The following is a 115343-nucleotide window of genomic DNA, read 5'->3' on the forward strand; positions in this document are numbered from 1 at the left end:
GCCTTCGCCTCGCCTACTTATGCGATGCTGCCTGCCAGCGTAACGCGGCTCTTAGTGGTGATGGCCATGCGGACCATGCACATGGCCATGGTCCAGCTCTTCTGCGCTGGCGGCTCGCACTTCCGACACGGTAGCCACAAAACGCAGGCGCTTGCCGGCCAGAGGATGGTTGCCATCAACCACCACCTTGCCATCGGCAATTTCGGTCACGGTGAACAACATCACGTCGCCGGTCTCAGGATCATCAGCCTCGAACATCATGCCGACTTCAATCTCCTCAGGGAACACATCCTGCGGCTCGATGCGAACCAGCTCGGCATCGTACTCGCCGAAGGCATCATCAGGCTCCATCGAGACATCGATCTTGTCGCCGACCTTCTTGCCATGCAGGGCTTCTTCAACGGCAGGGAAAATGCCGTCATAGCCACCGTGCAGATAGACCATGGGCTCATCGGCCTGGGTCTGGTCGAGCAGTTCGCCTGCTGCGTCGAACATTTCATAGTGCAGCGAGACAACCGAATTCTTGACGATTTCCATGAGGGCTTTCCTTGGACGACGCCTAGGCGTCGAGTTGCTGAATAAGTTTGAGCACGTCTGCGGCATGGCCACGTGGAGTAACGTTGTAGAGCGCATGACGCAACGTGCCGTTGCGATCGACAATGAATGTCGACCGTACGGTACCGAATTTTACCACGCCATTGCGTTCCATCTCCCGCAGTGTGTGATATCGACGTGACACTTCTGTTTCAGAGTCCGACAACAGCCTCACCATCAAGCCATGCTTGTCGCGGAATACCTCATGGCAGAGCGGGTCATCCAGGCTCACGCCCAACACCACGGCATTGGACTTGGCAAAACGGTCAGCCAGATCCGAGAACTCAATGGCCTCGCGCGTACAGCCGGGGTCATCGTCACGGTGATAAAAATACAGCACAACCGTCTTGTCACCCTTAAAATCCGACAGCCTGACCATGTCCATGGCGGCATCGGGCAGTTCAAAATCGGGCGCAGGCCCGCCGGCTTCAAGCATATGCATGCACCCCCGTCTTGAACGAACTCACAACCAACCATCGCGCCGACACCAATCCAGACCCCGCTCGTGCCTTGCCTGCAAGCCCTCTGCCTCGAACAGCATCAGGGCATGCAGCCACCCTCCCACACCTGCTGCTGCACAGCGCGGCGCCGGGTGAGATAATCAGGCCCATACCACTTTTTTCTATATAGCCCATATGCCCAATCCGCCACTCGGCAATCTGACGGCCGAGCAGTTTCTGGCCGACTACTGGCAGAAAAAGCCGCTGCTGATACGCCAGGCTGTTACCCAATTCGATTGGCTGCCTGAACTGCCCGACCTGCTTGCCCTCGCCGGACAAGAAGACGTCGAATCGCGCCTGATCGAACAAAAACAAGGGCGCTGGACCTGCGAGTCCGGCCCCTTCCGGCCATCCCGCTTCAAGAAGCTGGCGGAGGCGGACTGGACGGTACTGGTACAGAACGTCAACCATCACATCCCTTTCGCGGCACAACTGCTGTATCGCTTCGATTTCATCCCCCATGTTCGGCTGGACGACCTGATGATCAGCTATGCCCCTGCCGGTGGCGGCGTGGGGCCTCACTTCGACAGCTACGATGTTTTCCTGTTGCAGGTAGGCGGAAAAAAGCGCTGGCGCATCTCATCGCAGACCGATTTGACCCTGGTCGAGGACGCCCCCTTGAAGGTGCTGCAGCATTTCGAGCACGAGCTGGAATGGGTGCTGGAGCATGGCGACATGCTATATCTGCCACCACGCTATGCCCATGAAGGCGTGGCACTGGAGCCCGGCCAGACCTGGTCGGTGGGATTCCGCGCCCCCACGGCACAGGAGCTGGGCGGCGCCTTTCTCGACTTTCTGCGTGACCGTATCGAACTCGATGGCATCTATACCGACCCGGGCCTGACCCTGCCGGCGGACCCGGCACGCCTGCCCGCCGACTTTGTCCGGCAGGTCGCTGGCATGTTGCAGGGCATCAGCTGGGATGAAACCATCGTGCGCGATTTTGTCGGCCGCTACTTCAGCGAACCCAAGGCCCATGTGTTCTACGACGGCCCGGATGATGAGCTGAGTGAGGCGAAATTTGCCAGGGCAGTCGCCAAGCAGGGCGTCGCGCTGGATCTCAAATCCGTCATGCTGTTTGATGACGACCACGTCTACATCAATGGCGACACCCTGGAGGCAGACCAGGCAGCCCACGCCGTACTCCAACAGCTGGCCAACCAGCGCAAGCTGCCGCCCGCCAAGTATGAAGAGTCGGTACTGGACGCACTGTATGAGTGCTACAACTACGGTTATTTGCAGCTGGGTGCAGGCTGAGCCACGACAAAGCCGACCCTACCAACTCCACGCCCACCTTACCCGACACGATGACCATCGCAACGTCATCGTGCACCACCCGTCAGGAATGCATCATGTCCAAACACGAGTTCCCCACAGACTGCCCTTGCGGTAGCGGCAAGCCCTACAAGGAATGCTGCTTCATGCTCCATATGGAAAAAGAAGGCGCCCGCAACCCCGAGGCACTGATGCGTTCGCGTTACAGCGCCTATGTCATGAAAAAGGCCGACTACCTGCTCTATAGCTGGCATCCCGATACCCGCCCGGACGACCTCAACCTCAAGGATGACTCCGCCAAATGGGTAGGTCTGACCATCAAGGGCAGCGAAGCCGGCGGCCCGGATGACGAAGAAGGTACGGTGGAATTCGTCGCCAAGTACAAGATAGGCGGCAAGGCCGCCAAGGTGGCCGAGAAAAGCCGCTTCGTCCGCTACAAGGGCCGCTGGGTCTATCTGGATGGCAAGGTAGAAGAGTAAATACCGCGCTCCGCAACGGCGGGTACAACGGGCCAACGCACCGATGTCATGCAGGCGCTGGCCGACAGCCTGCCGGCTTGCCAGCCTCCCGTGCCTGATACGCCCCCAGCACCTCCACCTTCACAGTAACTCCTCCTCACTACCAATGCACATACGCCTAGCTCAAGCCGCCGATGCCAGCGCCATCGCCTCGCTCTACCATGAACTGGTCAACGACCCGGCCATCACGGTGCTACCGGAACAGATAGAACGGTTGGCCGGCAACCCAGACCAGGCCCTGCTGGTGGTCGAGCACCAAGGTCGCCTGCTGGCAACTGTCCATCTGCAGTTCTGTCCAGACACCATGTACGCCCGCCAGCCCTATGCCCTGCTGGAGAACCTGGTGGTCGCCGCCAGCGCACGCGGCCAGGGCGTAGGCGCCTTGCTGCTGGCCGAGGTAGAGCAGCGGTGCCTGGCACGCGATTGCTCCAAGATCATGCTGCTCAGCACCGCCAGCCGCCTCGATGCCCATCGCTTCTTTGCTGCACAGGGCTACGACGGTGAGCGCAAGCGCGGGTTCGTGAAATACCGGCGAAATTTCCGTAGCAATGCCATCTGATGTCCATCGCGCCGGGCCAAACGATATAAACAGCAATTCGTCGCGGTAATCGCTAAACTCTGCGCGTCCAACCTGCCGCTGCGGCGGCATAGCCCAGAGTACGCCCATGACCCAACTGCATATCTCCACCGCTTTCGATTCCGGCGCCATCGAGGTGGTCAGCCTGGCCGATCATCGCGATATCCAGCTCAAGATCAAGCCCGACAACGCCAGCGAATTCGCCCAGTGGTTCCACTTCCGCCTGCAGGGCGCCGCCGGTCTGCCCGTCAGCATGCGCTTTCTGAATGCAGGCAGCAGTGCCTATCCAAAGGGTTGGCCCGACTACCGCGTGGTGGCCAGCTACGACCGCCAGCACTGGTTCCGCCTGCCCACCAGCTTTGATGGCCAGGTGATGACCACCCAGCTCACCCCGGTGGCACAAAGCGTCTACTTTGCCTATTTCGAACCCTACTCATACGAGCGCCACCTCGATCTGATCGGCTTTGCCACCGAATCAGACAAAGTCGAGGTCGAGCACTTGGGCCAGACGCTGGATGGCCGCGACATGACCCTGCTGCGCATCACCGACGAAGAAAGCACCACGCCGCTGGCGCAGAAGAAGAAGGTCTGGCTGATTGCCCGCCAACATCCAGGCGAGACCATGGCCGAATGGTTTGTGGAAGGCTTCCTGGAGCGCCTGCTGGACAGCGACGACCCGTTCAGCCGGGTGCTGCTGGGCCAGTGTGTGTTCCATGTGGTGCCCAATATGAACCCCGACGGCGCCGCCCGTGGCAACCTGCGCACCAATGCCGCCGGCGCCAACCTCAATCGCGAATGGGGCAACCCCACGCTGGAACGCTCGCCCGAAGTCTTGCTGGTACGCCAAAAGATGCAGGCTACCGGTGTAGACCTCTTCCTCGACGCCCATGGCGACGAAGCCCTGCCCTACAATTTCGTGGCCGGCTGCGAAGGCAACCCCGGCTACACACCCAGGCTGGAAGCACTGGAAAACGCCTTCAAGCAAGCCTGGATCAGCGCCAGCCCAGACTTCCAGGACAAGTTTGGCTACGAGCGCGACAAGGCCGGCGAAGGCAACCTCACTCTGGCGACCAACTGGGTGGGACAGAACTTCGATTGCTTGTCCTACACCATAGAAATGCCGTTCAAGGACAACGCCAACCTGCCAGACGAAGAATACGGCTGGAGCGGCGAGCGCTCGAAGAAGCTGGGGGCATCGGTGCTGCAACCCATCCTGGCCGTGCTAGACCAGCTACGCTGATACTGCAAACCCACCAAGCGGCCTTCTGGCCGCTTTTTCTTTTGCGCAACAAGCGACTACCGATCATCGCCTTTAGCCCAAATCGGCCTTGCCATCGCCGTCGGCGCTCGACCATACCGGTGTTATCCAATAACCACACTGCAGCAGGAGGCATATCATGGAGAGACACCGTCATATCGTCCGCAGTTGCCTGTTTGGCCTGGCCCTGGCAGCCCCCGTCGCCTGGGCCGGGGTATTCGATATCACCGCCACCGTGAATGGCCAGACTCAATCCCGCCAGTACGATACGGCCGAGGATGCCCTGGCGGCCACCACCGATGCCGGCATGCGCGCGTTGATCGCCAGCTACAACGGTACCGAAACAGCCAGCCTGAAGCTGGATTTCCGTGGTGTGAACATGTTGTTGGCCTATCCGACCCAAGGCAGTACCCTGCTGCGACTGGATATCCCCGTGCTCAACCTGAGCCAGACCTTCCAGGGTGCAAGCCGCGATGCCAGCGAGGACTTGCTGAAGGAGTATTTCAAGAAGAACCCGGATCTGCTGTCGCGGCTGCAGCGGGCGCTGGTCGAAACCTCACCGGTAGACCCGGTGGCCGGCAACCCCAACAGCATGATGAGCCGTGGTGCTGCGCAAGACTACGGTCTTGGCTTGGTCAGCCCCAGCCAAACCAGTGGCAAAGCCGACAAGCCCAGTGGATTGGTAGGGTTCATGCCCAGCTATACCAAGCTGGTAGCCAATGGCGTGAGCAATCCACGGGATATGGATAGCGATGCTGCCAGCCTGCCCTTGTCCTACTCCCGCCAGTTTGAAACACCGGGCCGTGAGCTGACCATCTACGTGCCCTTGGCTCAGACCGATGTGGAAGGTGCTAAGGCCTACGACGTGGGTATGTCGCTGACCTATCGCGGCCCGATATCGGAACAATGGTATCTGGCCTTCACAGGTGGCCTGCGCGCCACCGGGTCGCCTGATCTGGGCTCTGGCGTGGCCATGGGCAATGCCACCATTACCAGCAGCTATGTGATACCGGGCAAGGATTTCAGCTTCACCATCGGCAATATGGTGGGTTTCTACAAGGCGCTCAAGCTCAAGGTCAACGATGTCGCCTACGACCCAGACATACGCAACACGGTATTTCGCAACGGGGTGCTGATCGAGCAGAACACCACCATGATGCTGGGTGACGAGCCGGTGACCTGGGAATACGCCCTGGTCGATACCCGTTATACCGGCACCCGCCTGTTCAACCGCAATCAACAGGAGGTGAGCGTCACCTTTGGCAGCAAGCGGGCCGCCAATGCCCGCACCAGCAGCATGCGCGGCGGTCTGAGCTATATCCGCGCGCCACACGCCAAGGGATTCAGCCTCAGCTTTGGCTATTGGTTCTGATACAACCTACTGGCCAGCCCCCCTAGCCTGTGCAACGCACCAAGGGGGCTGCCAACCTTAGACGGGGCTTGGCGAAGATGGCAGCCCCAAGGCAGCCAGCACGGCCTGTACCCGCGCCGCCGGGCTACCCTGTACCACGATATGGGCGGCGCCAGCCTGCATCAAGGCATCGCGATAGCGTGCAAACAAGGCCTCCCTGTCCTCGGGATTCTCTCTCAATGGGTCGGGCTCCCAGGCGATATTGGGCGTGGGCAGCACATGTAGCACATAGTCATCGGCTTGCCAGCAGGCTCGAATTGTTGCTGGGCAATGCCCAAAGCGCACCTCGGCCCAGATCATGCAGACCAGTGCGTTGGTGTCGCACACCAGCCAGTCGCTCCGGTCGCTGCCCTGCCAACGCCGCGGCTCGACCTCGCCAGCCAGCTGACCCTGCGCAATAGCCACGACATCCGCCAGGCCATAAGCAACAGTTGCGCGCGTCGCCAGATATTGCCGCGCATATTCGGGCAGCCAAGCCGCACCCAGTGCCTGCGCCAGATCCTGGCTCAATGTCGTTTTACCGGATGACTCGGCCCCCACCACCGCAATCTTGCGCATGGCTCACACACCGCCCTGTGCCAGGCGCTTGCGCCAATCAAGCCAGCCATAGGCCGCCAAGCCCGCCAGCAGGACATACAGCAAGGCGGTGATATGCAGATCCTTATGCAGATAAATACCCGCAGCCAGGATATCCAGGGCTATCCATAGCAGCCAGTTCTGCAACTTGCGCCGAGCTTGCAGCCATTGGGCCAATACGCCAAAGACAAAGACGGTGGAATCCAGCCAGGGCAGATCGGTAGGCAGAAAACTCAGTTGCAGCTGCGCCACCAGCACCGTACCCGCACCGCCCAGGCTCAGCAGCACGGCGTAATCTCGCCGGTTCATGGGCGTGATGGGCAGGGTGGGCGTCGCATCGCCACGGCGCCAGGCGCGCCAGCCATAGGCGGCCAATACCACGTACAGGCCGTTCAGGGCGGCCTCGCCAAACAGGTTGACGCTACAGAACAGCCAGATATACAGCACGCCTGCCAGCATCTGCAGCGGCCAGGTCAGCCTATGGTTGCGGGCGGCCAGCCAGATGGCGGAGAGGGTCAGCGCAAAACCCGCCACTTCGGCCAGGGTCATGGACTGCAGTTGCTCAAGCAAACCCATAGCTACCTTTCTTTATCGCAAGATCGGCACCATATACCACGGCAAGCGATAAAATGCGGCACTTTGCCCCAAGGTCCATATCATGTCCCATCTGCACTATCGCCATACCGATGGCGGCCTCTACCGCTTTGTCGCCCACGCCCGCTCGGCTGATACCACCGGCGACGTGGTCGTCTACGAACACCTCTGGCCCTTTGAGCAAGGCCTGTGGGTACGTGACCGGCAGGAATTCGAAAGCCGCTTCACGCCTATCTCGGCCACCGAAGTGACCACCGCCATGCAAGGCGACCGTGCTGCGGCACAGGCGGCGGTAGACGAGGCCAAGGCCAAGCGGCGGGCAGCCAAGGCCGGCTGATGGCGGCATCGCTCTACCCTGCCCTCCACGCTGCCCTGGCGGAATCCGACCCCTATGCCAAGGCCCGCATGGCCCAGGCCTTGTGGGCGGACTGGCAGGGTGGGCGGCTGGATCACAGTGGCCTCCACCAAGCGACGCCCCAGACGGTAGGCAGGCCCGCCAGGCCAGAACTGGTTGCCCCACTGGACGTACCGCGCCGCCGCCTGGGTACGGTTGCGGGCCGCGCCGCACTGATCCATGCCATTGCCCATATCGAGTTCAATGCCATCAATCTGGCGCTGGATGCGGCTTGTCGATTTCCTGGCCTGCCGCGCGCCTACTACCAGGACTGGCTACAGGTTGCTGCCGAGGAGGCAGGCCATTTTGGTCTGCTGGCAGACCACTTGGCCACGCTGGGCCATCGCTACGGCGATTTCCTGGCACATAACGGCCTGTGGACCATGGCCGAGAAGACAGCTGGCGACATGCTGACCCGCATGGCCCTGGTGCCGCGCCTGCTCGAAGCCCGTGGACTGGATGTCACCCCAGGCATGCAGGCCCGCCTGCAAGCGGCAGGTGACCCCAGGGCCGTCGCCATACTGGACATCATCTTCCGCGACGAAGTGGGCCATGTGGCCATAGGCAATCGCTGGTTCCGCTGGGCCTGCGCGCAGCGTGGGCTGGATCCCATTGCCACCTTCCGCCAATACCTTGAAGACTTCGACATCTCGCGCAGCATAGGCGAGCTAAATATCGAAGCCCGCCTGCAAGCGGGCTTCGACATGGCAGAACTCGACGCCCTGCTCAACTACGCAGGGCGCAGCACTACAGCCTGATACCGGCCTGCAGCACCACGGCAGCATTGCCACCAAGGTTCAGGCTGGCCTTGCCGTCCGCCCCCACCACCACGACCCGGCCCAGGCAGGTGCCCGCCTGCTTGCCACCCGCCAGCACATCGCAATAGCTGCCAGCCGGCAAGCCGGTATCAAAGCTGCGGTTGAGGTCAACCGTTTCGCGATTGATGAGCACAAAACCTTTGTCGCCACGCGAGAAGGCAATGGCATTGCCGCCGTTGTCCCACCAATTCGCCACCGGGGCACCGGCAACGGCGCGGCGGAAAGCCACCATATTGGCAATCAATGGATCACGATGCTCGCACACCCAGCTACCCACGCTGGCGGCCTCAAGAGCACTGGCGCAGGCGGCCGGTGCGGGCGGGCCCGCATCGCGCCCAGCCTGGCTGTTACGGTCAAAGCCATAGCTGGACATGACCGACGGATAGCCGTAAGGCTGCGCCAGCATCCAGACATGGGCCAGCCGATAAGCCGCGCCGTCCCGGTAGGAAATCCCGCCCTCTCGCTGGCTATCGTGGTTTTCCACAAACACCACCGCCTTGTCAGCCGGCATCAGCCCCCAGGCGGTCTCGGAGAACTGGCTGCCGCTGGCACCATTAGGGTTGAGTTGCGCAAGCTTCTGGCCTCCTGTCCCCAGGAACTTGTCGCCTATGCCACGGAACTTGAACTCGGTGATATCCATGGCCCCGGCCGTGCTGTAACCCAGGCCAAAGTAATCGCGGGCGGTGACGCCCTCACCACCGTAATCGATCACCTCGGCAAAATAGTAAGGCAAGGCCCGGCCTTCTGCCGCCAGCGCCTGGTTGACCTTGCTGATCACCCCGTTAAGCTCAACCGGCTGGATATGCTTGGCCGCATCCAGGCGAAAACCTGCAACGCCCAGGCGTGACAGCGCCAGCAGGTAGTCCGCAATCCTTTGCTGCACGGTGGCGGAGTCCGTCTTGAGATCGGCCAGGCCTACCAGCTCGCAATCCTGCACATTGGCGGCACTCTGGTAGTTGTTGATGGCGCAGGCCGGATGGAAATCCGCCTGGGTATAGAGGCCCGGATAACTGTACTTACCATAGACCGTACCATTGCGGCCGGTACCACTACCGGCCGACATATGGTTGATCACGGCATCCACATAGATACCCACCCCCACAGCCTTGCACCGGTTCACCATATCGACGAACTCGGTACTGCTGCCCGAGCGACTCAGGCCTATGCTGTAGCTCACCGGCTGGTAGCGGGTCCACCATTGGCTGCCTTGTATGTCCTCCTGCGGCGGCGACACCTGTACCGCCTTGTAGCCCTTGGGCCCCAGCTGGGTTTCGCACTCGCTGGCGATATCGGTCCATTTCCACTCAAACAGGTGGACAAAGGTGTCACCAGCGGCAGCGCGGCCGCTGGCGCGGTAGGTAGGATCCAGCACCGGGCGGGTCGGGGTGGTGGGTGGGGTGGTAGTGCCACCCCCGTCTCCACCGCCACCACCTCCGCCGCAGGCAGCCAAGCTCAAGACAGCCAGACAGGCCAGGTAACGACGATTTCGCTCAAACACAGGTCACTCCGATCTCATTATGTTTTGCACGACTGTCCATCGAGGAACAGTTCAGACCGCCGATCATCCGGGCAGCCGATTAGGTAGTCAAACCGAACCGACTACCCGCTCAAACGATTACAAAGAGTGGCGCTAGCGAATCCTGGCGGGCCGAGGCTGCCATGCGGCAACCGTGAGCGTTCGGCCCTGGCGCCTGCATCCGGTATAATTGCCCATTCCCCCGATCGCCCCTCACGGAGCCCCGCCATGACCATCATCCGTCAGCAGGACTTCATCGACAGCATTGCCGATGCCCTGCAGTACATCTCCTATTACCATCCCAAGGACTATATCCAGAGCCTGGGACGCGCCTACGAACTGGAGCAGTCGCCAGCCGCCAAGGACGCCATTGCGCAGATACTGACCAATAGCCGCATGTGTGCCGAAGGCCACCGCCCCATCTGCCAGGACACCGGCATCGTCTGCGCCTTCGTCAAGATCGGTATGGATGTACGCTGGGCCGACGCCACCATGGGTGTGGAGGATATGGTCAACGAGGGCACCCGCCAGGCCTATCTGCACCCGGACAACAAGCTGCGCGCCTCGGTGCTGGCCGACCCGGCAGGCGCCCGCCGGAACACCCGCGACAATACCCCTGCCATCACGCATTTCGAGATCGTGCCGGGCAACACCGTGGAAGTGCACATTGCCGCCAAGGGCGGTGGTTCCGAGAACAAATCCAAGTTCGTCATGCTCAACCCCTCCGACAGCATCGTCGAGTGGGTACTCAAGACCGTCCCCCTGATGGGCGCCGGCTGGTGCCCCCCGGGCATGCTAGGCATAGGCATAGGTGGCACGGCCGAAAAAGCCATGCTGCTGGCCAAGAAGTCGCTGATGGAGCCTATCGACATCCAGGACCTGATTGCCCGTGGCCCGCAAAACCGGGTGGAAGAGTTGCGCCTGGAACTGTTCGAAAAGGTCAACGCCCTGGGCATAGGTGCGCAGGGCCTGGGCGGCCTGGCCACCGTGCTGGATATCAAGATACTGGACTACCCCACCCACGCGGCCTCGCTCCCCGTGGCCATGATCCCCAACTGCGCCGCCACCCGCCATGTGCACTTCGAGCTGGATGGCTCGGGCCCTGCCCAGCTGGAAGCCCCCAAGCTGGAAGACTGGCCGCAAGTGACCTGGACGCCCTCAGCCGAGGCGACTCGTGTCAACCTCGATACCGTCACCCGCGAAGAAGTCGCCAGCTGGAAGCCCGGCCAGACCCTGCTGCTCAACGGCAAGCTGCTGACCGGCCGCGATGCCGCCCACAAGCGCATGGTAGACATGCTCAACAAGGGCGAAACCCTGCCGGTGGATTTTAAGAACCGCTTTATCTACTACGTCGGACCGGTTGATCCGGTACGTGACGAAGTCGTCGGCCCAGCCGGCCCTACCACCGCCACCCGCATGGACAAGTTTACCGAGCAGGTGCTGGCCGCCACTGGCCTGCTGGGCATGGTAGGCAAGGCCGAACGTGGCCCGGCCGGCCTCGATGCCATCAAGAAGCACCAGTCGGTCTACCTGATGGCTGTCGGCGGTGCCGCCTACTTGGTATCCAAGGCCATCAAGGGCGCCAAGGTGGTGGGCTTTGCCGACCTGGGCATGGAGGCCATCTATGAATTCGACGTGGTGGACATGCCCGTGACCGTGGCCGTAGATTCTGCGGGCAGCTCGGTGCATAAAACCGGCCCCGCTGAATGGCAAGCCCGCATAGGCAAGATTCCGCTGGCCGTGCAATAAGGCGCGCTGCCAAGCTGGCAGCCCCAAAGCAAAACGCCCCGATGTTGGGGCGTTTTGCTTGTAGGGTGTGGCGATTGACGCCGCTATTAACCCAGCGTAGCGGTTCCGGCTTGTCGCGGGAGCACCCGCCGCTCAGCGATCACGCTTGAATGGTGCAGGCTTGGCGCAGTTTGCACCATCCTTGCAAGCGGCCTTATCCGCCGAAGTGCGGTTATCGGTACGGGGCTTCTCCTCGGTGCCGCGATTGTCGCCACGGTCCGGCAGGGGCTCGCGCTTAGGCACAGCCGTCACCCTGGCAGGCTCGGTCACCGTGGCATCGCCCGGTTTGGGTTTGGGCTTGGGCTTGGTCGACGTGGTCTTGACCTTGCCGTCATCGCTCAGCGTAATGACCTCAATAGGCTTGCCAGGCACCGTCGTCGCCGGTGCCTCTGTAGGTGCCGGCGTGGTAGCCGCCACGTTGTCGCCCTGCTCTGCCGTCCGGTCTATCACCGGCATGGCTGCCTTGGCGGGTAATGAGCCGGGAGCGCCAGGTGGCTCCAGTACCTCGGTCTGCACCATTGCCTTGGCCGCGGCGGCTTCTGCGGCAGCCGCGTCCTTACCTGCCCCACGACCCAGCAATACTGCCGCACTGATACCGCCCACCAGCACGATGGTGGCCACGGCCGCCCAGGGTGCATAGCGGCGCAACGGTGTCGCCGCCACCTCGGGCGCTGCGGGCAACTCGGGAGCGGCAGCGCTCGGATTGGTATCCGCCAACTCAGGGTGCGCACCCGTCTTGGCTTGATTGGCCTGCTCGCGCAAGGCACTACGGGCCTCGCGTGCCGTCTGGAAACGCTTGGCCGGGTCTTTCTCCAGGCAGCGCATCACCAGCTCGGCCAGCCAGGGCGAAACTTCCGGGTTCAGGCTGCGGATATCCGTCGGCTGCTCATGAAGTATGCGATAGGCAATGGTCGCTACATGCTCGCCATCAAAGGGGCGCACACCCGTCAGCACTTCATACAACACAATGCCGGCGGCAAAGATGTCAGCGCGACCATCGAGTTTCTTGCCTTCGATCTGCTCTGGCGCCATATAGCGGGGCGATCCCACCAGGGTGCCGGCACGGGTCAAATCACTGGCAGGCAGTTGGGCAATGCCAAAATCGGTAATCTTGAGCCGGCCGTCGGCTGTCAGCATCAGGTTGGCTGGCTTGATATCGCGGTGCACCACCTCATGCTCGTGGGCATAGGCCAGCGCGCCGAACAGTTGGCCAGCCAGCTTGAGCACCCGGCCATTGGAAATCTTGACCCCGTTCTCCAGCAACTGCTGCAGGGTCTTGCCCTCCACATACTCAATGGCCAGATAGGTCTGTCCATCCACATCACCGCAGTCGTAGACCGTGATGATATTGGGGTGGTTGAGCCTGGCGGCAGATTTGGCCTCTTGCTGCAGACGCGGCGCATACTCTGCCCGCTCTTCCGCACTCAGGTTGAGGCGCAAGACTTTGAGCGCGACGGTGCGATCGAGCCGCTCGTCAACAGCGCGATAAACAACGCCCATGGCCCCCTGCCCAAGGGTGGCGTCGATACGGTAGTGCCCGAGTTTATCCATCTGTGTATTTTAGCTCGGCTATCACGACTTCCATGTTGCGGAATACGACCAGTTAGAAACTCTTGCCAAGCAAGAAATTTTACTGCCGCTTATACCCCTGACGTATTTCACCCTCATTATGGCAACGTCCTAACAGTCAAGGACTCGCAGCTTACTTGCCGAAGATGCCCTTGAGCAAGTCAATTGCACCGGGTGCCTTCTTGGTGTCCTCCGCCTCCTGCTTGGCGGCATCCTTCATCATCTTGCCCATATCCATGCCCGGCATGCTGGTCGCAACCGATTTCAGCCGCAGTTTCACCGCCCAGATCGGCTGCCACGGTGCTTTCAAATCCTTGGGCCGAGGTGGGTGGACGAGGTTCAATTCCTCGCCGAAGGCGATCATCCGCAGCATACCAGCCTCACCCATGGCCTCCTTGGGCACACTGCATGCAGTGGTGGCCGGTTTTAACAACACCTTGTCCTTCAACCAGCGCTGCACAGCCGCATTGGGCTGGTAGTCCAGCAGGCCGAATCCCATGTCCGCCTGCTCGCTCGATGTCCAGACCACCATCTCATCCTCGCCCCGCATGCTCATGCTGGCCAGAAACCACGCCTGCGCCTGCGCCATGGGCTGCCAACTCAAGTCCCAGGCGTTGCCTTGGTCTTGCTGCTTTAAGACGATGGCCGGCATCAAATCGTGAGCAGCACCCAGCGTAAAGCGGAATCCTTCCGGCACGCCATCACCACTGAAACCATGCTCCCCCACCAGCGATGCACCCTCGGGTATCAGCCGGTTGTCCGGCTTGCTGGGCCAGATCGGCCGGCCCGGCGTGCTATGGGCACCACGCGTAGTCGCTCGCCGGCTCTGGAAGAATCTTGCCAGCTCGGCCGGGCTCGCCTTGGCCATATCCAGCACCCTGGGCTGGCCCTTGCGTACCTCGGTGCCACACCCCCAATACAGCAAAATCTTGCCCTTGGGCTTGTGATACTCCGGTTGCTCGGTCACTTCGTCCGGCGTGTCCAGTGGCACCGGCTTGCCTTCCACCGGGCTGAGCAGCTTGAGCACAGGAGCCAGCCGGCTGCCCTCCGGCACCTGCTGCGTGGCCTCGCGCATGTCGGGCTTGCTACGGCTGTAGAGGGTCACATCCATCCAACGTCCTGCCGGCCCCGCCTGGGTATTGCCAAACACGTTGCCGCCCTTGCCACCACCAAACAGCGAACCCAGCATGCCACCACCGCCCGGCATACCGGGCATACCGCCGCTATAGGTAGCCAGATCCATCCAGGCTTGCGCCTGCGGTGCCGGGCCGGCCGCCCATGCTGGCATTGCTGCTAGTACTAGTAGCATCGAAATGGGGAGCAAGGCATGCTTCATGGTGTTGTTTCTCCAGGCAGGCAATGCTTGATCATAGGAGAATCCTGCGCACTTGCCTGTACAGGTCAGGCAAGCCATCATGCCGCGATCATTTCATTGAGCCACCCCATGCCCAGCCTACGCCAAGTTACCCTGCCTCTGACACTGACTCTCATGCTTGCTGCCTGTGGTGGCGGTGGCGACAGCGGCGGCGGCACCAATCCCGAGCCAGTCGACCCGGTACCGGTCTACCCCGCCCCACCAGCTGCAGCCAACTGGTGGAAGCCCGCCCGAGGCGTCAGCTTCCAGATACAGTTCGATGGCACGATCGATACCAACGTCAATGCCGAGGTCTACGATCTGGACCTATACGATACGGACGCCGCCACCATCGCAAACTTGAAGGCCAAAGGCCGACGCTTGCTGTGTTACATCAACGTGGGTGCCTGGGAAAACTGGCGCAGCGACAAGGATGCCTTCCCGGCCGCCGTGCTGGGTAAGAACTATGCGGGCTGGGCCGGCGAAAAGTGGCTGGACATACGCCAGTACGCCACCCTGGCCCCCATCATGCGCGCCCGTATGGACCTCTGCAAAAGCAAGGGCTTTGACGGCATAGACCCCGACAACCTGGACAACTACCTGCAGGACACCGGTTTCCCCATCACCCAGACCGACCAGTTGGCCTATAACCGCTGGATTGCCCGCGAAGCCCATGCCCGCGGCCTGGCCGTGGGCCAGAAGAATGTGCAGGCGCTTACCCCCCAGCTGCAAGGCTATTTCGATTTCGCCATCGTCGAACAATGTGTCAAGCAGGGCTGGTGCCGCGATATGAATGCCTACCTGCAGAGCAATCGACCGGTGTTTGCACTGGAGTATGTCGAAGAAGGCCAAACCCCCGAAAAGGTCTGTCCCACGGCCCAATCGCTGGGCCTGACGGCCGTCATCAAGCGGCTGGAGCTGGGCGCGTTCCGCCAGGGCTGTTAAGCGCCGCCACGCTCAAAACGGAATCACCTCTACACGTGCCAATGTAGAACAGCCCCCGTTCCACGGGGGCTGTTCTTATTCATCTTTGGCGGCGTAAATCGAACGATCTCGTGCTGCAGCGCTCACCAGCAAACAGCACCTACCCGCCATCGTGGCGAGCCAGGTCTTCTTCCATATCTGCCAGCAGGATATTCAAGGCCTCGCTGGACATGCCTATCTCGGTGATCGACAAACCGAGCGAAATCAGCAGGCAGATCAGGCTGATACCGAACACGGTATGGGCGGCCGTTGCTAGGCCGAAGAAAATCAGGAACATGCACAGCACGCACAGGAACAGGCTACCCACCCCCACCACCTGCATGCGCCGTATCAGGGTTACCCGCTTACGCAGGTTGGCAATCTGCCGCACGATCTTGGGATCAGGCGCGGTCTTGTAATCCTCGTAGAGCTTGCGTATGACACTGGAGATGCCGAGAAAGCGGTTGGTGTACGCCAGCAGCAGCAAAGATATGGCAGGGAACAGCAGGGCAGGTACACTGATTTCCATGCGGGACGGCCTTCGCAATACGATTTGGGTGAGGTAGACAACACAGCTTGTCCCGCCCAGGCGGCAGGACAGCCCATCAATTGGAGATTCAGCTCTTTTTGCTCAGCGCCCGCAAGTCCACCAGTATGGTCTTGGCGTAGTCCTTGGTATCTACATCCTTGTAGCGCTTGACGATGCGCCCATCCGGATCGATCAGAAAGCTATGCCGCTTGGCAAACTTCAACACCCCAAGGTTCACCAGCGCACCGTACTTCTGCGCCGTCTTGCCATCAGGGTCGGCCAGCAAGGTAAAAGGCAGCTCATGCTTGCGACCAAACTCTCTGATCGCTGCCACGTCATCCGTACTCACGCCCACCACCTCGGCGCCCAACGCCCGCAATAGCACGATATCATCACGGAAGCTGCAAGCCTCCTCGGTACAACCGGGGGTATCGGCCTTGGGGTAAAAGTACAGCACCAGCCACTTGCCCTTGAATTCGTCACTGCTGCGCAGCTTGCCCGTCTGGTCGGTCAAGGCAAATGCCGGCATGCCGTCGCCGGGGCTGACATCGGCGTGGGCCAGTAGGCCCACTGCCAGTAGCAACAAGGCCAAAAATGTCCTGATCTTCATCATCTTCTTCAATCCTGCCAAAACAACCCAACTTGGATGCCCGGCAGAGTAGCAGGTTCCCCTGCCTGCAGCAGCATCTGCAGAACCGGGTGGCAAAAGTACTGTCCTAGCCTTAGTCAGTGGATAATACCGCTGCACCGTTCCACTTCCTGACCTTGCTACCCCATGCCCATCAAATCCTTGATAGCCCTGATTCTGAGCCTGTTTGCCAACTTGGCCAGCGCCACAGGCAACCACGCTCGTGTGATGCCCACCCCTGCTGCGGCTGGCCCCTATCCTGTTGCCTGCAGCAATCTTGCGCTGGATACGGGGGCCATCGCCCAGGCCGGCGTCAGCCTCGATCAGCTCTGGGACGGTGCCATCGTCAACGGCCAGATGCGCTACCTCACCGAGGTACTGGCCCAGCCACAGGCGGCCATCAGCTTCAATCTGGCGGTTCCCGGCGACTACAGCCTGTATCCCCGCTTTGCCAATACTGCACTGCCCATGGTCTCGCTGGTGTGCTATCCCACCACCGCCAACAATCCCCGGCCGGATTACCTGCTGCCTGATGGCAGAGCCATACCGCATATGGATGGCGCGGGTGAGCTGCCGCTGTTTCCCGACAACAACCGCTACCCCCTGATCATGTACTCTCACGGCATGGGCGGCAGCCCGCTCAACGAGCATGCCCTGGGCAGCATTACCCGCTTTGCCAGCCACGGCTATGTGGTCATCAACCCGTTCCACGGTGATACCCGTATCAAGCAGGTAGAAATCGAAGACCTCTCCGATCTGGGCGATTTGATCCTCAACTTCGACGAATACGTGGAGCTGCAGGCATTGCGGCCGCTGGCGATCAGCGCCGCCATTACCGATCTGCTTAACCGCCCTGGCTATCGCGACCGCATTCACCCCGACCAGATAGGCGGCTTTGGCGGCAGCCTGGGCGGCGAAGCACTGATGCTCAGCCTGGGTGCCGAGCTGACCCGCAATCTGAATCTGGATTCCCGCCCGGTTGCACAGGACGCCCGCATCAAGGCGATCGCCACCTTTGTCCCCTACGCTGGCCAGAGCTTCCTGCCAGCCTTCGGCCGTGGCCAGGAGAGCGCCAGCCGCATCACCCGTCCCGTCATGGCCATTGCCGGCACGGCCGATCTAGTAGCGCCCCTGTCCATGTCGCTCAAGGCGGTCGAGAAAATGCGCGGGAGCCGTTACTTCGTGCAACTAAGGGACGTGCCCCATCAATACCTGCCCGAGTATGCCAACGATATCTACGGCTGGACCATTCCCTTCTTCGATGCCTATCTCAAAGGTGACACCACGGCACTGAGCAAGCTGGTACAAACGGCCAGCATCGCCAATGGCAAAACCGATACCCTGCTGCTCGATGCCACCTTGCCACGCAGCGTGGCGCCAGGCCAGATACTGATTACCGAATACGTCAACAGTCGGACCGGCAACTACCTGACTGCCATTGATGCTGCCGAGATAGACCTGATGGCCGCCTATGCCGGCCAGGGCTGGGTTGCCAGCGGCCAGCGCTTCAAGGCCTGGCAGGCAGCGCCGCAGGGGCTGAACAGCCAGGCCATCTGCCGCTTCTACCACGCCGGCCCGGTGGTACTGGGCGGGGGCGACAGCCTCTACTACTCACCCGACCAGGCGCTGTGCGAGTGGGGCAAGACCCTGCCAGACTGGCTCTATATGGGCCACCCGCTCTACCTGGCCCTGCCCGGGCCGGACGGTAGCTGCCCCAGTGGCACGCTGGCGATCAGCCGCAGCTACAACAATGCCCACCTTCGTGGGGGCGACCTCAACTATCGTTTCAGCAGCAGTAGCAGCGAGCTTATCCGGCTGTCGGCGCAGGGTTGGCTGGAGGAAGCCACCGAACTGTGCGCACCACTTTGAGCCATGTCCCATACCCTGCATAAAACCGTCTGCACCTTTCATTGCGATGCTTACGGCCACGTCAACAATGCCCGCTATCTGGAATTTCTGGATGAAGCCCGCCAAAACCTGACCGACCTGGCCTGGTTTGGCTCTCAGGGCATCATGGTGGTGGTCAGCCGCATCGATATCCGCTATGTCAGGCCTGCCAAGCTGGGCGACACACTGGCCATAGAGACGGAACTGATCGAGCTGGGCGAGCGCCAAGGCGTGCTGCAGCAGCTTATCAGCCGAGGTGGCAAGACAGTGGCGATGGCCGATGTCACCGTCGCCTGCCTGTCGGCCAGCAGCCCGCGCCCCCTGCTGCTGGACGGCGAGCTACGAGCCCGGTTCGAGGCGATGCGCAAGGGTTAGCAGGCCTGGCTATCTCACTGCCAGGCCCGCTGCTGCTAACGCTTAAGCCTTAGAGCCTGTCAACCTTGCTGGCCCAGCAAGGCCAGCGTGGCCTTGGGGTTGATCAGGTTTACCCGGCCCCTGCGCTCTGCGCCTTTCAGTATCAGCGCCTTGGCCTCGGCTACCGTCAGCTCAGGCTTGATGGCAAACAGCTTGCCAGCAAGATTGGCCACCTGTGGAGAGGCCATCGAAGTGCCGGAGAGCTTGATCTTCTCGCCACCTGGCATATAGCTGTCCACCTCAAAGCCGTTGGCGTGTACTACCACGGTCTTGCCAAAGCTAGAGAAGCCGGTCTCGGTGCCTGCCTGGTCCACAGCGCCCACAGTAATCAGATTGGGCAACTCCAGCCCCGCCGGGATGTACTGGGCGAAATCCGCGCTGTTGTCCTCATTCCCCGCACCTGCCACAAACAGGATGTCCGGTGCGCCTTTCATGGCCGACTCCAGTGCCTGCTTCTCGATCTCGAACAGCTTGTTGGCCATCTGCTTGCGCTCATCCGGCGTCTTGCCCACGTTGTGGTAGGCCAGCGCACCTTCATAGGCGCCAGGGCCATAACGCCAGCTCATATTGACCACCCGTGTCCCAGCCTTGCGGAAGCTGTCCACCGCCGCCTGATAGGCAGCCGCCGTACGCTTGGCGCGCTCCTCGGTAGGCAGTTGCGGCACGATGCTGTGGCTCCAGTGCATACCCACAGCGGTCACCCGCGCAAACGGGTTGCCCTCAACGGCAATACCCGCCACGTGCGTGCCATGCACCCACATGCCCAGCGCGCCCAGATCTTCCTGGAACTGCTTGACCTCGCCCTGCTGCAGTGTGCCTATGCGCTGCTTCAGCAGCTTGGCCTCGGGTGAGTCGATAGCGGCACGCATATCGAGCGAGCCCTTCATATACTGCTTGAGGCTGCCCATACGAGCCTCCGCCTCGCCCATGGGGCGCACCAGCGCGGGTACCAGCCTGGCATCCTGGTCAAAGGCAATGCCACGGACGCTGGCCGTCTTGAACAGGTCCACATCGGTACCGCTGTCCCATATGCCCACTACCACCGGGCTAGCCTTGGCCTCGGCCGGCAAACTCACCAGGCGTGGTGACCAGAGATCCTGCTTGGCCACCTGGTTTTTGTCCACCAGTTGCTGCAGTACCGCCACCATGTCGTCACGGAACACCAGGGTGTGGTCGAACATATTGCGCACCGACACAATGCCGGTCACCACACTGGCAGGCACATTCAGCTTGAGGTTGCTGGCGGCCGGGTCCAGGCTGTTCTTGATGCTGCCCATGACAACATTGCGCGACATCAACTCCAGGCTACCCTTGGCCCCCTTGAGGCTATCCCCCACCACATCCCAAGGCATACCCCCCCACTGGGCGGCCAGGCTGGCCCTGACGGCGGCTTTTTGCTTCTCGTCATTACCGCCCTGCTGCCGCGCCAGCAGGATAGCTTCGCTGGAGACGCCAGACAGCAGCTTGTCTGCCGCCTTCTCCTGTTGCTCACGCACCTCGCGCAGCAAGGCAGCCGCCTGGGCATAGTTGCCACGATAGGTGGCTATCTGCGCCCGGGCCGACAACATGCCGGTGCGGGTTGCACGGTCGCGGATATCGTATTGCGCCAGATCATCGGCCAGGTCCTTGTCCAGCGTGGTCAGCACCGCATCCATGTCACCCTTGGCGCCTTCAATCAGCTCACTGGGCAGTTTGGAAATCACATAGCTACGGCGGGGTAGCTCGTCCGCCTTGCTGATGACCTGCCTGGCCTGCTTGGCGACCGGCGCCGTGGCCGTGTCGGCCAGCACCAGCGGGGTTGTGGCCATCACGCCCATGGTGGTTGCAATCAAGGTGCACAATATCTTCTTCTGCATGGTCAGGTCTCCTGTTTGGGACCCTCAGTGTCTTGCCAAAACCCAGGCCGCACCAAGCCAATGCGACGAAGTACGACTTTCGTGTCCCGAGCTGCGAATCATGTCATCAGCTACATGCAGACAGGCAGCCTCGGTCCGGCGAAACATCCAGCCACCCGCTAAACTTCGGCCATGCCAGAACTGACGCCGATATTGAGTCACCCTGTACTCGCCCCGCTACCCGCCTTCATCACCAGCCTGGCGCTGGGTTTGCTGATGGGGCTGGAGCGCGAGCGTAGCCTAGCCGCGCATGCCGGCCTGCGTACCTTTGCGCTCACCGCCATGCTGGGCACGCTGTGTGCGCTGCTAGCGCAGTTGCTGGGCAATAGCTGGCTGATCGCTGCCGGCCTGCTCTGCGTCGCCCTGGTCATTGTCAGCGCCTACCTGCTCAAGCCCACCAGCAATAACGACCCTGGCACCACTACGCAGATCGCGCTGGTACTGTGTTTCTGCCTGGGTGTGCTGTGCTGGCATGAGCAGCGTACCCTGGCCGTCATGCTGGGCATCACCGCCACGGTCTTGCTGCACTTCAAGGCCGAACTCTCCGGCCTGGCCCAGCGCCTGAGCATGGACGATCTGCGCAGCATGTTGCAGTTCGCCGTGCTCAGCCTGGTGATACTACCGATCCTGCCCAATCAGGATTTCGGCCCCTATGCCGCGTTCAACCCCTACCAGACCTGGCTGATGGTGGTGCTGATCTCCGGCGTGGGGCTGGCCGGCTACCTGGCGCTACGCTGGTTTGGCGAACGCGCCGGCACCCTGATTGCCGGCATGCTGGGCGGCCTGGTATCCAGCACCGCCACCACGCTGGCCCACGCCCGCCAAGCCAGGCAGAACCCCAGCAACATTCAGTTCAATGCCACGGTAGTGGCACTGGCCAACCTCACCGTACTGGCACGGCTTTCCATCGTGGGTGCGGTGGCCGCACCGGCACTGGCAGGCGCACTGGCCACCATCATGGGCAGCGGTCTGCTGCTGGGCCTGCTGGTCATCCTGCCGCAACTGCGCAAGCAGGCCGACACCCACGCTGCGGCCGCCGCCAGCAACCCGACCGAGCTCAAGACAGCGCTGGCCTTTGCGCTGGTCTATAGCATCGTCCTGCTGGCCTCCAGTTGGCTCAGCCAGGTTGCCGGCAACAGCGGGCTTTATGTTGTCGCGCTGCTGTCAGGTGCGACCGATGTCGATGCCATTACCCTCTCCAGCCTGCGCATGTTCAACCAGCAACGGCTGCTCAGCGACGTCGCACTCACTGCCATCACCCTGGCCGTACTGGCCAATACGCTGTTCAAGCTGGGCATGGCCTTCAGCATAGGCGGTGCTGCTTTCGGCAAGCGCCTGCTATGGCCCATGCTGGCGGCAGGCCTCGGCAGCATCGTTGCCCTATTGATATATACGGGCTGACTTGTTGCACTGTTTGGCGCATTCTTGCGGCAGCGCAACATTCCCTTCGTATCAAGCAGTCACACTAGGGCGTTCAACGGCTAGTTACCGTTCCGTGCCCTATGCCCGCCATCGCGGGAGGTGGACTTTTTCGACGATTACCCAGGACGTTTACGCATGAACACCCTGATCAATCTGCAAGGCAAGCGTGGTCTGGTGGTCGGCATAGCCAATCGCCAGAGCATAGCCTGGGCCTGTGCGCAGGCATTGCGCGACGGGGGCGCCGAGCTGGGCGTTACCTGGCTCAACGACAAGGCCCGCCCCCATGTCGAGCCCCTGGCTCAGGAACTGGGCGCCAGCCTGTGCCTGCCACTGGACGTAGAAGACGACGCCCAACTGGCTGCTGTGTTCGAGGCCGTAGCGCAGCAATGGGGCCAACTGGATTTTCTGCTGCACTCCATCGCCTTTGCCCCCAAGGACGATCTGCACGGCAGGGTGGTGGACTGCTCGCGCGAAGGCTTTGCCCGGGCCATGGATGTGTCCTGCCATTCGCTGCTGCGCATGGCCCGCCTGGCCGAACCGCTGATGGTCAACGGTGGCAGCATCATTACCATGAGCTACCTGGGCGCGGAAGAAGTCATACCGCAATACGGCATGATGGGGCCGGTCAAGGCCGCGCTGGAAGCGGCCACCCGCTATCTCGCGGTGGAGCTGGGCGCCTGGGGTATACGGGTCAACGCCATTTCGCCGGGCCCGCTGTCCACTCGCGCCGCCTCGGGCATCGCCCACTTCGATCAACTGCTGCAGGATGCCAACCAGCGCGCCCCTCTGCATCGGCCGGTGGGCATCGCCGATGTGGGGCCGCTATGCGCGTTTCTGGCCAGCGATGCCGGGCAGGCCATCACAGGTGGCACGCTCTATGTCGATGGCGGCCTGCATCTACTCAACTGACGTCTTGATGGAAAGCACCACCCATGTCCAATCTCATGCCTGATACCAGCGACGATCTGGGATTGATACGCAACCGGGTATTCGACGAAATCGCCATCGGCGACAGCGCCACCATAGAACGGACGCTGACCCGCGAAGATATCCAGCTTTTCGCCATCCTGTCCGGCGACGTCAACCCCCAGCATGTCGATCCTGAGTTTGCCGCCTCTACCCGCTTCCATGGTGTCATCGCGCATGGCATGTGGGGCGGCGCATTGATCTCGGCCGTGCTGGGCACCCGCCTGCCCGGCCCTGGCACCATCTACCTGGGGCAAACCCTCAGGTTCCGCGCACCGGTACGCATAGGCGACACACTGCGCATCACGGTGGAAGTCACCGCCCGCGAACCCGAGCACAAGCGGCTGACCCTGGCTTGCCGCTGCATCAACCAGGCAGCCGTCACTGTCATCGAGGGCGAAGCCGATGTGATTGCGCCGACCGAACGTATCGTCCGCCCCCGCGCCACCCTGCCAGAGGTGCGCCTCAATGTCGGGGCCGGTGCGACCCGGCTACTGGAATTCGTCAAACCGCTTAGCGCCATACGCATGGCTGTGGTGCACCCCTGCGATGAGATCAGCCTCAATGCTGCGCTCGATGCCCATGCGCTAGGCCTGATCGAGCCGGTGCTGATCGCCCCGCTGCATCGCTTGCAAGCCCTGGCCGACAAGCTGGGACGCAGCCTGGCTGGCATACAGATCGAAGAGGCCGCCCACAGCCATGCCGCCGCTGCCCACGCGGTTGACATGGCCGACAAGGGCCTGGTGGAAGCCATCATGAAGGGCAGCCTGCATACCGATGAATTCCTCGGCCCTATTGTTCGCAGCAGCCAGCTGCGCACCAAGCGCCGCCTCACCCATTGCTTCCTGATGCAGACGCCGAGCTATCCCCGCCCCTTCATCCTGACCGACGCCGCCGTCAACATCGCCCCGACGCTGGAGGAAAAAGCCGACATCGTGCGCAACGCCATTGATCTGGCCCATGCCGTGGGTGTGGCAGAACCCCGCGTCGCCATTCTGGCCGCAGTGGAAACCATCAATGCCAAGATGCCTGCCACCCTGGACGCCGCTGCCCTGTGCAAGATGGCCGATAGAGGCCAGATCAGTGGTGGCCTGCTGGATGGCCCGCTGGCCTTCGACAATGCCGTCTCCATCGCGGCGGCCCGCATCAAGGGCATCGTCTCGCCCGTGGCAGGCCAGGCCGATGTGCTGGTCGTGCCCGATCTGGAAAGCGGCAACCTGCTGGCCAAGCAGCTCGAATATCTGGGCGACGCCGAATCTGCCGGCATCGTACTCGGCGCTCGTCTGCCCATCGTCCTGACCAGCCGGGCCGACTCCCTCGCCTCAAGGCTGGCCTCCTGTGCCTTGGCCGTCTTGCTGGCACACCGCTACCGGCTCAACCCACCATGAGCGCGCTGCTTGCCCTCAACGCCGGTTCATCCAGCATCAAGTTCGCCCTGTTTGATCTGGCAAACACACCGCTGGCCATGCCCCCATTGTGGCAAGGGCAGGTCAGCGGCCTGCATGGGCCGCAACCACGTTATCAGGATGGCCTGACCGACCACCCCTTGCCGGTAGATCAGGCCTCAGCCATCCGGAGCGCCCTGCAGCATATCCTGGCGCAACTGCCCCGCCATCTGGGCGCACGTGCGCTGGCTGGCGTGGTGCACCGGGTCGTGCATGGTGGCGACCGCCATGTCGCCCCCACCCGGCTGGACCGCAGCACGCTGGCCGCCCTGCGCAGCCTGATACCGCTGGCTCCGCTGCACCAGCCCCATGCGCTGGAGGCCATCGAACACTGCCAGGGCATGCTGCCCGCTACACCCCAGCTGGCCTGTTTCGATACCGCCTTCCACCATACCCTGCCCGAGGTGGAACAGTTGCTGCCGCTACCGCCCGAGCTGCGCCAGCAGGGAATACGCCGCTATGGCTTCCACGGTCTCTCCTACCAGTATCTGGCCCAGGTGCTGCCACAGCGGCACGGTGATAGCGCCCAGGGACGGCTGCTCTGCGCCCATCTGGGCAGCGGCGCCAGCCTGTGTGCCATACAGGCAGGGCAAAGCGTTGCCACCACCATGGGTTTCTCGGCGCTCGATGGCCTGATGATGGGCAGCCGCAGCGGCAGCATGGACCCAGGCGTGCTGCTGCACCTGCTGGATACCGCCCATTACAGCCCCGCCCAACTGGCCGATCTGCTGTATCGGCGCAGTGGCCTACTGGGTATGTCCGGCCTTTCTGCCGATACCCGCGTACTGCTGCAACAGGAAGCCGAACACCCGGGCGCCAGGCAGGCGCTGGCGCTCTATGTCAGGCGTATTGTGCGGGAGTGTGGCGCGCTGGTCGCCGTAATGGGTGGGCTGGACATGCTGGCCTTTACCGCAGGGGTAGGCGAGCGTAGCGCAGAGATACGCCGTCGCATCTGTGAAGGCTTGGCCTGGTTGGGTATCAGCCTGGACGACAACGCCAACAAGGCGCACGCCCGGTTGATCTCCAGCCCCGACAGCCGTATCAAGGTCGTGGTTGAGCCTACCCAGGAGGAATGGATGGCCGCCACGGCTGCCCGTGCCTTGCTATAGATAAACGCCATGCGAACGCATGGCGGATACCTAGAGGAGTGGTTTCAGATAGGCATCCAGCTTGGCCTGATCCAGCCGCCCTGCATGGGCAGCTACCCGTTTGCCCTTGCTGTCGTAGATGGCCGTAAACGGTAAGGCGCCGACCTTGTTGCCCTCGGCACGCATCAGCTCCAGTGCGGCTTGCTCACCGACCAGCACCGGAAAATTGATACCGAATTCCTTGACGAACTTCTGCACATCCGCCGGATTATCGATGGCCAGGCCGACAAAGCGTACCTTGTCGCCCAGCTTCTTCTGGGTCGCCACAAACTCAGGCATCTCCTCGCGACAGGGCGCGCACCAGGTTGCCCAGAAGTTCACCACCAGCGGCTTGCCACGCCATTGTGCAAAGGCTTGTGGCTTGCCTTGCAGATCATTGAAGCCAGACTGCCATAGCCCGGCAGCCCCAGCCTGGGCCGGCAATGTGGCCGCATTGGCTTCGGCAATCAGGCTCTGCTGCTGGCCTTGGCGCATCCAGGCCGTGCCCAGGCCCAACACCAAGGCCGCTCCACCTACCAGGGCATATAGCGCAATCTTCTTCATCAGTTCAGCTTCGCGATACGTTGCAAAAAGGCGTCCGCCGCTTCAAAGCCTATCAGGCGCTGCCCTATCTCTTCGCCCTTGGCGCCAAAGAATATCGTGCCGGGTGGGCCAAACAGGCCAAAGCGCTTGAGCAGGGCCTTATGGTCTTCGGTATTGGCCGTCACATCGGCTTTGAGCAACACCATGCCAGCAAGTTTCTGCTGCACCTGGGCATCGCTGAAAGTAAAGCGCTCCATCTCGCGGCAACTCACGCACCAGTCGGCATAGAAATCCAGCATCACCGTCTTGCCTGCTGCTGCGGCAATCGCCGCATCCAGCTCGGCGCTGCTATTGACGTAGCGGAAAGGCAGCTTGGCCTCGGTTGCCGCCTGCGCCCCGCCCAAGCCCTTGAGCGGTTGCAGCGGATCGCGGTTGCCTGCCAGCAATCCCACAATCTGTGCGGCCCCCACCAGGAGCAGCAGCACACCCGCCGCTTTGCCCAGGCGCTGCGCAGGCTTGGCATCGCGCGGCAGGCTATCGAGGGCCGACAAGGCCACGCCAGCGCCTATGGCCAACATGGCCCAGCCCAGCATATAGGCCCAGGCCGGCAGTACCGGGCTGGCTATCCACAGCGCAACGGCCAGCATCAGGGTGCCAAATACATTCTTGACCGCCGCCATCCAGGCACCGGCCTTAGGCAATACATGGCCGCCCAACACACCTACCAACAGCAAGGGTGTGCCTACACCCATGGCCATCACATAGAAAGCCAGCATGCCGTACAGCACATCGGCCCGCGCACCCACCACGCCCAGTCCTGCTGCCAGCGGCGGCCCCATGCAAGCCCCCACGATCAGCGAGGACAATGCCCCCATCAGGAACACCGACACCACATGGCCGCCACCCAGACGGTTGGACGCATCGTTGACGCGCGACTGCAAGGCCGCCGGCAGCTGCAGCGAGAACAGGCCATACATGGACAGGGCCAGCACCACGAACACCAGTGCCAGCGCGCTGATCACCCACATATTCTGCAGTGCCGCCACCAGGAAGGAGCCGGTCAGTGCCGCCACCGCCCCTACCGCCGCATACACCACCGCAATACCCTGCACATAGGCCATGGCCAACACAAAGCCGCGTAGCTTGCCCACGCTATGGCCCTGCCCCACGATCAGCGACGAGATGATGGGAATCAGCGGATACATGCAAACCGTAGCGGCCATGCCCAAGCCAGCCAGATAGAACGCTAGCAGCAGTGTCCAGCCATCCAGCCCGGCAAAAGGCCCACTGACCGCCGCACTGGCAGCCGCTGGCGCCGCAGCCCCCAGCACCGCCGCCACGGCCTTACTGCCCACAGCAGGCGCACTGCCACTCACCGCCCCCGCCAGCGACAGCTCGGTGGTTTCGGGCGGGTAGCACACACCCACATCGGCACAGCCCTGCGACACCAGCTTGAGCTTGGCATCAGGCGGGAACGCCACCGGGCTGGTCAGCGGAATATCCAGCGCAAGCCGGTAGGTTTCCACCTCGCCAAAATAGTCATCCTGCTTCTTCTTGCCGGGCGGAATTTCCGCCTTGATCTCGCCAGAGGGCAGCAGGGTAAACTTCAGCTGATCGCGATACAGGTAGTAGCCATCGGCAATCTCGAAGTGCAGATTCGCCGTTTTTTCACCTGTTTTTACCAGCGAGGGCTTGAAAGCCTCGTTCACCGGCAGCAAATCATTCGGGTCTACCTCGGCATTTGCCGCCACATTTACCCACAGCGCCAGGAACCCTGTCGCCAGCAAAGAGACGAAGCGATTCATGCCACCACCTCCGCCGCCACCCAGCCCAGATAGGCAGGCAAACCGGCGACAACCGGCAGTGCGATGATTTCAGGCGTATCGTAGGGGTGCAGCTCCTGCAGTGTCGCCTCCAGGGCTGGATAGGCTTCAGCGGTGGTCTTGATCAGCATCGGTATCTCAGTAGCCGTCTCCAGTCGCCCTTCCCAGCGGTAAAGGGAAGTAGCCGGAGCCAGCAGATTCACACAGGCGGCCAGTTGGCGCGTGATCAGCGCCTCGGCCAGTTGTTTTGCGCACCCCGCATCGGGGGCGTTGCACAGTACCACTAAGACAGAATATTTATCAGCCATGTTACTCAGACTTTTACCGATTTTTGGACTCTTGCTACTGGGCCTACCCGTGCTGGAGCTCGTCAGCAGCATCTGGCTAGCCAGCCAGATAGGCTGGTGGCTGGCCTTCTGGCTGTTCGCCAGCGCCCTGATCGGCGTGGGCATACTCAAAAGCTGGCGCCTTACCACCGCCTGGGCCATGGTAGACGGGCTGCGTCAGGGCGAGCTGCCGCTGGGCCGTTTATTCTGGGTAGGCCGCACCCTGATCGCCGCCCTGCTGTTCATCTTCCCTGGGCCGGTCAGCGATGTGATCGGCTTGATACTGATACTACCTTGGCCCGGCATCCGCAGCGTACCCATGGGTGCTGCGGCGTTCGGCCAGACGCCGTTCGAGCAGCCGGGCTACCGGCCAGACCACAGTGCCAACAGCAGCGTATTTGAAGGCGAATACAGCCGGGTAGACGAAGCCGCCCCCAAGTTGCCACGTCAGCCGCAAGATTAATCAACCCAACAACGGTAAGCCCTATGCAGGTTGAAACCTACACCCCCGCCGATGTCATGACACCCATCGGGCCGTACAGCCACATTGCCAAGGCAGGCCCATTCATCCAGATATCGGGCACCGCCGGCATAGACCCCGCCACGGGCGACTTCGCCGGCCCCGATGCCTATTCCCAGGCCAAGCGTATCGTCGAATCCTTCGCCTATATGCTGGGCACGGTGGGGGCAGACCTGGGCCAGGTCATGCATATCAACGTGTTTCTCAAGCATACGGAAGACTTCAGCGAAATGAACCGCGCCTACGCCGAAGTCATGGGAGATCACCGCCCCGCCCGCACCGTCGTCATCGTGGCCGATCTGCCCAAGCCGGGCGCAAGGATGACCATGAACCTGATGGCAGTCAGTAAGGACAGCTAAACCGCAGGGGAGTTCACTCCAACCCCGCCAAGCCGGCTGACAAAAAAACTGGCGCGCCTTGACTGCATATTGGCGCGCCAGCGTTTCATCAAGACAACTGCCTACATCTCATGCCAGGGCAAGCCACTAGCGTGGCGCATTACCATGGCGGCCACCACTCTCTGCCGCCTTGTCCACGATATGCAGCCCTGTCTGGGTAAAGGCCTTGCTCAGGACCTCGTCCTTGACCTGATCGCCCAATGTCGCAAGCGTCACCCCTATGGTGGCCAACACCGACGCCAGGTCCCGCTCGTTCGGCCGCGGCGGCGGCTCTTTCCAGAGCGACCACCACTTGGCCGGCAGGCGCAGTTCAGGCGGCTGGCCCTCAATGCGTATCTCATGCGCCGTCGTCCGCAAGAAACCTGCCGGATCGCCGCCGCGGTAAAAGTCGGTCTGCTGCACCTGGCTACGCAATACCTGCGTAGGTGCAGCGTGGGCAACACGCCGTCGGGTTGAGATCCAACGGTCCCGATTTCTGCAAAGGAGGGTGTATTGCTGTGCTTATGGCGGAACGAGTTGGATAACTAAGGCGTTGCGCCAGCCCGAATCAGCGCCCAGGCAGCAAACCACTGCCACCCTGCCCTGCCCCTGACACACCCTCCTTTTGTTATGCCGCTAAGACTACTCGCGGGGTGGCACATTAACGTCACCCAACTGGGGGAGGCCTCCATACCGTCCAGCGCATTTCTGCGGCGGCGCCTGCTGTGGGCTAGGCTGATCAGCGGAAGCGATGCGGCGATAGCAGCACGACCCAAGCGGACACACTCGAAAACCGACGGGCTGTTGCATCACTTACCTGATCACCCACATACCCAGGAGGAAACCCATGAATCAGGCTGCCCCCGGCACCCAGGCCGACACAACCCAATCGAACGCCGCCAACCCCAATGGCTACATACCCATCGTCTTCACCTATGGCGGGCAGGCATTCACCAGCTACCAAGCCTTTCTCGACAGCTTCTACCTGACCCTGCCGGGCGGCAACGGCGTGCAACTTGGGGCCAACCAGTACTACGGCTACAGCAGCGACAGCAGCAACACCCTCAGCCTGGGGCAAAGCTACCCACTCAGCAGCGCCGCCAGCCCCATCACCGGATTGCTGCCCACCAATGCCGTAGGCAATACCGGCCTGGCACAGGCCTTCAGCAACTGGGCCACCACCCAGGCGGCCTCCAGAGGCCAGACTACCTACGCCAATCTGTATCTGAGCCAATACACAGGTGGCCGGGTCTACCTTAGCAACGGCAACCTGCAGTTGAGTGCCAGCGGCGAGCCTACCCCCGCCGCCCCAACCGACCTCGCCTATGACATGGTCTACGACATCTTCGAACCCTATATCGGCGCGCAGGTCGGCAGCACCACCATCGCCGGCAATCTGGCCGATATCACCGATGTGGACTGGTTCAGCTTTCCCATCACACTCAAAGTCTGGAGCTACGATTTTACCGGCACACCCGGTGCACTCAGTTGCAGTGGCTCGGGTAGCAGCCTCAATGGCGGCAATGGCAGCGCCATCTGGCAAAGCTTGCTGATCCCCACCGGCGGCGATACACCGTCCAACCAGTATCCCAGCACCAGCTTCCCCGCCACGGATGGCAACACCTCGGCACGCCGCGTGGCAGCGCCCACCATGGCAGCCGCCGGCAGCTACTATAGCGACCCCACCCAAAACCCCTTCCCTTATTCGTTCCTCGATGGTTACCTGCGCTACCTGCAGCAAGCTCAGGGGAGCAACGCCAGCCTGTTCACGCTGAATGGCAGCTTCGCCGGGGTGGGCAGCAACCCCACCCAGGTGCAACTGCAAGCCCAGACCTTCTCGCTTGCCATCGACTTTAGCGCCGTACAAACCGCCAGCTATACCTATCCCAGCGGCAATATCACCCAGATCACCCCCACCAGCCAGCTGGTGCTGCGTGGCACCACCAGCCTGTTGGACAGCCCCTTCGAAATCACCCTGCCCTGGGCCGTGGTCAGCGACACCTATGCCCTACGCGCCAACCCCACCATCGCCCCGGCCAACGATGCCTTGGCGCAAGGCTGGCTCAGCCTGCAAGGCAGCACCCCCACCGCGCCCAGCTTCACCTACAGCCCCGTCAATATCACCGCACAGGACAGCACCGGCGCAGCCCTGACACCCACCTCAGGGCAGGCGCAGATGCAGCTGATCTACAGCGTGAACAGCCAACCGCTCAGCGGCCAGTTCGACGATCTCTACCAAGGCGGTAGTGGCGACTGGCTCACCCTGACCGGCACCACCGGGCTCACCTGTACCGTCAGCGCCACCTACACCCAGCAAGCCAGCTGCGGCGCTGTGCTGACCATCACCACCAACAGCAGTGGCGGCCTGGATACCATCAAGATCAACGACGTGGGCACCTCCTCCCCCATGGCGCAAGGAACACAGTGGGTCATCCCCAGTGCCGCCACCGGGCTGGGCAACAATCAATCGTTTACCGTCACCCTGGCGGGCGCGCCCCTGCTGCGTAATGCCTTTATGCTGAGCAGCGCCACCTATACCACCCAGCCCGCCACCGTATTGCTCACCCCCGCCAGCGGCGACAGCTGCACCCTGCAGGTGAACAGCGCCGGCCTGATCACCAGTTTCCTGCCCAATACCGAGTGGACTACGCTATCGCAGCCCGCCGGCATCTACGGTGCCAATGCCGGCTATGTCATCTCCGGCTTGACCGGCGCAAACGCCGGCCTGAACGGCAATATCCTATCGTTGCAGAACGATGTATTCGGCTGGGCCGTTGCCGATCTGCTGGCTGCGCTCAACGCCGGGCTGGTCGGCTCGCCCGCACCTTGGTCAAACGGCAAGACAGTAGGTAACTCGCCTGACGACTGGTTCATCGTCGGCAACAACCCCTACACCGAAGGCGTATGGGGCGCTGCAGCCTGGGCAGGCCAGCAGTGGAACGGGCAAGCAGTCAGCAATTTCTGGAACACCTGGGCCTGGGAGCTCTACAACGTAGCCGGTGGCACCAGTGCCTACAATTTCGCCTTTACCGACCGCTTCGAATCCGGCGTACTGATCGGCTTCAACCCACCGCCACCCAGCCCCAGCGGCCTACAGCCTGTGCTGTTGGAGGTCATCGTCAACGACTCCCCTGCCCTGGGCATCGTACAACTGCAGGCTAACCAGGACTGGTACGACACCGGCGTGGATGTAGCCACCAGCGGCAAAACCATCCAGTACCTGTCGGGAACCTGGACAGCCGACCCACAGACCAATGCAGGCCAGCAGTACGATGCCAACGGCTGCCCCGGCCTGACCGTCACCCAGCCCGCCTACCCCCTCACAGGCGTCAATATGGGCGCCTTGGTCGCACGGGTAGGCAGCAACGGCGTGTTTCTGGTTGGTGACGGCCCGACCGCCACACCCACGGGGCAAACCGGACGGCTGTATCTCTGCATCAACGACGACCTGAACCATGTCTATGGCGCCGGCCTGGCCGACAACACCGGGAGCATCGTGGTACGGGTAAGCTGAACCTGCTTGCCTTCTCAACAGTCACAACAAGCACCGCGGGCTAGCTTAGGCTAGCCCGCGCCGGCCGCCCGCTCATACCTTTCTCGCCCCTAACACAGTCATCCCCTACACCCAGCAAGGAAAGAGCATCATGAAGGAAAAGAAAGCCAAACCCATGGCCATGGATATCGGTATCTCGGAAGCAAATCGCAAAAAGATTGCCGCAGGTCTTTCCGGACTATTGGCCGACAGCTACACCTTGTACCTGATGACACACAACTTCCACTGGAACGTGACAGGCCCCCAGTTCAACAGCCTGCACAATATGTTCATGGCGCAGTACACCGAACAATGGAACGCGCTGGACATCATCGCCGAGCGCATCCGCGCCCTCGGTTTTCCGGCACCGGGCACCTACAAGGAATTCGTCAAACTCGCCTCGATCAAAGAAGTGGAAGGCGTACCCAAGGCCACCGACATGATTCGCCATCTGGTATCCGCCCAGGAGGCCGCTGCCCGCACCGCCCGCAACCTGTTCGACATCGTCAACGAGGCCAACGACCAGCCTACCGCCGATGTACTGACCCAGCGCCTCGACGTGCACGAAAAAACCGCCTGGATGCTACGCAGCCTGCTCGAAGAGTAAACCAGCCTGCAGCTAGACAAGAGGCGCTGCCGGCCACCCATCGCCTGCAGCGCAGCCAGCCCCAAGCTGACCTATAGTACCCAGGCTGTCCGCGGCCGCAGGCAATCCAGGCATACAGGCCCGCTAGCTGTAGCATCAGCCGTGGTAGGCAACAAACCAGAAAAAGAGACGGTAAACCACTGGAGGCAGATCAATGGGCGCGAGAAATCGTGGCATTGCCAGTACGGTACAAAGCGTAAACCAGGACCGTATCACTACACGGGTGCAACTGGCCGACTTCAAGCGCACCAACAGCCGCATCGGCAGTGCCAGCCAGCAACTGGGCGCATTCGCAGCCGATCAGGCCAATGCCGCCCATCGCACCTCGCTAGTCAACCGCAGCGGCCAAAGGCTGACATCGGTCACGCTCCACAATACGCCAGAGGCAACCGGCCTGATTGACCGCGCAGCCACCTCCATGGCCCGCGAAGCGCAACTGGGCAAGAGCAAATCGCTCAACGCCGCCCAGCGCGCATGGCTGGCCGACATCATGCAACCCACCTGGTCACGGCCTACCCACGGCGCCGCCGTCATGGGCCATTTACAAACCGCCCGTCGGCTGGAGGAATCCAGCCGCGTGTTCGACACCATCGCCACGGCAGCCCAGAACAACTTCCCCGCCGACTTCAGCGTGGTCAGCAAGCGTGGGCGGGTACAGGGGCTGATGCAAAGTACCAACCTGGATTGGGCCGGCCGGCAGACCGAGAACACCGCCATCGGCTTTCTGGGCACCCATCCCAGAAACATCAGGAACCCCCAGCGTACTCCTGGCGTTGGCACGGCCATGATAGGCCACGCCCGCGAACTCGCCCGCGTCAACAATTCCCGCGCCATCACCCTGGGCGCCGAAGGCGCCGAAGCACAGGGCTTCTACCGGCATCAGGGCTTCCAGCATGAAGACGGCAGGGCCTTGCAGCCCGAGCACTTCAGCCATCGGACATTGCCGTTGAAGCTGCCATTGCGGTAAGTCGTGGATCTGGCTGAAGGCAACCCACCAACTGCTCAGATTGCTGATTAATGAGTGATAGACCGAATAGGGGTAGGTCAGCGCAATACTCGATGTACTAGATGAGGCAGATACACGCTGCCCATTGGTGCCCCGGTCAGGCCTAAAGTGGCAGTGAGGGACCGCCAGAGCGGCATAGCACGGAGGCGCACCAACAAGCGCAGCTTGTTGGCTGTCTTGTCAACTTCAGGGTTAGGGCCGACTCAGTAGGACGCAAAGTGTTCGGTGGCCTACCACATCCGGGTGGGCGTCGCTTTGGAGACGTGCCTTGAACCCACCTGTCCCGCCTGTGCAAGCCTAGGCGCCGCCCAAAGCACTCAGGGCACTCGACAACAACACTTGGGTTGGCCAAAAAACGTCTGCAAATCCGAGTGCTATAAATCGTAAAGGTGTTGACTCCTAATAAAAATCTAAGCTTCTCACCAACCCCAATAGAGGTCGCAATAGAGGTTGGTGCAAGCTGGAGGTGGAAACCGTGTATCGCGACAAGTTGGCAAGCACGCCTGTAATCCTGATAGTCGATGACGCCATCGCCAATGTTCGGATCATGCATGACGCTGTTAGGGATCTAGGAACAGTGCTCTTTGCGACCGATGGCAGCTCAGCCTTGCAGATGGTGAGCGAACATCATCCGAACATCGTCTTGCTCGATATCGAAATGCCCGGCATCAATGGGTACGAAGTCTGTCGTGCCATCAAGGCAGCTCCCCATCTAAGCGACATAGCGGTCATTTTCGTTACTTCCCATGACGAGACGGGTTACGAGCTTCAGGCACTTGCGCTAGGCGGCGTGGACTTCTTGCAGAAGCCGATTAACGCTGCAACCGCTCGGGCGCGCGTTAAAACACATCTGGAATTGCAACTCAAAACCCGGGAGCTCGCACTGGCAAGGCAAGATTTGTCAGACATGATCGAGCACTTGCCTGCCTTCATCTCATATTGGGACATCGACCTCAAGAACGAATTTACCAACGACTTGCACGGTAGGTGGTTTGGCGTCCCCGCAAGAGCGATGTCCGGCATGCACATGAGGGACGTGCTCGGCCCGCTCAATTTCTTCTCCATCGACGTACACATTGAAGCAGTTCTACGGGGAGAGAACCCTACTTTTGATCTCACCTTCTATCGAGACAGCGGGGATTTGCTGTACGGGCAAGCGTCTATGGTTTGCAGGGTCGTCGAAGACAGAATTTGTGGCGTGCTACTGCTTATTACTGACATCACAGAGCGCAAAACTGCTGAAATTTCCTTGTATGACGAGAAGGAGCGTATCCGGGTTACCCTGAGTTCAATCGGCGACGCCGTGCTGGCAACGGATGCGCATGGCAATGTCACGTTCCTGAATCCAATTGCAGAAGACATGACGGGTTGGCTCACTGACGAGGCCGTCGGCCAGCCCATCGAAACTGTGATGCCATTGTTTGATTCCATTTCTGGCCACGAAACGACCAACCCGATTCGCCATGCGTTCAGGGAAAAACGGGTTGTCGGTATGGCCATGAATACCTCGCTGCGCCGCAGGGATGGCCGACTATTTCAGGTAGAAGACTCGGCCGCGCCGATTCGCGATCATCAAGGGGAAATCACCGGTGCGATCGTAGTGTTCCACGACGTCAGTGAGGCCCGGGCCATGCTGATCAAGATGACGCATCTTGCGAACTACGACGCACTGACCAATCTTCCGAATCGAATGCTTTGGCACGATAGGGCAGAGCAAGCCATGCAGGTAGCCAAGCGCAGTGGTAAGCACGTCGGCATGATCTTGCTCGACATAGACAACTTCAAATCGGTAAACGACACGTTCAGCCATATTGTTGGTGACAACATACTTCGGCTGGCGGCCCAGCGCCTGACCTCAAGAGTGAGGCCTTCAGACACCGTGAGTCGGCAAGGTGGAGATGAATTCACGATACTGCTACCGGACCTAGACGGTATCGCCGAAGCCACCGAAGTGGCTAGCAAGATTCTGTCCGCAATGATGGAGCCCTTCTGGGTGGACGGCCAACGCTTTGACTTGTCGGTCAGCGTGGGTATCAGTCTATTCCCGGACGATAGTGAAGATCAGGATGTTCTCTACCGGCACGCAGATGCCGCCATGTATAGGGCGAAACAAGGTGGGAAGAACCGCTACGAATTTTTCTCGACCGATATTGAAGAGCAGCTGATCGCCAGGCACATGCTGGAGCGCCATATGCGAGAGGCAATTGATCAGGGCCAGTACTTGGTTTACTACCAAGCCAAGGTAGATGTTGACTGCGCGCAGGTCGTCGGCGTCGAAGCACTGGTGCGATGGAAAAACTCAGCTGATGAGCTAGTCTCGCCGGCCAAGTTTATTCCTGTGGCAGAGGAAACTGGTCTGATTGTGCCGCTGGGTGAGCTCGTGATGCGCAGAGCGTGCGAAGACGCCAGGCGCTGGCACGAGCGGGGTGCAAACATCGTGATCAGCATCAACGTTTCTGCCGTGCAATTTGAAATGGCCAACTTTGTCGACAAGGTTAGCCAGATACTGCATCAAACCGGCGTCCGACCCGATTTGGTCGAACTGGAGATCACAGAAGGCGTCCTGGCTCGAAATCACGTCCAGGCCAGAGACACCTTGCTACGCCTGAAAGAGCTTGGGCTAGGAATAGCGATCGATGATTTTGGCACTGGCTACTCCAGCTTGGCTTACCTCAAACGGTTTCCGATCGATGTGCTGAAAATAGACCAAGGGTTTGTGCGAGACATGCTAACAGACCCCAGCGATGCCGCCATCATTACCGCCATCGTGCATTTGGCACAGAACTTGGGGCTTGAGCTGGTTGCCGAGGGGGTGGAAGTGCAGGAACAAGCCGCGGCACTACGAAATAAAGGGTGTCGAATCATGCAAGGCTACCTATATTCCAAACCAGCGCCCTTTGACGAGATCAGTGAACTGATATTCGTAGCTTAGCGACACCAGGAAAGTCGGCTAAGCCACCTGGCCCATGAAGTAACGAATGCTGTTCAGTCTTACGAGAAATTACCGTCACTAGTAGGGGTAAGCAATGCAAAGCACGGGATACTTGGGCTGGTTCAATCGTCGAGTACATGTAGTATTTTTTCTGCTGCTTATTGCCAGCGTCCATGGCGCGGATGGGCAGGCAACCATTCCCGTTCGATTTGCTCCTGAGAAGGATTATGGCCCATTCGTCTATGTCGATGAGAAGAACGAAGTTCGGGGACTGTCCATTGACATCCTCAACGCAATTAGTATGTCAGCGGGACTAAAAATCGAAACCTTACCGGCACGTAGCCTATCTGAAATACTCGACATGGCGAAAAAGGGCGAGGTCGATCTCATATCATCGCTACGTCCTACGCCAGAACGCGCCAGTTTCCTCGACTTTTCTTCCCCCTATGTTTCTGTTCCTGCGGTATTGCTGACACGTGCTGACAAAAAAAGAGGGACAACGCTCAGTGACCTCGAGGGGCAAACCATCGCAGTAGGGAAAGGCTATGCCGTTGAGGGATTTGTACGGAATCGCCACCCCAAGATTCAGTGGATTGCCGTTCCTGACGACGGTGCGGGCATCGAAGCGCTGCTGGCAGGGCGCGTCGCAGGGGTAGTCGCCGACATTGCCAGTGCGTCATTCGTGATTAGAGAAAAGAAGGCAAATGGCCTAATGGTGCAAAGCCCGATAGGGTTCGAATATGCTCTGAGCTTTGGTTACAGTAAGCAGCGGCCCGACATCGGGATAGCGCTCGAAAAAGGCATTCGAAACTTCAGCAATCAAGATCGCACCACAACGTTAAGTAAGTGGATAGATGCTTCCGAAACCACTGCAAAGGATAGCGTGCGAGTAGCCATTGAGAATATTGCACTGGGGGCACTTGGTGCGAGTATTCTACTGCTCGCGGCTTTTGCCATCAGGCGGAAATTATCTAAAAGTGAGTGAGGTGAGAACTGTACGCCCCTTTAAGGCAAACGGACCAAGCACATGCGAATAATCAACCTCAGATATATTTTTTCCAGCGCGATCATCTACTTCCTGCTTGCAATCGTCGGAATATTTTTATCACGACAACCCGGGAGTATTGCAACAATTTGGTTAGCCAACGCTGCAATGGTTGTTGCGTTGCAGCGTCAGCCAATTAAAGCTTGGCCAAGTCAGCTTGCCGCGATCGGCACCGCCATGGTGCTTGCCAATGCCAGCTTCGGAGACCCTTTCTGGTTTTCGCTTGCATTTGTACCAGGAAACCTATTTGAGATCGCGGTCGGTGCCTACTTGCTTAAGCGTTATGTTGTTCTACAAACATGCCTAACCGACCCTACAGAACTACTTAAAACCCTGGCCATTGTTGGACTGATTCCTTCAACGATAGGCGGCACACTAGGCGCAATGGCACTGGTCGCTTACGACCTCGGACAATTCGAACAGGTTTGGATGGCCTGGTCGATTGGGAGCCTAATCGGCAGCTTGTCTGTTTTACCCTTGGGCATTCTCCTGCTTAGTCGAGAGTGGTCTGCGCTGAAAAGCCAATTACTCAGCACGACAAGTCTGATTTGCTATCTTCTCGTCATTGCGGCTTCTCTATATGCACCGCTATCACTCCCCTATCCATTAGTTTACATATCTGCTTCGCTTATCGGCGTTGCAGTCATTGGACGAATCAGTGCCATTTCAATAGCACTGCCGTTGATGACATTGAGTTTAGCATCATTAATCGCGCTAGGGTATTTCTACCCCCCCCCAAGCGCGAGCCACTTCGCCAACCTGCTGTTTTACCTACCCTTCATCATTACCATGCTCCCGCCGCTCATCACCGCAGCGGCTTTTGAAAAAATTGACAACGTCAATCTACGACTCAACGAGAGCGAGAAAACTTTCCGCGGACTGTATAGTAAAACACCCGTAATGATGCACTCGCTGGATACAGACGGACGCCTCGTGAGCGTAAGCGACACCTGGCTTGCCAAGTTGGGATACCGTCGAGAAGAAGTCCTAGGTCGAAAATCCATCGAGTTCCTCACACCAGCGTCACAAAAACATGCCCTTGAAGTGGTATTGCCACAGTTCAATAGAGACGGATATGTCGAAAATGCCGAGTACCAAATGCTTTGCAGAAATGGAAGTGTCATTGACGTTCGACTTTCCGGCATTTGGGAGTTGGACTCGAACGACCAACGCATTCGTACTTTGGCCGTCGTCATTGACGTAACCGAGGAAAAGAAACTCGCCGCCCTCATTGATTCCGAAAAATCCCGCCTCGCTTCGATCATCGACGGCACAGGAGTCGGGACTTGGGAATTGAATGTTGCGACCAGCCAAATCCGATTAAACGACCGCTGGTTTGAAGTATTGGGCCATTCACGTTCGGAATACTCCAGGGCCGACTGGGAGGCACTCATTCATCCCGATGACATTGCGGCATATCAGGATCTATTAGAAAGACATATCAAAGGCATCAATGCAACTTATAGCCAAGAACTAAGAATGCGCCATAATGATGGCCAGTGGATCTGGATGTTGGCGAAAGGGAGAATTTCGACTTACGCCGACAACGGCTCCCCCGAATGGATTTATGGTACGCATTTAGACATTAGCGACATTAAGGCGTCGGAGCAGGCTGCGGAAGAAGGAAAGGACTTCCTTGAACGTACTGGCCAAATAGCTGGCATTGGCGCTTGGGCTGTGGATTTGAAACACAATCAGGTTATGTGGTCAGATCAAACCTGTCGTATCCACGATTTGCCACCAGGGCATGTACCAACAATGGAAGAGGCACTCAGTTATTATGAGCCGAGTGCGCGTTCACGTATTCAAGAGGCCATTTCTACTGCGATTGAAACGCATCAACCCTGGGACTTGGAACTGCCCATGGTTTCCGCTTTTGGCCGGTTCATTTGGGCTCGCGTAGTTGGCGAAGTGGAGTTGGATCGCAATGGTCAGCCCGCCAGACTGGTTGGCGCCTTTCAGGATATTACCGAACGCAAGACCGCTGAGGCGGAATTGGAGCGCTTGAACTCGTTGATTCGCAACATACTCCAAGCTGCCTCTGAGGTCGCGATTATTGCGACCGATGTGGATGGTGTAATTCAGGTGTTTAATTCGGGCGCCGAACGATTGCTGGGATATCGGGCTTATGAACTGTGTGATAAACAAACCCCAGCGATTTTTCACGACCAGGAAGAAGTAGAGGAACGCGGGCGGCAACTATCGGCGGCGCTCGGCTCGCAGATTGTGGGCTTCAAGGTGCTTGTGGCGATCCCTGAGATAGAGGGCGCTGAAATTCGGGAGTGGACGTATGTGCGAAAAGACGGGGGACGCGTTCCCGTTTCGCTAACCGTTACCCCCATGAAGGACGGCGGAGGGAAGGTAACCGGCTACCTGGGTATCGCAACCGACATCACCAGAGTCAAAGCCGATCAGCGGGCAATTTCTGCCGCTAGAGATCAGCTTGAGTTGGCCATAGAGGTGGCTGAGATGGGTATCTGGACCTGGGATATCGCGTCAAATACGCTGATATGGAATGACCGCATGTACCAGTTCTACGATCAGCCTATGGAACTCAAAGCCGGGGGCCTGAGTTATGAGAACTGGCGTGAGCGAGTGCACCCTGACGACGTCGACGCCGCTGCTGCGAGACTCATGGCCGCACTGGAGGGTAAGGCTACGTTTGATCCCACCTTCCGTGTTGTGCGACGCGATGGAAGCGTTCGCTACATCCAGGCTGGTGCGCAGGTTGAAAGGGATCAAGCAAGGAATCCGATCCGAGTAACTGGCATAAATCGCGATATCACGGACCAGCTGCAACTTGAGAGCAGCTTGCGGCGTGCAAAAGAGCAAGCTGACTTTGCAAGCACAGCAAAGTCATCGTTCCTGGCGAATATGAGTCACGAGATTCGTACGCCGATGAACGCGGTCCTTGGCATGCTGCAACTGGTTCAGCGAACCGCACTCGATGCGCGTCAGCAAGACTACGTTGCCAAGGCAGATACAGCGGCTAAATCCCTGCTGGGCATCCTGAATGACATCCTCGACTTTTCAAAGGTCGAGGCCGGTAAGTTAGAGCTCGACCCTCATCCGTTCGATGTGGAGCAGCTACTACGAGATTTAGCAGTCGTGCTCTCCGGCAATCTTGGCGGTAAGGACGTTGAACTCCTGTTTGAGGTTGACCCTGCCTTGCCGAGGACCTTGGTGGCTGATCGACTCCGACTACAACAAATTCTGATCAATTTGTCCGGCAACGCGATCAAATTTACTCAGCAAGGTGAGGTTGTCATCTCCTTCATGCAGCAAAGCCGGGCCGATCACCATGTCAACCTTCGGATAGCAGTTCGAGACACAGGAATCGGTATCGCTGCGGAACAACTGGAAAAGATTTTTGATGGCTTTAGCCAAGCAGAAGCGTCAACGACACGACGCTTCGGAGGAACCGGGCTCGGTCTTGCAATTAGTCGGCGTCTGGTCCAAATCATGGGCAGTGATATTGCAGTAAGTAGCGAACCAGGCCGGGGGAGTGAGTTTTCGTTTGAGCTATGCCTGCCAGTCAGCGACACGCCCCCTTTGGTCACATTAGTTCCAGATCTTCCTCGTTCCCTGCGATTGTTGGTCGTTGATGACAACCCGACGGCGCGTGAGGTGGTATCCGGTTTCTGTGAGCACCTTGGTTGGCATGCAGACCAAGCGGCGAGCGGCACCGAGGCGCTTGAGATGGCCAATCAAGCTCGCCTTGCTGGAAAAAAATATGATGTCGTGCTGATGGACTGGCACATGCCCGGCATGGATGGACTCACGACAGCATCGGTGATGCGTGACCTCCCGAATGCTGACAAGCCACCAGTCATTGTGATGGTCACGGCATACGGCCGGGAAGCCCTCCTAGAGTCCCAGGCAACGATGAATGCACCGTTTGCCGACTTTCTTACGAAACCCCTTACGCCAAATCAACTCACAGATGTGTTGGCCAGAATCCTGTCGGGTAACGCGCCCGCAAGGCCGCAAAGTCCCGTACCGGAACACCCCCGCCGACTGGAGCGTATCCGGATACTTGTGGTCGAGGACAATGCACTGAACCGACAGGTAGCGCTTGAACTGTTGAGTGCCGAAGGCGCGAGAGTGACAATGGCCGAAGCAGGGCTTCCCGGTGTTCAACTGGCAAGTGAATCCGCTCAACAATTTGACGTTGTGCTGATGGATATACAAATGCCGGATATTGACGGCCTAGAGGCGACGCGTCGGATTCGGCAAAAGATCTCCAACACCGAATTGCCGATCCTTGCGATGACTGCAAACGCATCCGGCGATGATCGAGAGGCGTGTCTCGCTGCCGGAATGGACGGCCACATTGGTAAGCCCTTCGACATTGACGAGTTGGTATCGAACATCGTTCGGTTGGTGGGGCAGGAAAGCCCCCCCCCAGGCTCCCCCTCTTCACCCGAGGGTGACGGCTACCACCAGGCCATTACCTCGGCACTGCGACGATTCGGCGGAAATAAGTTGCTGCTGAACGCGACGCTGGCCTCATTCAAGAGTGAAGCGAACCAACAGCTAGCCCAGTGCGAACGAGCGATCAGCGCGAAGTCCTTGATAGTTCCCTTGCATACCCTCAAAGGGCTGGCAATGACTGTCGGCGCAAATGAACTAGGGGAATATGCAGCCCAACTGGAGCGTGGCGTCAAACAGCGCGGAGACAGCAATTTTGAGCACCTGACCACGGATCAAGTATCAAAATTGCGCCAACTGCTGGAGCAAAACCACAGCGCATTGACAGCGAAGTTCGCAGAGGTTGTTGGCATAGAACCCCAGGAGACCATACCGCTGCATGAAGCGCTGACGATATCGGCGACCGTGAATCGTCTCACCGAGATCGTTCCTTTACTGGAGGGTGGGAACATGAAGGCGATTGAAATGATGGACAACCTAACACGCGAAGTCAGCCCAACCGTGTTGGAACGCCTGCAACCGATATCAGCTCATATCCAATCGCTGGCATTCCTGGACGCCATTGGCCAGATAAATGCTTTGGTGAGCGACCTCACTGCCTGATCGTAACCGGCTGTAGGTGAATTTTCCGATCGCCCTCAGCCGCTTTAGTGGATGAGCAACCCGTCAACAACTTGTTCGCTTTGTTGCAAAACGCAGCTGTAGATTGAGTCCCATCAAACACCGGAAAGATAGGTGCTGTGCGCACCATTTGCGGTGCCGCCAGTTGGGTAGAAAGGCTCAGCAGAAACACAAAGCCCCGCTAAAGCGGGGCTATTGCTTGGCCATTGATTGCCAACGGCGCAAAAATTTCAGCTTTTGGGGCTAGTGAAATTTCACTTTATGGGGGCGAAATTTCAACTTATGCCACTACGTACACCAAATGTGCATAGAGGCAAATATTGAAAATCACCTCCATGAAAGATCAATGACTTACAATCGACCGCTCAACCAATTGATAGGATCGATTTAAGCCATAAGATGATGTATCTGAAATTTCACGGCAAAAGGTGAAAATCTTGCATGACGAACCACATTTCACCGATGACGTACGCCCCCTAAAGTGCACTATGACCGCACACCGATCCAGCACCGCCCTACTTCCCTGAGGGTCGCCTAGGCTGCATGTACTGCTACAGCGTGAAGGCTGGCGAATTAGCCACAAACGGGTCGAATGGGTTTACAAGGAAGCAGGCTTATCCCTGCGGCTAAGGCGTCGACGTAAGCGGCCCGGTCATCTGCGCGTGGTGCAGCCGCCACCGATTGGACCCAAACAGAGCTGGGTCGAAAACGCAGAACTCCAGGTGCAAATCGCTGAAAACACGGACTCTCATCACCCAGAGAGTACGCCGGGCAGATACACCGTCGTCAGATACAGGGCTAAGATGAGTGCGCAGAACGCAACGATAGACAGGACGACCCCCACAATCCCGCCTCGGAATACCACCGCGAAGCAAGCCAAGGCGCCAAATCCTTGGGCGAGAGGCCACAACCATCCCCCGGTCCACTTCCAACCCAGTGCGTCATACAGAATCAACTGCGGAATCAACCATCCATGCAGCCCTGCATATCCAGCGAAGAGGAGCAGCAGGACTTTGCTACCTGGTGATGCGGCGTTGTAGTCGATGCGGGGCGCTACACGGTCGGTCAATACATACAGGCCAGACATCGCGAAGACGTACGCCAGGCCAAGCAGAAAGGCACCCATGGTCTTACGGCTTCACGCCGAAGATGGCCTCGAATTGATCAAGCACCAGCCTGTAGACCTTGCCATCGTCCAATGTGATCGCTGTGGGTACAGAGTTGGGCACCGATGCCGGGAAGGCTAAGGCCAGACGAGCAAAGGCAAAGGGGTCCGCATTACACGAGACAGGAGAGGCTTGGCCGCTCAGGATCAGCGATTTCCAGCTGGCCGCTTTGTCGTCGGCGCAGAGCACGCCCTTGAGCTTGGACTGCGCATCCGGGTTGTGATCGAACCGCAACGAGGTCGGCACGATGTAGACCGTAGCATCCAGCTGCTTGGCCCGCTTTTGAAGCGCATCTTCCAGTTTGCGGCAGCTGGGGCAGTCGAAGGCAGTGAAAAGCAGCACTTGTCGCTTGCCGGTACCGAAGGTGTAGGTCGGGAACTGATCCTTCGACAGACTACCGAGCCATTGTCGATAGAGCTGCCGTTGCTCGTCCTGCGATAGGTCCTGACCGCGCTTGGGACCGGACAGGTAGGTATATCCGGTTTCCGAGTTGCCCAGCACGGTCAGACGCTCATCAACGTAGGCACGTGGTGTGATGTGCTCGGTGCCAGGAAAGTACACCGCATACACGCCTGAGATGGGTGAGGCGCGGACAGCCGAAGGTTTATCGACGAGTTGCGCCCGCAGGCTCTTGAGGATGTCGGTCTCTTTGGCGGCCAGGGCGCTGGTTGTGAGTAGCGCGCTCATCATTGCCAAGACCACGCGATTTGCCAGAACAGCCACTTTGCTTTGCGTCATCGTATCTCCGGAGCGGTATGGAAATAGAACGTGACCGGTAGCTCAGTGATGTCTTCCTCCCAGGCATCCACGAAACGACGAATCTGCTGGATCGCTACGGCATCGTTGCCGATTCGATCGGCGTAGAGGCGCATCGTCATTTGCACCGCTGCTTGCAATGCCAATAGCGGATCGAGATCGGCGCTGGCCATCTCAGTCAGACCACGCTGTGCGTGATCCAAGAAGATGCGTGCGGCCGAATCCACCTCGTGTTGAAGTTTCTCTCCTTGTCCCATGGCCTTCCTCTGGTGCGGTTATTGATTGGCCGGCTATATGTCATCGGTAGCCGGCTGGACTCTATAAGTGACAATTTTGCCGTGGTTTTGCTCTATTGTCACTCATAGGGCGTCGTCTCATAGTGGCCCACTGCCTAGCATCTTTTCCCTTTGGGGACGAGAAATGCAGGAAGACCCAAGGGTTACGTTCGGACGGAGGTTGAGCGAGCTGAGGAAAGTCAAGGGATGGTCGCAGGAAAAGCTATCCTTGGAATCAGGCATCGCGAGGAGTTACTTGGGTGGCGTTGAGCGTGGCCAGCGCAACATTGCGCTGCTCAACATCTGCAGGCTTGCTGAAACTCTGGAAGTCCCCATTGGAGAGCTATTCCAGCACTGGCGCTAGCTGTTCACGGAATCCCCCCGTTGGCGCAGACTGATCCGGTGAGCACTAATCTGGGGGTGAGAATCTGCGCCTTCGACTCTACTGAGCTCGCTTAAGGTCCGAATGCCCGCCGCATATCCGTCCACCACTCGCTGGTAAGATGCTCCCCATTTACCGATGTTTAGCCTTTCCCAGCTTTGGCACTGGTTGGTAGCCTGTTGGCACCGCCTCATGCGTTTCTGCTTTCCAGGTCTCAGGCGCGTCAACTATAGGCGTGTGAGGGCTACGCGCCCGACCGGCCACAGTCGGCGCAAACCAGACTGGGTAGTACAGGAAGTGATTCGGCTGAAAGCACTAACGGATTTAAGCTGCCACAAGGTTGCGGACAGCTTCAATCGCCTACATGGGGCCAGGCGTGGCATGACTGTTGGCAAGACCTGGGTGGCCGAGACGATCAAGCGACACCATTATGCTATCGCTGATCTACGGCTGCGCTGGAAGCGTGAGACACCGAAACTCATGCGATGCAATCAGGTCTGGGGATTGGATTTGACGGGCAAAGGGGATCAAGATGGCAATCGCCACACCCTGCTTGGCATCATCGATCACGGTAGCCGACTGGCGATGCACTTGGCACCGGTTGCGGACAAGCGCACTGTCACACTATTGAAGGTGCTGATCAGTGTGGTGGAGACCTTCGGCCCACCCAGGGTCATCAGAACCGACAATGAGGCGGTTTTCCGTTCCTGGTTATTTTGCTTTGTACTGAAGCAGCTCGGCATCCGACAACAGTTTAGCCAACCCGGCATGCCTTGGCAGAACGGTAGAATCGAAAGGCTATTCGGTACTTTGAAAGGCAAGCTGAATCAGCTTAGGGTTGCCGATCTGGTGGGACTGCAGCAAGCCATGGCCGAGTTTACGTTCTGGTATAACACGATACGGCCCCATCAGCATTTGAACGGGCGTACGCCACTCGAAGCCTGGCAAGGGATGGATCCCTACCAGCAGATACCCAAGGGGGCATATCTGTTCCAGGCTTGGGATGGCTTGCTGGCAGGCGTCTATTTGCGCAGGTAGTGCACCGCAGCCGTTGGAAGCAGCACAGGCAACGGAAGGCTGTCCGGGAACAAACGCGTCCAGCCCTACCGAATTGCACAAAATTTAAGCAATCCGGCAGCTATCGCGCGGCTGCCGCTGACAAGCTGTCGGTCTGGTGGCCTGAAAAGTGGGGGGCTTTTAGTGAAAAATCCCCTCTCTATGGGCACCCTAACTGTTGCGGACTAGCGGACAGGGCAAGGCTGTCCGGGAACAAACGCGTCCAGCCCTGCCGAATTGCACAAAACTTAAGCAATCCGGCAGCTATCGCACGGCTGGCGCTGACAAGCTGTCGGTCTGGTGGCCTGAAAAGTGGCGGGATATTAGTGAAAAGCCCGCTCGCTATGGGTACCCTAGCTGTTGCGGACGAGCGGACAGGGCAGCGGACAGGGCACTTTTGCAAAGCCTCCCTAACATTAAAGCTGACAGTAAATATCAGCCTGCATGTGCAATGCCGCCAAGAAGAACTCCTCTAGGCAAACTACTTTTTCAAGTAGAAGTGAAGTGCTGATTGTGCAAAAAATCTCCTCCCTACGCTCATTCCATCCATATACAAACTGGATGTCGTGCGTAGGTGTTGCAGACAGTGTGCCCTTTATTCTCTCGAGAGCTTCGATAGCGCTAGGTATTAGCTGGCTAGTCAACACCTCCTCTTCATACTGAGCAAAGGAGGCCTCACCAACCTGATTCAGATGCGCCCAATAGTTAGTGAAGAACAGCCACTCCGAAACCTCCGGCGGTAATTTTAGCTCTCTTGCCGGATCATTTTCCGACATGCCAACATTTAAGAAGTACGATGGATGCATGCTTAGTCCGTATTGGTAAAGTGCGTAAGGGCTTTTCTCACATCCGCCGGAACACCTGTCTCAGAAACACCGTTTTTTTTAATCAACGGCACGTTATTAGGAATAGAGTTTCCGAACTGATCAGTGTATCGAAGCGGTCCGGTAACCGTGGTGTCTTCAACCCTGAAATAATCCCCAGCATTGTCGTATACAACCTGCTTTCCAGTCGTCGGGTTTGTATAGAGAGTTTTCCCCGAGGCTGTATAGGTAACCACCGGGCTGTCTCCTGCAATGCGGTCAATAGTTTCTCGTAGCGAAACACCTTGCTGGAAATCAGCAAACTTCTCCGCCCTTACCTTTCCAGCAGGATTGAAAATTGGTCCATTTAGGCTTGGGCTCGCTGTCGCGCTTCGAGCAAGGCGCGCCTCAAGCCCTATCCCCCCAAGCAGCGTCAAGATAAGCGAGTCTTCACGCTCCCGCTTTGCCGCTCCTTCACTCGGAACCCTGGCTGTCATGTAATCAAACGGGACACCTTGCTTCTTGGTAATACCCCAAGCAGCGGCCGTCTTAGACCAGCCCGACAGGATAGCGAGTGCTAAACGTCCTTGTGCATTACCGGCGGTACCGAAGTACAACCGCTCTTCTGGTGAGAGCGGTGTCGCTCTCAATGAGGAGTAACTTCTTGCAGCCTTGTCCTTGTCTACCAGTTGCAGCTTACACGGGTTCTTATCCGACAAGCAATTCACCGGCCCTGCCCCGGCTGCTGGCTTGGTAGTGGATGCGTCGAACGCATAGAACGAGGTGCTTCCTTTGGGCTTGCAGCCCAGGTAGCTACAGGGTTCCCTGTCTGCTTCTCGTTGGGCTGCGCGCGCCCACTCTATGTCCCAAACAGTATCCGCCCCCAGAATGCCTTGTGCCCGGTTTGCCGCAAATCCTGTCGGGTCCGTCATATTGGTGGGGTTGTTCCACACATACGTGTAACGGTTGTAGCTCTGGCTATGCTCCGGTTCCTGAATCAACGGGTCTGCGCTCATGAAGCGCGCGATCAGTGGTTCGTAGATACGCCCGTTCATGTGCACCAGGTCTAGCTGGTCCAGCATTTCGTGGCCAGTGTAGCCCTTGTTGTCGAGCCCACCTTCCAGGTGGTCAGGGGTGCCGCTGCCGTTCAGGTTGCGCCGCTTGCCCCAGGCGTCGTAGCCGTGCTTTTGCGTCAGTTCACCGGCTTCGTTGCTGATGCCTATGACGCTGCCCAGCCGGTCGGTATGCGTCCAGTAGCGCTGGGCGGTGCCGCTGCCCACCACTTCTCGCTCAAACCCGAGGCCGGCTGGCCAGTAGGTCTTGAGGGTGGTGACGCTGCCTTTGATTTCCACTTCCATGCTGCCGGCGTAGCGGGTCTGTGTGCCGTCGCTTTGCGTCTGCTTGATGCGCTGATGTTCCGGCCCGTAGACGAATTGGCTCCAGTCGCTGCCTTTGCTCAGACGGTGTGGCATGTCGAAGCTGGTCCAGCTCTGGGTACGCCCTGGGGCGGTTTCCATATTGCCGTTGGGGTCGTAGCTGAAGCTGCCCAGGCCGGGTATGGCGAGGACGGCATGGGGCTGCTTTACGCCGGGGCCCTGGGTGGGGTAGACGTAGTCGCCGCTGCCGACACCGGTCTTGCTGCGCAGGTTGCCGTTGGGGTGGTATTCGAAGACTTGCTTGGCCTGTGCCTGTACGGTGCTTTCGGTCAGGCGGTTGAGGCTGTCGTAGTCGAACTGTTCGTGGAAGCCTTCGCTGCCGTTCCAGTACTGGGTGCGGGTGGCGACGTTGCCGAGGACGTCGTAGGCGTAGGCTTCGCTCAGCCGTGCGGGCTGGCTACTGTTTTGCGGTCGTTCGTCCTGCAGTCGGTCTGACTGCAGGCGGCCGGTATAGACGGAGTAGTCGGTATGGACGGTGAGGCCGTTGCCGAGCTGGCTACGGCGACTGCGGCCGGCGGCGTCTTGGCTGCCGGCTTGCCAGATCAGTTGCTGGCCGTACCAGTACTGGCTGAGCTTGCCATAGGCGTCGTAGCGCTGATCCAGTGTCTTGACGGGGTCGGTGCCACGTTGCTGGCGGGTTTGGTACAGCCTGCCCCAGGCGTCGTACTGTGGGGTGCTGGTGTAGCGGCCGTTGCTGCCGGTGTCCAGGATGGTGGTGACGGTGCTGGGCCGGCCCAGGCTGTCGTAGCTGTGGTGCCGTTCGTATTCGCGCGGGCAGGTGGCGCTGGTGTCGATGCCACTGCAGGTGTAGGCGCTGGCCAGTTGGCCTATGCCTTTGGTGGCGGTGTCATAGACCCAGTAGCTGATCAGGTCGGTTTCGCGCCGGTTGATCAGGCGGCCCAGTTCGTCAAACTTGAACTGGGTGGCTTGGCCTTGGGCTCGCTGCTTGGGGCTGATGGTCTGCCAGGTCTGGCCCAGGGGGTTGACGCGGTAGGTGATCAGGCCCAGGTTGGGGTCGTTCAACTCGACCTTGCGGTTGAGTGCGTCGTAGCGGACGGTGATGATGTTGCCGGCGGTGTCGGTGGTCTGGACGAGGTTGCCCCAGGCGTCGCGCTCGAACAGGGTGATGCCGCCCAGGGCATCCTGGGTTTTGATCAATTGCCCCAGGGGGTCGCGCTCGTCTACCTTGGTCTGCTGCTTGGCGTTCTGGCTGGTGATCAGCAGGCCATTGTAGATATTGGTCGCCACCAGGTCACGGTTCTGCTCGTCTTTGCTGTACTGCCGGATGACGCGGTTGAGGTCGTCGTATTCCTGCCGGCTGGCTTCATAGGCGGTATCGCCTTCAAAGTAGGGTTGGTAAGTGGTGTCTGTGCGGCCTCGGGCGTCATAGGTCTGCCGGGTATGAACGCGACGTGTCACCGGCTGAGGGGGTTGCTGGCCGTTCAGTACATAGCTCCAGTGCAGGCTGCCCATCTGGCGGCCGGCGTCGTCGGCAAAGACCAGGGTGGGTACGGCGGTGCGCTGGCTGCCCATGAAGCTGTCGGCAAAGGTGACGGTGCGGATGGCGGGGTGGCTGCCGTCACTGTATTGCTTGTGGTAGTAGCGCGTGACGCTGCCATCGGCGCGGGTTTCGCTGTCTTTGCGGCCAAAGCCGTCTACCGCCCAGTGGGTGGTAAGACCGTTGGGGCCGGTAAGACTGGTCTGTGCGCCGGTACGGCTGTCGTAGCGGCGTATTTCCTGATGGCGCTTGGCGTTGTAGACGGTTTCGGCGAAGCGGCCCTTGCTGTCGTACTGGACTTCTTCGACTACGCGGGTCTGGTTGGCCTGTTCGGCGGGGTCGTACCAGGCCTGGGTCTTGGTATTGACCAGGCCGAAGTTGTTGCCGCTGCGACCATAGGTGGTTTTGACCTGGTAGTCGGCCAGGGTCTTGCCGGCGTCGAGCGCCCAGGGTGTGACGGTTTCGGTTTCGACCTGGCCCTTGCTGTTGTAGGTGTAGTGGGTTTGCACGCCGACCGGTGTACTGCCATTACGGCTCTTGAGGGCGGCGGTGCTCTCTATTTCGCCCAGGCGCCAGGCGGCAATGCGGCCGGCATCCATGGGGTAATAGCTAGTGCTGGTGGTGGTGACATGGCTGACCGCGCCGAGGCTGGTGGTGCCGGTGGTCGTGCTGCTGGTGGTGCGCAGATCCACCCACGGACCGTCGCTGTAGCCGTTGCTGCTGGTGGTCGTGCCCAGTGCGGCGCCATTGAGATCGCGCTTGCTGCTGGTACTGGTGGTGACCACGGGTACCAGGGTCTTGGCACCGTTGGGGTGCAGAACCTGTTTCTGCACAAAGCCGCTGTGGCTGGCCTCGCTCAGGGTGACGCCCCCCAGGACAGATCGGCTGGCCAGCGGGTAGCCGATATGTGGCCAGGTCTGGTTGATCCATTGGCTATTCTGCAGGCCCGTGGTCAGGTCGGTGCTTTGCACCTGGGCAAAGCCTAGGCTACCACGGCCATTGGCTTCGACTGCTGCGCCAGCGTATTTGAAGGCGGTGCTCAGCCAGCGGGTGTTACCGTTGTCCAGCTTGCCGCTCCCCTGGTGCAGTTCGTTGGCCAGTAGGCCTAGCTTGGCTTGGGCAAACTGTGGGTAGCTGCGTGTAATGGACGCACCTTGGGCGTTGAAAGCGTCGCGGCTATAGACGGTGGGCAGATTGCTGTTGGCGTAGCCGACGCGGGTTTCCTGGCCCATGCCGTTGTAGACATTGATGATGCGGTCCAGTGCCTGGCCTTCCAATGCTAGGTTGGCAAATGAGGCAATTTGCCACTGCCCCCGGTCGGTATAGCTGTTGGCAGCGATATCCGGGCGACCGTCGCCATCGTAGTCCCCTACCATTTGTTCGCCGTAGGGGCTCTGGCTATCGGCGTTGTTCTTGCATTGATTGCCGGTACCCCATATCCGGCAGATATAACTGCCGGACATGCCGTCAATATGACCGTCAGCATCGACATCCGTCAGATGGCTTGCGCCGAACTTGGGCAGGATTTCTGCCTGCAGTTGGCAATCGAAGCGCTTGCCGGTCGAGTAGCACAGACGCTTCACATCGGTCATGAGCAGCAGATCAGCATAGCCATCGCCGTTCAAGTCCTGTACCAGTTGGCCGTTGCGCGCGGCCTGGCGCACTTCGGCGCCAACATCACTCGATGCAGTGGAACTGAACCAGACGCTGCAATCGAAACCCGTCTTGGCAGTGAGGCAAACCTGGACTTCCATGACCAGGTTGGCATTGATACCGGTGGGGAAGACGCGTACAAAGTCGCCCAGGCCATCGCCATTCAGGTCGCCGGAGAAGGGGGTGATATCGGCTTGCGGGTCAGGGAATTCGTCCATGGTCGGACGCTGCTCTGGCTCTGGTATTACCTTGGATACCTGCGCCCAGTCCTTACAGGTAAATCCGGTTCCGGTAGATATGCACGCCTTGCCACCAGTACTCCCGCGCACGACGATGTCGGTACGGCTGTCGCCATCGACATCGGCGGGCATGTAGGGGTTTTTCTTGCCATCGGTCGCCACTGCGCCCCAGTTGCTACAAGTAAAACCACTACCGCCTTCACGCAAGGTGGAGCGGCACACCATCAGGTTGCCATTGTCGGGGTAGGCCACATCTGTGACACCATCACCGTCATAGTCGCCCAAGAGCATGGCCGTGGCATGCAGGGTGGCGTTGCCACCCACAGGGGTCAGCGGGCGATGAGTCCAGTTGCCTGCCGTCGACTGGTATAGGTTCCAGTTATCCGACAGCAGATCGTCACGGCCATCGCCATCAAAGTCAGACTGATTGATATGGTGGTACTTGTTGCCACCCGTCATGCCCTTGGTCACTAAATCCGGGCCGTTACGCGTGCTGGTAATAAGCAGTTTTGGGCTGGCATCGCCTGCTGGCTGGCCCCAACCAAATCGTGTTGCAGGCAAACACTTGGGCGTGCTGCCCACTTGCGCACCTTCGCACGCCTGTATCGACTCCAGGCGGCTGCGGCCACTGGTGGGGCTAGGCGCACCGTAGGTAAGCGTATAGACCACACCCGCTTTGCCGCCGTTACCGGCCGCATCGGTGTCCGTATAGGTCTGGATCGCTTCCAGCAGTTTGCTGCGGGTCACCTTGCTGCCAGACAAATATCCTACTTCGGTATCGGGTCGATCCTGTGCGCTAAAGACAAAGCTGACCTTGGCGTAATGCGCCTGATTGGCTGCGTCATTGCCGCCCCAGCGGATTTCCACGGGGAGATGTTCACCTCGGGTGCTGTCCTTGCTATAGCGGTAGTCAACCAGGTTGCCGTTGCGATCCTGGGTACGGCGTATCGCCCAGCTATTGGCTTGCTGGTCTACCCGGCCCTGCGCATCAACTTGGCTGTTGTCGCTATCGCCGTAATACATGATCTGGCCGGATTTGCTCTCGACCTTGAAGCCCAGCTTACCGCCAGTGTTACTACGGGTAATGCGGCTATAGGTTTCGATCTCGGTGCGGTATTCCGCATCCTCACGCCAGTAATCTTGGTCATTGGCGGGGTTGGTCCCGGTACTCACCAGTGTCAGGCGCTGGCCATCCAGGCAGAGGCGATCCTCAAGATCAAAGCGTACTGCCCCCACGACGCCATCCTGAACCAGCGTCTTGTTGCAACGATGGATGGCGGAGAAACCCGACAGGCCCCAGCCCAGGCCGGCAATCCCGTTGCGTGCTTGGCTGCTGTAATTAAGGCTGACGCTGGGGACCATGCCATTGGTGCCTGGCGGTAGGCTAATCGGCAGGCTAAAGGTGGCGGCGCCGCCATTGACACTCAGTTGGCCCGGTAGGCTGCCAGCATCGGGTTTGCTCAGGTAGTTGCTGAGGTCGGCTTCAATATCGCTGGTGATGGCGATTGGTGTGGCATCGCCAGGCCCGCCAGCGGCGACCACTGAAATAACCGTTCCTGTGCTGCTCGACGTCCCGATCACCATCGAGGTGTCATAGGCCTTGGCAATGATCTTGTGGCTACCCAGGGCGGCGGTCGTCCAGTTCAAGGTCGCCACGCGTAAGCCATCTGTCCCCGTGGTAAAGCTGATGACGTCCCCTATCCGTGTGGTACCGTCACTGCCACCAAAGAAAGTCACCTTCTTCACATTGACCGTGCCCGAGCCGAGCTTGGCCTGCAGTGTGATCGGCGTACCCTGAATGTACTGGCTGCCCGAGAGCGGGCTGGTGAGGCCGATACTGGCGTTGCCGCCACCCGCATCCACATAGACCTGTCGTGTGCTTGCGTTTACCTTGACGCCACCGGACGTGACGCTGGCACTCACCAGGTAAGGTGCAGTGCGGGCGAGCAGCCCGGTCTTGCGGGCCACATAGGTGTCTGCTTCAGTGTCTGGCACGCCGGCCAGTACTTCGCCTTCAACCGTAAATTCAACCTTGTCGATGGTGGCGCCAGCCTCCTTGCCCGTCACCTTGGCACGCAGGAACAGGTCGGCACCTAGGCTACCGGTGCTGATACGGGCATTGTCTTCGGGCGTGGTAAACCCCAGATTCAGCGTACCGGGCATCAGGCAGTTGCTCGCACCGCAGCTCAAGGCGCTGAGTTCGCCATTGCCGCTGCGTTGGCCGTAGACATACAGGGGGATCTTGCCGGCAGTGTTGGCGGCGGTGATATCGATCTTGAAGCGGTGGCCTATGTTGGTGCCACAGCGGGTATTGCTGTCGTCGCGGGTTTCGTTGCTGAGGTTGGCCGTGCCGCTGCCGATAAGGATGCTGTTGGCTTGACCGTAGGGTTGCTGCCCAAAGATACGGATCTGTATCGCGCTATTGATGCCGGTTTCGCAAGCCCAGCCCCGCAGGTAGACATTGCCTGCGTCGCGGTAAACACCATCAATGACACCCTGCACGCTGCCGGCCGTGCCAGTACCCAGGGTGAAGGGGATCTCATGCTTGGTAGTGCTGGCCTGATTGTCTGTTGCGCGTACCTCGAGGTAGTAGTTGCCCGGATTGCCACTGTATAGATGGCCACTGAAGCTGAGCGTGCCGGCCGTGCCTGAGATACTTTTTACTGGGATGCTGCCGTAGCTGCCCGTGGCAGTACGGACAAAGGCCTCCAGCTTGACCACTTGGCCTTGGCCGGTAGGGTTGCCCGCTTCGTCATGGGTATCGCTGGCGCTGCCGTTCAGCAGGATGGTGCCTGCTTCGTTGGCGGGCGTTACCGATGCGCTCACCTTGGGCGGTACGTTGCTGACGGTGCCATTGACCAGGTCACTGGTAGCCAGGGTGGTGCCATTGCCGTCGGTACCATCTTTGGCGACGGCATAGAGCTGAACCGGGCCTGCGGGCGTTCCTGTCAGCAGGACGCTGGTAGCGTAGTTGCCTGTTCCATTGGTATTGGCAAAACCGATGTTGTAGTCCGGTTGGCCCGGAGAACGCACGAAAAAGGCGACGGATTTGATACCGTTCCCGGTGGTGGTCGCCGCCAGGTCGAGATTATGCGGTTGCTTGGCGACTTTCGTGCCCGCTGCCGGCTTGGTCAGGGTGACCTTCAAGGGGGGAACGACGTTGATCGTAAAGCTGCCGGATTCCGAGCTGCCGGCGTCGGTGTATATCTTGGCCTTGAGGGTGTGGGTGCCCAGCGGGGCGTTGTACCAGTTGTATTCGTAGGGCGTAGTGCTGACGTCAGTCAGCTTAGTACTGCCTTGGTAGAACTCGACCCGCTTGATGGGTAGGCCGCCACCATTGGTCGTGGTTTTGATCAGGATGCCATGGCCCAAGGGGAAGTTGGTGCCGCCTGCGGGGGCGATTATCTGGACACCGGGATGGACCGCCTTGATGGTGAAGCGAGGCGTGCTGTGGCTGACCGGTTGCGCGGCGGTAGAGCCTATCTTGGCATAGACGGTGGCGGTAACGATGTGTTCGCCTACCGCGATGTTGGAGAAACTGGCGCCGTAGGGTGCGCTGTAGTCAGGGACGGTTTGGACCACGCGGCCGCTGTCGATACGGCTGAGAATGAATTCAACTTTATCAATCGTGCCACTGACACCGTTGGCCTCGCCACCACTCGCGGTGGCTGCGACGACGTAATCACCGGGATAGTTCAGGCTGCTGGTGAGCGCCTGGACGTTGACGGTGGGTAGCGTCGGTGGACGGTGGACCGTAACGGTTACCGTATTAGACTTATAGGTCTGGTTGTTGGCGTCAACGCCGACAGCGTGGACCTGGTAGGTATTGGCTGGTACGTTGCTAAGCGGTAGCGAGTAGATGCCGCTGACGCGCTGGTCAAGATAATCACCATTCGCGTAGAACATGACTTTGGTGACGGCACCACCAGTGACGGTGGCGGTCAGCGTGACGCTGGCGGGGGCGGTGAAGGTCGTTCCGCTGGTGCCGAGCGTGACATTGATGGCAGCCCAGGCTGAGCCGCTTGCGATGAGCAGCGCGGCGACAACGGTAAACAAGCCTGTGCGCAGTGCGCGCAGGAACCCAGCGTATGCAGTTTGTTGCATACGTCCCCCTGTGATTTTGGTTATGCCATCAGTCAACCAGCGAACATATATTCTGGCTGGCGACAAAAGGGCGGCACTCTACCCGAGGCGGGTGAGTGATGGCAAGTCATTGTTATTGATAGATTTGCTGCAATGCGGCAGAAATGAGGCTGGGTGCGGGTTTCGGGGGATTGCGGCCTATAAGGCAAGGGCCACTATTTTCCTCCCTACAACCCTGCCTTGATCTCGAACTCCACCGTCTCCAGCCGATCTCGCAACAGGGACTGCTGATGCGTCAGATGGACATGGTGCAGCGCCGGTTGGGCAGACAAGGCCTCCAGATAGCTGGCCAGCGCTTTGCGATCTCGGGCTTCGCCGCTCAGGACCACACGGCGGTTTTGCTTGTCGGGCACGAACTCCAATAGCTCCACATCGTCCTTGGTTGCGCGCTCTATTGCCACCAGCACGTCTGGCCACGGAAACTCGCGTTCAACCCGCAGTGCCTCCCAGTGCTTGGCTTCTGCTGCGGCTGGCCGCGATACCTGGGTAGGTGCTACGGCTTGTGCTGCGCGTAGCGTCTGGTTACGCAGCGCCAGCTCGTCTGCTGCCTGCCGTTGCACCTGTGCTTGCCATCCCAGTAGTCCCGCCCCAATCAGCAGGGCGCAGGCCAATAGCCCTAGCTGAGTGCCATAACGGCTGCGCGGTTCAAGGTATCCAGAAGTCGATTTCATGATTCAACACCAAGCCATTCTGGCGAAGGTTCGTACCTCGGCCGTCGGCCAACTGGCTGCAATATACCTAGCGGGGATGTCAGCTTCCGGGCCAAGTGGCGACCAGGTATCCACCCGCGCAAAATTGCCGTGCTGAACGCTCAAGCGCCTCAGCAGACGGGTGCCCGCCTCTTGCTCGCTCCGCGTCACCGGTTCGACATCACGGGCTTGCAGCTTGCCCAGTACATAGACCAAGGCGGTGATACGTGTCGGTTCGCGCAATAGCAATAACGACAGGGTCTGCTTGGCCGGGCAGGCATGCAGCGAATAGGCCGCCGCTGACGCTGGCAACACGCCCTGCAGCCGTAGGCCGCGACGTTGCAGGCTGGCACCAAGCTGCTCCAACCACCCAGCCGGCAAGGCATAAGCCAGGCCCTGGGCGCCATAATGGCGGAAATAGGTTGCCAAGACCCAATCCGCCCCTACCTCGATACCCGCTTGCTCAAAGCAGATACGCGCATAGGTCGCCAACTCGCCCGCCTCGGTCAGCTCTGCCTGCCAAGGCAAGGCGATGCTGGCTGCGAGGCTGTCTGATACCGTCAACGCCACACGACTGCCAGGGCGTAGTGCCTTTGTTGGCTTATCCAGCAAGGCATCCAGCGCAAGCAGGTAGTCATCCGGCTGCGGGCAGGCGATTGGCGCTTCTGTGCTGGCCTTGCCTTGCTGCAACCAGCAATGTCCAGAGAACAAGCCCACATGCACGCGATCAGGCCACAAAAGTGACACGATTGACCTCCTGCAAAGTGGTATGCCCATCACGCACCAGTTCCAGCGCAACATCACGCAGGAATCGGGAGCCCTCCTTGCGCGCCTGTTCTTTCAGGGCACGGATGGACGCACGACCAATGATCATTTCACGTATCTCATCTGTCAGCCGCAGCACCTCTGCCACAGCGCGCCGGCCCTTGTACCCAGTGCCACGGCATACCGTGCAGCCCTTCCCTGCCCGGAACCGGTAGGCTTCGGGATCGCGGATGCCGGAGTCCGACAAGAACAGCTCGTCCAACACCACATCCTCGGTGCAGTTCGGGCAATTCTGCCGCACCAGTCGCTGGGCTATCACCCCCGTTAACGAGGAGACAAAGTTATAGGGATCGACCCCCATGTGCATGAAGCGGCCGATCACATCAAAGGTGTTGTTGGCGTGGACTGAGGTAAAAACCAAATGCCCCGTCAAGGCGGATTGCACTGCGATCTGGGCAGTTTCCGGGTCGCGTATCTCGCCCACCAGTATCTTGTCTGGGTCGTGGCGCAGGATCGAACGCAGGCCAACGGCAAAGGTCAGGCCCTTCTTTTCATTGACTGGTATCTGCAGTACGCCGGGTAGCTGATACTCCACCGGGTCTTCAATGGTGATGAACTTGTCCTCGCCATGGTTGATCTCGGTCATCGCGGCATACAGCGTGGTGGTCTTGCCGCTACCGGTGGGGCCGGTCACTAGCATCATGCCGTAGGGCTCCGATGCCAGGCGGCGCAGCAGGCGTATGGTTTCTCCGTCGAAGCCCAACGAGTCCAACGTCAGCCGCTGGACCTGGTCTATCAAGGCCTGCTTGTCCAGAATACGCAGTACGGCATCCTCGCCATGGATGCTGGGCATGATGGAAACGCGGATATCAATATCCCTACCCTTGGCTGCCACACGGAAGCGGCCATCCTGTGGAATGCGCTTCTCTGCAATATCCAGTTCCGCCAATACCTTGATGCGGGCAATCGCCTGCTCCGCCAGTGCCGTGTTATTGACCGTTGCAATACGGTTCAATACGCCATCAATACGGAACTTGATCACCAAGCCCTGTGGCACCGACTCCAAGTGAATATCACTGGCCTCGAAACGCAGCGCATCAAAAACGGTGGAGTTGATCAACCTCACCGCTGGGCTGGCCTCGCCCTGGATAGAGGTCAGTGTCAGGTCGGCGCTGTCGTCACGTGCCAATTCGATGGATTGATCCAAGCCAACCGCCTCGGCCACCGCGCTGAAGGCTGATTCGTGCTTCTCCAGCTCGCCACGCAAGGCATGCGGGTCGGCCAGGTAGATCTCGTGCAAAGGCAGGCCCAGATTGGCCAGCCAGGCACCCACTTTGCTATCCAGTGGTCGCCCCAGTACCGCGCATAGCTGCCCATGCGTGTCTCTACCAACCACCAGCAAACGCTCGACCATGTCGGTATAGGGCACCAGCTCGAAATCCGGCACCACAGGCCAATCGGCCTGCACAGTCAAAGCCGGGTAGCCCGCCAGCTCTGCTGCCACCAGCAACAGCTCGTCGCGTGGCAGATCATGCTGATCGGCCAGCAGGCTAAGCCAATCTGTCGTCATACCGGCAGACTGCTGGGCCAGGTTCAGTTCTTGTAGCGTCAACATCACATAGGCCGTCGGTTACAGTGCATTTGCCAGATCAAATATCGGGGTGTAGAGCATCATGACGATGGCGCCGATGACCAAGCCGATACCAACCATCAGGATAGGCTCGACCAGCCTGCCGGCCATGTCTATCCAGCCGGCGACTTCCTGATCATAGAAATCGGCAATACGTTCCATCATTTCATCCAAATTGCCGGACGATTCACCTGCCAGCAGCAATCTATGCGCCACTTCGGTACTCAGTTTGTTTTCCAGCATGACCAGAGAAATCGACTTGCCTTCGCTGACGCCCTGGGCAGCAATGCGCAAGTCCCCTTGCATGGCGAGCGGTAAGGAAGCCTCGGTCATCTTCATGGCTGAGAGCACGCTCACGCCGCTACGCAACAACATGCCCAAGGTACGGTACAGCCTTGCCAACTGCAGTATCCATACCTTCTCGCCCAGCCAAGGGGTGGACAACATCTGCCGCCCTAGCCAGCCACGCAAACCGGGGTGGACAAGCAGCACGACCAGCCCAACAAACAGGCCCAGCACACCCAGCCAGGCCAGCGCCGTGTGCTCCCGTACAAAGCTGCCCCATATCTGCACGAGTCCGGCGGTGGCGTTCTTTCTGGCGGCCACATCGTCAAATACCGCGCTGAAGCGCGGCACCACGTACAGCATCAGAAAAGCGATCACCAGAAAACCAACGCTCACCAGAATGCCGGGGTAAATGGCCGCCGAGATCAGCTTGCCGCGTATCTCGTCCAACTGTTTCTGGTAGTGCATGAAACGTCGTATTGACGCCCTGACCGTGCCTGTCGTCTCGCTGGCGCGCACCATGGCCACATACAGCGGCGGAAAAACCGACGGCAGGCTGGCCATGGCTTCAGAGAGCTGCTTACCTTGCTGCAAGCCCTGCAACAGCGTGTCGTAAATGGCGCGGTGGCGCCCTGCCCTGTCGTTGCGCCCCAGTATCTCGATGGCATCGACGATGGGCTGGCCTGCCTCCAGCAAGGAGTGCAATTGCTGGTTGAACACCGTCATGTTGAAGGCTCTTGGCCGTCGAGCCAGGCCTGCGCTGATGGTGTTCAATGCCAGCAGACGCTCACCGCTCGATTCAATGAATCGGCGTGCCTCTTCCTCGCTGGCGGCATCCAGCTCACGCAACTCCACCGCCATGCTGGCGTTCAACACCTTGGCCCGAAAACGCATCGCTGCTGGTCCTGGCTCAGTAGCTGGTCACATCGGCATTGTCATCGCTGCCACCCGCTACCCCGTCCTTACCATACGAGATGATCTCGAATTCGCGGTCATTGGAACCGGGCGAGTTGTAGACATAGGCCTTGCCCCATGGGTCCACCGGTACCGCCTTCTTCAGGTAAGGGCCACGCCACTTGGCAGCATCTGCCGGTTTGGCAAACAACGCTGCCAAGCCCTCCGCAGTGGTCGGGTAGCTACCGGTGTCCACGCGGTATTGATCCAAGGCCTTGTCGAAGGCATCGATCTGCGCCTTGACCAGTTGCTGCTCAGAGCGGCCGATCTGGCCAAAATACTTGGGGCCAACAAAGCCGGCCAACAAGCCAATGATCAGCAGTACAACCAGCAACTCCAGCAAGGTAAAGCCCTGCTGGCGATATTGCGACTTACTCATGGTGCTTCTTCCTCTCCAGAGGTAAGGGTGATTCATCGGGCTGCGTCATACTCAGCCCGGGGTAGGTTCAAACACAAACTTCCAGTCCTGATAGCGCTTGGCACCTTCCAGTGCCTGCAAGGCCTCAGGAAAACCACCAGTCTTGATTGGTTGCTCCGTCGAGAGCGAGTACACGCCCTTCACCAGCCCATCCGGCGTCTTGACCAGCCCCCAATCGGCACTCCCAGTCATGGGGTCACGATATAGCCGACGCAGGGGCCGGCGGGTACGGGTTGCGCGATTATCCAGCAGCAAGGCCTGCAAGTCCGGCGGGTATTGCTTGCTGGTCCCGGGCGAGAACTGGTAGTAATCCTTGATCGCCTGCTGGTAGGCCTGGCCGACAAACAGCAGCTCCGCCTCGCGCTCCCGCCTGCCTGCCGTCTTGCTGTGTTCCAGCGCCCGCAGGCTGACCACCAACAGTACTGCCACAGCAAACAAGGCAATCAGGTAGCTGTATCCACGCTGCCGATGCATGCCACTACCACTCGGAATACTTGGTGCCGCTCTTGCTATTGGGCGCCGTGCTACGTACATCGTAAACGCCCCCCAAGGCCGTATCCTCCGGTGCTACTGACTTCCAGCTCGCCGCACTCTCGGTGAGTGGGTCGATGGGAATAGCCCGCAGGTAGCGCTCCTTGACGAGGTCATCCAGCTCTTTCGGGTACTTACCCTTGTCGGTGTAGTACTTGTCTATGGCGTCTCGCATCAGGTACAGGTTCTCGCGCAGTACCGCCTCCCTGGTGCGCTCCAGGTTGTTGAAGTACTTGGGCGCAGCCAAGGACAGCAAGGTAGCGATAATGGCCATGGCGACCAGTAGCTCGATCATGGTGAAGCCTTGTTTACGCATGCTCACCACTCCTTGTAGGGCACGCCATTCAAGCCCCTTTTTTCTGATAGCGAGTACACATCGAAAACATCGTCTCCACTGCGCGGTGCATCGGGGGGTGACTCAAAACTACGTAGGCCCCAGCTAGCCTCGTTCGGGGCCTCGTCATCCGCAAAGAATGGGTCGCGCGGCAGACGGCGCAAGAAGTAGAGCTTGGCACCATCGGGGTTCTTCTTGTCTGTCACCCCATTGACGAGATCCAGCAAGGTCGGCGGATAACCCGACCCATCCAGCCCCACCTCGATACGCCCAGCCGTCGCCGCTGCCTTGTAGGCGTCTATGGCCTGACGCATATCACGCAGCGACCGCCGGAGTTCGTGCTCTTTGCTGCGCTGCACCGTTTTTTCGGCCAGCGGCATGGCCACGGCAGCCATCAAGGCCAATATGGCCAGTGAAGCGAGTAGCTCGATAAAGCTGAAACCCGCCTGGCGAGCGCGTTGACACGACGTGGGCATGCTCAGGGTGCAACGCTCAGTCGATGAATCAAGGGCAAAGCTGGACGACCCACATTGCCGCCACTGGCTATGGGCGTCATGCCGATGACACTGATCTCGGACTCCTGCGCTGCTTGCAGGGGCTTGAGCACCACCATCAATAGCGCACCCTCGCCCTTGGCGCCTGCGGCTTCTGCGCTGGCCGTACCGACTGATACACGGCCACTGGCCTTGTCTATCAACTGGCTGAAATTGGATTTCCCAGCCTTGCTGAAGTATTCGCCCTCCTTGACCGACACCACTTCAAACAGTGACTTGTCGTAAGCCAGTTGCAGCGGCGCCGCACGTAAGGCCTCAGCGCTATCCAGGTGCAACACCAGCGTCATCGGCTCGCCCACCTTGGCCGCTGCAGGGCCCTTCCACTGCAGCTTGACGCCCGGCACAACCGCCGGTGCGGGTTCGGCGCTCGCTGGCGTAGCGGGTGCGGCCGGCGTCACGGCAGCCGGCCTTGCTTCCTCAGCAGGCTTGGCGGGCACAGCATTCGTCGGGGCGGTCTCCAGGCTGCGCAGTTGCAGGGGCTTGAGCCGCAGATTGGCCTCGGTACCCGACCAGAACGACTCTGCAGCCGGTTCCTTACGCTGGGCATTGCGTATCAGCCTGGGCGTAATCGACAGAATGATTTCGGTCTTGTTACCGCTATCAGACTGCGACGAGAACAAGCGCCCCAACAGCGGCACATCCCCCAGCAGCGGGATACGGCTGGCCGAAGACCGATCTTCATCGCGTATCAGCCCTGCCAGCACCTGTGTTTCACCATCCTTCAGGCGCAACACGCTATTGGCGGTACGGGTACCTATCTCATAGGCCAAGGCCCCTCGGGCCGTCTTGATCGAGTTCACGACATTGCTGACTTCCAGACCGACCTTGATGCCGATCTCGTCACGCATATGCACATCCGGCTCGACTTCCAGCTTCAGCCCCACATCCAGGTACTGGACATTTTCGGAGATAAAACCATCCGACGTGGCAGTCGTCGTCACTACAGGCACCTTGGAGCCAATCATGATCTTGGCCTTTTCCCTATCCTTGACCCGGATACGCGGATTGGCCAGCAGATTGGCATCACCATCGTTCTTTTCAAAACGGGCCGTCACACTGGGCAAGGTCACGCCCAGATTACTGGAGTTCAGGTTTTTCAGCTCGCTCAGCTTGTAGAGTATGGGCGACGATTCGGAGCCATCGCCGGTCGAGTTGCCGCTATTGGCAAAGGGCCGCACGGTCAGCGACTTGGGCAGATCGATGCCCAGTTCCAGCATGCGAGTGCGGTTGACCTCCAGCACCTCGACTTCCAGCATCACCTCCGGCTCGTCCAGATCATGCAGGGCAATCAGCTTCTCGGCCAAAGCGATGGTGTCGGGCGTTTCGCGCAACATCAGCATGTTGAGCTTGTCGTCGACAAACACTTCCTTGATCTTGAGCATGGATTTCAGCAAGCCGGCGGTCTGCTTGGCCTCGGCGGTAGACAGATAGAATGCCCGCACCACCAGGTCCTGGTACTCCTTGGTCTTGGCCGAGGTATTGGGGTAGACCAGCACGCTGGTGCTGTTCAGTATCTTCTTGTCCAACTGGTTGGTAGTCAGGATCACATCGATGGCGTCCTCCAGCGTGGTCTGCTTGAGGAACACCGTGGTGCGCTGGTCGCTTTTGACTTCTCGATCAAAGATGAAATTGATCCCTGTCGTGCGCGACAAGGCCTCGAACACCATCTTCAGGCTGGCATCGCGAAATTCCAGGTTGATGGGCTTCTTGTACAGATTGCTCAAGCTGGGGGTGGAGATCAGATCCTTGGCCTGGGCCGCATCCAGCTCGCGCTTCAGTGCCAGCGCATCGGAATGACCGGGGTGGTTCTCCAGTGCCCTGCCCAGCAACTGTGCGGCCTGGCTGCTGTCGCCTTTTTTAAGGGCCTCGCGCGCCTGCAGCGCTTGCTCATCGGCCTGCTTGAGCCGCAGTAAGCTCTCCAGCCCAGCCGTGGCACGGGCGTGGCCACGTTCATACTTCAAGATCAACCGGTAGTGCTGGGCCGCGTCTTCCAAGCGCCCCTCCGCGGTCGCCACCTCGGCCTGCGCCAGCAAGCGGCGCGTTGCCACTTCGCGGTTGCGCAGCCAGTCCTTGCGGTAGATCACGTCCTCGGGGTCCAGTTCGGCAGCCTTGCCCAGCTCTATCACCGCCTCGTCGTACTTACCCTTGTCCATCGCCTCCAGCCCGGTGCGATGATGGTAATCCGCCGCGCAACTGCTCAGCAGCAGCAAAACACCGGCAGCAACGGCCGGTGCAGGGTTGATTTGCGCTGTCGTGGGCATCGCAGTACGTACAGCGCTCAAGAAATCAGATAACAGCATGGCAATCGATTATTCCGATGCAGGCAGGGCAAGCTGCTGCTTGTCGCCCGTCGGCAAGTATTCAAATTCGATACGCTGGGCATCCATGCCCAGCACCTTATACGTCGCCCCAAGGGTTTCCCCCACTCGGGCAATCAGGGTTTGTTCGCCCTGGCTCAGATACACCACTTGCTCACCACCATCATGCAAGCGCCCCATGAATTTGAACGGCAACGGTGGCGGCCCGGCCGGCTCTACCGGCAAGGCCGGCGCCACCACGACGGGCGTGGGGGTGACCACGGGTAGCGGCGGTGCCTGCCAGTTACGTGGCGCAAACGGATTGGCCGCCATGGCCGGCATGGCGACTTGGCCAGGCTGGCCGGTAGAGGCTTCCTGCGTGCGCGGCGAAGGCGTGGTCGGCTGGCGACTCACAGGCGCCGCAACAACTTCTACCGTCGACGACGGTGTCGCCACTTCTGCCACGGCAACATCGTCTACCGGGTAAACCATGGCAACCACTGTCCCCGCAAGCAAGGTCAGCCAAAGCGCCCAGCGCTTTTGCTCTGCCTTAATCACTGCGAACCTGACGGTAAAATGCCGATAGCGATACGTCGCAGCTCAGTTCCGCCACGCCGATATCCTCTCTGCTGCAGTGGATACCATCCAGCGTCACGTTTGCCATGCCGACGCGCAGACCATCCACAAATCGCCGTATTGCGGGGTAATCCGCCGACACCGACAGGCTGGCGCGATAGCGCAGATAAGGTAGCTTGCCTTTGTCGTCCAGGGTAAAGGTCACCTCATCCAACGGTAGCTTGGCCGCATCGGCAGCCTGCTGCAGATCGCCCATCAGTTGCGCGCTATTGAACACTGGGAAAACCGGCACCGCGTTACCAGGCAAGGTAACCACGGGCGCAGCCTTCGAGGCAGTACCCAGCGCGCGACGCGCGTGCTCGGCCTTGCCCAACATGTGGCTGCTATGGGCATAGAACACGGCAGCACTCCCCAAGCCAACCAGGGCCAGCAGCAAGGCGGCAGTAGCCCAAGGCTGCAAACGTAGCTGGCGGCGCAGGTAAAAAAGCCACTGGGCAGGGAGGTTAGACAGGGTCAAGCCGATGATCCCGGGGGGAAGACAAAGGGCGGGATTATATACAGACGCAACTCTAAGTGTCTATAAAATAAGGGGTTTTACGAGAATCAACCCGGGGTGGGTTTCAGCTAACACTGAGACAACATGGTGTGCTCAGTGAGCCGAATCTCAGTCGGGGTCACTGCCGTGCGGGCGTTCGTCCGGCAGTCTGCCGACCCGCATCCGACCCTGTGGTGGACGGAACATGCTGGTTGATACAGGACTGACCGCGCATGACTTGATGCTATTGGCCCGCTTTGCGGGTTGGGAAATTGAGATGAGGGGATTGCGGGTTCGGTACAAACCGCCCCTCAAAAGACTTTGAACAGGCTCCAAGACACTGCTGCACTGTGGCAAGCCCGCAACATTACTTCACGAGCCCAAAGCCGTCTTTTAGCCGCCCTACAGGGCAGAATTGCCTATTTTTCGGGCAAATTAAGCAGCTTTTGGCAATTTCTGACGTACTCTAAAATACCTCAATCAGATTTTACCTGGCACATCGCTCGTACAGACAAACAGATTTCTTATATTATTTTCCCTCCCTCCAGACTTGAAATATTCACAATTAGTGCCTGAGTGGATATTAATCCCGAACTTTCCTAAAAATAAAATAGAAATAAAAATGAAAATAACCACACCCCCCACATCTACGTAATCACTTATCGATGCATCACAAAGGACCAGGTTTTAAAAATCCCCTAAAACCTCCTCTTTTGCTTTCCATCCAAAATGTGGTTATGATGATTTCAATTCATTTTTTTCAATGTAGATATGGAACAAACAGTAGCCACTCTCTTGAGGTCAGCACGGACAATACGTTCGATCTCGCAGGCACGGCTCGCTTATATGCTGGGTTGCAGTCAGTCTCGGATTTGCTTGATCGAAGCAGGGCTAGCTGACGTTATTTCGCCCGACGAGATTGGTGCTTTTTCGAAGGCACTCCAGCTGACGAAACTTGAAGAGTCAGCCCTAAAAGAAGCCTTTTATCTCACTTCCAGCTCCTTCAAATTTCCACCGGACATGGCGCCCAAATGTGCGGGGCTCATTCGTTTTATTCTGGCCCACCACCGGGAATTAACGGATCAGGCGATTCAAGCTGCCTCCCTAGATTTGGGATCACTGCAAAAATGATACCCATCGACAATCGTCAAGTTACCTAGGAGAACTAAATGTAAAGCGCACCTACTGGACTGAAAATTTCAGCCAATTGCGGTACCTATTGTTGGTGTGGGCAGAAAGCCAAAACCCCCGGTTGCTCCAATCAGTTCGCAGCTGATAGGCCGGGGGTCGAGACCGAAAAAGTAGTGATCCTTTTCTGTCATCATCTTGGCTCCACTGGTTCTGGGTGTCAAGCCGTTTCGCGGCTTGCTGCCCTCCCTCACCCCTACGTTTCGTCGCGGGGCAACCCGCCAGTGAGGAAGCCATGTCTCGAAATTCATGCCTGTTGGCAATGCCAACGAGCGCCCGTGCAGCGTTCCAACCCACATGGGGGGAACTGCCATGCTGATTTCCCCCGCGCGCAAAATCCACAATCGCGGCTTGGTCAGAATCGTCGGTCTGTTCACCAGTGCTCGCCTTGGCCTGCAAATGCCCTTCGAATCTCAGCTCGAACGAGATTTGCTGATCCATCTCGAAGCAAATCTGGGGGTTCAACACTTTGAAACCCAGCCCCAGAGCTTCCAATACATTGATGCAGACCAAACTGTTCGAACATATACCCCTGACGTCCTGATCCATTGGGTTGACTCAGACCGACTGCCAACGCTGATCGAAGTAAAGCCATTTGAGAAAACTCAGACTCCGGAATTTAGGGTCTGGGAAGAGCTGATTCGCAGGTACTTCGGCTGGCTTGGCTTCGAATTCCGCGTCGTCACAGAGCGTGAGATCCAAACCGATGAACTGTACAAGCTCAGGCAGTTGTTGCCGTATTCCCGGCACGGGGTATCTGTATTCAACAGAACCACCGCAGCGGCAGTACTACAGCTGGCTGGCGGCGTGCTGTCGGCCCAGGTACTTGCATCCCGACTAAACCCGCAGGGGCTAGACCTTGGCCACGTCCTGGCGCTGCTATTTTATGGTCAGCTTCAAGCCAACTGGGTAACCACATCTTTGTTGAACTTGCCAGTCTCGTTAGCGGGAGGCAGCCATGAGTGAAGCCATTACTCCATTCATTGGCCTGCGCCTTTCGTTGCGGGGGCACCCCTACTTAGTCGTCCATGCGACAGACCATGTCGTGAGTCTGAGCGCCGAGAAAGGCGTAGCGCACAGAACCTTCGCAATTGAGGATTTCCATGACTATTGCAGCAGGTCACTTATCCACTTGCATCAAGACCAGCGGATTATGGTCCGCGATGATGGATTGGCACCGCTGCTTTCGCTTCTGCCCGAGGCGCACCAAGCGGAGGTGCGGCGAAAGCTACGCTACGTCAACCAAGTATTAGCTGATTGCCTGTATGTCTCAGCTGCGCGGGAGATAACGCAGGTTATTGCGCAGGTCGCCGAGCGCTGGGCAGATGCTGCCGCACCCTCGGTTACGACGATCTGGCGTTGGGTCCGTGCCTACCTGGATTCCGGCAAGGACCCCCTTTCATTGGCTCCACGCCATGCATGCAAGGGAAATCGACAGCGGCGATTCCCACCCGAGCTGTGGGATCTTTTCCTTCAGGCTGTCGACGAAGCCTTCTTGAAGCCAGAGCGACCTACCCGCCTGCAGGCCTACGACCACTTTGAAGCCTTGATGCTAGCTTGGAATCGGGCCAATCCGCAAAACCGCCTGAAGCTATGCTCTTACGCGGCGTTTGGCGACTGGATCGCCAACCAACTCGACCCTTATGTGGTGATGGCACGGCGATACGGCGTGGCAAAGGCGCGCCGACACTTCCGGCGCCACGATGCGGCTCCTGCTTCGACATACCCGCTGGAGCGGGTTGAGATCGACCACACGGTGTTGGATCTCCAGGCTGTCGATTCGACAGGCAACGTGATCGGCAGGCCAACACTGACCATCGCGATTTGTCGTTTCAGTCGCATGATTTTGGCCGTGCTTGTGACCTTTGAATCACCCGCCGCATCATTAACGCTGCGCTGCGTGCGCGAGATGCTGAGTGACAAGTCGCACTTGCTACTCGCTAGCAAACTGCTGGAGGGGGTGGAATGGCCTGCGTCAGGACTACCAACCTGGCTTGTCGTAGACAACGGCCCGGATTTTCACGCTACCGCGTTCAAGGCGGCCTGCGACAACTTGACAGTCCAGCTCCAATATTGCCCGCCGGGTTTACCCTGGTTCAAGGGTGTCGTAGAACGCTTCTTTCGGACGCTCAACGTCGGACTGATCCATCGCTTGCCTGGCACCACACGCTCCAATCCCACTGATCGTGGTGCCTACCCGTCGGAAGAACGGGCACTCCTAAAGCTCGACGAGATTCGCACCAAGATTCACGAGTGGCTGTTTCTGGAATACCGCCATCGTCGCCACAGCGAACTCGGTTGCTCGCCGCAGCAGGCTTGGGACGCCGGCGTCGCCGAGCACCCGATTGTGCCGGCATCAACAGTCACCAACCAAATGGAAGCAGCCCTGGCACTGGTCAAACACCTCAGTATCAGCGGGTCGATGCTGCGCACATGCGGGCTCACCTACACAGCTGATTGCCTGCCCTATTTGAAGGAGCGTGTGGGCGCATCCAAAGTCGAAGTTCGGATTGACCCAGAGGACGTGCAACGCGCCTTCGTTTTTGACCCCGATAAGAAAGTGCTTGTCGCGCTACGGCTGCTAACCGCTATAGCGCCTGACACTAGCTTCGCAGTTTACCAGCTACAGCGTAAGACGATCCGACGGGATCTGCCTCTGAGTCAACGCCTTAGCGATAGAGCCTATGTTGAGGGCGTTCACCAGCTGAATCAGGAAATCCAAGAGCTTCAGGATACGGCCTCGCGGCAGCAAAAACAGAAAAAGTCCAAGTCGCCCAAGGCTCCCAAACCGCAGAAGGGATCGCTGTGCGCTGGGGCGACCCGCAAGCAGCGCGAAGTTATAACCGGTGGCGACAACAAACCCGCGTGGTCGCGGCGCCAAACCCCGAACATCGTTCCCCAAGGCGATCTCCGCGATGGCGGCTGGTCGACTGGCACGCTCTAAGCATAGGTATACAAAATGCGAGAACTTTCCGAAGAGGCGTTGGCTCGCCTGTCCTCCGTCGGCACCGCCTTTGTTGGCTACCCGCGGTTCAATAGCTTGTTGCGTGAAATCGAGATTTGTCACCGTGAATCGGCTTTCACACATGAGCCGATTAGTATGCTGATCACGGGTGAGAGTGGCGTCGGCAAGACGACCCTGATCAAGCAGTACGCGAAACAACACCCGCGGCAAGAAGAAGCAGAACGCTCCCGGATCCCTGTAATGGTGACGTCGGTTCCGGTTCCTGCCGACATCCGCGGGTTGGCAGCACAAATGCTCCGTGCGCTCGGGGCCCACTTGGTAGAAACCGGTAGCGCCGCCTATCGGACCGAACGACTCATTCAGATGATCGCTGCGTGTGGTGTAGAGCTGATTTTCTTGGACGAGTTTCAGCATCTGGTCGAACGCGCGACGCCCAACAAAATCCGCGCGGTATCGGATTGGGTCAAGACGCTCATCAACGAAACCGGCACGCCGATCGTACTGCTAGGCATGCCATCGGCCGCCTCATTGGTCCAAGAAAACGATCAATTGCCACGCCGCTTCCGTTTCAAACGAAGCTTCGAGCCCTTTCACTGGCACTACGATCGTGAGGAGTTTCGCCTAACCATTGATCGACTGGATCAGGCCTTACCGTTCGAACTACCGTCGGCACTTGGCGGGGCAGCCCTCTTACCACGCATATTTTTGGCTTGCCGAGGCCGGTTCGGTTTTCTCAACAATCTTCTTTATGAGGCCGCACGCCATGCAATTTCGGACGCCAGCGCACGTATCGAAGTGCACCATCTTAGCCGTGCATATGACCTAGTGTTGGTAGCGGATGCGCCAAACGCGGCAAATCCTTTCGACTTGTCTGAGGGGCGTGTCGAGAGTTGGTTGGAGCAGTTGATGGCAACCACCACGAAAGAGACCAAATGCTAATCGTGCGACCCGCGCCCTTCGAGGGCGAGAGCCTGCCTGGCTATTTGCTGCGGCTGGCGACAGCCAACGGTCTGCCTGGCCTCGCCCCAATCGCAAAATTGGCGTGCATTCCGGTCCCAGCCATTGGGCTAGGTGCTCTGGGACAGACTTGCCTTAGCTCCGAGGCACTTGCAAAGCTAAATCAGCTTACTGGCGTGTCACAGTCAAAGCTTGCGGCCCTGTCAACTGGGCTGAAAGTACAGTGGAAACGAGTCAGCAGCGCGTCATGGCAGGATAAATTAGAGCTGCCACTTACTGCCTTCCGTACAACGAACGCAGCTGTTTGCCCCAGTTGCCTACGCCAAGCGCCATACTTGCATATCAACTGGCAATGCAGCTTAGCTGTCTACTGTGTTAAACACCGCACACTCCTCGTGGATAAGTGCCCGAAATGTACACAGCCTATTTCTTGGAGTCGCCACCATCATTTGATATGCGGTTGCGGTCAAAAATTAAGCGACATTCGTACTGTGGAAGTTTCAGAATCAATGCGGCTTGATATGGAGCCCTTACTTGCCAAGTTATTGGGCGACCAACAGCACACCTTATTGATCGCTTCGCTTTTGGCAGTATGGCTAAATCCACTTAGACACGCGCTTTCGTTGCGAGCGCTCTCTATGGTGCCTGTGGCCGAGCTGGTATCGCGAATACGAACGCTCGCACAGCTGTTAAAAGGGTCCGACGAGGAGATAGTCGCTTTTCTCGATGCGAACGTGTTTGCCATACGATTAGCAGCCTATCCCGATTTCGGCAAGCGCTTCGCGGTATTGCCACTATTGGCCGGGTTTCGCCACGCTAGTAGCGAGACGAGTAAGCAACTCGGTCGACTGGCCAACTTCTATCTTGCCAAGCCGTGCTTACCGACAATATCAAATCAGCACAGCCACGCCGCAACCTATAACTCCTTGCCCGTTTTTGCCGCTGCAAAACTGATGAATGTAAGCAATGCCGAGGCGGGGGCACTGATCAAGATCTGTCATCTCGAAAAGGACAGTAGTGGCAAAGTGTTAATACACGAAATATTAAACATCTGCCCTTCGGTTGGTCGCAAGTTTAAGCCCATCGATAGGGGTGAACCACGCCCACCTACGCCTGTGCCAAATACCCCATCTGAAAGGCAGGGTACTGAGGCTCCAAGTCAGGATGGCATGCTTTCTATACCTGACGTTGCTCGGTATCTTTCAGTGAACCCCGGGATCGCATACAACCTTTGTCAACGTCATGTTTTGCCCAGTACAGTCATCAAAGGTATTCGCTACGCATCGCGTGAGACTGTCGAGGCATTCCGGCGTGAGTATATGTTCACATCAGAGATCGCGCAGGCCTATGAGGTCGCTTCAAATCAAATTAGTGACCGACTCAAGGATGCGGGCTTGCAGCCAAGGCATGGTCCCAAGGTAGACGGCGTATTCGTCTATGTGTTCTCTCGATCTGATGTAGCGCGTATAGACTTACAGGCCGCATTATCTAAGAAAAATTATCAAACTAGCTCTGGACGTCCCCGGCGAGGAGTGGACCCGAGTACGGCGCAGGGGCGTGGCTTGCTTTCCTTATCCGATGTTGCATCTCGGCTTGCCATTTCAAGGCAGAAGGCTTCCAGATTGATGTTATCAGGCTTCTTGGTACCGGTGAGCCTTTCACCACTGGAGCGTGGGCATTGGTTTTGTCCTGACGACGTTGCCGCTTATGAGGCAAAATACCGCTACAACAGGCAGCTCATCGCAAAGCATGAAATCCAGGATCAGTTTGGATTTGATAAGCAGTTTGTCAGTTACACGCTGAACCGTGCCTTGCAGCTGCGTCCTGTATCAGACGGTCTCATTGATTATTACTCACGTTCGGCGTTGGAGCAGCTTACTATTTCCTTGGCTGAGAAAGTGACTGTTTCACAAGCGGCAACCATGCTCGCCACTGACCGCTATACGGTGCTGAACCTTAGGAAAATGGGGCTCCTTACCCCTTCGCTAGAGTTGGGGCAAGGGACTAGCAAGGTCTGCTATTTCGAGAGGAAAGATGTGGCGCGCCTCGCGGAAGAGATCGCTGCCGGATAGCGTGACCGCACGATACCGGCCTTGGCCACGCCAGTAGTGGCTGACTGCAGAAACACAAAGCCCCGCTAGAGCGGGGCTTTTGCTTGGTCATTGATTGCCAACGGCGCAAAAATTGCAGCTTTTGGGGCTAGTGAAATTTCACTTTATGGGGGCGAAATTTCAACTTATGCCACTACGTACACCAAAATCAATCCCAGCTCAACGCCCCACCCGATTGATACTCGATCACGCGGGTTTCGAAGAAATTCTTTTCCTTCTTCAGGTCGATCATCTCGCTCATCCAGGGGAAGGGGTTGGTGGCGCCAGGGAACAGCGGTTCCAGGCCGATCTGCTGCATGCGGCGGTTACAGATAAAGCGCAGGTAGTCCTTGAACATGGAGGCGTTCAGGCCCAGCACGCCACGGGGCATGGTGTCTTCGGCGTAGGCGTATTCCAGCTCCACGGCTTGCTGGAACAGCGCGGTCAGGCTTTGCTTGAAGGCGTCGGTCCAGAGGTGGGGGTTTTCGAGCTTGATGGTGTTGATCAGGTCGATGCCGAAGTTACAGTGCATTGATTCATCGCGCAGGATGTACTGGTACTGTTCGGCGGCGCCGGTCATCTTGTTCTGGCGGCCCAGCGACAGGATCTGCACAAAGCCCACGTAGAAGAACATGCCTTCCATGATGCAGGCGAACACGATCAGCGACTTGAGCAGTTGCTGGTCGGCCTCGGGCGTGCCGGTCTTGAAGTTGGGGTTTGTCAGCGCGTCGATGAACGGGATCAGGAAGTCGTCCTTGTCGCGGATGGACTTGATCTCGTGGTAGGCGTTGAATATCTCGGCCTCATCCAGGCCCAGGCTTTCTACGATGTACTGGTAGGCGTGGGTGTGGATGGCTTCTTCGAATGCCTGGCGCAGCAGGAACTGGCGGCACTCGGGTGCGGTGATGTGGCGATAGGTGCCCAGCACGATGTTGTTGGCGGCCAGCGAATCGGCGGTCACAAAGAAGCCCAGGTTGCGCTTGACCACGCGGCGCTCGTCTTCGGTCAGGCCGTTGGGGTTCTTCCACAGCTCGATATCGCGCTGCATGTTGATTTCCTGCGGCATCCAGTGGTTGGCGCAGGTGGCCAGGTATTTCTCCCAGGCCCATTTGTACTTGAACGGGACGAGCTGATTGACGTCGGTACCCCCGTTGATGATGCGTTTGTCCACGGCGCTGACACGGCTGGTGGTGTGCGCTTGCACGCTGGCCGTGTTGTAATCGGCTGCGGCTGGTGCGGCGGCGAACGCATATTGCGGCTGGGCCGGGGCTTGCGGGGCGGCCGGCTTGGCGGCGGGTTGTGCGGGGGTATCGTCCCAAGACAGCATGTCGTGTTCTCCCGATCTCTATCGTTGCTCAATCAATTTCAAATAAGACCGCTCCAGCGCAGGAACGATCAAGAATCTTTGCTACGGAGCGCCCAGCTCCCGTCGGCGTCGCCGAGCAGTGCAGGGAACACGGCGCGGCCGGGCGACACCGTCGGGCCGCCTTTCTTTGCTGACTTTCTTTGGCGAAGCAAAGAAAGTAAGGCGGCTGCGGGACGCAATCCCGCTGAAAACACTCACGGCGTAGCCACTAAGTACTTCCTGTTAAGCAAACCAAACAATCAGCTGATTTGCTTAACAGGAAGGGCTCTACCGAACCCTTCTTTCCTACCTTACTTCTTTGTAGGCTTGCGGATGGTCACTACTACCGTGGTAGCAATTACAAGGGAGATAGACCAACCACCTGTGCTAGCGCACTAGTGGTGGCAGAGGAACTCCCACACCACCATGCCGTTCAGATCAAGCCCGTGATGCTCCAACATCACGGGCTTTCTCATTTCTGCGACTTCAAAACTACTTACTGACTACTACCACTTAGGCCAGGCTGCCCGCCAAGCCTTGAGTCGGCCCGGCGATTTCGGCATCTGCTGGGCGGCACGGGCAGCTGCCAGCACCTCGCCCAGCGTTAGCTCGGCTTTCGCCGAGCCTGCCACTGCGTCACTGGCAAGCTTGTCACTACCGACTGCGTCGGTGGCGGCCTCGAGGCCGCCCGGGATTGTGGCCTCAAAGCTATCCCTCGCGCTCAGCCTGTCATTGACAGGCTTCGCACTCGGGATTGTCAATGCTGCAAAACTTTGCCGACTCAGCGGCGCCCTCCCCTGCGGCATAGCTGGCGGCAGCTGCCGGGGCTGCGGCGATTTGGCCACCGCCCACGGGCACGGCGTTCAGTTCGCCGCCACGGCCGGTGGATTTTTCGGCGCTGGATGCCGACAGCGTGCGCAGGTAGTAAGTGGTTTTCAGGCCACGTACCCAGGCCAGGCGGTACAGGTCGTCCATCTTCTTGCCGCTGGCACCGGCCATGTAGATGTTCAGGCTTTGTGCCTGGTCTATCCACTTCTGGCGGCGCGAGGCGCATTCCACCAGCCATTGGGCTTCCACTTCAAAGGCGGTGGCGTAGATGTCCTTGAGGTCTTGCGGTACGCGATCGATGCGGTACAGCGAGCCGTCAAAGTACTTGATGTCGCCTATCATCACGTCGTCCCACAGGCCGCGTTCCTTCAGGTCGTGCACCAGGTGTTCGTTGATCACCGTGAATTCGCCCGAGAGGTTGGATTTCACGAAGATGTTCTGGTAGTTAGGCTCGATCGAGGCCGATACGCCGACGATGTTGGCGATGGTCGCGGTCGGGGCGATGGCCAGGCAGTTGGAGTTGCGCATGCCGTAGGTGGCGATGCGGCCACGCAGGGTGGCCCAGTCCAGGGTCTCGCTGCGATCCATTTCGACATAGCCGCCGCGTGCTTCGGCCAGCATGTCGATGCTGTCTTGCGGCAGGATGCCCTTGGACCACAGGCTACCGGCGTAGCTGGGGTACTTGCCGCGCTCTTCGGCCAACTCGGTGCTGGCGTAGTAGGCGTGGTAGGCCACCACTTCCATCGAGCGGTCGGCAAACTCGACAGCGGCGTCCGATGCGTAAGGTACGCGCAGCATGTGCAGGCAATCCTGGAAGCCCATGATGCCCATGCCCACGGGGCGGTGCTTGAGGTTGGAGTTGCGTGCCTTCTTGACCGGGTAGAAATTGATGTCGATCACGTTGTCCAGCATGCGCATGGCGGTGCGGACGGTGCGCTTCACCTTGTCGCCATCCAGGCTGAACTGGCCGTCGGCACCCTTCACCATGTGGTTGACCAGGTTCACCGAACCCAGGTTACACACGGCGATTTCGTTGTCGTTGGTGTTCAGCGTGATCTCGGTACACAGGTTGGACGAGTGCACCACACCCACATGCTGCTGCGGGCTGCGGATATTGCAGGGGTCCTTGAAGGTGAACCAGGGGTGGCCGGTTTCAAACAGCATGGTCAGCATCTTGCGCCACAGCTGCAGGGCCGGGATCTTCTTGTACACGCGCATCTCGCCGCGCTCGGCCTTGGCTTCGTAGCGGACGTAGGCTTCCTCAAAGGCCTTGCCAAACAATTCGTGCAGGTCGGGCACTTCGCTGGGGCTGAACAGCGACCATTCACCACCTTCTATCACGCGCTTCATGAACAGGTCCGGTATCCAGTTGGCGGTGTTCATGTCGTGGGTGCGGCGGCGGTCATCGCCAGTGTTCTTGCGCAGTTCGAGGAACTCCTCGATATCGGCGTGCCAGGTTTCCAGGTAGGCACACACGGCGCCCTTGCGCTTGCCACCCTGGTTCACTGCCACGGCGGTGTCGTTCACTACCTTGAGGAAGGGAACAATACCTTGCGACTTGCCGTTGGTGCCCTTGATATGCGAGCCCAGGGCGCGCACCGGGGTCCAGTCGTTACCCAGACCGCCGGCAAACTTCGACAGCAGTGCGTTTTCCTTCAGGCCTTCATAGATACCATCGAGGTCATCGGCAATGGTGGTCAGATAGCAGCTGGAGAGCTGCGAGCGCAGGGTGCCCGAGTTGAACAGGGTCGGGGTCGACGACATGAAGTCGAAGGTCGACAGCACGTTGTAGAACTCGATGGCACGGGCTTCGCGGTCAATCTCGCGGATAGCCAGGCCCATGGCCACGCGCATGAAGAAGGCCTGCGGCAGCTCGATACGATGGCCGTGGATATGCAGGAAGTAACGATCGAACAGGGTTTGCAGGCCCAGGTAGTCGAACTGGTAGTCGCGCTCGTACTTCATGGCTGCGCCCAGGCGCGCCAGGTCAAACTGGGCCAGTTCCGGGTCCAGCAGCTCGGCTTCAATGCCCTGCTTGATGAACTTGGGGAAATACTCGGCGTAACGGGTCGCCATTTCCTCGTGGGTGACTTCTTCTTCCAGCACTTCACGGCGCAGGCTGTGCATCAGCAGGCGGGCGGTCACGCGGCTGTAGGCCGGTTCCTTCTCGATCAGCTGGCGGGCGGACAGCACTGCAGACTTGCGCACTTCCTCGGCCGGCACGCCGTCGTACAGGTTCTTCAGAGTCTCGGCGATGATGTGCTCGGGGTCGGTCACCGTCTCGTAGCCCGAACAGGCCGATTGCACGATGGCGCGCAGCTTGGCCACATCCAGCGGCTTGCTCACGCCTTCGTCATTGACATTGATGCCGGCCACCGGGGCATGCTCTGCCTCACCCTTGGCCAGGCGTTCCTGATGCCGGCGCTCACGGTACAGCACATAGGCACGGGCCACATCGTGCTCGCCCGAGCGCATCAGGGCCAGTTCAACCTGGTCCTGGATATCTTCGATATGGATGGCGCCGCCTTCAGGCTTGCGGCGCATCAGGGCGTTCACCACCAGGTCGGTCACACGCTGCACCGTCTCGCGCACCGAGGCCGATTGCGCGGCAGCACCACCATGCACCGCCAGGAAGGCCTTGGTCACGGCAACCGAGATCTTCATGGGCTCGAACGGCACGACAGCACCGTTGCGGCGTATGGTTTTGTACTCGGCAACCTGCTGAGCGGCAGTCGAACCCACGCTGTCGTTACCCTGTGGGTACGAGGCGCGTGTGGTGCTGGCGGTATCGGTGGTGGCGTACATGTGAGGACTTCCCCTTTTCTAGGTGTTGATTGCCTACGAGACCTTGGGCGCCATGCGCCTCAGGCCCCGAGCTGGGTGGGATGTTCAGATGGTGCGTAGGCTGGCAGGAGGTGCCTGTTCAGCCCGTCTACCCTGAACGCACACCCTAAAAGTACATTCCGGCAGGCCCGGAATGGGGTGTGCATAATTCTGTGTAGAAAATGTGGAAAACACTATATGTAGTGTTTTTTGACTGCTCTGACTACTAATTCTAGTGATGCGACCCGCAGCTAGCAACAGTTGTTTTTACCACCCCGTAGATACTGGGCCTAACGCAACATGACAGCCGCAATCGGCATCGGCCCCACCGTTTTTGCGGGCCGGATGCCCCCAGGCAGGACTGTGGATAATTCTGGGGACAACTACGGCGCAGTGGCAAAACCAGGCAAGCCACCCCGCAGTCGCGGCATAAAAAAAAGCGCCCTTAGCTTGCGCAAGGGCGCTCCTGATTCGGGGTAATACGCCGTCAACCGGCGCCGAAAACCCGCTCGCGCAGCTTGTGCAGCTGGTCGCGCAGCTCGGCCGCCTTCTCGAACTCCAGGTTCTTGGCCGCTTCCATCATGGATTTTTCTATCTGCTTGAGCTGCTTGGCCAGCGTCTTCTCGTCCATATCCTCCAGCAGGATACGGCCCTGGCGCTCCAAGCGCTCGGCGCGGGCAGCATCTTCGTCATACACCCCGTCGATGATGTCCTTGATGCGCTTGACCACGCCCCGTGGGGTGATCCCATTGGCTTCGTTGAACGCCACCTGCTTGGCCCGCCGCCGCTCGGTCTCGTCGATGGCGCGCCGCATGCTGTCGGTAATCCGGTCGCCATAGAGTATGGCGGTGCCGTTCAGGTTACGGGCGGCACGGCCTATGGTCTGTATCAACGAGCGTTCGCTGCGCAGAAAGCCTTCCTTGTCTGCGTCCAATATGGCTACCAAAGATACCTCGGGGATATCCAGGCCCTCGCGCAGCAGGTTGATGCCGATCAGTACATCAAACTCCCCCAGGCGCAGGTCGCGCAATATCTCCACCCGTTCCACCGTGTCGATGTCCGAATGCAGGTAACGTACCTTGATATGGTGCTCGGTAAAGTAATCGGTCAGTTGCTCCGCCATGCGTTTGGTGAGCGTGGTCACCAACACCCGCTCGCCTACATCGGTGCGCTTGCGTATCTCGCTCATCAGGTCATCAACCTGGGTGGCGACCGGCCGCACATGGATAACCGGGTCCACCAGGCCAGTGGGCCGCACCAGTTGTTCCACCACCTTGCCCTGGTGCTCGGCTTCGTACTTGGCTGGCGTGGCCGAGACAAACACCGTCTGCGGCATCATGGTCTCGAATTCCTCGAACTTGAGCGGCCGGTTGTCCAGCGCGCTGGGCAGACGGAAGCCGTAATCGACCAGGTTCTCCTTGCGCGACCTGTCACCCTTGTACATGGCACCCACCTGGCCTATCAGCACATGCGATTCGTCCAGGAACATCAAAGCTCCCTCGGGCAAGTAGTCGATCAGCGTGGGCGGGGGCGAGCCGGCAGGCTTGCCCGAGAAATGCCGCGAGTAGTTTTCAATGCCCTTGCAAAAGCCCATCTCCTGCAGCATTTCCAAATCGAACTTGGTCCGCTGGTCCAGCCGCTGAGCCTCTACCAGCTTGTGCTCCTTGTGATAGAACTCCAGCCGGGTACGCAGCTCTTCCTTGATGGTCTCGATGGCGCGCAGCACCGTGGCGCGCGGGGTGACATAGTGGCTGGAAGGGAAAACGGTAAAACGCCCCACCCGTTGCTTGATATGGCCGGTCAGCGGGTCGAACAGCTGTATCTGCTCGATCTCGTCGTCAAACATGCCGATACGCACCGCCAGATCGGCGTTTTCGGCGGGGAACACATCAATCACATCGCCGCGGACCCGGAAGGTACCGCGACCAAAGTCGATCTCATTGCGCTCATACTGCATCTGAACCAGGCGGGTCACCAGTTCGGGCTGAGGCATCTTCTCGCCTTCCCGCACGTGCAGAATCATCTTGTGATAGTCGCTGGGGTCGCCAATACCGTAGATGGCCGATACGGTGGCCACGATGATGCAATCGGGCCGCTCCAGCATGGCCTTGGTGGCCGACAGACGCATCTGCTCGATATGCTCGTTGATCTGCGAGTCTTTCTCGATAAACAGATCACGGCTGGGTACATAGGCCTCGGGCTGGTAGTAATCGTAATAAGAGACGAAATACTCCACCGCATTCTCGGGAAAGAACTCCCGGAACTCGGCATACAGCTGCGCCGCCAGGGTCTTGTTAGGTGCCATCACAATGGCCGGCCGGCCGGTACGGGCAATCACATTGGCCATGGTGTAGGTCTTACCCGACCCCGTCACCCCCAACAGCGTCTGAAAACGCAAACCGTCCTCCAGCCCCTCGACCAAGCCATCAATCGCAGAGGGCTGGTCGCCAGCAGGCGGAAAAGGCTGATGCAGGCGGTATGGGCTATCGGGAAAAGTGACGATCATGGTGGCCTTTTGCAGAACCTGATTGAGAACCTATTAGATTAGGGCGGGTAAAACACCACCCAGACAAACATGGGGCAGCCATTCCACCAACGCCAGCGATTGTAGCGCCACACAAGGCAAACCGGACGGAAGCAACAGAATCGGCTAAAGTATTTACACCATCCTTGTATCAGACTTGTCATGTCCGAACCCCAAGCCCCGAAGCTGGATTGGTCTTACGCAGAAGCGCTGCTCGACCGCTTTGGGGATGCAGTATTGGCATTCGACAAGGAACTGGTCTGCCGCTTTGCCAATACAGCGGCCGCCGAAATGCTGGGCCGGCAGATGCAGGACGTGCTGGAACAACACGCCATGCAGCTCTACCCCAGCGAGCATGCAGACAAGTTCAACAAGGCTCTGGAGGCCGCGCTGGGTGGCCAGGTCACCCGCAATCGCGGCTGGCGGGATATCCCGTCGCAAGGCCGTCGCTGCCTTGATTTCCGCTTTGAGCCCTGCCTTACCGCCGACGGCCATATCGCTGGTGCCATGCACAGCGCCCGCGACATTACCGAAATGGCCGAGGTGGAAGAACGCGCCCGGCTCTCGGTCATGATGTTCGAGCACACCACCGAAGGCCTGATGATACTGGGGGCGGACAAGCGCATCCGGCTGGTCAACCCGGCATTCAGCGACCTGACCGGCTTTAGCGCCAGCGATGTGCTGAACGAGCAACCCGAACACCTCACACCGTCCGGTCAGGACGAGGCCAACCCCTATCCCGATATCTGGCATGCGCTGGAATACGACAACGCCTGGCAGGGCGAGGTAATTTACCGCCGTCGCGACGGCCGGCTCATGCCCACCTGGCAAACGGTAGTGCGCGTACGCGATGCCGCGGGCGAGGTAGAGCACTACCTGGCGATTTTCACTGACCTGACCGAACGCCAGCGTTTTGAGCAGCAACTGGAACGGCTGGTCTACTACGACGTGCTTACCAGCCTGCCCAACCGCGCGTTGCTGTCCGACCGCATCGCCCAGGCCATGTCGCGGGCAGAGCGCATGAGCAGCCATATGGCCCTGCTGTTCATCGACCTGGATCGCTTCAAGGCCATCAACGACACCCTGGGCAATCACCAGGGCGACCAGTTGCTGCGTGCTGTGGCCCAGCGCCTGCGCGATGTCGCCAATATTGAGATGACAGTCTGCCGCTATGGTGCAGATCAGTTCCTGCTGCTTTACCCCGAGCTGGATACGCCCGACCAGGCCTCCACACTGTGTGGTCGCTTGTTGCTGGCCCTGGCATCGCCTCATCTGGTCGGCTCGCAAAGCCTGACTATCACCGGCAGCATAGGCGTGGCGGTCTACCCCGACGATGGCATCGAGCGCGAAACCCTGATCCAGCATGCCGAGACCGCCATGCAGGCCGCAAAGAAGGCGGGCCGCAACACTTTCCGCTTCTTTACCCAAGACATGAACCAGCGCAGTGCTGAATTCCTGCTGCTGGACAACCACCTGCGCCAGGCGCTGGTCAACCAGGAGTTCCTGCTCTACTACCAGCCGCAGATCGATATCAAGACCCGCGAAGTCATCGGCATGGAAGCCCTGATGCGCTGGCGCCACCCCGATCTGGGTCTGGTCCCGCCCAACCGCTTTATACCCGCAGCAGAAGAAACCGGCCTGATCGTACCCATGGGCGAATGGGTACTGCACGAGGCCTGCCGCCAGAACAAGGCCTGGCAGCGGGCCGGGCTGCTGCACGCCCCTGTTGCCGTCAACGTCTCTGCCCGCCAGTTTGCAGAGCGACTCGAAGACGTCACCACCAAGGCCCTGCAGGACGCCGGCCTGGCACCCGAATGGCTGGAGCTGGAGGTGACCGAAAGCACACTGATGGACGATGTCAACGAAGCCATCCTCACCCTGGGCGCGTTGAAGCGCATGGGTGTGCGGCTGTCCATCGACGACTTCGGCACCGGTTATTCCTCGCTCAACTACCTCAAGCGCTTCCCCCTCGACAAGCTCAAGGTCGACCGCTCTTTTGTCATCGACATACTGGACGACCCGGACGATGCCGCCATCGCGGGCGCCGTAGTCAGCCTGGCCAAGAACCTGCGGCTCAAGGTCATTGCCGAAGGCGTGGAAACCGCCGAGCAGCTGGATTTTCTGGAGCAACTCGGCTGCGACGAGATGCAGGGCTTTCTGGTCGCCCCGCCCATCCCTGCAGACAAGGTGCCGGAGTTTCTGGCTCAGTGGCGCAAGAAGCCTGTTTGATCCTGGGCAAACCAGCCAGCAAATAGCCCGGCATCAAGCCGGGCTAGGGGTGTCCGTCAGCAAGAGCGTCTGTCGCTAGCCCTGCACCTGTACCCGTTTACCTTGCACATTGCGCTCCGCCGGCTTGCCCTGCACCCGTATCTCGCCCGGCCCATCAGATTGCGCCTCCAGCCGATTGCGCACATCCGCGCTGATATCGCCCGACCCCGTGCTCTGCAGCTTGGCATTCTGCGCCACCAAGCGGCTCAAACCCGCCTCACCTGGGCCGTCCACCTGCAGCATCAAGTCGCGGGCGCTACCCACGGCCTGCAGGTCGCCCGACCCGGACAGCTGCGCGTGAAAGCGCTCAGCTGCCACCGTGCCCAGCATCACATCTCCCGGGCCGTGCATCTCCAGCTCCACATCCTGCATGGATAGCGCGCCGGCATTCAAATCGCCGCTACCGGTGAGCGCGACCTTGATGTTGCCAGCCTGGCCCACCAGCCGTATATCGCCGGGGCCGCTGCCATCCACCTTGACCGCACCGCCACTGATGCCATCCACCGCCACACTGCCGCTGCCGTTGCTCTGCACCAGCAAACCGGCCACCTTGCCTCGCACCGATGCACTGCCTGGGCCATCCAGGCGCAGCTCCGCCGGGCCTTCCAGCCCAGCCAGCATCAGGTCGCCCGAGCCAGACACGGTCGCCTGCAGGCTGCTGGCCCGGCCCCGCAAGGTCACATCGCCGGGGCCGGATTGATCCAGTATCACGCGGCCGGCATCCAGTCTGTCCAGCACCAGATCGCCCGAGCCGCTCACGCTACCGTGCAGCTCTGCCACCTTGCCCTCCAGCCGGGTATCGCCAGGGCCGGATGCCTCCAGCTCAAAGCGCTGTGCATCCAGGCCTTGCACCACCATATCGCCAGAGCCGCTGCTGTTGATGCGCGCCAGCGCCGGCAAAACCAGATTGACCTTCAACGGCCGCGTGGACGAGAAATTGCCGTTGGTACGTATCACCAGCGCATCGCCCACCTGTTCAGTCACAATGAACTTGAGCAGATTCTCATCCCCCTCCAGTGTCATGCTGGCAGCGCTGCCCGCCACCACACGCACATTCACCTCTATCGGCCCGCGCAGCTCTATGCCTTGCACGGCGGCAAGCTGACGGGTCTCGGTCACCAGCTTGCCATTGCCTTTCACACCGCCCCAGCCACCCACCGAGACATGCCATTTGCCGCCACCCTCTGTGGTTTCATCGCCATTCACATGCACGGTACACGCCATCATGGGTAGGCACAGCATCAACCAGAGTCCGTTTTTCATCGCGCACCTCATCATTAAACATACTTATTGGTATGTTATATGAAAATTCCCGTTTAGCCAGCACCGCATTGCTCTCTGGGCATGGCGATGCGATGAATGCAACAGACAGCACCCGGCATAGCCCCAGCAATAAAAAAGCCAGCCCCTCAAGGGCTGGCTTCATGCCGAACCTGATACAGATTGCTGCCGTCTACTCGGCTGCCAGCCTGGCGTTCTCGCCACTCAATTGCTGCTTGGCCGGCTTGCCCCAGATCGTGATATCGCCCGAACCCATGGCATTGGCAATCACCGAAGCAACGGCATGGACACGCATATCACCCGAGCCCATCAGGTCCAGCTTGGCCTCCTGGCTTTGCAGCCCCTGCAAGTCCAATTCACCCGAACCCATCACATTGCCCTCCAGCATCTTGGCCAGCCCACTGGCCTCCACCCCGCCGGAACCCTTGATGGCCGCCTCGAACCTGTCCACCTCGATACGGCCCAGCTTGGCCTCGCCTGAACCCAGCACGTCTATCTTCACGTCGGTAGGCAACAGCCCATCGCCAACCAGGTCGCCGGAGCCCACCATGCGCACCGTCAATTTGCCCAACTTGCCGCTGAGGCTGGTCTCGCCCGAGCCGGTCGATTCCACCAGCAGGTCTCCGCCAGCCAGGCCACGCACCGTCACGTCACCCGAGCCTGTATTTTCCAGGCTCGCCAGGGCCGGGGTAACAATGCTCACCTTCAGCCCCTGCTCGGTCGAAAAAGCCCCTTCGGTCTTGATGATCAGCTTGTCACCCACCTGCTCGGTCACCACCAGCTTGACTAGATTCTCATCGCCCTCCACCACCATGCTGGGGGTATCACCAATACGGACGTCCACATCCATGCTTCCCGTAGACTTCACGGTTTTCACAGCCGTGAGGGTACGGCTCTCCTTGGTGACCACGCCATTACCCTTGACTCCGCCCATGCCGCCGATGGAGACGTGTACCTTGCGGATATCACCCGTCTTCTCATCGTTGTCGACATTGATGCTGCAAGCCGCCAGCGGCAAGCAAAGTGCCAGTAACAAGCCGTATCTCATTGTCTATCTCCTCTCAGGTAAACATTCTTATTGGTATGTTATATCCATTACCCCGGAAATGCACGCCCTCCTGTCGGGTTGCGTTCAGTCCTCGCCCTTGTTGTTGAGCGCCGCATCCACCACGGCACGGGTCAGGTGCGGTGCAAAGCGCTCGATAAAGGAATAGGTATAGCCACGCAGATAGGCATCGCGGCGTATGCCGATATGGGTGGTCGAAGGCTCGAACAGGTGCGAGGCATCGATGGCAAACAGGCCCACATCACGCTTTACGTCAAACGCCATGCTGGCCACGATGCCGATGCCCAAGCCCAGGCCCACATAGGTCTTGATCACGTCGGTATCGATGGCAGTCAGCACCACATTGGGCGCCAGCCCGCACGATTCAAACGCTCGATTGATCTTGGAGCGGCCGGTAAAGGCAAAGTCGTAGGTAATGATGGGGTACTTGGCCACATCCTCTATGCGCAACTGCCCTTTGAGATCCAGCAAGGGGTGGTTGTCCGGCACGATGATGCTGCGGTTCCAGCTGTAGCAATCGAGCATGGCCAGCTCGGGGAACTGGTCTATCCCCTCGGTCGCGATGGCGATATCGGCCGAGCCATCCATCACGAACTCGCAGATCTGGGTCGGGCTGCCCTGCTTGATAGAGAGCTTGACCCCAGGGTAGCGCTGCATGAAGTCATGTATGGTCGGCGGCAAGGCGTAACGTGCCTGGGTATGGGTGGTGGCCACCACCAGCCCCCCCTCCTGCTCGTTGACGAACTCCTCGGCCACTCGCTTCAGATTCTTGGCCTCGCGCAGGATACGCTCGGATATCTTCAGTATCTCTTTGCCCGGCGCGGTTACATCCACCACCCGCTTGCCGTTGCGCACAAACACCTGCACCCCCAGCTCATCTTCCAGCAGGCGTATCTGCTTCGATATACCCGGCTGAGAGGTATGCAAGGCCTCGGCCGCGTCCGATACATTCAGGCCCTGCTTGGCCACTTCCACGAGATAACGCAGTTGCTGAAGCTTCATGTGCCACCCTGACTCTGCGCCCTGCCCGGCCTGGCTGCCGGGCAACGCTAAATTGAAATAACCGAGTTGTATAAAATCTTAACACATGAGTCTTTAATGATTATTAGGCTGTAGGGCTAGCATGGCAGGCTTTCCCCCAGACTGTCTGTATGGATCTCGCCTATATCATCGCTGGCCTTGCCGTGGGTTTCATCGTCGGCCTTACCGGCGTGGGTGGCGGCTCGCTGATGACGCCCGTACTGCTTTGGTTCGGCATCAACCCAGCCACCGCCGTCGGCACCGACCTGCTTTATGCCGCCTTCACCAAGTGCGGCGGCGTTATCGTGCACCAGCGCGCTGGCAATATAGACTGGAAGGTCAACGGCTGGCTGACCGCAGGCAGTGTCCCCGCCGCTTTGCTTACCGTCCTGGTGCTGCATGTCTGGCACCCCGATGTCACCACCCTCAATGCCCTGATCAAGCACGCCCTTGGCATTGCCCTGCTGCTCACCGCCCTCGCCATCGTGTTCAAGACACGCCTGCTGGCACTGACCCGTGGCAAACAAGCAACATCCTCCGACAGCAAGCCCTCGCTCCCCCTCAAGACAGTCCTGGTCGGCGTGCTGCTAGGCGTGCTGGTGACCCTGACTTCCATCGGCGCAGGCGCCATCGGCACCATTGCGCTTTTCCTGCTGTTCCCGCTGATTCCCACCGCCCGCCTGGTCGGCACCGAAATCGCCCACGCCGTCCCGCTGACGCTGATCGCCGGCCTGGGTCACGCCGGCCTGGGCCACGTAGACTGGTTGCTGCTGGCCAACCTGCTTTGCGGCTCGCTGCCCGGCATCTGGGTGGGCAGCCACCTTACCGGCCGCGTGCCCGACGGCGCCCTGCGCCCGGTACTGGCCCTGATGCTCGCCTTGGTCGGCCTCAAGCTGGTCTGGTAGATAACTCCCCCATGAGCGCCCGTAGAGGCGCCAACATCGTCATGGATGCCCGAAACCATGGAAACCGTACTGAGCCCCGAACTCCAGGCCAAACTGGCCCACACCCTCACCTTGCTGCAACAGGTAGCGCGTGAACATTCTCCCGCCGTCTTCGCTAACTCCCTTGGTGCGGAGGACATGGTGCTGACCGACCTGATCGCCCGGCACCAGCTGGATATCGGCATCTTCAGCCTGGACACCGGCCGCCTGCCAGCCGAAACCTACGAGCTAATGCAGAGCACGGCCGAGGCCTATCCCGACACCCGCGTGTTGGTCTACTTCCCACGCGCCGAGTCAGTCGAGCAATACGTCAATGAGCAAGGCATCAACGCCTTCTATCAATCCATCGAAGCACGCAAGGCCTGCTGCCGTATCCGCAAGCTGGAACCCCTGGCACGCGCCCTGGCCGGCAAACAGGCATGGGTCACCGGCCTGCGCCGCGAGCAATCGACCACCCGCACTGATATGGCGGAACAGGAGTGGGACGAGGCCAACGGCCTCACCAAGTTCAACCCGCTGCTGGAATGGACCGAAAAAGAAGTGTGGGCCTATATCAAGGCCTACCAGGTGCCTTACAACGCCCTGCACGACCGCCACTACCCCAGCATAGGCTGCGCCCCCTGCACCCGCGCCATCGCCGCCGGCGAAGACGTCCGCGCAGGCCGCTGGTGGTGGGAGAACCCCGAGAACAAGGAGTGCGGCCTGCACGCCAAAATCAGTGCGCTACCGACCCGGTAAAAAACTTGCGCGCTGGTGATTGCATAGGCCGGGTAGCTACGGCATAATGCGCGGCTTCGCGGAAAGGTGGATGAGTGGTTTAAGTCGCACGCCTGGAAAGCGTGTATAGGTTAATAGCCTATCGGGGGTTCGAATCCCCCCCTTTCCGCCACTGTTTAAGAGCCTCGATCGGTTTCCCGGTCGGGGCTCTTTTCATTCCGGTCGTCGCTGAGGTCAAGGTCGAGCTGGCCGCCATTGTTGCCAGTGCCGGCGCCAGCGTGCCCGTCACTGTCGCGTATAAATTTGTCCAGAACTCCCTTTTCTCTGGATCTTTGTCACGCTCGCAGTTGGCTGCAGCTATGACTTCCATCGGGTTCACCCCTAGGCGTTCTGCCAGTTTCGCGCACGTATAGTCGTCCATCACACGCGCACCGCTCCGGTACATTGACATGTTGCCGGTACTCACCTCTAACACCTTCGCCAAGCCGTAATCGCTCGTGATCCCTAGCGACGTTTTCAGCATGTCGAGGTAATCAGTTGTGTGTTTCATCACCATCTCCGTTGTGGGTTTTCGGAAAGTCTAGCACCACCTCACAGTTGACAGCGCATACAGCTGTGAGCTAGTTTCGCGCCCATCTCTCACACATGTGAGTTATAGGGCCGCTATGATCGCCGCTTTCCTCAAGTACAAACCCCGCACCGTCGGCATCTACCCCGCCCGCCATAACTTCATGGCGGCGTACATGCCTGCCTATCGAGGCCAGCGCCCGGTGCTCCTTGTTCACCCTCGGAGGCCTCATTGATGCGCGCTCCATCCCATGAGCTTTTCGGCTTCCAGGTCTCCCTGACGGATAGCGAGCTCGACCTTCCGCCAGGCGTCACCGTCGCCATGCTCCATTCAGCCCGGGCGCTCTCCGTCCAGCTCGATATTTCCGTCCAGGCCGCCCTCGATGCGATTAGCGAAGTGCTCCAGGAGGCGGCTTGATCCTATGAGATTCCCCATGTCCGTCTATCGCAAGGCCAAGTGGTGGTGGCAGTTCCGCTTCCTGATCGTCCCCCGCCTTCTGCATTACGCCCTGGTTGGTGGCCTCTTCTTTTCGCTGGGATTCGGCGCTTGCGTGTTCCTTCTTGCCGATGCGTTCCAGCGCGCCCTGGACGCCTATGTCGTCTGTACCCCTCGCCCCGGTGCGCCTATGTGGAGTCAACGTTGATGGCCGTCCAGCACGTCCCCCTAATCTCCAAGCGTTGTCAGAAACAACAAGAAGCCGCCGCTCGCGTGTTCGCGGCCGCGCTTGACCAACAACGCAGCGCCCAGGCCAGCGCGTGGCGCCAGCCACGCGCTGGCCTGGGCGCTGCGTTGCAAGCGGCCGCGAACCTGGGCGTGTACTTCGAGCAGTCACCGCAGCCCGATTTGGAACCAGGCTCTAATTCTCTTGGTATAGATGGGAAATCCTCTGCCACAGATCAACACCTAAGCGGCACAGCAGCTGCTGGCACGGCGGGACAACACAGAAATCTGCTGTCCTCCAGGGCACGCCGTTACCGCATGCAGCGCCATGCACAGCGTCTACTGCCTGGCGAAGTGGTCTCGGGCTGTAGCCGCAACTTCTCGGCCAGCAATGGGCGCAACAAGGTCGAGATTATTGGCCGGGCTGATTCCGGCGCGGTCAGCTATCGCGGCATTCACGTGTGCGGCTCCGTGTGGCACTGCCCGGTGTGCGCCAACAAGATTAGCGAGGCTCGCCGCACCGAACTACAGACCGGCATAGCGGCTCACCATCTGACGGGTGGCCGGGTGTACATGCTCACGCTCACCTTTCCGCATAACCTCGGCATGGACTTGGCCGAGTGCCTCGAAGGCCTCAGCGAGGCACTGAAGATTTTCAAGCGTTCCCGCGCCTGGCGTACCTGTGGCAAGGCCATCGATTACCAAGGCGCCGTGCGCGCCCTGGAAGTGACGTATGGGGCCAATGGCTGGCACCCACATACCCATGAGCTGATCTTTGCGAGTGGCGATCAGGATGAAGTCTTGCTCGAACTGGCGGCCCTCCGCGACTACTGGGCAGCCGCCGTATTCCGTGCCGGCCTCGGCCAGATTAACGAGCATGGCTTCATGGTCGGCAATGCCGATAAGGCCGCTGACTACGTCGCTAAGTTCGGCAATAGCGAAGAGACCGATTGGGACGTCAGTCGCGAAATGACGCGGCAGCACAGCAAGCTCGCCCGTAAGAAAGGCCGTACTCCGTTCGCGTTGCTTTTCGATGCCATGGGCGGCGACTTCCAGGCCGGCGAGTTGTTCCAGGAATACGCCCGTGAGTTCAAGGGCAAGCGCCAGCTGTACTACTCGCCAGGCCTCAAGAAGCACCTCGGCCTGGACGACGTCAGCGACCAAGACATAGCCGAGTCCGAACAGCTCGACCTGCCTGGTGAAGAGCCGATACAGGTCATCTACACCCTCAATGCTCACCAGTGGGCACTGGTCTATCGCAGTAACCGCCGCGGCGAGCTGCTGGACACTGCCGCCAAGCACGGTGCAGAGGGTGTCTATCTATTTCTCAAGGCCCTGGCCATTCGGCGGTCAGGGGACGACCTTCAGCCGAATTATTACTACCCGGAGCATCTCCAATGAGCAACGAAATCGAAAACGCAGAATTGACCATGACCTACAAGGGCAAGGTCGTGGGCATCAAGGCCGGCAAGGGCACGTTCAAAACTGACGACGGCCAGGTTGTGAATTACGACAGCACAAAGGTGTTTCTGGAAATGCCGCTGCGCGGTGAAAACACCCGTGGCAAGGCCACCCAGGAATTGAAGGTCGGCAAGGCCTCGCTGTACGAAACCTTGCGCCTGGACAAGATTGAGCTGCCCTTCCTGGCTGAAATCGAAGTCCAGAAGACCACCAACGGCAAGGGCGAAGAGCGCGATGAGGTAATTGGCTTCCGCATCCTGCCCGCTGCTGGCAAATCGCATCAGCCTAGCCAGGCTCAACCCGCCCAGGCCAAGGCCGCCTAACCATGCCGCTCTGCGCTGATCTCGTACAAGGTCGGGTCGGCAACACGTACCTCAACGCGGACGTGGCTGGCCTGCCGCGTGCCTACGTGTTCCTGCCCAACACCACGCCCGCCGATCAGTGCACCGGCTATCTGCTCTACCAGGCTGGTGACATCACCAGTTCGCCATTTGTCCCGCTGTCGCATGAGCAAGCGGGGCTAATCATCGGCGCGTGCGCCGTTGTGTGGGTCTTCGGGGCTGTGCTCCGCGAGGCCCTTTCTTTGATCCGTCATAAGGAACCAAACGATGAGTAACAAGCAAAAACTGTTGTCCCTGTTCGCTGCTGCCGCAGTGCTGCCCGCTCAAGCCGCTGTGACCATGCCGACAGTCGATCCGACTTCCGACATTGGCACCGTTGTTACCTGGGGCATTGCCCTGATGGGCGTTATTTTTGGCGCATACCTGGCTATGCCGCTGGCTGCTAAGGCGTTCAAGGCTGTTCAAGGCTTCATCGGTCGCTAACCATGGCTGGCTATATCGATCTGCTGATCGTATTGCCGGGCCTATGGATAGCGTTCCGCTGATACAGGGGGCTGCGGCCCCCTTGTTTTTTAGGTGTGACCCATGCTTATGCTACGTGCTCTAACCCGCTTGTTTGTCTGCATCCTCGCCTCGGCCTGGCCGGCGTTGATGGCTCACGCTGCCCTTGATCCGAATTTTGAGTACAGCGCGCCGAACAAATTTCGGTGCGATAACGGCAAGTCTGGGTCTGGCGCAGCTAGTTGTAATTCTGGCGAGGGTGCCCTTCATGAATGCAATACCAGTTGGTCGTATTACTCTAAATTCGAGACATGTTCGTTCAAGATGCCGGGCGCAACTGCCCCTTCCTACACCCTCGGCGGTACGTTCTCCTGTGCCGACGGCTGGCAGCCTGCCTCCGACGCTGCCCGGGTTCACTTCGGTAACAAGTTCTATTGCCAGCGCCCTAAAACCGAACAGTGCACCGCAAAAAAGGACCAGTCCTATTCATTCAGCGAACAAAAGGTAGGCCGCCAGGCTGTCGAACAGAAAGCCGGCTGTGAAAGTGGATGCCAGGCGACGCTTAGCGACTTGTCTTGCGTCAACCTCACCGTCAACGGCAGCTTTACCGGTGCCCTCTGCAGTGGCTCAGCCACCTATACCGGCGCGTCATGCCAAGAGACAGATCCGCCCCCCGAGGGTGAGCCTAAAGAGCCGGCGTCGCCATCTGACTGCGCTGCCGGTTTCCGATTCGTCAACGTCAGTGGCAAGAACAAGTGCGTATGGGGCGACGGCGGCGACAAGAAAACGGATTTCTGCAAAGAGCCGGCGAACCAATACAGCCAGACCTGCAGTGAGGGCGGCGAAGAGAATTGCAAGGCCAATCCGACAACGCAGGCCTGCACCCCTGGGACTGACCGTTATTGCGCAGTTAGCCCTAAGCGGAATACCGACCCGGCTTGTGTTTTCGGCACACCGGACTGGTGCAAACAGCACCCTGCGGAAAAGGCCTGTACGCCTGGCGCCGATGAGTACTGCGCGCTAAACCCGACCAATGCCCAATGCCAGGAAGCCCAGGCCGCTAAGTGCAAGGCCACGCCTGACACGCCTGAATGCAAGAAGGCCGAACAGTGCGCCAAGAACCCGAACGATCCAGCCTGCAAGCCTGGCAACGACGACTACTGCAAGAAATTCCCCAACGAGGATAAGTGCAAGAAAAGCGAGTTCGGCGGCACCTGCGGCACTAATGGTGCCCAAGGCGCATTTAACTGCACTGGCGATGCTATCCAGTGCGCGATAGCTAAAGAACAACACCGTCGCAGCTGTCAGTTGTTTGATGGCACTGCTACAGCCTATGAGGCCATGAAAACCGAATCAGCTGGCCCCATGGCCGGCGAAGGCGGCGCCCTCAAAGGCCGGTATTCGGAAGTGAGCATGGCCGGCAAATTTGACGGGGTCCGGGCTGCAGCTGGTGGCAATGTTGGCACCTGCAACATCACCGACCGCGATGTAGCCATACCCGGCGTTAGCGCTTGGTCAGGTGGATCTGTTCGCATCCCCCTGAGCATCATTTGTGAGTACGGCGACGCCATACGCGCCATTTTCCTGTTCATGAGCGCCATGAGTTGCACATGGCTTTACTACCAATTTCTGATCCGTCGATAGGGGGCTGGCCATGCCTATATTCTTGGGTTTTCTCTGGTCCGCATTTGCTGCCGTCCTGCCCTCACTGGTGGGGCGCGTGCTCCTCGCCCTCGGCATTGGCGCCGTTGCCTATACCGGCCTAGATCTGCTCGTTAACCAGGGTGAACAATTGATCCTGGACCAGCTCAACGCGGGCGGTGCTGATGTGTACGGTCTGCTTCGATACCTCGGCGTCGTCGCCGCCATCAAAATGCACACGGCTACCATGCTCAGTATCGTGGCCATCCTGATGGCTGAGAAGTCGCTCAAGGTGGTGGCTAAGACATGAGCGAAATCACCAACATCGCTCCTGTTACTTGCGTCACGGGCCTAATGGGCAACGGGAAGACGCTTTGGACGGTCGAGCAAATTTTGCTGATGAGCAAGAAGCTCTTACCGGATCAGGTTATCTACATCCACGGTATCCCTGATATCCAGATTGAAGGCTGCGCGCTGCTCCTGGACGTCAAGAGCTGGCACGAGCTTCCGGTCGGATCAATCATCGTCATCGATGAGGCCCAGGACGTTTTTCCTACTCGTTCCGGTACTAGTGCGCCGCCGGAGCATGTCGCCAAGATGGCCACGCTTCGTCATCGTGGCCACCAGCTGATTTTGATTACCCAAACAGTCGGAGATCTCGATAAGTTCGTTCGTGGCCGTATAGGCCGCCACGTGCATTTCAAGCGCATGAGCGGCGCCGAGTGCTCGGCTATGTGGGATCACCAGCAGGCCATGGAATCCAAGGCTGATTTCCGCACCGCCAATAAAAGCACCTACCCGTTCCCCAAGCATATTTACCCGCTTTACAAGTCCAGCCAGCTGCACACGGTCAAGTTCAAGGCGCCCCGCGTTCTCGTTTACTTCCTGGCGGTCACGGTCATAGGTGCACTCGTTATCGTGGGTGCCATCTGGTACACCAAGTCCCATCTCGATCCTACTAAGGGGCTGTCTACCTCGGCCCCGGCCGAGTCGGCGGAGTCGTCCAGTTCGGCACCCTCGGGGTCGTTTGCTACTGCGCCAGGCGTCGCGCCTGCCGTCGCTGGCGCAGAAACGGAACTGAGCTACCTGGACGCCCGTATACCCCGCATAAGCGGCCTGCCTCACACCGCCCCGGCCTATGACGGCATTACAGCGCCTACAGCTGCCCCTAAGCCCGCTGCGTGCGCCGCAATGGGGTCTAGCTGCCGCTGTTACACCCAGCAGGGCACGCGCATTCCCTCTATGTCGGAAAGCCTGTGCCGCCGCATCGTTGAGGAAGGCTGGTTCGATGAAAGCCCCGACCCTGTCCAGGAGACGCGCGACTATGGATCTCGCGGCCAGTCTGCAGTCGCACCGCAGCAGGCCGCAGCACCCGTGACGCTGCCGCAGGTCCTGGCATCGATGCCGCCGCAGCTCGCGCCCAATACCTCCGTTGATACCAAGTGAAAGGCATGGCTATGGCCAAGCAGAAAGAGGACGCTAAGACTGTCGATATGTTTCCTACCGCAACCGTCCGTGGCCGACCCCGCGTCCACGCAGACGCCGCGGCAAAGCAAAGGGCGTATCGGCTCAGGGTCAAGAAGGCCAAGAAATAACGTAACGCGTTACGAAATTGCTATATTGACCATTCCAACAACTACATCCCAGGAGGTTTCTATGACATTCAATGTTGGTGATACTGTGATTCTGGCAAGCGGCGGTCCTGTTATGACCGTTGAGGAAGTTGGTGATGGCTACGTCCACTGCACATGGTTTAGCAAGGGGGCAGGTGACTTTGAAGGTCCACGTAGTGCGCAGTTCGATCCTGCGATGTTGCGTGCTTCAAAGCCGACGCCCACTGCGCAAAACTTGCCGCCCATTAGGATGGGGTAATCTGCTCATCTTTTCTAACGTGAACCCGCCTGCAGGCGGGTTTATTCTTTCGGCATAGCCATCGATGCTCGCCGGCGCGCACCTGGTGAGCGCAATGTCATAAAACACTGTACCTGGTGCAACTGGCCAGCGCCTCGAGCTGGAACCTGCAGGACGTGATTTATGCAAACGTCACTCTGGGGTCAACCTGGCCCAGCTCGCCCTGGGAGTACGATGTCATTTGTCCGAAAGGATCTCGCCGGCTTGTTTGTGTGTGACATGCAAACAAACGCGAGGTGTTTGTGTGTTGGAACACAAACAACCCCGCCCCACAGCCGCCCTCCAGGCGGCGTTCTGATGTCCTGGCCCGTCGGAGACCTGGTAGAGCTGCCTAGGCCTGCCAGCGCGCGCCCTGGCCGATGCGCTACACCCCCCCCGGCCCGCGCCTACAGACCCTTAGCTTTCTGTGCGTTACACTCCCCCTCAAACTAGATCTATCAAGGGGGAATCATGTTGTACGCCATAGCGCTTTTTGTCGTTTTCATTGTCGCGATAGGTATCATCGCGGCGGCCAAGAATGGCTTGTCAAATGCTGGGAAAACTCCTTCGCACTGGCCTTACTACGCAAAGCGCCCTCTTTCTCAGCCTGAGCAAGTTCTCTACTACCGATTGATTCAAGCATTGCCCGGTTTTGTAGTGCTTCCTCAAGTGGGCTTGTCGCGCTTCCTCGGCGTTAAGAAGGGCAATAACGTTAGCGAGTGGAATAACCGCATCAACCGTATGAGCGTTGATTTCCTGGTCTGCGATAAAGCGATGCAGATCGTTGCGGCCATCGAACTGGATGACGCTACCCATACCCGTGCTGATCGGCAGAAGGCTGATGCCAAGAAGGACCAGGTCCTAAAGAGTGCTGGAATTATGCTTCTGCGTTGGCCTGTTAAGGGTATGCCTGATATTGCATCTATTCGGCAGCAGCTCGATCCATTCCCGCCTACTCAGCCGCAAGCTATCGTTGCTCCTGTAGCTGAGCAGGTGCAGGAATAGCGAGCCGCGGTTTTAGTCGAAGAGCTGAGCTTGCCGGCTACGGTAGATCGCTCGTTTTATGCTTGCAACGTCCACGCCCATGCGCTTGGCCAGCGCCCTCTGTGTCTCGGTGCCGGCCTCCCAGCAGCGCACTACGTCTGCCTCCTGCTCTGGCGTCATGCTGCGAGGCCTTCCAGGCTTTGCGCCCCTGGCGATAGCTGCGTCCATACCTGCCTTTGTTCGCTCCCTGATGAGGGATAGCTCGAACTCCGCCACAGCGCCTAACATCATTAGGATTAGCCTGCCGCTAGGGGTATCTGTATCAATGGTCTCGGTCAGCGAACGGAATTGGCATCCGTTCCTTTTCACTCGTTCGATGATATGCAACAGGTCTCCTAGTGACCTGGCTATCCGGTCTAACTTGTAGACCACCACGACATCGCCAGGCCTGAGCCTGTCCAGCATCTGAAAAAGAATCGGGCGACTCAATGAGCCGCCCGATTTCTTTTCTTGATAGATGCGAGTGCAGCCAGCGGCTGTCAGGGCGTCTATCTGTGCATTGGTTTCCTGCTCCTGAGTGCTTACCCGTGCATATCCGATCAGCATTCTCGTATGGCCGTAGCTCTCGCTCGGCGTTTTGTTGTGGAGCGCCTAGGGTACGTTTTTGTCGCTATCTCGCAACGGTCGGTGGTGTTCGAATCCCCCCCTTTCCGCCACGAAATGCAAAGGCCCTGATCATTGATCAGGGCCTTTTCTATTTTCACTCCGATACGCTGCAGATTCACCCTCCCGCCCCGGCGAGGCTACACGCCAATATCTGCTTAACACTGAAAACCTGGGCGGTTCGCCTGCTTGATGCAATCCAAGCACAGTGTGCCCGACCTACTTTCTGTTACGGTGGGCATGCCCCAGGAGAACGCATGAACGGAATCGGCGTACACCTGGATGAACTACACACAAGCGTCGTTAGCGCGAGTGCAGCAGTCGCAAGAAGCGATCCTGCCGGAAATCTTCTGGATACGTATCCAGAGTGTGTAAACGCACTCGAAAAACATACTCCCCCTCGATGGGCTTCCCCGCCAGCTCTTGCGGAATAAAAGACCAACCTTCCAGCGACGCCTTGGCAAAACGACGAACACTCTCCGGCATGCCTGGCAGCGCCTTGACCTCAATCAAACGGCATTTGCCATCGACACCAACCGTGCAGGCGGCCTCCACAGCACCTTCCCAGCCACCCGTACGGCCAATGTCATCAGGATAGCTCGCTGCGTAGCGCTTGGTCGGTATTGGGCTCATCGAGAGTCCCGTCATTTTTACTTGTCCGCCACCATCGGCACTGGGGGTGACAAGGAAATCAAGCCGAACGCCGCTTCGAAGCGTTGCCGGGATACCATCGGCCTCAGCAGGTGGCACCTTGGTTTTGGCTACCCGCGCCTTGACGTTGTTAGCAAACGCAAGGGGATATTTGTCCTCATCAACCAACGAATACTGAATGGGATGGCCATCAGTGCCATAGAGAACATTGGCCCAAACTTCGACGTAATAAGGTTGCGTGTTGGCGTAGCTGGGTACAGTTGCCAAAGCGATCAAAGCGATGGCGATCATTCGGATATAGGACATGGTGTTGCTTGATAAATGGATGTAGAGGTACGACCAAGGAGTAAACCATGCGTACTCGAAGCACGCGTGCCACTGGCAAGGCGTGAGTAGGCCGATGAATAAGGTGTACGTATCTACAATGGCTTCCGGCCATCAAGCCGTAAGGCCAATCATACAATACCGACGCCTCGCCAAGCAGGACGAGCCCCCTCAGCCATCGATGGCATGCGCTGTGGGGCCGACCGGGATAAGCCTCAAGCTATCGAGCAGCACGTCGCGCACAGCCCAAAACCCCCGCCGTACCACACCTGCCGCTGCTCAATGCTGCAAGCCTATGCAGCCCGACACCAGCTGCTTGATGGCCGCCAGGTCCAGCACCTCGATCTGCTTGCCCTGCACCTTGATCCAGCCATCCTGCTGGAAGCGTGAAAAGGTACGGCTCACTGTCTCCAGCTTCATACCCAGGTAGCTACCTATCTCTTCGCGAGTCATGCGCAGGACAAACTGGCGCGAGGAGAAGCCGCGTGCCGCCATACGTTGCGACAGGTTCAGCAGAAACACCGCCAGGCGCTCTTCTGCCCGCATATTGCCCAGCAACAGCATGGCGCCCTGGTCGCGGATGATTTCGCGGCTCATCAGTTTATACAGATGGCGGTTAAGTGCCGGTATCTCCAGCGCCAGGTTCTCGAGACGGTGATAGGGCAGCTCGCAAACCTCGCAGTCTTCCAGCGCAATGGCGGTGCAGCCGTGCTGGTCCGTCCCAAAGGCATCCAGCCCCATCAGCTCGCCTGCCATATGAAAGCCTGTCACCTGCTCGCGGCCGTCCTCCGACACCACTACGGTCTTGAAGAAGCCCGTGCGTACTGCATACAGCGAGCGAAAGGCATCGCCCAGGCGGAACAGTGCCTCACCACGCCGCACTGGCATGCGCTGATTGATGGCATCGTCCAGCTGTATCATTTCCTCCTGAGCCAGGCCTAGCGGTAAGCACAGCTCCTGCAGGCTGCAGGACGAACACACGGCTTTGAGGGCATGGATGGGAATGATTTCGCGGGCAGCGGACATGATTGGTGCTTGATGAAGGTCAATACGATTAGTCTGCCTGCTACTTACAGTGTCAGCAACCAAGACCTACGCTGGCGCCCCCTATGACTGCCCCCGCCATACCCGAAACGACTGCATTGGAGATCGACCTGCCGCTGCTGCAGCGCCATGACGATGTGACGCGCTACGGCATCTATCCAACCGCCGATCGCTTCTCTGAAGATTTCGACGAAGACCGCTACCGCCACGCGTTAGCGACGCACGCGCTGGGTGGACTCCGTCCACTGTCGCTGTATGTCCATCTGCCGTTCTGCGTATCGGCTTGTAGCTACTGTGCCAGCCACAAGGTCATCACCGCCGACCACAATCAGGCTGATACCTATCTGGACTATCTTGAACGGGAAATCGCTCTGCAAGGCGCGGCCTATGGCGCGACGCCCAAGGTCACGCAGCTGCATCTGGGCGGCGGCACACCAACCTTTCTGCAGGATGCCCAGCTAAGCCGCCTGCTGGCCGCCTTGCAACGGTATTTCCCACTGGCTGCTGGCGCTGAATGCTCGGTCGAGATCGACCCCAGGCATATCGGGCCGCAAAGCCTGCAGTTGCTTGCCAGCCATGGCTTCAACCACCTCAGCATCAGCCTCCCGGATCTCTCCGCCGATGTGCAGCGCGCCGTGAATCGCAAGCAGCCTGCGTCCCAGACCGCCGCCGCCATCGCGCAAGGCCGCGCGCTAGGTTACCGCTCCATCCATGTCGATCTCCTCTATGGCCTGCCAAGGCAGACCCCAGCCAGTATGGCCGACACCCTGGCCCATGTACTAACGTGGCGGCCCGATCGTGTCTCGCTAGGCCGCTACAACCACCAGCCTGATCGCTTCAAGGCGCAGCGCCATATCGACGCTGCCACGTTGCCGACGGCAGACGACAGGCTGGCAATGCTGCAGCAGGCCATGTCCCAGTTGCAGGGCGCGGGCTATGTCCATCTTGGGCTGGAGCAGTTTGCCCTGCCTCATGACGAGCTCGCCATCGCCATGCGCCAGGGCCGGCTGCATAGAAACTTCCAGGGCTATACCACCCAGGCAGAGTGCGATCTGATTGGGCTGGGTGTTTCGGCCATCGGCAAGGTCGGCGCATGCTACGCCCAGAACCACAGGGTGCTGGAGGACTACTATGATGCGCTGGCGCACCACCACCTACCCATCGCCCGCGGCATGACACTGGCTGCCGACGACCTGCTCCGCCGTAGCATCATCCAGTCGCTGCTATGCCAATCCGAATTGGCCTTTGAGCCGCTGGAGACCCGTTGGCTGATCGACTTCCACCACTATTTCGCCTACGAGCTTGAACAATTACAGCAACTCGCCAGCAATGGCTTGCTCAAACTCCAGCGCCAAGGGCTTGAAATCACGCCCAAGGGCCGCTTGCTGACCCGCAGCATCGCCATGGTGTTTGATCGTCATCTGCGCGAGGCCCGCAACAGCGCCCGATTTTCAAGCTTGATATAACCAGCACCGGGGGTAAACCATCATCCCCCTGCGGAGGTCACCCATGTACAAACGCATTCTGGTACCCCTAGACGCCAGCCCCACCGCCTCCAGCGGATTGGAAGAGGCCATCCGGCTTGCGCACGCCTTGCGTGCCAAACTGCATCTCTTCCACGTAGTCGATCTCCACCTGGTCTACATGGACTACAACGGCACCGCTGAGTTGGCCGACTATGTCCATGCCCTGCGCGAAGCCGGCCAGGAGCTGCTGCACAAGGCACAGGCTCTGGCCGCCAGGCAGGACGTATCTGCCGAGGTGCATGCCGAGGAATGCCGTACCGCCGAAACCATCAACCTGATATTGCAGGAGGCTCGCCGCACCCACGCCGACCTGCTGGTCATCGGCACGCATGGACTGCGGGGTTTCCAGCGGCTGGTCATGGGCAGCACGGCAGAAGGCGTCGCCAGGCTATCGCCTGTGCCGGTACTGCTGGTTCGGGGCCCGGCTGCATAAACCCTTTGGCACGCCAAACCGCTTCGCCCTGCTCGTGCATAAATCACTAGACGACCGGTCTAATCGGGTTTAGACTGCGCCCCATGTTGAATCGAGACTTTGACGACACCCGCGAACACCTGCTTGCTACCGGCGAGGGCATCATGCTGGGCAAGGGGTTTGCCGCCGTCGGCCTGGCCGAGATACTGGGGCAGGCAGGTGTACCCAAGGGCTCGTTCTATCACTACTTTGGCTCCAAGGAAGGCTACGGCGTCGCCTTGCTGTCGCGTTTCTTCAGCCGCTACCACGCCATTCTGGATGAAATCGTTGCCAACCCACAGTTGAATGGCCGCGCCAAGCTGGATGCCTACTTCGCCGGCTGGTGCAGCGTTTCCTGCGAGAACAATGGCAACTCCCGCTGCCTGGTCGTCAAGCTGACCGGCGAGGTCAGCGACCTGTCCGACGATATGCGCAGGCAGATGCAGCAAGGCATTGCCGGCATCATTGAGCGGGTGACCGCCTTTATCGTTATCGGCCGTGCCGATAAATCCCTGCCACCCGGCATGCCGGCAGAGACACTGGCCGCTGCCTTGTACCAGCTCTGGCTGGGCGCCGCGCTGGTTACCAAGGTCCAGCATGGCAGCGCCGCACTCGACGCCGCCCGTGCGGCCACCGAACGTATGCTCAGTACCTGATTCATCGCACTTCCGTAGCAAGCATCCGGCCCGCAAGGCCGGTTTATTTGGCGCACAAACTAGACGACCGGTCTACTCAAAAGGAAACGCATCATGGCAATCGACAAACTGCTTACCCCGCATATCGTTGGCAAGACCACCCTCCCCAACCGTGTCTGGATGGCCCCACTGACACGCTCGCGTGCCGCCCAGCCAGGCGATCTGCCTGCTGAATTGAATGCCATTTACTATAGCCAGCGCGCCAATGCCGGCCTGACCGTGACCGAGGCCACGCAAATCTCGCAGCAGGGCCAAGGCTATGCCTGGACGCCCGGCATCTATACCGACGAGCAGGAAGCAGGCTGGGCACAGGTGGTCAACCGAGTGCATGCTGCCGGCGGCCATATCTCGCTGCAACTCTGGCATGTGGGCCGCATCTCCCACCACCTGCTGCAGGCCGATGGCCAGGCCCCGGTCGCCCCTTCCGCCATCCAGGCCCAGGGCGCCAAGAGCTTTGTGGTGTTGCCTGATGGCACGCCCAGCAACGAACCCACCGACCTGCCCAGGGCGCTGGAATTGGCTGAGCTGCCCGGCATTGTTGCCGCCTATGTGGCGGGCGCCCGCCGCGCTGTCCGCGCTGGCTTTGACTTTGTCGAAATCCACAGCGCCAACGGCTATCTGCTGAACCAGTTCCTGGATGCCCGTGCCAATCAGCGTACTGATCAGTACGGCGGTAGTATCGAAAATCGTGCCCGCTTTGTTCTGGAGGTGGTGGATGCCATCGTTGCCGCCATCGGTGCCGAAAAGGTTGGCATACGCCTGTCGCCCAATGGCGTGTTTGGTGATATGTCGCCTATCGAAGGCGAAGCCATGGCCATCTACCTGGCCCAGCAACTGCAACAGCGGCATTTGGCCTATCTGCATATAGCTGAACCCGACTGGGCCGGCGGCGAGGCACTGACCGACACCTTCCGCCAGCAACTGCGGGCAGCCTTCAAGGGCACGCTGGTGTTCTGCGGCAGCTATACTGCCGAACGTGCCGAGGCCCTGATACAAGCAGGCACCGCCGATGCCGTAGCCTTTGGCCGCCCCTATATCGCCAACCCGGATCTGGTCCGCCGCTTTACCCTAGGCGCCGAGCTGAATCAGCTGGATCCCGCCACCTTGTATGGCGGCGCTGAGCAAGGCTATACCGACTACCCGGCTCTGGCGGGCTAGCATCAAGCCGGATTGGCCCGCAGCACTCAGCCAACCGGCCGAACAGCCCCTCACCTACCGGCGAGGGGCTTTCTCTTGCTGGCGGCGGGCCCCAACCGCCGGCCGCATCACCCACCTACAGAAACATCCCACCGGACGCCTCTATGCGCTGCCCATTGATCCAGCCGCAGTCATCAGACAGCAAGGCGGCCATCACATGGCCTATGTCATCGGGCATTCCCACCCGCCCCAACGCTGTCTGGCCGGCGATAAACCCATTCACCTCACGGTTGTCACGCACCAGGCCGCCACCAAAATCCGTCTCGATGGCGCCCGGCGCCACCACATTCACGCTGATCCGGCGGGCACCCAGTTCCTTGGCCAGGTAGCGCGTCAGCACTTCCACGGCCCCCTTCATCGCCGCATAGGCGGCATAGCCTGGCAAGGCAAAGCGCGTCAGCCCAGTCGATACATTCAGGATACGGCCGCCGTCAGCCATCAGGGGCAGCAGCGCCTGCGTCAGAAAGAACACGCCCTTGAGCTGTATGTTCATCAGCTGGTCAAACTGCGCCTCGGTCGTCTCGGCAAAACCCACATGGATACCGATCCCCGCATTGTTGAGCAGGTAATCAAAATCCGCCCGGCCCCAGTGCTCGCCCAGGGCAGCGGCCAACCGCTGTGCAAACCCGGCGAAACTGCCACTGTCCGCCACATCCAACGGCAGGGCCACCGCCTGCCCACCCAGGCTATCAATCTCTGCCACCACCGCCTGTGCCTCGTCGGCCTGGCTGCGATAGGTCAGGATCACACCCACGCCCTTCGCCGCCAGCTTGAGTGCTGCATTTCGGCCCAGGCCACGGCTACCACCGGTTACCACTGCGATCTTCGTGCTCATTTGTTTCGCTCCTGCTAAGAGCCTGTTCAAAGTCTTTTCGCCGCGCCGTTCGCAACCTTGCCGGATGAAGGGCAAGGCGCAAGACGCGCAGCAGTACGGGTACCGTCAGCGGCTTGCAACGCCGCCATTCGCAGGCAAGGCTGCGAACCCGAAGGGCCGGCGCGCGGCGAAAAGACTTTGAACAGGCTCTATGGGTTGACTGACAGGCATGCAGCCATGCCTGTAGGGTGACTGCAGTCTATTGCCACCAAGAATACCCATAAACCAGAAAGAAACGATTAGACTGATCGCAGAATACGAACAATCAAGGCAAGCCATGGATCAACTCCACGCCATGCAGGTCTACCTGCGGGTCGCCGAACTCGCCAGTTTCACCCAGGCAGCCGACAGCATGGGTCTGCCCAAGGCCAGCATCTCGTCCGCCGTACAACAACTAGAAAGCCAGTTGGGCACCCGCCTGCTGCACCGCACTACCCGCAAGGTGCAGATGACCCAAGACGGCCAGGCCTACTACGAGCGCTGCCGCGATCTGCTGGCCGATATGGATGAGCTGCAAAGCATGTTCCAGCTCGGTCAGGGCAGCCTTTCAGGCAGGCTCCGGGTCGATATGTCCAGCGGCATCGCCCGGCATATCGTGGTGCCGCGCCTGCCCGAATTCCTGCAAACCCATCCACTGCTGGATATCGAGCTAAGCAGCACAGATCGCCGGGTCGATCTGGTGCGCGAGGGATTCGACTGTGTCCTGCGGATAGGTACGCTGGTCGACTCCAGTCTTATTGCCCGCCCATTGGGACATCTGCGCCTGCTCAATTGCGTCAGCAACAGCTATCTGGCCCGCCACGGCCAGCCCCAGCAGCTGCATGAGCTGGCCCAGCACCAGCTTATCCACTACCTCCCCACACTAGGTGCCAAGGCAACGGGCTTCGAGTACATCGATCCCGCCAGCGGAGAAAACCGCTTCCTACCCATGCCAGGCAAGATATCGGTCAACAATGCCGATGCCTATCTGGCGGCCTGCCTCGCAGGCCTGGGTCTGATACAGGTACCCGAAATCGGCATCCGCGATCACCTTGAGAGCGGAAGCCTGGTCGAGGTCATGCCGCAATATCGGGCCTCTCCCATGCCTGTCTCCCTGCTCTACGCTCATCGCCGCCAGTTACCCAAGCGGGTACACGCCTTCATGACCTGGCTAACCGCCATCCTGCAGCCTTATCTCGATCAACCAGCCCCACCTGCTGACGCCCTGCGCCGATAGAGCAGCATCGCCCATATCCATAAAGCCAGCTCCAGTGCGAATGACCAATGCAGCAGGAAGTTCAGCCACCAGGGCTGATACAGGGCAGGTACAGTGAATAGCGCATAGGGCCTATCTACCCAAGGTGCCAGCCACCAGATATCGCCCACGATGCTATCGAGCAGAATATGGAGCACGCCCCCTAGGCAAAAGATGACGCAGATTGCGGCATACCGGCTGCCTCGTTGCAGCCACTGCCAGGCCAGGGCGACCAACAGCACAGCGAACCAGAACACCGGCCAATGCGAAAAATAGGTGTGATGGTGATGCTGCCTTCCGTCCACCAGGTGGAAGTAAAACATATCAAGATCCGGCGCCAGGGCACCGATAATCCCGAATGCGAGCAAAGCCATGCGGCCCACACCGCTGGCGGCAAACCGCTTAGACAGGTAGTGGGTAGCAATATAGCCCGAGGGGCCATGACCGATAATCATGGAAAACCAAAGATGGATAATAAGGAAACCAGCCTAACACCCCTATCGCCGCATCGCGAAGGCACACCACTCCAGGCAGCAACCATGCATACCCACACCATTCACGTATTTGACACCCTGCCCGCGAGCCCGACAGCGCAGGTCGACCAAGGGCTGGACCTGGCCAATATCGCTGCCGCCCCTTTGCAGGATGTACGTCCGCTTGCATGCTTTGTGCAGTCGGTCGATCAGGTCACCCTGGGTGGCGCCGTGGGTCGGACATGGGGGCTGTGCTGCGAGCTGCAGCAATTGTGGGTTGATCCGGCGCAGCGGCAACAGGGCATCGCCAGTGCCTTGCTGGCCTCATTCGAGGCCCAAGCCCGCCAGCGCGGTTGCCAGCTGTGCTATCTGGAGACTTTCAGCTTCCAGGCACCCGGCTTCTACCAAAAGCAGGGCTATCAGGTGCAGGCCGAGCTGGCGGGGTTTCCCGATGGCATCGTCAAGTATCTGATGAGCAAGGCGCTGCTTGCCTCTTAGCAACGAAGAGCCTGTTTACGATCTTTTCGCCCAGGGGTGAAAAGATCGTAAACAGGCTCTTAGCGGGCTCGTTGCTGCTGTCGATAGTCCCAGGGAGCCTGCGCGCCAGCGCGACCCCACAAACCGCTACCCTGCTGCCGAGCCATCAACTGGGCAGCCTGGTATCGCCCATAAGCCAGTGCTGCCTGCTTGCCACGGGCGTACTGCTCGTAATGCCAAGCGTGCCCGGCCTGCACTTGGGCCAATCCGATATCCACCTCGCCCAGGCTCACCTCGGCAACGCTACGGCCATATTTGTCCTGCCCCTGTAGATTAAGCAACACTTGGCGGCCCAATACCTGCTTGGCCAGCATCAAGCCAGCCACCGTACCATCAGGCTGGGTGGATTCGGGTGCATCGACGTAGGCCAGCCTGACCTTGAGCGTGCTGCCATCCTCCAGCATGACTTCCAGGGTATCGCCATCTGCGACCTTGGTCACCCTGCCACTCAGGGCTTGACCATCAACAGAGCCAGGCGCTTGCTGATCTTGCCAGGCCATCCAGCAGGCGATAGTCAGCGCTGCCAATGCGGTGAGTCGGCCAACCCAGCTGCGGGTCGTGAGCACCCTTAAAAACAGCGGGGCCAGCCTCATGAGCGTATGGCCTTGGGGAACACTGCGCGTAGCAGCAACATGGGCCAGTCGCGCGCAGTCAGCTTGGGGCGATGGCGGAAAACGTCATAGCCGGCTTGTTCTATCTTCCTGAGTATGGCGTCGCCGCCCAGCACCGTCAGCCGTATCTCCAGGCCCAGGCGGCCAGGTAGGGCCATACCTAGCGGCGAGCCGCTGCGCAGCATGCGACGGGTACGGTCTACCTGAAAGGCCATCAGCGCACGCCAGTTTTCATCTACCCTGCCCTCGGCAATCTGGGCTTCACTGACGCCAAAACGGGCCAGCTCGTCCTGCGGCAGGTAGACCCTGTCTTTCTGCCAGTCTATGGCCACGTCCTGCCAGAAATTGATCAATTGCAGGGCCGCACAGATACCATCGGACCAAGCCAGGTTCTTGACGCTGGCACGACCGGCCAGATGCAGCACGATGCGGCCCACCGGGTTGGCAGAGCGGCGGCAATACTGCATGACCTCGCCAAAGTCGGCGAAACGGGTCTTGACCACATCCTGGGCAAACGCATCCACCAGATCACGAAACAGTTGCAGCGGCACCTGGTGCGGGGTGATGACCTGGTCGCGCAGGTCGCGGAACAGGGTGTGCTGGGGCTCTCTGCCGGCTTGCAGGCCATCCAGTTCGGCCAGGTAGCCATTCAGCAGCGTCAGGCGTTCTGCCGGGCTGAGATCGCCTTCATCGGCAAAATCGTCTGCCGTGCGGGCGTAGCGATAGACGATGGCCACCGGCCTGCGCATTGCCTTGGGCAGCAGCAGGGAGGCGACCGGGAAATTCTCGTAATGATCTATGGCGTAGTTGTCTGGCATGGCGCCGGATTATACGGCGCTCGCCCGCAAAGCTTGTGCTCGCCATGCATGGCAAGCCAAATTTTTCGCCCGCCAGACCTTAGGCCTGTTAAGCGTAGGTATCGATCTTGCCGCGATGCTGGGAAATCTGCGCGGCGATCTGGTTTTTTTCCTGCAGGCGCTCGACACCCTGCTGCGCAACGGCCATCTTCTTGCGGTCCAGCCGGTCTACCTGCTGCTGTACATCGTTCATGACCAGCCGCGTACTCTCCTGCAGCGTTTGGGAGAGGTTGGCGCTCATCCCGCGTACTTCGCTCAATCCTGCCATGGTATGGCTCCTGTCTATGTCATGTCGGCTGTGGGCTCGCCCTGCTGGAAACAGGGCGGCGGTCCTCATTCCGGCTTGATGGCCTGGGCATGGGCAGGACAGCTCTGACTTCACTGTAATGCTTGAACAGGGCGGGCAGCAAATGTCGCGGATATGCGGTAAACGTTTGTGATGGGCGCGGGTCCTGAATGACTTGCGCCGCTAACAGGCGCAAGGACTACTTCCGCGTTACCACCACACCGCTGGCAACGATCAACCCCATGGCCAGCCAGCTGGAAAGGTCATGGGCGTCCCCCCAGATCAGCATGCCGAACAAGCTGGAGCACAGCACCGTGGCATAAGCCAGGCTGGCCACCACCAGGGTACGCCCACGGCTGTAGGCCCGGGTCATGGCCAATTGCGCCAGCGTGGCGCAAGCGCCCATGCCCAGCACGATCCAGATATTGCTCCAGGTCAGCGGGCTGAAGCGATCAAAAAGCATCCAGCCACCTGCAGCGACGGTGGCGATCAGCGAGAAATAGAACACCGTACGCCATTCGGGCTCACCCGCCTCGCCCAGCATGCGTACATTCAAATAGGCAATGCCCGCCCCTAAGCCCGAGCACAGGCCTAATAACCCGGCCAGCCATTGGTCTCGCTCGAACGTAGGCTGCAGCAGGATGACGGTACCGGCAAACCCCAGCAACAGGCCGCCGAACAGCTGCCAGGATGGCCGCTCGTGCAGCCACAGGGTGGTCAACAAGCCCAGGAACAGCGGTGAGGTGTAGTTGAGGGTGACCGCCGTGGCCAGCGGCAGGTGGGCAATGGCGTAGAAATACAGCATCAGGGAAATGGTGCCGGCAATCGCTCGGGTGAACTGCTTGCCCAGCACCGGGGTTGCCAGCGAGCCACCACGTAGCAGCACCACGCCGCCCACCACCAGGAATCCCACGAAACAGCGGTAGAACACCAACTCCGCCGTACTGAAGTGCGCCGCACCCAGCTTGACGAACACACCCATGCAGGCGAACAGGACCGAGGCGACCAGCATCCAGAACGGGCCGGAATGGAGTAAGGCGTGTGGCAATCGAGACATGGCGCAGATTCTACCGGTGCCTACCCGGTTACAGCCGCTCGCGGGCAAATATATGGCCCGCCACAGGGCTCAAGCGCTGGCTGCAACCAAGCGAATTCCGGTGACGCTACGGAAAAGGGCTGAGGGAATGGATTGCCGCCAGGGATGGCGCGTGCCTGGTTCCCATGACTACCGTCACATGCCTAGGTCACGGCAGCGCTCAAACCTTCAGCAACAGCGCGCCCGACAGCAGCTTCATCAGCTCGCCCTGGCGATGGGTGCCTGTCTTCCAGAACATGGATTTCAACTGAGTACGGACAGTGGAAACCTGTACCTGCAGTCGCTCTGCCGATTCAGCAGGAGTCCACCCCTCCAGCAGCAAGGCCGCCAGCCGGCATTCGGCGGGCGACAGGCCATAGAGGGCCGCCAGCACATCCAGCGGCTGGGCATCGCTGGCGCTGGGGTCATGGGCCATCAGCAGCACCAGCGGGCGCTGTGAATCCGCCACCAGTGGCGAGCCCGCCGGCAGCGGGGCCACCAGCACGGTCAGACGGCCGCCGTCCTGCCGCTCCAGTGCCAGTGCGCCACTCTGCGCCGTGCGCGAGGTAGCCTGGGTCAGCAAGGACGTGAGGCGGGCATGTACGGCCGGCGCATCAGCCAGCAGGCGGCCCTGGCGCACCGCCATCCCCGGCAAGCCACCTTCATCGGCTGCATGGTTGGCAAACAGTACCCTGCCATCCCCATCCAGCACCCATATGGGCGCTGCCAGCCTGTCCAGCGCCTGCCGCGCCACAGCGGCCTGCATGCGCAGGCGCGAGAACTCGGTAGATAGCCGGCAAGCCAGCTCCAGATGTGGCGAGAGCCGGGTCAGCAGTTCGGTGTCGCTATCGCTGAATGGTTCGGCATCCGGGCCGCGCTGAAAACCGATCAGCGCCTCGATCCGTCCATCGTCAAATGCGCGGGTGCCAATAAGCCGGCGCAAGCCGTTGGGCAGCATATAGCGCTGGAAAAATTCATTCTTCGCCACAAACGCATCATCGAAATGCTGGTGCTCCGCCACCCACTCACCCACTGGCGTACGGTTGACGATCATCGTCCACGGGTCCATCGCCACATAGCGTTCGGCATAGTTGGCAAGCGATTGTTCGCTGTGGCCAAAGCTATGCCACTGCCTGGGCTTGCTGGCGTGCTTGTCACGCAGGTAGAAGCCACCCGAGGTTGCGTCGATAGCCTCGCCTATACGGCGAAGCAGATGATCCCATTTGGTGGGCTCAAGGACGACTGCATGTATGGAAGTAACCAGAAGATCGTATTGTCGGATTTTGAGTTCAGCCATGTTTCCGCTCCCTGGGCGGACAGGGCGTTTTAATTGTGAACCGCATTCTCTACAAGCCAACGCTCATATACAAGCATTTATGCGCGCTATCCACCATATGGATGATGACGGCGTTGCATGGCGGACCTTATATTGGACTTATCCGCCCGAGGAGGAGGAAATCTCGGGAGGGGGGGGAAAACCACTCCCGGCTCGTGTGCAAACGCGAGTCACGTAGCAAGTTTTGGTGGTTGATCGGGTAAAGTCAAAGAAAATCCGGCAAATACCGTCAAAACGCATAAAACAGCGGGCAATCTACGGGTTGCCCGCAATCACTTGGTTGTCCCAAGCGTCATACAACACAGGCCAGCAATATGCTGGCCTGTTTGCTTGCATCACGCACCTACCGGCTTTGCTAGGTTGCCACACTGGCAGCACGGTCCGCCTGGCGGGGCAGCGTGAAATAGAAGGTGGCCCCCTGGTTGAGCGCGCCCTTGGCCCAGACGCGCCCATTGTGGCGGTTGACGATGCGCTGCACGATGGCCAGGCCCACGCCATTCCCCTCAAACTCCTGCGGGCTGTGCAAGCGCTGGAAGGCGCCGAACAGCTTGTCTGCATAGGCCATGTCAAAACCGGCGCCATTGTCAGAGACATAAAAGGCATTCTGGCCATCAATATGGGTGGCGCCGAACTTGATCTCGCCATTGAGCGTCTTGGCGGTGAACTTCCAGGCATTGGCCAGCAGGTTCTGCAGGGCCACGCGCACCAGCTTGGGGTCGGCATCGGTGATCAGGTTGGGCATGATATTGATCGACACCTCGCGGCTAGGGTCGGCCAGTTTCAGGTCCTGGGTAATCTCGGTTGCAATCTCCGACAGGTTCACCGGCTGGGTGTTCACCTCGCTGCGCGTCAGCTTGGAGAGGTTGAGCAGGTCATCAATCAGGTTGGACATATTCTGGGTGGCCCGCCGTATCCGGCCCAGGTACTGCCTGCCGGCGTCATCAAGCTTGTCGGCATAGTCCTCCAGCAGCACCTGCGAGAAGCCGTCCACGCTGCGCAACGGTGCCCGCAGGTCATGCGAGACCGAATACGAGAACGCCTCCAGTTCCTTGTTGGCAGCCGCCAGCGCCTTTGTGCGCTGCTCCACCAGCTCCTCCAGGTGATTGCGGTAGTGGTTCAACTCGATCTCGGTTGACTTACGCGCCGAGATATCAATCAGGTAGCCCTGCAGGTGGCGCTCTCCGGCTTCATCGGGAATCGCAGTCGCCACCAGCATCACCCACACCGACTTGCCATCCGAGCCCAGCATGCGGCACTCGAATTCGATGGTGTTGTCCTTGTCCTGGGTCTCGGTAAACAGCTTGTAGGCCAGGTGCCTGTCATCCTGGTGCAGATAGCTGGTGAGAAAGCCCTCGCTGTACCAGATGTGCAGCGGATACCCCAACAGGGTCTCCGCCTGCGGACCGATATAGGTAAAGCGCCACTCGGCCGGATTGGCCTCCCACGGCACCACATTGGTCGATTCCACCAAGCGCCGATAGCGGTCTTCACTGGCGCGCAGGGCGTGCTCGATCTGCTTGCGCTGCAGGATGTCGGCTTCCAGTTCCTTGTTCTTGCTTTCCAGCTCACCAAACAGGCTATGCAGCGATTGCCGGGTAATTTCCAGGCTCTGCCCCAGCTTGCCTATCTCGTCCTGCCGCTTCCACTCAAACGGGGTCGAAAGATCACGCCGTGCCAGGCGTATGGATTCAGACATCAAGCGCTGCAGCGGGTTGAGCACGCGCTTTTGCAGTATGACCAGGATAAACGCCAGGCTGGCAATCAGCTGGATGGCAGCAGTAACGAAGTAATAGCGCTGGTACTGGTGGATGGAGGCCAGCGCCGTACCATCGTCCATCTCCACCGTCACCTTGCCGATATCGTTGCCTTGCTTGGTGACATTCTGCGACAGCGTCTTGAGCTTGCCCTGGCGGCGCTCTGGACTGTTTTTCTCCAGGAAGGTACCCAGGGTGGCGTCCTGCACGATGACCCGGACTATGCGCTCGTCACTCATCACCGATTCGAGTAGCGGCTTGCCGGTATCGGGGGACAGGTTCCAGAGCGGCTCCTGCATGCCCAGCACCAGAATCTCGGTGATGCGGTTGTGATCCTCGCTCAGCCGCTTGATCAGGGAATCCTCCTGTCTTTGCAGGGTCAGATAGCTGATAAAGATGCCAGGCACCAGCAAGCCAGCCAGGATCGCAAGAACGACGGCTCGGCGTAGCGTTAGTGTCATGTATGAGGTCCCCGATATTCTTGTTGATTCATGCTGCACTTGCGGCCGATAGAGGGGCTGCCGGATAGTAAGGCGAGTCTGGCAATCATGTTAGCTGTGCCTGGCGATCGGCAACAAGGCCAATCTGGCCGAGCCAATCTGGCCGAGCCAATCTGGCCGAACAAGCCAACATTGCCACGCCCTCCGCCCGGAAGACATGGCAAACTTGCCGACATAGCCTGCAAGCGCAGCCGCTACTTAGTTATTATTAGGCCCGCTACAGCGGCGATGCAAACGCCATCGCTTGCCCTGCCTGATATTGGCGCCAAGGAGAAACGGTTGAAAGTCATCATTCTGGGGGCCGGCATCACCGGTGTCAGTTCCGCCTGGTTCTTGCGCGAGGCCGGCTTTGACGTCACGGTCATCGACAGGCAGCCCGAAGCTGCGCTGGAGACCAGCTTTGCCAACGGCGGCCAGATATCGGTATCGCAGTCCGAACCCTGGGCTAACCCCGACGCACCACTGAAGGTGCTCAAATGGCTATGGCGTGATGATTCGCCGCTGCTTTTCCGCCCTAGGCTGGACCCCCGCCAATGGGCCTGGGGACTGCAGTTCCTGCGCGAATGCCTACCCAGCCGCAATGAGCGCAACATCATCCAGATGGTCAACCTGGGTCTCTACAGCCGCGAGACACTGCGGGATCTGCGCGCCAGCACCGGCATCGAATACGACCAATTGAGCCGCGGTATCCTGCAGATATTCTTTGATCAGCAAACTTACGATGCGGCTGCCGAGTCGTCGGCACTGATGCGCCAATACAACTGCCACCGCGATGCCATCACGGCCGAGCGCGCTGTCGAGCTGGAACCGGCTCTGGCTGGGCTGGGCAGCCGACTGGTGGGCGCCATCTATGCCGAAGAAGACGAATCAGGCGACGCCCGCCTGTTTACACAGCGCTTGTCGCAACTGGCCGCCGACAAGGGGGTCGAGTTCCGCTTCAACACCTGCATACGGGCACTGGAAAGCAGCGGTGGCGAAGTCAGCGGTGTGCGTGTTTGCGACAGCGATGGGCAGCAAGAGACACTGCGAGGCGATTACTACCTGGTCTGCCTGGGCAGCTACAGCCCCCTGCTGACCGCCCCCTTGGGCGTGTACCTGCCGGTTTATCCCACCAAGGGCTACTCGGCCACCGTGGCTTTGGAGGACTACGAGGGTGCACCCACCGTCAGCATCACCGATGACGCAATGAAGATGGTCTACACCCGCCTGGGCGACCGGATACGCATCGCTGGCACCGCTGAGCTCAACGGCTACAACACCGAACTCAACGAGGTACGTTGCGAGGCACTGACCAAACGATACTTCTCGCTCTTCCCCAATTCGGCCGACCCCAACTCGGTTCAGTACTGGACGGGCTTGCGCCCATCCACCCCCTCCAACGTCCCCATTATTGGCCGCTCATCGGTGCGCAATCTTTACCTCAACACGGGTCATGGCACTTTGGGCTGGACAGAAGGCCCAGGCTCGGGCCGGGCCATAGCCGAAATCATGTCAGGCAAGCGACCGGAGCTAGACTTCGGCTTTGTGGGACTACAGGCCTGAACCGCCGCTCGGCGGCAGCCGCGACCAAGCCGGCGCTGACATCCTAGACTGATGGGAAATACCTGACTGAGGAGCTATCGATGAAGCCTGCCTTGCTTGGCTTGGTCATTGCGTTGCTTGCCTGGCCGGTGCAGGCCATGGAGGTATTGCTCAATGCCTACCACCTCAAGCCCCCTTACATCGTTGATGCTGATCGCGGCGTCGGCCTCTATTACGACCTGGCCCGCTATCTGAATGAGCGCATCAGCGCCCATCAGTTCAAGACGGTCTACCTGCCACGGCGGCGGCTGGAGAGCGACCTTGAGCTCGGCCGGCTCAAGGGCCTGGTACTGGGCGTGCATCCCATCTGGTTCAAGGACGAAACCCGCACCCGCTACTTTTGGTCACCCGCTTTCATGCAGGACGAGGACGTCGTCGTCTCCCGCACCGACAAGACCATCAACTATGACGGCCCGGACAGCCTCGTAGGCAAGCGCGTCGGGCTGCCCACTGGCTATTACTACTATGGGGTCGATGAGCTGGTCCGCTCCGGCCGCATCATCCGCGAAGATGCCTTCAGCGAGGGGGCCAATCTGGGTAAGCTGGCCCTGGGGCGTATCGATGCCGCCATCGTCAGCCGGCCTACACTGGAGTACTACCTGCGCCACCAACCGGAATGGACCGGGCGCTTCTTTGTGGCCAGCAAACCGCATGATCGCTTCGAGCGCTATATCCTGGTACCCAAGGAATACGCCGAGGTGCTGCCGGATCTCACTGCCGTACTCAGCACTATGGAGCGTGACCCGGTCTGGCGGGCACAGCAGGACGTGTATCGCTAGCAGCCCTGCGCACAAAGAGCCTGCTCACGATCTTTTCG

100 protein-coding genes, 1 tRNA gene and 2 pseudogenes are annotated in these 115343 nt (G+C 59.5%); 55 read left to right on the forward strand and 48 right to left on the reverse strand.

The window, feature by feature from the left end; all coding sequences use genetic code 11:
- Window positions 1-51: 51 nt before the first annotated feature.
- Together QQK16_RS12075 and QQK16_RS12080 are read right to left on the reverse strand one after the other, a co-directional pair.
- Window positions 52-537 carry an FKBP-type peptidyl-prolyl cis-trans isomerase gene (locus QQK16_RS12075; protein ID WP_284196716.1) on the reverse strand — a complete coding sequence of 162 codons (486 nt, stop codon included), beginning with the start codon at window positions 535-537 and terminating at the stop codon, window positions 52-54.
- Between the two features lie 22 nt (window positions 538-559).
- Window positions 560-1036, reverse strand: coding sequence for a peroxiredoxin (locus QQK16_RS12080; protein WP_284196717.1), 477 nt, complete (start codon window positions 1034-1036; stop codon window positions 560-562).
- A 193-nt stretch (window positions 1037-1229) separates the two neighbouring features.
- Between QQK16_RS12080 and QQK16_RS12085 the strand changes: the two genes are divergently transcribed.
- The 5 genes from QQK16_RS12085 to QQK16_RS12105 all read left to right on the forward strand — a co-directional run bounded on the left by QQK16_RS12085 (window position 1230) and on the right by QQK16_RS12105 (window position 6094).
- A complete protein-coding gene (locus tag QQK16_RS12085) occupies window positions 1230-2351 on the forward strand; it encodes a cupin domain-containing protein (protein ID WP_284196718.1) in 1122 nt (373 codons plus the stop codon).
- Window positions 2352-2446: 95 nt separating this feature from the next.
- The gene (locus tag QQK16_RS12090) at window positions 2447-2848 is read left to right on the forward strand and encodes a YchJ family protein (RefSeq protein ID WP_284196719.1); all 402 of its coding nucleotides are present in this window, start codon (window positions 2447-2449) and stop codon (window positions 2846-2848) included.
- 145 nt (window positions 2849-2993) lie between these two features.
- Entirely contained in the window at window positions 2994-3446 is a 453-nt protein-coding gene (locus QQK16_RS12095) for a GNAT family N-acetyltransferase (RefSeq protein WP_284196720.1), read from the forward strand.
- Window positions 3447-3552: 106 nt separating this feature from the next.
- Window positions 3553-4704 (forward strand): M14 family metallopeptidase, encoded by a 1152-nt coding sequence (locus QQK16_RS12100; protein ID WP_284196721.1) that lies wholly within the window; start codon window positions 3553-3555, stop codon window positions 4702-4704.
- Between the two features lie 157 nt (window positions 4705-4861).
- On the forward strand, window positions 4862-6094 hold the full coding sequence (locus QQK16_RS12105) for a hypothetical protein (protein ID WP_284196722.1): 1233 nt from the start codon (window positions 4862-4864) through the stop codon (window positions 6092-6094).
- 57 nt (window positions 6095-6151) lie between these two features.
- Here the strand turns inward: QQK16_RS12105 and QQK16_RS12110 are convergent, their stop codons facing one another.
- A complete protein-coding gene (locus QQK16_RS12110; protein ID WP_284196723.1) occupies window positions 6152-6691 on the reverse strand; it encodes an ATP-binding protein in 540 nt (179 codons plus the stop codon).
- A gap of 3 nt (window positions 6692-6694) precedes the next feature.
- Window positions 6695-7285 carry a nicotinamide riboside transporter PnuC gene (gene pnuC, locus QQK16_RS12115; RefSeq protein ID WP_284196724.1) on the reverse strand — a complete coding sequence of 197 codons (591 nt, stop codon included), beginning with the start codon at window positions 7283-7285 and terminating at the stop codon, window positions 6695-6697.
- An 82-nt stretch (window positions 7286-7367) separates the two neighbouring features.
- Here pnuC and QQK16_RS12120 point away from each other — a divergent pair, with 82 nt between their 5' ends.
- Window positions 7368-7640 carry a DUF1653 domain-containing protein gene (locus QQK16_RS12120; RefSeq protein ID WP_284196725.1) on the forward strand — a complete coding sequence of 91 codons (273 nt, stop codon included), beginning with the start codon at window positions 7368-7370 and terminating at the stop codon, window positions 7638-7640.
- Entirely contained in the window at window positions 7640-8455 is an 816-nt protein-coding gene (locus tag QQK16_RS12125) for a ferritin-like domain-containing protein (RefSeq protein ID WP_284196726.1), read from the forward strand. The genes QQK16_RS12120 and QQK16_RS12125 overlap by 1 nt, the downstream gene beginning before the upstream one ends.
- On the opposite strand, the gene QQK16_RS12130 is transcribed toward QQK16_RS12125, so the two are convergent.
- A complete protein-coding gene (locus tag QQK16_RS12130) occupies window positions 8445-10013 on the reverse strand; it encodes an alpha-amylase (RefSeq protein ID WP_284196727.1) in 1569 nt (522 codons plus the stop codon). The two genes, QQK16_RS12125 and QQK16_RS12130, sit on opposite strands and share 11 nt — an antisense overlap.
- Before the next feature lie 246 nt (window positions 10014-10259).
- Here QQK16_RS12130 and QQK16_RS12135 point away from each other — a divergent pair, with 246 nt between their 5' ends.
- Complete coding sequence (locus QQK16_RS12135) at window positions 10260-11780, forward strand: fumarate hydratase (protein WP_284196728.1); 1521 nt, start codon at window positions 10260-10262, stop codon at window positions 11778-11780.
- 132 nt (window positions 11781-11912) lie between these two features.
- Here the strand turns inward: QQK16_RS12135 and QQK16_RS12140 are convergent, their stop codons facing one another.
- On the reverse strand, window positions 11913-13370 hold the full coding sequence (locus tag QQK16_RS12140; protein ID WP_284196729.1) for a serine/threonine-protein kinase: 1458 nt from the start codon (window positions 13368-13370) through the stop codon (window positions 11913-11915).
- A 151-nt stretch (window positions 13371-13521) separates the two neighbouring features.
- Window positions 13522-14724 (reverse strand): hypothetical protein, encoded by a 1203-nt coding sequence (locus QQK16_RS12145; RefSeq protein WP_284196730.1) that lies wholly within the window; start codon window positions 14722-14724, stop codon window positions 13522-13524.
- A gap of 108 nt (window positions 14725-14832) precedes the next feature.
- Between QQK16_RS12145 and QQK16_RS12150 the strand changes: the two genes are divergently transcribed.
- Window positions 14833-15687, forward strand: a complete 855-nt coding sequence (locus QQK16_RS12150; RefSeq protein ID WP_284196731.1) for an endo alpha-1,4 polygalactosaminidase — start codon at window positions 14833-14835, stop codon at window positions 15685-15687.
- A gap of 139 nt (window positions 15688-15826) precedes the next feature.
- Here the strand turns inward: QQK16_RS12150 and QQK16_RS12155 are convergent, their stop codons facing one another.
- The gene (locus QQK16_RS12155) at window positions 15827-16234 is read right to left on the reverse strand and encodes a DUF2721 domain-containing protein (RefSeq protein ID WP_284196732.1); all 408 of its coding nucleotides are present in this window, start codon (window positions 16232-16234) and stop codon (window positions 15827-15829) included.
- Window positions 16235-16322: 88 nt separating this feature from the next.
- Entirely contained in the window at window positions 16323-16847 is a 525-nt protein-coding gene (locus QQK16_RS12160; RefSeq protein ID WP_284196733.1) for a peroxiredoxin, read from the reverse strand.
- A gap of 162 nt (window positions 16848-17009) precedes the next feature.
- Between QQK16_RS12160 and QQK16_RS12165 the strand changes: the two genes are divergently transcribed.
- On the forward strand, window positions 17010-18731 hold the full coding sequence (locus QQK16_RS12165; RefSeq protein WP_284196734.1) for an alpha/beta hydrolase: 1722 nt from the start codon (window positions 17010-17012) through the stop codon (window positions 18729-18731).
- Window positions 18732-18734: 3 nt separating this feature from the next.
- Window positions 18735-19124 (forward strand): acyl-CoA thioesterase, encoded by a 390-nt coding sequence (locus tag QQK16_RS12170; RefSeq protein ID WP_284196735.1) that lies wholly within the window; start codon window positions 18735-18737, stop codon window positions 19122-19124.
- Window positions 19125-19183: 59 nt separating this feature from the next.
- On the opposite strand, the gene QQK16_RS12175 is transcribed toward QQK16_RS12170, so the two are convergent.
- On the reverse strand, window positions 19184-21019 hold the full coding sequence (locus QQK16_RS12175; RefSeq protein ID WP_284196736.1) for a S8 family serine peptidase: 1836 nt from the start codon (window positions 21017-21019) through the stop codon (window positions 19184-19186).
- 171 nt (window positions 21020-21190) lie between these two features.
- Between QQK16_RS12175 and QQK16_RS12180 the strand changes: the two genes are divergently transcribed.
- The 4 genes from QQK16_RS12180 (at window position 21191) to QQK16_RS12195 (ending at window position 26000) form a co-directional block, all read left to right on the forward strand.
- On the forward strand, window positions 21191-22459 hold the full coding sequence (locus tag QQK16_RS12180; RefSeq protein WP_284196737.1) for an MgtC/SapB family protein: 1269 nt from the start codon (window positions 21191-21193) through the stop codon (window positions 22457-22459).
- Window positions 22460-22615: 156 nt separating this feature from the next.
- Window positions 22616-23389, forward strand: a complete 774-nt coding sequence (gene fabI, locus QQK16_RS12185; protein WP_284196738.1) for an enoyl-ACP reductase FabI — start codon at window positions 22616-22618, stop codon at window positions 23387-23389.
- Between the two features lie 23 nt (window positions 23390-23412).
- The gene (locus tag QQK16_RS12190; protein ID WP_284196739.1) at window positions 23413-24834 is read left to right on the forward strand and encodes a bifunctional enoyl-CoA hydratase/phosphate acetyltransferase; all 1422 of its coding nucleotides are present in this window, start codon (window positions 23413-23415) and stop codon (window positions 24832-24834) included.
- Window positions 24831-26000: an acetate/propionate family kinase gene (locus QQK16_RS12195; RefSeq protein ID WP_284196740.1), complete on the forward strand. Its 1170-nt coding sequence runs from the start codon at window positions 24831-24833 to the stop codon at window positions 25998-26000. The genes QQK16_RS12190 and QQK16_RS12195 overlap by 4 nt, the downstream gene beginning before the upstream one ends.
- A gap of 30 nt (window positions 26001-26030) precedes the next feature.
- On the opposite strand, the gene QQK16_RS12200 is transcribed toward QQK16_RS12195, so the two are convergent.
- The 3 genes from QQK16_RS12200 to cutA are packed head-to-tail and all read right to left on the reverse strand — an operon-like array spanning window position 26031 to window position 28692.
- Window positions 26031-26582: a TlpA family protein disulfide reductase gene (locus QQK16_RS12200; RefSeq protein ID WP_284196741.1), complete on the reverse strand. Its 552-nt coding sequence runs from the start codon at window positions 26580-26582 to the stop codon at window positions 26031-26033.
- Entirely contained in the window at window positions 26582-28366 is a 1785-nt protein-coding gene (gene dsbD, locus QQK16_RS12205; protein ID WP_284196742.1) for a protein-disulfide reductase DsbD, read from the reverse strand. Before dsbD ends, QQK16_RS12200 begins: the two co-directional genes overlap by 1 nt.
- Window positions 28363-28692, reverse strand: a complete 330-nt coding sequence (gene cutA, locus QQK16_RS12210) for a divalent-cation tolerance protein CutA (protein WP_284196743.1) — start codon at window positions 28690-28692, stop codon at window positions 28363-28365. The genes dsbD and cutA overlap by 4 nt, the downstream gene beginning before the upstream one ends.
- On the opposite strand from cutA, the gene QQK16_RS12215 reads away from it, so the two are divergent.
- Both QQK16_RS12215 and QQK16_RS12220 read left to right on the forward strand, forming a co-directional pair.
- Entirely contained in the window at window positions 28691-29173 is a 483-nt protein-coding gene (locus tag QQK16_RS12215) for an FxsA family protein (RefSeq protein ID WP_284196744.1), read from the forward strand. The two genes, cutA and QQK16_RS12215, sit on opposite strands and share 2 nt — an antisense overlap.
- A 23-nt stretch (window positions 29174-29196) precedes the next feature.
- Window positions 29197-29589 carry a RidA family protein gene (locus QQK16_RS12220; protein ID WP_284196745.1) on the forward strand — a complete coding sequence of 131 codons (393 nt, stop codon included), beginning with the start codon at window positions 29197-29199 and terminating at the stop codon, window positions 29587-29589.
- 126 nt (window positions 29590-29715) lie between these two features.
- On the opposite strand, the gene QQK16_RS12225 is transcribed toward QQK16_RS12220, so the two are convergent.
- Entirely contained in the window at window positions 29716-30030 is a 315-nt protein-coding gene (locus tag QQK16_RS12225; protein WP_284196746.1) for a hypothetical protein, read from the reverse strand.
- A 424-nt stretch (window positions 30031-30454) separates the two neighbouring features.
- On the opposite strand from QQK16_RS12225, the gene QQK16_RS12230 reads away from it, so the two are divergent.
- The 7 genes and pseudogenes from QQK16_RS12230 to QQK16_RS21225 form a co-directional block, all read left to right on the forward strand.
- Window positions 30455-33121, forward strand: a complete 2667-nt coding sequence (locus QQK16_RS12230) for a beta-1,3-glucanase family protein (RefSeq protein WP_284196747.1) — start codon at window positions 30455-30457, stop codon at window positions 33119-33121.
- A 160-nt stretch (window positions 33122-33281) separates the two neighbouring features.
- Window positions 33282-33746 carry a Dps family protein gene (locus QQK16_RS12235; RefSeq protein WP_308447029.1) on the forward strand — a complete coding sequence of 155 codons (465 nt, stop codon included), beginning with the start codon at window positions 33282-33284 and terminating at the stop codon, window positions 33744-33746.
- Window positions 33747-33939: 193 nt separating this feature from the next.
- Entirely contained in the window at window positions 33940-34752 is an 813-nt protein-coding gene (locus QQK16_RS12240; protein ID WP_284196749.1) for a GNAT family N-acetyltransferase, read from the forward strand.
- Window positions 34753-35266: 514 nt separating this feature from the next.
- Window positions 35267-37723, forward strand: a complete 2457-nt coding sequence (locus QQK16_RS12245; RefSeq protein ID WP_284196750.1) for a GGDEF/EAL domain-containing response regulator — start codon at window positions 35267-35269, stop codon at window positions 37721-37723.
- Between the two features lie 94 nt (window positions 37724-37817).
- On the forward strand, window positions 37818-38708 hold the full coding sequence (locus QQK16_RS12250; protein WP_284196751.1) for a transporter substrate-binding domain-containing protein: 891 nt from the start codon (window positions 37818-37820) through the stop codon (window positions 38706-38708).
- Window positions 38709-38750: 42 nt separating this feature from the next.
- Window positions 38751-43802 (forward strand): PAS domain S-box protein, encoded by a 5052-nt coding sequence (locus QQK16_RS12255; protein WP_284196752.1) that lies wholly within the window; start codon window positions 38751-38753, stop codon window positions 43800-43802.
- A gap of 545 nt (window positions 43803-44347) precedes the next feature.
- Window positions 44348-44464: pseudogene (locus QQK16_RS21225) on the forward strand (IS3 family transposase); the annotation flags it as partial.
- Window positions 44465-44571: 107 nt separating this feature from the next.
- On the opposite strand, the gene QQK16_RS12260 reads toward QQK16_RS21225, so the two are convergent.
- Genes QQK16_RS12260 through QQK16_RS12270 form a run of 3 tightly spaced genes read right to left on the reverse strand, consistent with a single transcriptional unit; the run spans window position 44572 to window position 45999 of the window.
- Entirely contained in the window at window positions 44572-44946 is a 375-nt protein-coding gene (locus tag QQK16_RS12260) for a hypothetical protein (RefSeq protein WP_284196753.1), read from the reverse strand.
- A gap of 4 nt (window positions 44947-44950) precedes the next feature.
- Window positions 44951-45724: a thioredoxin fold domain-containing protein gene (locus QQK16_RS12265; RefSeq protein ID WP_284196754.1), complete on the reverse strand. Its 774-nt coding sequence runs from the start codon at window positions 45722-45724 to the stop codon at window positions 44951-44953.
- The gene (locus QQK16_RS12270) at window positions 45721-45999 is read right to left on the reverse strand and encodes a hypothetical protein (RefSeq protein ID WP_284196755.1); all 279 of its coding nucleotides are present in this window, start codon (window positions 45997-45999) and stop codon (window positions 45721-45723) included. The genes QQK16_RS12265 and QQK16_RS12270 overlap by 4 nt, the downstream gene beginning before the upstream one ends.
- 163 nt (window positions 46000-46162) lie before the next feature.
- Between QQK16_RS12270 and QQK16_RS12275 the strand changes: the two genes are divergently transcribed.
- Together QQK16_RS12275 and QQK16_RS12280 are read left to right on the forward strand one after the other, a co-directional pair.
- Window positions 46163-46381 (forward strand): helix-turn-helix domain-containing protein, encoded by a 219-nt coding sequence (locus QQK16_RS12275; protein ID WP_284196756.1) that lies wholly within the window; start codon window positions 46163-46165, stop codon window positions 46379-46381.
- 399 nt (window positions 46382-46780) lie between these two features.
- Window positions 46781-47437, forward strand: a complete 657-nt coding sequence (locus tag QQK16_RS12280; protein WP_284196757.1) for an integrase core domain-containing protein — start codon at window positions 46781-46783, stop codon at window positions 47435-47437.
- A gap of 434 nt (window positions 47438-47871) precedes the next feature.
- Here QQK16_RS12280 and QQK16_RS12285 read toward each other — a convergent pair whose 3' ends face one another.
- From QQK16_RS12285 to QQK16_RS12345, 13 genes are all read right to left on the reverse strand, one after another.
- A complete protein-coding gene (locus QQK16_RS12285) occupies window positions 47872-48261 on the reverse strand; it encodes a hypothetical protein (RefSeq protein ID WP_284196758.1) in 390 nt (129 codons plus the stop codon).
- Between the two features lie 2 nt (window positions 48262-48263).
- A complete protein-coding gene (locus QQK16_RS12290; protein ID WP_284196759.1) occupies window positions 48264-57188 on the reverse strand; it encodes an Ig-like domain-containing protein in 8925 nt (2974 codons plus the stop codon).
- 206 nt (window positions 57189-57394) lie between these two features.
- Complete coding sequence (locus QQK16_RS12295; RefSeq protein ID WP_284196760.1) at window positions 57395-57898, reverse strand: PilN domain-containing protein; 504 nt, start codon at window positions 57896-57898, stop codon at window positions 57395-57397.
- A 3-nt stretch (window positions 57899-57901) separates the two neighbouring features.
- Window positions 57902-58663, reverse strand: coding sequence for a hypothetical protein (locus QQK16_RS12300; RefSeq protein WP_284196761.1), 762 nt, complete (start codon window positions 58661-58663; stop codon window positions 57902-57904).
- Window positions 58644-60296, reverse strand: coding sequence for a GspE/PulE family protein (locus QQK16_RS12305; protein ID WP_284196762.1), 1653 nt, complete (start codon window positions 60294-60296; stop codon window positions 58644-58646). The genes QQK16_RS12300 and QQK16_RS12305 overlap by 20 nt, the downstream gene beginning before the upstream one ends.
- A 15-nt stretch (window positions 60297-60311) precedes the next feature.
- Entirely contained in the window at window positions 60312-61490 is a 1179-nt protein-coding gene (locus tag QQK16_RS12310; protein ID WP_284196763.1) for a type II secretion system F family protein, read from the reverse strand.
- Between the two features lie 16 nt (window positions 61491-61506).
- Complete coding sequence (gene gspG / locus QQK16_RS12315; RefSeq protein ID WP_284196764.1) at window positions 61507-61929, reverse strand: type II secretion system major pseudopilin GspG; 423 nt, start codon at window positions 61927-61929, stop codon at window positions 61507-61509.
- 51 nt (window positions 61930-61980) lie between these two features.
- Window positions 61981-62442, reverse strand: a complete 462-nt coding sequence (locus QQK16_RS12320) for a type II secretion system protein (protein WP_284196765.1) — start codon at window positions 62440-62442, stop codon at window positions 61981-61983.
- Between the two features lie 4 nt (window positions 62443-62446).
- A complete protein-coding gene (locus QQK16_RS12325; protein WP_284196766.1) occupies window positions 62447-62815 on the reverse strand; it encodes a type II secretion system protein in 369 nt (122 codons plus the stop codon).
- A gap of 2 nt (window positions 62816-62817) precedes the next feature.
- A complete protein-coding gene (locus QQK16_RS12330; protein WP_284196767.1) occupies window positions 62818-63309 on the reverse strand; it encodes a type II secretion system protein in 492 nt (163 codons plus the stop codon).
- A gap of 2 nt (window positions 63310-63311) precedes the next feature.
- Window positions 63312-65687: a cohesin domain-containing protein gene (locus QQK16_RS12335; RefSeq protein ID WP_284196768.1), complete on the reverse strand. Its 2376-nt coding sequence runs from the start codon at window positions 65685-65687 to the stop codon at window positions 63312-63314.
- Between the two features lie 9 nt (window positions 65688-65696).
- Entirely contained in the window at window positions 65697-66176 is a 480-nt protein-coding gene (locus QQK16_RS12340; RefSeq protein WP_284196769.1) for a hypothetical protein, read from the reverse strand.
- 58 nt (window positions 66177-66234) lie between these two features.
- The gene (locus QQK16_RS12345; RefSeq protein WP_284196770.1) at window positions 66235-66777 is read right to left on the reverse strand and encodes a hypothetical protein; all 543 of its coding nucleotides are present in this window, start codon (window positions 66775-66777) and stop codon (window positions 66235-66237) included.
- 789 nt (window positions 66778-67566) lie between these two features.
- Here QQK16_RS12345 and QQK16_RS12350 point away from each other — a divergent pair.
- The 6 genes and pseudogenes from QQK16_RS12350 to QQK16_RS12370 all read left to right on the forward strand — a co-directional run bounded on the left by QQK16_RS12350 (window position 67567) and on the right by QQK16_RS12370 (window position 73977).
- A complete protein-coding gene (locus QQK16_RS12350; RefSeq protein WP_284196771.1) occupies window positions 67567-67926 on the forward strand; it encodes a helix-turn-helix transcriptional regulator in 360 nt (119 codons plus the stop codon).
- A gap of 369 nt (window positions 67927-68295) precedes the next feature.
- Window positions 68296-68949, forward strand: a complete 654-nt coding sequence (locus tag QQK16_RS12355; protein WP_284196772.1) for a Tn7 transposase TnsA N-terminal domain-containing protein — start codon at window positions 68296-68298, stop codon at window positions 68947-68949.
- Window positions 68942-70927: a Mu transposase C-terminal domain-containing protein gene (locus QQK16_RS12360; RefSeq protein ID WP_284196773.1), complete on the forward strand. Its 1986-nt coding sequence runs from the start codon at window positions 68942-68944 to the stop codon at window positions 70925-70927. Before QQK16_RS12355 ends, QQK16_RS12360 begins: the two co-directional genes overlap by 8 nt.
- A gap of 15 nt (window positions 70928-70942) precedes the next feature.
- Window positions 70943-71887, forward strand: coding sequence for a TniB family NTP-binding protein (locus QQK16_RS12365; RefSeq protein ID WP_284196774.1), 945 nt, complete (start codon window positions 70943-70945; stop codon window positions 71885-71887).
- A pseudogene (locus QQK16_RS21315) lies at window positions 71881-72288 on the forward strand (TniQ family protein); the annotation flags it as partial. The gene QQK16_RS12365 and the pseudogene QQK16_RS21315, both read left to right, overlap by 7 nt.
- A gap of 138 nt (window positions 72289-72426) precedes the next feature.
- Window positions 72427-73977: a helix-turn-helix domain-containing protein gene (locus tag QQK16_RS12370; RefSeq protein ID WP_284196775.1), complete on the forward strand. Its 1551-nt coding sequence runs from the start codon at window positions 72427-72429 to the stop codon at window positions 73975-73977.
- 187 nt (window positions 73978-74164) lie between these two features.
- Here QQK16_RS12370 and QQK16_RS12375 read toward each other — a convergent pair whose 3' ends face one another.
- The 3 genes from QQK16_RS12375 to uvrB form a co-directional block, all read right to left on the reverse strand.
- Entirely contained in the window at window positions 74165-75322 is a 1158-nt protein-coding gene (locus QQK16_RS12375) for a ribonucleotide-diphosphate reductase subunit beta (protein ID WP_284196776.1), read from the reverse strand.
- Window positions 75323-76069: 747 nt separating this feature from the next.
- Window positions 76070-78973: a ribonucleoside-diphosphate reductase subunit alpha gene (locus QQK16_RS12380; RefSeq protein WP_284196777.1), complete on the reverse strand. Its 2904-nt coding sequence runs from the start codon at window positions 78971-78973 to the stop codon at window positions 76070-76072.
- Window positions 78974-79478: 505 nt separating this feature from the next.
- The gene (uvrB, locus tag QQK16_RS12385) at window positions 79479-81497 is read right to left on the reverse strand and encodes an excinuclease ABC subunit UvrB (RefSeq protein ID WP_284196778.1); all 2019 of its coding nucleotides are present in this window, start codon (window positions 81495-81497) and stop codon (window positions 79479-79481) included.
- Between the two features lie 180 nt (window positions 81498-81677).
- Between uvrB and QQK16_RS12390 the strand changes: the two genes are divergently transcribed.
- Window positions 81678-83744, forward strand: coding sequence for a putative bifunctional diguanylate cyclase/phosphodiesterase (locus QQK16_RS12390; protein ID WP_284196779.1), 2067 nt, complete (start codon window positions 81678-81680; stop codon window positions 83742-83744).
- A 75-nt stretch (window positions 83745-83819) separates the two neighbouring features.
- On the opposite strand, the gene QQK16_RS12395 is transcribed toward QQK16_RS12390, so the two are convergent.
- The 3 genes from QQK16_RS12395 to cysB all read right to left on the reverse strand — a co-directional run bounded on the left by QQK16_RS12395 (window position 83820) and on the right by cysB (window position 87132).
- Window positions 83820-85046, reverse strand: a complete 1227-nt coding sequence (locus QQK16_RS12395; RefSeq protein ID WP_284196780.1) for a head GIN domain-containing protein — start codon at window positions 85044-85046, stop codon at window positions 83820-83822.
- Window positions 85047-85236: 190 nt separating this feature from the next.
- A complete protein-coding gene (locus QQK16_RS12400) occupies window positions 85237-86112 on the reverse strand; it encodes a head GIN domain-containing protein (protein WP_284196781.1) in 876 nt (291 codons plus the stop codon).
- Window positions 86113-86196: 84 nt separating this feature from the next.
- The gene (gene cysB / locus QQK16_RS12405; protein WP_284196782.1) at window positions 86197-87132 is read right to left on the reverse strand and encodes an HTH-type transcriptional regulator CysB; all 936 of its coding nucleotides are present in this window, start codon (window positions 87130-87132) and stop codon (window positions 86197-86199) included.
- Window positions 87133-87281: 149 nt separating this feature from the next.
- Here cysB and QQK16_RS12410 point away from each other — a divergent pair, with 149 nt between their 5' ends.
- From QQK16_RS12410 to QQK16_RS12420, 3 genes are all read left to right on the forward strand, one after another.
- A complete protein-coding gene (locus QQK16_RS12410) occupies window positions 87282-88055 on the forward strand; it encodes a sulfite exporter TauE/SafE family protein (protein WP_284196783.1) in 774 nt (257 codons plus the stop codon).
- Window positions 88056-88112: 57 nt separating this feature from the next.
- Window positions 88113-88832 (forward strand): phosphoadenylyl-sulfate reductase, encoded by a 720-nt coding sequence (locus tag QQK16_RS12415; protein WP_284196784.1) that lies wholly within the window; start codon window positions 88113-88115, stop codon window positions 88830-88832.
- 60 nt (window positions 88833-88892) lie between these two features.
- Window positions 88893-88983, forward strand: a tRNA-Ser gene (locus QQK16_RS12420).
- On the opposite strand, the gene QQK16_RS12425 is transcribed toward QQK16_RS12420, so the two are convergent.
- Entirely contained in the window at window positions 88951-89361 is a 411-nt protein-coding gene (locus QQK16_RS12425; RefSeq protein WP_284196785.1) for a hypothetical protein, read from the reverse strand. The genes QQK16_RS12420 and QQK16_RS12425 overlap by 33 nt on opposite strands.
- Window positions 89362-89613: 252 nt before the next feature.
- Between QQK16_RS12425 and QQK16_RS12430 the strand changes: the two genes are divergently transcribed.
- From QQK16_RS12430 to QQK16_RS12475, 11 genes are all read left to right on the forward strand, one after another.
- Window positions 89614-89796 carry a hypothetical protein gene (locus QQK16_RS12430; protein WP_284196786.1) on the forward strand — a complete coding sequence of 61 codons (183 nt, stop codon included), beginning with the start codon at window positions 89614-89616 and terminating at the stop codon, window positions 89794-89796.
- Between the two features lie 16 nt (window positions 89797-89812).
- Window positions 89813-90022: a hypothetical protein gene (locus QQK16_RS12435; RefSeq protein ID WP_284196787.1), complete on the forward strand. Its 210-nt coding sequence runs from the start codon at window positions 89813-89815 to the stop codon at window positions 90020-90022.
- Complete coding sequence (locus tag QQK16_RS12440) at window positions 90022-91440, forward strand: protein rep (protein WP_284196788.1); 1419 nt, start codon at window positions 90022-90024, stop codon at window positions 91438-91440. The genes QQK16_RS12435 and QQK16_RS12440 overlap by 1 nt, the downstream gene beginning before the upstream one ends.
- Window positions 91437-91823 (forward strand): hypothetical protein, encoded by a 387-nt coding sequence (locus tag QQK16_RS12445; RefSeq protein ID WP_284196789.1) that lies wholly within the window; start codon window positions 91437-91439, stop codon window positions 91821-91823. The genes QQK16_RS12440 and QQK16_RS12445 overlap by 4 nt, the downstream gene beginning before the upstream one ends.
- A gap of 2 nt (window positions 91824-91825) precedes the next feature.
- Window positions 91826-92116, forward strand: coding sequence for a hypothetical protein (locus QQK16_RS12450; protein ID WP_284196790.1), 291 nt, complete (start codon window positions 91826-91828; stop codon window positions 92114-92116).
- The gene (locus tag QQK16_RS12455) at window positions 92109-92324 is read left to right on the forward strand and encodes a hypothetical protein (RefSeq protein WP_284196791.1); all 216 of its coding nucleotides are present in this window, start codon (window positions 92109-92111) and stop codon (window positions 92322-92324) included. Before QQK16_RS12450 ends, QQK16_RS12455 begins: the two co-directional genes overlap by 8 nt.
- Before the next feature lie 102 nt (window positions 92325-92426).
- Window positions 92427-93986 (forward strand): hypothetical protein, encoded by a 1560-nt coding sequence (locus QQK16_RS12460; protein ID WP_284196792.1) that lies wholly within the window; start codon window positions 92427-92429, stop codon window positions 93984-93986.
- 10 nt (window positions 93987-93996) lie between these two features.
- A complete protein-coding gene (locus QQK16_RS12465) occupies window positions 93997-94293 on the forward strand; it encodes a DUF2523 family protein (RefSeq protein WP_284196793.1) in 297 nt (98 codons plus the stop codon).
- Window positions 94290-95429: a zonular occludens toxin domain-containing protein gene (locus QQK16_RS12470; RefSeq protein WP_284196794.1), complete on the forward strand. Its 1140-nt coding sequence runs from the start codon at window positions 94290-94292 to the stop codon at window positions 95427-95429. Before QQK16_RS12465 ends, QQK16_RS12470 begins: the two co-directional genes overlap by 4 nt.
- A 210-nt stretch (window positions 95430-95639) precedes the next feature.
- Window positions 95640-95855: a YodC family protein gene (locus QQK16_RS21320; protein ID WP_368860133.1), complete on the forward strand. Its 216-nt coding sequence runs from the start codon at window positions 95640-95642 to the stop codon at window positions 95853-95855.
- A gap of 489 nt (window positions 95856-96344) precedes the next feature.
- Window positions 96345-96878 carry a DUF2726 domain-containing protein gene (locus QQK16_RS12475; RefSeq protein WP_284196795.1) on the forward strand — a complete coding sequence of 178 codons (534 nt, stop codon included), beginning with the start codon at window positions 96345-96347 and terminating at the stop codon, window positions 96876-96878.
- A 12-nt stretch (window positions 96879-96890) separates the two neighbouring features.
- On the opposite strand, the gene QQK16_RS12480 is transcribed toward QQK16_RS12475, so the two are convergent.
- The 3 genes from QQK16_RS12480 to fnr all read right to left on the reverse strand — a co-directional run bounded on the left by QQK16_RS12480 (window position 96891) and on the right by fnr (window position 99521).
- The gene (locus QQK16_RS12480; protein WP_284196796.1) at window positions 96891-97463 is read right to left on the reverse strand and encodes a recombinase family protein; all 573 of its coding nucleotides are present in this window, start codon (window positions 97461-97463) and stop codon (window positions 96891-96893) included.
- A gap of 360 nt (window positions 97464-97823) precedes the next feature.
- Complete coding sequence (locus QQK16_RS12485; RefSeq protein WP_284196797.1) at window positions 97824-98477, reverse strand: hypothetical protein; 654 nt, start codon at window positions 98475-98477, stop codon at window positions 97824-97826.
- 297 nt (window positions 98478-98774) lie between these two features.
- Window positions 98775-99521, reverse strand: a complete 747-nt coding sequence (fnr, locus tag QQK16_RS12490; RefSeq protein WP_284196798.1) for a fumarate/nitrate reduction transcriptional regulator Fnr — start codon at window positions 99519-99521, stop codon at window positions 98775-98777.
- Between the two features lie 83 nt (window positions 99522-99604).
- Here fnr and hemN point away from each other — a divergent pair, with 83 nt between their 5' ends.
- From hemN to QQK16_RS12510, 4 genes are all read left to right on the forward strand, one after another.
- The gene (gene hemN / locus QQK16_RS12495) at window positions 99605-101005 is read left to right on the forward strand and encodes an oxygen-independent coproporphyrinogen III oxidase (RefSeq protein ID WP_284196799.1); all 1401 of its coding nucleotides are present in this window, start codon (window positions 99605-99607) and stop codon (window positions 101003-101005) included.
- A gap of 43 nt (window positions 101006-101048) precedes the next feature.
- Window positions 101049-101498, forward strand: a complete 450-nt coding sequence (locus QQK16_RS12500) for a universal stress protein (RefSeq protein ID WP_284196800.1) — start codon at window positions 101049-101051, stop codon at window positions 101496-101498.
- Between the two features lie 83 nt (window positions 101499-101581).
- Window positions 101582-102172: a TetR/AcrR family transcriptional regulator gene (locus QQK16_RS12505; RefSeq protein WP_284196801.1), complete on the forward strand. Its 591-nt coding sequence runs from the start codon at window positions 101582-101584 to the stop codon at window positions 102170-102172.
- A gap of 93 nt (window positions 102173-102265) precedes the next feature.
- The gene (locus QQK16_RS12510; protein WP_284196802.1) at window positions 102266-103369 is read left to right on the forward strand and encodes an alkene reductase; all 1104 of its coding nucleotides are present in this window, start codon (window positions 102266-102268) and stop codon (window positions 103367-103369) included.
- A gap of 115 nt (window positions 103370-103484) precedes the next feature.
- Here QQK16_RS12510 and QQK16_RS12515 read toward each other — a convergent pair whose 3' ends face one another.
- Window positions 103485-104243 carry an SDR family NAD(P)-dependent oxidoreductase gene (locus tag QQK16_RS12515; RefSeq protein ID WP_284196803.1) on the reverse strand — a complete coding sequence of 253 codons (759 nt, stop codon included), beginning with the start codon at window positions 104241-104243 and terminating at the stop codon, window positions 103485-103487.
- Window positions 104244-104559: 316 nt separating this feature from the next.
- On the opposite strand from QQK16_RS12515, the gene QQK16_RS12520 reads away from it, so the two are divergent.
- Window positions 104560-105498, forward strand: coding sequence for a LysR family transcriptional regulator (locus QQK16_RS12520; RefSeq protein WP_284196804.1), 939 nt, complete (start codon window positions 104560-104562; stop codon window positions 105496-105498).
- On the opposite strand, the gene QQK16_RS12525 is transcribed toward QQK16_RS12520, so the two are convergent.
- Window positions 105462-105971, reverse strand: a complete 510-nt coding sequence (locus tag QQK16_RS12525; protein WP_284196805.1) for a metal-dependent hydrolase — start codon at window positions 105969-105971, stop codon at window positions 105462-105464. The genes QQK16_RS12520 and QQK16_RS12525 overlap by 37 nt on opposite strands.
- 84 nt (window positions 105972-106055) lie before the next feature.
- Here QQK16_RS12525 and QQK16_RS12530 point away from each other — a divergent pair, with 84 nt between their 5' ends.
- Window positions 106056-106487, forward strand: a complete 432-nt coding sequence (locus QQK16_RS12530; protein WP_284196806.1) for a GNAT family N-acetyltransferase — start codon at window positions 106056-106058, stop codon at window positions 106485-106487.
- A gap of 59 nt (window positions 106488-106546) precedes the next feature.
- Here the strand turns inward: QQK16_RS12530 and QQK16_RS12535 are convergent, their stop codons facing one another.
- From QQK16_RS12535 to QQK16_RS12560, 6 genes are all read right to left on the reverse strand, one after another.
- Window positions 106547-107119, reverse strand: coding sequence for a thermonuclease family protein (locus QQK16_RS12535; RefSeq protein WP_284196807.1), 573 nt, complete (start codon window positions 107117-107119; stop codon window positions 106547-106549).
- The gene (gene hpnC, locus QQK16_RS12540) at window positions 107116-107955 is read right to left on the reverse strand and encodes a squalene synthase HpnC (RefSeq protein ID WP_284196808.1); all 840 of its coding nucleotides are present in this window, start codon (window positions 107953-107955) and stop codon (window positions 107116-107118) included. Before hpnC ends, QQK16_RS12535 begins: the two co-directional genes overlap by 4 nt.
- Window positions 107956-108043: 88 nt before the next feature.
- Entirely contained in the window at window positions 108044-108262 is a 219-nt protein-coding gene (locus QQK16_RS12545) for a hypothetical protein (RefSeq protein WP_284196809.1), read from the reverse strand.
- A gap of 217 nt (window positions 108263-108479) precedes the next feature.
- Window positions 108480-109337, reverse strand: a complete 858-nt coding sequence (locus tag QQK16_RS12550; RefSeq protein ID WP_284196810.1) for a DMT family transporter — start codon at window positions 109335-109337, stop codon at window positions 108480-108482.
- Window positions 109338-109536: 199 nt separating this feature from the next.
- On the reverse strand, window positions 109537-110652 hold the full coding sequence (locus tag QQK16_RS12555) for a helix-turn-helix transcriptional regulator (protein ID WP_284196811.1): 1116 nt from the start codon (window positions 110650-110652) through the stop codon (window positions 109537-109539).
- A 394-nt stretch (window positions 110653-111046) separates the two neighbouring features.
- Window positions 111047-112906 carry an ATP-binding protein gene (locus QQK16_RS12560; protein WP_284196812.1) on the reverse strand — a complete coding sequence of 620 codons (1860 nt, stop codon included), beginning with the start codon at window positions 112904-112906 and terminating at the stop codon, window positions 111047-111049.
- A 318-nt stretch (window positions 112907-113224) separates the two neighbouring features.
- Between QQK16_RS12560 and QQK16_RS12565 the strand changes: the two genes are divergently transcribed.
- Window positions 113225-114487: a D-amino acid dehydrogenase gene (locus QQK16_RS12565; protein WP_284196813.1), complete on the forward strand. Its 1263-nt coding sequence runs from the start codon at window positions 113225-113227 to the stop codon at window positions 114485-114487.
- A gap of 80 nt (window positions 114488-114567) precedes the next feature.
- Window positions 114568-115305: a substrate-binding periplasmic protein gene (locus QQK16_RS12570; protein ID WP_284196814.1), complete on the forward strand. Its 738-nt coding sequence runs from the start codon at window positions 114568-114570 to the stop codon at window positions 115303-115305.
- Window positions 115306-115343: the final 38 nt, after the last annotated feature.

It is taken from the genome of Chitinimonas prasina (assembly GCF_030160395.1).
Lineage (GTDB): Bacteria > Pseudomonadota > Gammaproteobacteria > Burkholderiales > Chitinimonadaceae > Chitinimonas > Chitinimonas prasina.

Bases quoted from the DNA above. Each gene is read 5' to 3' on its own strand.
- QQK16_RS12250 (WP_284196751.1), top strand. From the start codon at position 37,818: ATGCAAAGCACGGGATACTTGGGCTGGTTCAATCGTCGAGTACATGTA.
- QQK16_RS12240 (WP_284196749.1), top strand. From the start codon at position 33,940: ATGGGCGCGAGAAATCGTGGCATTGCCAGTACGGTACAAAGCGTAAAC.
- QQK16_RS12265 (WP_284196754.1), bottom strand. From the start codon at position 45,724: ATGACGCAAAGCAAAGTGGCTGTTCTGGCAAATCGCGTGGTCTTGGCA.
- QQK16_RS12440 (WP_284196788.1), top strand. From the start codon at position 90,022: ATGGCCGTCCAGCACGTCCCCCTAATCTCCAAGCGTTGTCAGAAACAA.
- QQK16_RS12215 (WP_284196744.1), top strand. From the start codon at position 28,691: ATGTTACTCAGACTTTTACCGATTTTTGGACTCTTGCTACTGGGCCTA.
- QQK16_RS12480 (WP_284196796.1), bottom strand. From the start codon at position 97,463: ATGCTGATCGGATATGCACGGGTAAGCACTCAGGAGCAGGAAACCAAT.
- fabI (WP_284196738.1), top strand. From the start codon at position 22,616: ATGAACACCCTGATCAATCTGCAAGGCAAGCGTGGTCTGGTGGTCGGC.
- QQK16_RS12525 (WP_284196805.1), bottom strand. From the start codon at position 105,971: ATGATTATCGGTCATGGCCCCTCGGGCTATATTGCTACCCACTACCTG.
- QQK16_RS12555 (WP_284196811.1), bottom strand. From the start codon at position 110,652: ATGGCTGAACTCAAAATCCGACAATACGATCTTCTGGTTACTTCCATA.
- QQK16_RS12170 (WP_284196735.1), top strand. From the start codon at position 18,735: ATGTCCCATACCCTGCATAAAACCGTCTGCACCTTTCATTGCGATGCT.
- pnuC (WP_284196724.1), bottom strand. From the start codon at position 7,285: ATGGGTTTGCTTGAGCAACTGCAGTCCATGACCCTGGCCGAAGTGGCG.
- QQK16_RS12175 (WP_284196736.1), bottom strand. From the start codon at position 21,019: ATGCAGAAGAAGATATTGTGCACCTTGATTGCAACCACCATGGGCGTG.
- uvrB (WP_284196778.1), bottom strand. From the start codon at position 81,497: ATGATCGTCACTTTTCCCGATAGCCCATACCGCCTGCATCAGCCTTTT.
- QQK16_RS12335 (WP_284196768.1), bottom strand. From the start codon at position 65,687: ATGCTGTTATCTGATTTCTTGAGCGCTGTACGTACTGCGATGCCCACG.
- QQK16_RS12455 (WP_284196791.1), top strand. From the start codon at position 92,109: ATGAGTAACAAGCAAAAACTGTTGTCCCTGTTCGCTGCTGCCGCAGTG.
- QQK16_RS12135 (WP_284196728.1), top strand. From the start codon at position 10,260: ATGACCATCATCCGTCAGCAGGACTTCATCGACAGCATTGCCGATGCC.
- QQK16_RS21320 (WP_368860133.1), top strand. From the start codon at position 95,640: ATGACATTCAATGTTGGTGATACTGTGATTCTGGCAAGCGGCGGTCCT.
- QQK16_RS12435 (WP_284196787.1), top strand. From the start codon at position 89,813: ATGTCCGTCTATCGCAAGGCCAAGTGGTGGTGGCAGTTCCGCTTCCTG.
- QQK16_RS12445 (WP_284196789.1), top strand. From the start codon at position 91,437: ATGAGCAACGAAATCGAAAACGCAGAATTGACCATGACCTACAAGGGC.
- QQK16_RS12200 (WP_284196741.1), bottom strand. From the start codon at position 26,582: ATGAAGAAGATTGCGCTATATGCCCTGGTAGGTGGAGCGGCCTTGGTG.
- dsbD (WP_284196742.1), bottom strand. From the start codon at position 28,366: ATGAATCGCTTCGTCTCTTTGCTGGCGACAGGGTTCCTGGCGCTGTGG.
- QQK16_RS12160 (WP_284196733.1), bottom strand. From the start codon at position 16,847: ATGATGAAGATCAGGACATTTTTGGCCTTGTTGCTACTGGCAGTGGGC.
- QQK16_RS12450 (WP_284196790.1), top strand. From the start codon at position 91,826: ATGCCGCTCTGCGCTGATCTCGTACAAGGTCGGGTCGGCAACACGTAC.
- QQK16_RS12415 (WP_284196784.1), top strand. From the start codon at position 88,113: ATGGAAACCGTACTGAGCCCCGAACTCCAGGCCAAACTGGCCCACACC.
- QQK16_RS12285 (WP_284196758.1), bottom strand. From the start codon at position 48,261: ATGCATCCATCGTACTTCTTAAATGTTGGCATGTCGGAAAATGATCCG.
- QQK16_RS12120 (WP_284196725.1), top strand. From the start codon at position 7,368: ATGTCCCATCTGCACTATCGCCATACCGATGGCGGCCTCTACCGCTTT.
- QQK16_RS12390 (WP_284196779.1), top strand. From the start codon at position 81,678: ATGTCCGAACCCCAAGCCCCGAAGCTGGATTGGTCTTACGCAGAAGCG.
- cysB (WP_284196782.1), bottom strand. From the start codon at position 87,132: ATGAAGCTTCAGCAACTGCGTTATCTCGTGGAAGTGGCCAAGCAGGGC.
- cutA (WP_284196743.1), bottom strand. From the start codon at position 28,692: ATGGCTGATAAATATTCTGTCTTAGTGGTACTGTGCAACGCCCCCGAT.
- QQK16_RS12195 (WP_284196740.1), top strand. From the start codon at position 24,831: ATGAGCGCGCTGCTTGCCCTCAACGCCGGTTCATCCAGCATCAAGTTC.
- gspG (WP_284196764.1), bottom strand. From the start codon at position 61,929: ATGAGTAAGTCGCAATATCGCCAGCAGGGCTTTACCTTGCTGGAGTTG.
- QQK16_RS12105 (WP_284196722.1), top strand. From the start codon at position 4,862: ATGGAGAGACACCGTCATATCGTCCGCAGTTGCCTGTTTGGCCTGGCC.
- QQK16_RS12530 (WP_284196806.1), top strand. From the start codon at position 106,056: ATGCATACCCACACCATTCACGTATTTGACACCCTGCCCGCGAGCCCG.
- QQK16_RS12400 (WP_284196781.1), bottom strand. From the start codon at position 86,112: ATGAGATACGGCTTGTTACTGGCACTTTGCTTGCCGCTGGCGGCTTGC.
- QQK16_RS12180 (WP_284196737.1), top strand. From the start codon at position 21,191: ATGCCAGAACTGACGCCGATATTGAGTCACCCTGTACTCGCCCCGCTA.
- QQK16_RS12545 (WP_284196809.1), bottom strand. From the start codon at position 108,262: ATGGCAGGATTGAGCGAAGTACGCGGGATGAGCGCCAACCTCTCCCAA.
- QQK16_RS12515 (WP_284196803.1), bottom strand. From the start codon at position 104,243: ATGAGCACGAAGATCGCAGTGGTAACCGGTGGTAGCCGTGGCCTGGGC.
- QQK16_RS12360 (WP_284196773.1), top strand. From the start codon at position 68,942: ATGAGTGAAGCCATTACTCCATTCATTGGCCTGCGCCTTTCGTTGCGG.
- QQK16_RS12475 (WP_284196795.1), top strand. From the start codon at position 96,345: ATGTTGTACGCCATAGCGCTTTTTGTCGTTTTCATTGTCGCGATAGGT.
- QQK16_RS12075 (WP_284196716.1), bottom strand. From the start codon at position 537: ATGGAAATCGTCAAGAATTCGGTTGTCTCGCTGCACTATGAAATGTTC.
- QQK16_RS12560 (WP_284196812.1), bottom strand. From the start codon at position 112,906: ATGACACTAACGCTACGCCGAGCCGTCGTTCTTGCGATCCTGGCTGGC.
- hpnC (WP_284196808.1), bottom strand. From the start codon at position 107,955: ATGCCAGACAACTACGCCATAGATCATTACGAGAATTTCCCGGTCGCC.
- QQK16_RS12275 (WP_284196756.1), top strand. From the start codon at position 46,163: ATGCAGGAAGACCCAAGGGTTACGTTCGGACGGAGGTTGAGCGAGCTG.
- QQK16_RS12370 (WP_284196775.1), top strand. From the start codon at position 72,427: ATGGAGCCCTTACTTGCCAAGTTATTGGGCGACCAACAGCACACCTTA.
- QQK16_RS12255 (WP_284196752.1), top strand. From the start codon at position 38,751: ATGCGAATAATCAACCTCAGATATATTTTTTCCAGCGCGATCATCTAC.
- QQK16_RS12365 (WP_284196774.1), top strand. From the start codon at position 70,943: ATGCGAGAACTTTCCGAAGAGGCGTTGGCTCGCCTGTCCTCCGTCGGC.
- QQK16_RS12520 (WP_284196804.1), top strand. From the start codon at position 104,560: ATGGATCAACTCCACGCCATGCAGGTCTACCTGCGGGTCGCCGAACTC.
- QQK16_RS12305 (WP_284196762.1), bottom strand. From the start codon at position 60,296: ATGTTGACGCTACAAGAACTGAACCTGGCCCAGCAGTCTGCCGGTATG.
- QQK16_RS12505 (WP_284196801.1), top strand. From the start codon at position 101,582: ATGTTGAATCGAGACTTTGACGACACCCGCGAACACCTGCTTGCTACC.
- QQK16_RS12085 (WP_284196718.1), top strand. From the start codon at position 1,230: ATGCCCAATCCGCCACTCGGCAATCTGACGGCCGAGCAGTTTCTGGCC.
- QQK16_RS12570 (WP_284196814.1), top strand. From the start codon at position 114,568: ATGAAGCCTGCCTTGCTTGGCTTGGTCATTGCGTTGCTTGCCTGGCCG.
- QQK16_RS12230 (WP_284196747.1), top strand. From the start codon at position 30,455: ATGAATCAGGCTGCCCCCGGCACCCAGGCCGACACAACCCAATCGAAC.
- QQK16_RS12340 (WP_284196769.1), bottom strand. From the start codon at position 66,176: ATGGTTTACCCGGTAGACGATGTTGCCGTGGCAGAAGTGGCGACACCG.
- QQK16_RS12500 (WP_284196800.1), top strand. From the start codon at position 101,049: ATGTACAAACGCATTCTGGTACCCCTAGACGCCAGCCCCACCGCCTCC.
- QQK16_RS12220 (WP_284196745.1), top strand. From the start codon at position 29,197: ATGCAGGTTGAAACCTACACCCCCGCCGATGTCATGACACCCATCGGG.
- QQK16_RS12355 (WP_284196772.1), top strand. From the start codon at position 68,296: ATGCTGATTTCCCCCGCGCGCAAAATCCACAATCGCGGCTTGGTCAGA.
- QQK16_RS12535 (WP_284196807.1), bottom strand. From the start codon at position 107,119: ATGAGGCTGGCCCCGCTGTTTTTAAGGGTGCTCACGACCCGCAGCTGG.
- QQK16_RS12350 (WP_284196771.1), top strand. From the start codon at position 67,567: ATGGAACAAACAGTAGCCACTCTCTTGAGGTCAGCACGGACAATACGT.
- QQK16_RS12380 (WP_284196777.1), bottom strand. From the start codon at position 78,973: ATGTACGCCACCACCGATACCGCCAGCACCACACGCGCCTCGTACCCA.
- QQK16_RS12280 (WP_284196757.1), top strand. From the start codon at position 46,781: ATGACTGTTGGCAAGACCTGGGTGGCCGAGACGATCAAGCGACACCAT.
- QQK16_RS12310 (WP_284196763.1), bottom strand. From the start codon at position 61,490: ATGCGTTTTCGGGCCAAGGTGTTGAACGCCAGCATGGCGGTGGAGTTG.
- QQK16_RS12485 (WP_284196797.1), bottom strand. From the start codon at position 98,477: ATGTCCTATATCCGAATGATCGCCATCGCTTTGATCGCTTTGGCAACT.
- hemN (WP_284196799.1), top strand. From the start codon at position 99,605: ATGACTGCCCCCGCCATACCCGAAACGACTGCATTGGAGATCGACCTG.
- QQK16_RS12550 (WP_284196810.1), bottom strand. From the start codon at position 109,337: ATGTCTCGATTGCCACACGCCTTACTCCATTCCGGCCCGTTCTGGATG.
- QQK16_RS12260 (WP_284196753.1), bottom strand. From the start codon at position 44,946: ATGGGTGCCTTTCTGCTTGGCCTGGCGTACGTCTTCGCGATGTCTGGC.
- QQK16_RS12235 (WP_308447029.1), top strand. From the start codon at position 33,282: ATGGATATCGGTATCTCGGAAGCAAATCGCAAAAAGATTGCCGCAGGT.
- QQK16_RS12190 (WP_284196739.1), top strand. From the start codon at position 23,413: ATGTCCAATCTCATGCCTGATACCAGCGACGATCTGGGATTGATACGC.
- QQK16_RS12375 (WP_284196776.1), bottom strand. From the start codon at position 75,322: ATGCTGTCTTGGGACGATACCCCCGCACAACCCGCCGCCAAGCCGGCC.
- QQK16_RS12090 (WP_284196719.1), top strand. From the start codon at position 2,447: ATGTCCAAACACGAGTTCCCCACAGACTGCCCTTGCGGTAGCGGCAAG.
- QQK16_RS12470 (WP_284196794.1), top strand. From the start codon at position 94,290: ATGAGCGAAATCACCAACATCGCTCCTGTTACTTGCGTCACGGGCCTA.
- QQK16_RS12080 (WP_284196717.1), bottom strand. From the start codon at position 1,036: ATGCATATGCTTGAAGCCGGCGGGCCTGCGCCCGATTTTGAACTGCCC.
- QQK16_RS12165 (WP_284196734.1), top strand. From the start codon at position 17,010: ATGCCCATCAAATCCTTGATAGCCCTGATTCTGAGCCTGTTTGCCAAC.
- QQK16_RS12395 (WP_284196780.1), bottom strand. From the start codon at position 85,046: ATGAAAAACGGACTCTGGTTGATGCTGTGCCTACCCATGATGGCGTGT.
- QQK16_RS12095 (WP_284196720.1), top strand. From the start codon at position 2,994: ATGCACATACGCCTAGCTCAAGCCGCCGATGCCAGCGCCATCGCCTCG.
- QQK16_RS12430 (WP_284196786.1), top strand. From the start codon at position 89,614: ATGCGCGCTCCATCCCATGAGCTTTTCGGCTTCCAGGTCTCCCTGACG.
- QQK16_RS12140 (WP_284196729.1), bottom strand. From the start codon at position 13,370: ATGGATAAACTCGGGCACTACCGTATCGACGCCACCCTTGGGCAGGGG.
- QQK16_RS12465 (WP_284196793.1), top strand. From the start codon at position 93,997: ATGCCTATATTCTTGGGTTTTCTCTGGTCCGCATTTGCTGCCGTCCTG.
- QQK16_RS12290 (WP_284196759.1), bottom strand. From the start codon at position 57,188: ATGCAACAAACTGCATACGCTGGGTTCCTGCGCGCACTGCGCACAGGC.
- QQK16_RS12425 (WP_284196785.1), bottom strand. From the start codon at position 89,361: ATGAAACACACAACTGATTACCTCGACATGCTGAAAACGTCGCTAGGG.
- fnr (WP_284196798.1), bottom strand. From the start codon at position 99,521: ATGTCCGCTGCCCGCGAAATCATTCCCATCCATGCCCTCAAAGCCGTG.
- QQK16_RS12145 (WP_284196730.1), bottom strand. From the start codon at position 14,724: ATGAAGCATGCCTTGCTCCCCATTTCGATGCTACTAGTACTAGCAGCA.
- QQK16_RS12330 (WP_284196767.1), bottom strand. From the start codon at position 63,309: ATGCCCACGTCGTGTCAACGCGCTCGCCAGGCGGGTTTCAGCTTTATC.
- QQK16_RS12295 (WP_284196760.1), bottom strand. From the start codon at position 57,898: ATGAAATCGACTTCTGGATACCTTGAACCGCGCAGCCGTTATGGCACT.
- QQK16_RS12125 (WP_284196726.1), top strand. From the start codon at position 7,640: ATGGCGGCATCGCTCTACCCTGCCCTCCACGCTGCCCTGGCGGAATCC.
- QQK16_RS12320 (WP_284196765.1), bottom strand. From the start codon at position 62,442: ATGCATCGGCAGCGTGGATACAGCTACCTGATTGCCTTGTTTGCTGTG.
- QQK16_RS12325 (WP_284196766.1), bottom strand. From the start codon at position 62,815: ATGCGTAAACAAGGCTTCACCATGATCGAGCTACTGGTCGCCATGGCC.
- QQK16_RS12150 (WP_284196731.1), top strand. From the start codon at position 14,833: ATGCCCAGCCTACGCCAAGTTACCCTGCCTCTGACACTGACTCTCATG.
- QQK16_RS12110 (WP_284196723.1), bottom strand. From the start codon at position 6,691: ATGCGCAAGATTGCGGTGGTGGGGGCCGAGTCATCCGGTAAAACGACA.
- QQK16_RS12460 (WP_284196792.1), top strand. From the start codon at position 92,427: ATGCTTATGCTACGTGCTCTAACCCGCTTGTTTGTCTGCATCCTCGCC.
- QQK16_RS12100 (WP_284196721.1), top strand. From the start codon at position 3,553: ATGACCCAACTGCATATCTCCACCGCTTTCGATTCCGGCGCCATCGAG.
- QQK16_RS12270 (WP_284196755.1), bottom strand. From the start codon at position 45,999: ATGGGACAAGGAGAGAAACTTCAACACGAGGTGGATTCGGCCGCACGC.
- QQK16_RS12410 (WP_284196783.1), top strand. From the start codon at position 87,282: ATGGATCTCGCCTATATCATCGCTGGCCTTGCCGTGGGTTTCATCGTC.
- QQK16_RS12510 (WP_284196802.1), top strand. From the start codon at position 102,266: ATGGCAATCGACAAACTGCTTACCCCGCATATCGTTGGCAAGACCACC.
- QQK16_RS12155 (WP_284196732.1), bottom strand. From the start codon at position 16,234: ATGGAAATCAGTGTACCTGCCCTGCTGTTCCCTGCCATATCTTTGCTG.